The organism is Xanthomonas sp. NCPPB 3218, assembly GCF_056725185.1.
The window spans coordinates 2,223,792-2,339,134 of the sequence record NZ_CM161516.1 but is presented as its reverse complement, the minus strand read 5'-3'; the positions used below and the strand labels follow the sequence as shown (position 1 = coordinate 2,339,134).

Annotated in this window: 90 protein-coding genes and 2 pseudogenes (2 of these 92 cut by a window edge); 81 read left to right on the top strand and 11 right to left on the bottom strand. The window is 65.6% G+C overall.

Annotated features, from left to right (window positions below; translation table 11 throughout):
- Window positions 1-722 carry the final stretch of an EAL domain-containing protein gene (locus tag AC1PLS_RS10285; protein WP_016901733.1) on the top strand. It extends 1,000 nt beyond the left edge of the window, so 722 of the gene's 1,722 nt are visible here — the last part of the coding sequence; its start codon lies beyond the left edge, outside the window; its stop codon occupies window positions 720-722.
- Window positions 723-867: 145 nt separating this feature from the next.
- Here AC1PLS_RS10285 and AC1PLS_RS10280 read toward each other — a convergent pair whose 3' ends face one another.
- The 4 genes from AC1PLS_RS10280 to flgA form a co-directional block, all read right to left on the bottom strand.
- Window positions 868-2,094 carry an ATP-binding protein gene (locus tag AC1PLS_RS10280; RefSeq protein WP_039527359.1) on the bottom strand — a complete coding sequence of 409 codons (1,227 nt, stop codon included), beginning with the start codon at window positions 2,092-2,094 and terminating at the stop codon, window positions 868-870.
- 152 nt (window positions 2,095-2,246) lie between these two features.
- On the bottom strand, window positions 2,247-2,579 hold the full coding sequence (locus AC1PLS_RS10275) for a hypothetical protein (RefSeq protein WP_024939614.1): 333 nt from the start codon (window positions 2,577-2,579) through the stop codon (window positions 2,247-2,249).
- Window positions 2,580-2,594: 15 nt separating this feature from the next.
- A complete protein-coding gene (gene flgM / locus AC1PLS_RS10270) occupies window positions 2,595-2,906 on the bottom strand; it encodes a flagellar biosynthesis anti-sigma factor FlgM (protein WP_016901729.1) in 312 nt (103 codons plus the stop codon).
- 66 nt (window positions 2,907-2,972) lie between these two features.
- On the bottom strand, window positions 2,973-3,617 hold the full coding sequence (gene flgA, locus AC1PLS_RS10265; RefSeq protein WP_039521510.1) for a flagellar basal body P-ring formation chaperone FlgA: 645 nt from the start codon (window positions 3,615-3,617) through the stop codon (window positions 2,973-2,975).
- A gap of 364 nt (window positions 3,618-3,981) precedes the next feature.
- Between flgA and AC1PLS_RS10260 the strand changes: the two genes are divergently transcribed.
- From AC1PLS_RS10260 to AC1PLS_RS10180, 17 genes are all read left to right on the top strand, one after another.
- On the top strand, window positions 3,982-4,926 hold the full coding sequence (locus AC1PLS_RS10260; RefSeq protein WP_016901727.1) for a chemotaxis protein CheV: 945 nt from the start codon (window positions 3,982-3,984) through the stop codon (window positions 4,924-4,926).
- A gap of 349 nt (window positions 4,927-5,275) precedes the next feature.
- Complete coding sequence (flgB, locus tag AC1PLS_RS10255) at window positions 5,276-5,677, top strand: flagellar basal body rod protein FlgB (protein WP_024939612.1); 402 nt, start codon at window positions 5,276-5,278, stop codon at window positions 5,675-5,677.
- Between the two features lie 3 nt (window positions 5,678-5,680).
- Window positions 5,681-6,088 (top strand): flagellar basal body rod protein FlgC, encoded by a 408-nt coding sequence (flgC, locus tag AC1PLS_RS10250; protein WP_005914451.1) that lies wholly within the window; start codon window positions 5,681-5,683, stop codon window positions 6,086-6,088.
- 37 nt (window positions 6,089-6,125) lie between these two features.
- A complete protein-coding gene (locus AC1PLS_RS10245; protein WP_016901725.1) occupies window positions 6,126-6,797 on the top strand; it encodes a flagellar hook assembly protein FlgD in 672 nt (223 codons plus the stop codon).
- A gap of 31 nt (window positions 6,798-6,828) precedes the next feature.
- Window positions 6,829-8,052, top strand: coding sequence for a flagellar hook protein FlgE (flgE, locus tag AC1PLS_RS10240; RefSeq protein ID WP_016901724.1), 1,224 nt, complete (start codon window positions 6,829-6,831; stop codon window positions 8,050-8,052).
- Window positions 8,053-8,196: 144 nt separating this feature from the next.
- Window positions 8,197-8,952 (top strand): flagellar basal-body rod protein FlgF, encoded by a 756-nt coding sequence (gene flgF, locus AC1PLS_RS10235; RefSeq protein WP_005921307.1) that lies wholly within the window; start codon window positions 8,197-8,199, stop codon window positions 8,950-8,952.
- A gap of 882 nt (window positions 8,953-9,834) precedes the next feature.
- Complete coding sequence (gene flgG, locus AC1PLS_RS10230) at window positions 9,835-10,620, top strand: flagellar basal-body rod protein FlgG (protein ID WP_016901723.1); 786 nt, start codon at window positions 9,835-9,837, stop codon at window positions 10,618-10,620.
- Between the two features lie 38 nt (window positions 10,621-10,658).
- Complete coding sequence (gene flgH / locus AC1PLS_RS10225; RefSeq protein ID WP_016901722.1) at window positions 10,659-11,351, top strand: flagellar basal body L-ring protein FlgH; 693 nt, start codon at window positions 10,659-10,661, stop codon at window positions 11,349-11,351.
- A 10-nt stretch (window positions 11,352-11,361) separates the two neighbouring features.
- Complete coding sequence (locus AC1PLS_RS10220; protein ID WP_039521506.1) at window positions 11,362-12,480, top strand: flagellar basal body P-ring protein FlgI; 1,119 nt, start codon at window positions 11,362-11,364, stop codon at window positions 12,478-12,480.
- 1 nt (window position 12,481) lies between these two features.
- A complete protein-coding gene (flgJ, locus tag AC1PLS_RS10215; protein ID WP_102252098.1) occupies window positions 12,482-13,660 on the top strand; it encodes a flagellar assembly peptidoglycan hydrolase FlgJ in 1,179 nt (392 codons plus the stop codon).
- Window positions 13,661-13,671: 11 nt separating this feature from the next.
- Entirely contained in the window at window positions 13,672-15,546 is a 1,875-nt protein-coding gene (gene flgK / locus AC1PLS_RS10210) for a flagellar hook-associated protein FlgK (protein WP_184380338.1), read from the top strand.
- A complete protein-coding gene (gene flgL / locus AC1PLS_RS10205; RefSeq protein ID WP_024939609.1) occupies window positions 15,546-16,751 on the top strand; it encodes a flagellar hook-associated protein FlgL in 1,206 nt (401 codons plus the stop codon). The genes flgK and flgL overlap by 1 nt, the downstream gene beginning before the upstream one ends.
- 317 nt (window positions 16,752-17,068) lie before the next feature.
- Complete coding sequence (locus tag AC1PLS_RS10200; protein ID WP_024939608.1) at window positions 17,069-18,268, top strand: flagellin; 1,200 nt, start codon at window positions 17,069-17,071, stop codon at window positions 18,266-18,268.
- Between the two features lie 270 nt (window positions 18,269-18,538).
- Window positions 18,539-19,864 carry a flagellar filament capping protein FliD gene (fliD, locus tag AC1PLS_RS10195; RefSeq protein WP_126966706.1) on the top strand — a complete coding sequence of 442 codons (1,326 nt, stop codon included), beginning with the start codon at window positions 18,539-18,541 and terminating at the stop codon, window positions 19,862-19,864.
- 150 nt (window positions 19,865-20,014) lie between these two features.
- Window positions 20,015-20,428 carry a flagellar export chaperone FliS gene (gene fliS / locus AC1PLS_RS10190; protein WP_024939606.1) on the top strand — a complete coding sequence of 138 codons (414 nt, stop codon included), beginning with the start codon at window positions 20,015-20,017 and terminating at the stop codon, window positions 20,426-20,428.
- Between the two features lie 8 nt (window positions 20,429-20,436).
- Complete coding sequence (locus AC1PLS_RS10185) at window positions 20,437-20,730, top strand: hypothetical protein (RefSeq protein ID WP_039407718.1); 294 nt, start codon at window positions 20,437-20,439, stop codon at window positions 20,728-20,730.
- Window positions 20,730-21,296, top strand: coding sequence for a PilZ domain-containing protein (locus AC1PLS_RS10180; protein ID WP_481104444.1), 567 nt, complete (start codon window positions 20,730-20,732; stop codon window positions 21,294-21,296). Before AC1PLS_RS10185 ends, AC1PLS_RS10180 begins: the two co-directional genes overlap by 1 nt.
- A 43-nt stretch (window positions 21,297-21,339) precedes the next feature.
- On the opposite strand, the gene AC1PLS_RS10175 is transcribed toward AC1PLS_RS10180, so the two are convergent.
- Entirely contained in the window at window positions 21,340-21,477 is a 138-nt protein-coding gene (locus AC1PLS_RS10175; protein ID WP_481104533.1) for a hypothetical protein, read from the bottom strand.
- Here AC1PLS_RS10175 and AC1PLS_RS10170 point away from each other — a divergent pair.
- The 39 genes from AC1PLS_RS10170 (at window position 21,412) to AC1PLS_RS09980 (ending at window position 66,843) form a co-directional block, all read left to right on the top strand.
- Window positions 21,412-21,999, top strand: a complete 588-nt coding sequence (locus tag AC1PLS_RS10170; protein ID WP_221205632.1) for a response regulator — start codon at window positions 21,412-21,414, stop codon at window positions 21,997-21,999. The genes AC1PLS_RS10175 and AC1PLS_RS10170 overlap by 66 nt on opposite strands.
- 220 nt (window positions 22,000-22,219) lie before the next feature.
- The gene (rpoN, locus tag AC1PLS_RS10165; protein WP_481104443.1) at window positions 22,220-23,620 is read left to right on the top strand and encodes an RNA polymerase factor sigma-54; all 1,401 of its coding nucleotides are present in this window, start codon (window positions 22,220-22,222) and stop codon (window positions 23,618-23,620) included.
- An 8-nt stretch (window positions 23,621-23,628) separates the two neighbouring features.
- Window positions 23,629-24,012, top strand: a complete 384-nt coding sequence (locus tag AC1PLS_RS10160) for a response regulator (protein WP_016904817.1) — start codon at window positions 23,629-23,631, stop codon at window positions 24,010-24,012.
- A complete protein-coding gene (locus AC1PLS_RS10155) occupies window positions 24,005-25,489 on the top strand; it encodes a sigma-54 dependent transcriptional regulator (RefSeq protein ID WP_481104442.1) in 1,485 nt (494 codons plus the stop codon). Before AC1PLS_RS10160 ends, AC1PLS_RS10155 begins: the two co-directional genes overlap by 8 nt.
- A 118-nt stretch (window positions 25,490-25,607) precedes the next feature.
- Window positions 25,608-26,717, top strand: coding sequence for a DegT/DnrJ/EryC1/StrS family aminotransferase (locus AC1PLS_RS10150; protein ID WP_024939601.1), 1,110 nt, complete (start codon window positions 25,608-25,610; stop codon window positions 26,715-26,717).
- Between the two features lie 64 nt (window positions 26,718-26,781).
- The gene (locus AC1PLS_RS10145; RefSeq protein ID WP_008575943.1) at window positions 26,782-27,003 is read left to right on the top strand and encodes an acyl carrier protein; all 222 of its coding nucleotides are present in this window, start codon (window positions 26,782-26,784) and stop codon (window positions 27,001-27,003) included.
- Between the two features lie 4 nt (window positions 27,004-27,007).
- Entirely contained in the window at window positions 27,008-28,045 is a 1,038-nt protein-coding gene (locus AC1PLS_RS10140; RefSeq protein ID WP_228891258.1) for a ketoacyl-ACP synthase III, read from the top strand.
- Window positions 28,042-28,806 (top strand): SDR family NAD(P)-dependent oxidoreductase, encoded by a 765-nt coding sequence (locus tag AC1PLS_RS10135; protein ID WP_481104441.1) that lies wholly within the window; start codon window positions 28,042-28,044, stop codon window positions 28,804-28,806. Before AC1PLS_RS10140 ends, AC1PLS_RS10135 begins: the two co-directional genes overlap by 4 nt.
- Window positions 28,803-29,537, top strand: a complete 735-nt coding sequence (locus AC1PLS_RS10130; RefSeq protein ID WP_008575940.1) for an SDR family NAD(P)-dependent oxidoreductase — start codon at window positions 28,803-28,805, stop codon at window positions 29,535-29,537. Before AC1PLS_RS10135 ends, AC1PLS_RS10130 begins: the two co-directional genes overlap by 4 nt.
- Complete coding sequence (locus AC1PLS_RS10125) at window positions 29,534-30,187, top strand: NeuD/PglB/VioB family sugar acetyltransferase (RefSeq protein WP_008575938.1); 654 nt, start codon at window positions 29,534-29,536, stop codon at window positions 30,185-30,187. The genes AC1PLS_RS10130 and AC1PLS_RS10125 overlap by 4 nt, the downstream gene beginning before the upstream one ends.
- Window positions 30,188-30,190: 3 nt before the next feature.
- Window positions 30,191-31,336, top strand: coding sequence for an aromatic ring-hydroxylating oxygenase subunit alpha (locus tag AC1PLS_RS10120; protein ID WP_126966701.1), 1,146 nt, complete (start codon window positions 30,191-30,193; stop codon window positions 31,334-31,336).
- Window positions 31,326-31,949 carry an LbetaH domain-containing protein gene (locus tag AC1PLS_RS10115; protein ID WP_481104440.1) on the top strand — a complete coding sequence of 208 codons (624 nt, stop codon included), beginning with the start codon at window positions 31,326-31,328 and terminating at the stop codon, window positions 31,947-31,949. The genes AC1PLS_RS10120 and AC1PLS_RS10115 overlap by 11 nt, the downstream gene beginning before the upstream one ends.
- A 14-nt stretch (window positions 31,950-31,963) precedes the next feature.
- Window positions 31,964-33,181 (top strand): FkbM family methyltransferase, encoded by a 1,218-nt coding sequence (locus tag AC1PLS_RS10110; RefSeq protein WP_481104439.1) that lies wholly within the window; start codon window positions 31,964-31,966, stop codon window positions 33,179-33,181.
- Between the two features lie 27 nt (window positions 33,182-33,208).
- Window positions 33,209-34,579 (top strand): polysaccharide pyruvyl transferase family protein, encoded by a 1,371-nt coding sequence (locus AC1PLS_RS10105; RefSeq protein WP_184614462.1) that lies wholly within the window; start codon window positions 33,209-33,211, stop codon window positions 34,577-34,579.
- A 23-nt stretch (window positions 34,580-34,602) separates the two neighbouring features.
- Window positions 34,603-38,112 carry a glycosyltransferase gene (locus AC1PLS_RS10100; RefSeq protein ID WP_481104490.1) on the top strand — a complete coding sequence of 1,170 codons (3,510 nt, stop codon included), beginning with the start codon at window positions 34,603-34,605 and terminating at the stop codon, window positions 38,110-38,112.
- Window positions 38,113-38,434: 322 nt separating this feature from the next.
- Window positions 38,435-38,806: a flagellar hook-basal body complex protein FliE gene (gene fliE / locus AC1PLS_RS10095; RefSeq protein WP_006449786.1), complete on the top strand. Its 372-nt coding sequence runs from the start codon at window positions 38,435-38,437 to the stop codon at window positions 38,804-38,806.
- 13 nt (window positions 38,807-38,819) lie between these two features.
- Window positions 38,820-40,550, top strand: coding sequence for a flagellar basal-body MS-ring/collar protein FliF (fliF, locus tag AC1PLS_RS10090; protein WP_016904679.1), 1,731 nt, complete (start codon window positions 38,820-38,822; stop codon window positions 40,548-40,550).
- Window positions 40,551-40,560: 10 nt separating this feature from the next.
- Window positions 40,561-41,550, top strand: a complete 990-nt coding sequence (gene fliG, locus AC1PLS_RS10085; protein WP_024939590.1) for a flagellar motor switch protein FliG — start codon at window positions 40,561-40,563, stop codon at window positions 41,548-41,550.
- A complete protein-coding gene (locus AC1PLS_RS10080; RefSeq protein WP_024939589.1) occupies window positions 41,547-42,167 on the top strand; it encodes a FliH/SctL family protein in 621 nt (206 codons plus the stop codon). Before fliG ends, AC1PLS_RS10080 begins: the two co-directional genes overlap by 4 nt.
- Entirely contained in the window at window positions 42,164-43,540 is a 1,377-nt protein-coding gene (gene fliI, locus AC1PLS_RS10075) for a flagellar protein export ATPase FliI (RefSeq protein WP_046342558.1), read from the top strand. The genes AC1PLS_RS10080 and fliI overlap by 4 nt, the downstream gene beginning before the upstream one ends.
- 3 nt (window positions 43,541-43,543) lie before the next feature.
- Entirely contained in the window at window positions 43,544-43,999 is a 456-nt protein-coding gene (fliJ, locus tag AC1PLS_RS10070; protein WP_481104438.1) for a flagellar export protein FliJ, read from the top strand.
- A complete protein-coding gene (locus AC1PLS_RS10065) occupies window positions 43,996-45,288 on the top strand; it encodes a flagellar hook-length control protein FliK (protein ID WP_481104437.1) in 1,293 nt (430 codons plus the stop codon). Before fliJ ends, AC1PLS_RS10065 begins: the two co-directional genes overlap by 4 nt.
- A 190-nt stretch (window positions 45,289-45,478) precedes the next feature.
- Window positions 45,479-46,003 carry a flagellar basal body-associated FliL family protein gene (locus tag AC1PLS_RS10060; protein WP_016904990.1) on the top strand — a complete coding sequence of 175 codons (525 nt, stop codon included), beginning with the start codon at window positions 45,479-45,481 and terminating at the stop codon, window positions 46,001-46,003.
- Between the two features lie 10 nt (window positions 46,004-46,013).
- The gene (gene fliM / locus AC1PLS_RS10055) at window positions 46,014-47,027 is read left to right on the top strand and encodes a flagellar motor switch protein FliM (RefSeq protein ID WP_016904991.1); all 1,014 of its coding nucleotides are present in this window, start codon (window positions 46,014-46,016) and stop codon (window positions 47,025-47,027) included.
- Window positions 47,024-47,362: a flagellar motor switch protein FliN gene (gene fliN, locus AC1PLS_RS10050; RefSeq protein WP_016904992.1), complete on the top strand. Its 339-nt coding sequence runs from the start codon at window positions 47,024-47,026 to the stop codon at window positions 47,360-47,362. Before fliM ends, fliN begins: the two co-directional genes overlap by 4 nt.
- Complete coding sequence (fliO, locus tag AC1PLS_RS10045) at window positions 47,359-47,766, top strand: flagellar biosynthetic protein FliO (protein ID WP_024937666.1); 408 nt, start codon at window positions 47,359-47,361, stop codon at window positions 47,764-47,766. Before fliN ends, fliO begins: the two co-directional genes overlap by 4 nt.
- 1 nt (window position 47,767) lies before the next feature.
- Window positions 47,768-48,613 carry a flagellar type III secretion system pore protein FliP gene (gene fliP / locus AC1PLS_RS10040; protein ID WP_046342548.1) on the top strand — a complete coding sequence of 282 codons (846 nt, stop codon included), beginning with the start codon at window positions 47,768-47,770 and terminating at the stop codon, window positions 48,611-48,613.
- A 449-nt stretch (window positions 48,614-49,062) separates the two neighbouring features.
- Window positions 49,063-49,332: a flagellar biosynthetic protein FliQ gene (locus AC1PLS_RS10035; RefSeq protein WP_005917968.1), complete on the top strand. Its 270-nt coding sequence runs from the start codon at window positions 49,063-49,065 to the stop codon at window positions 49,330-49,332.
- Between the two features lie 13 nt (window positions 49,333-49,345).
- On the top strand, window positions 49,346-50,137 hold the full coding sequence (gene fliR / locus AC1PLS_RS10030) for a flagellar biosynthetic protein FliR (protein WP_024937668.1): 792 nt from the start codon (window positions 49,346-49,348) through the stop codon (window positions 50,135-50,137).
- Window positions 50,138-50,255: 118 nt separating this feature from the next.
- Window positions 50,256-53,207 (top strand): diguanylate cyclase, encoded by a 2,952-nt coding sequence (locus AC1PLS_RS10025; RefSeq protein ID WP_481104436.1) that lies wholly within the window; start codon window positions 50,256-50,258, stop codon window positions 53,205-53,207.
- A 398-nt stretch (window positions 53,208-53,605) separates the two neighbouring features.
- Window positions 53,606-56,527: a ligand-binding sensor domain-containing diguanylate cyclase gene (locus tag AC1PLS_RS10020; protein WP_184614456.1), complete on the top strand. Its 2,922-nt coding sequence runs from the start codon at window positions 53,606-53,608 to the stop codon at window positions 56,525-56,527.
- A gap of 193 nt (window positions 56,528-56,720) precedes the next feature.
- Window positions 56,721-57,851, top strand: coding sequence for a flagellar biosynthesis protein FlhB (flhB, locus tag AC1PLS_RS10015; RefSeq protein ID WP_039511031.1), 1,131 nt, complete (start codon window positions 56,721-56,723; stop codon window positions 57,849-57,851).
- A gap of 17 nt (window positions 57,852-57,868) precedes the next feature.
- Complete coding sequence (gene flhA, locus AC1PLS_RS10010; protein WP_024937671.1) at window positions 57,869-59,941, top strand: flagellar biosynthesis protein FlhA; 2,073 nt, start codon at window positions 57,869-57,871, stop codon at window positions 59,939-59,941.
- An 875-nt stretch (window positions 59,942-60,816) separates the two neighbouring features.
- Window positions 60,817-62,499 (top strand): flagellar biosynthesis GTPase FlhF, encoded by a 1,683-nt coding sequence (flhF, locus tag AC1PLS_RS10005; protein WP_481104435.1) that lies wholly within the window; start codon window positions 60,817-60,819, stop codon window positions 62,497-62,499.
- On the top strand, window positions 62,486-63,370 hold the full coding sequence (locus tag AC1PLS_RS10000) for a MinD/ParA family protein (RefSeq protein ID WP_010374294.1): 885 nt from the start codon (window positions 62,486-62,488) through the stop codon (window positions 63,368-63,370). The genes flhF and AC1PLS_RS10000 overlap by 14 nt, the downstream gene beginning before the upstream one ends.
- Entirely contained in the window at window positions 63,367-64,134 is a 768-nt protein-coding gene (locus AC1PLS_RS09995; protein WP_481104434.1) for an RNA polymerase sigma factor FliA, read from the top strand. Before AC1PLS_RS10000 ends, AC1PLS_RS09995 begins: the two co-directional genes overlap by 4 nt.
- A gap of 35 nt (window positions 64,135-64,169) precedes the next feature.
- Entirely contained in the window at window positions 64,170-64,562 is a 393-nt protein-coding gene (gene cheY / locus AC1PLS_RS09990) for a chemotaxis response regulator CheY (protein ID WP_002813536.1), read from the top strand.
- Window positions 64,562-65,188, top strand: coding sequence for a protein phosphatase CheZ (locus AC1PLS_RS09985; RefSeq protein WP_016904946.1), 627 nt, complete (start codon window positions 64,562-64,564; stop codon window positions 65,186-65,188). The genes cheY and AC1PLS_RS09985 overlap by 1 nt, the downstream gene beginning before the upstream one ends.
- A gap of 2 nt (window positions 65,189-65,190) precedes the next feature.
- Window positions 65,191-66,843: a chemotaxis protein CheA gene (locus tag AC1PLS_RS09980; RefSeq protein ID WP_016904945.1), complete on the top strand. Its 1,653-nt coding sequence runs from the start codon at window positions 65,191-65,193 to the stop codon at window positions 66,841-66,843.
- A 310-nt stretch (window positions 66,844-67,153) separates the two neighbouring features.
- On the opposite strand, the gene AC1PLS_RS09975 is transcribed toward AC1PLS_RS09980, so the two are convergent.
- Both AC1PLS_RS09975 and AC1PLS_RS09970 read right to left on the bottom strand, forming a co-directional pair.
- Window positions 67,154-67,564 (bottom strand): SymE family type I addiction module toxin, encoded by a 411-nt coding sequence (locus AC1PLS_RS09975; protein WP_064508732.1) that lies wholly within the window; start codon window positions 67,562-67,564, stop codon window positions 67,154-67,156.
- Window positions 67,561-67,830: a hypothetical protein gene (locus AC1PLS_RS09970; RefSeq protein ID WP_481104433.1), complete on the bottom strand. Its 270-nt coding sequence runs from the start codon at window positions 67,828-67,830 to the stop codon at window positions 67,561-67,563. The genes AC1PLS_RS09975 and AC1PLS_RS09970 overlap by 4 nt, the downstream gene beginning before the upstream one ends.
- 505 nt (window positions 67,831-68,335) lie before the next feature.
- On the opposite strand from AC1PLS_RS09970, the gene AC1PLS_RS09965 reads away from it, so the two are divergent.
- A complete protein-coding gene (locus AC1PLS_RS09965; RefSeq protein ID WP_481104432.1) occupies window positions 68,336-69,001 on the top strand; it encodes a hypothetical protein in 666 nt (221 codons plus the stop codon).
- On the opposite strand, the gene AC1PLS_RS09960 is transcribed toward AC1PLS_RS09965, so the two are convergent.
- The 4 genes and pseudogenes from AC1PLS_RS09960 to AC1PLS_RS09945 form a co-directional block, all read right to left on the bottom strand.
- Entirely contained in the window at window positions 68,961-69,725 is a 765-nt protein-coding gene (locus AC1PLS_RS09960; RefSeq protein WP_481104431.1) for a DUF2971 domain-containing protein, read from the bottom strand. The two genes, AC1PLS_RS09965 and AC1PLS_RS09960, sit on opposite strands and share 41 nt — an antisense overlap.
- A 72-nt stretch (window positions 69,726-69,797) precedes the next feature.
- Window positions 69,798-70,287, bottom strand: a pseudogene (locus AC1PLS_RS09955) (TonB-dependent receptor domain-containing protein); the annotation flags it as partial.
- A gap of 274 nt (window positions 70,288-70,561) precedes the next feature.
- Window positions 70,562-71,473, bottom strand: a complete 912-nt coding sequence (locus AC1PLS_RS09950; protein ID WP_481104430.1) for a CPBP family intramembrane glutamic endopeptidase — start codon at window positions 71,471-71,473, stop codon at window positions 70,562-70,564.
- Window positions 71,474-71,919: 446 nt separating this feature from the next.
- Window positions 71,920-75,075 (bottom strand): TonB-dependent receptor, encoded by a 3,156-nt coding sequence (locus tag AC1PLS_RS09945; protein WP_481104429.1) that lies wholly within the window; start codon window positions 75,073-75,075, stop codon window positions 71,920-71,922.
- Window positions 75,076-75,719: 644 nt separating this feature from the next.
- On the opposite strand from AC1PLS_RS09945, the gene AC1PLS_RS09940 reads away from it, so the two are divergent.
- The 23 genes and pseudogenes from AC1PLS_RS09940 to AC1PLS_RS09830 form a co-directional block, all read left to right on the top strand.
- Window positions 75,720-76,460 (top strand): flagellar motor protein, encoded by a 741-nt coding sequence (locus tag AC1PLS_RS09940; protein WP_026064871.1) that lies wholly within the window; start codon window positions 75,720-75,722, stop codon window positions 76,458-76,460.
- Window positions 76,461-76,467: 7 nt separating this feature from the next.
- Window positions 76,468-77,442 carry a flagellar motor protein MotD gene (gene motD / locus AC1PLS_RS09935; RefSeq protein WP_039515497.1) on the top strand — a complete coding sequence of 325 codons (975 nt, stop codon included), beginning with the start codon at window positions 76,468-76,470 and terminating at the stop codon, window positions 77,440-77,442.
- A gap of 1 nt (window position 77,443) precedes the next feature.
- A complete protein-coding gene (locus AC1PLS_RS09930; protein ID WP_024937682.1) occupies window positions 77,444-78,226 on the top strand; it encodes a ParA family protein in 783 nt (260 codons plus the stop codon).
- Window positions 78,223-79,560, top strand: coding sequence for a chemotaxis protein CheW (locus AC1PLS_RS09925; protein ID WP_184517337.1), 1,338 nt, complete (start codon window positions 78,223-78,225; stop codon window positions 79,558-79,560). The genes AC1PLS_RS09930 and AC1PLS_RS09925 overlap by 4 nt, the downstream gene beginning before the upstream one ends.
- Window positions 79,561-79,663: 103 nt before the next feature.
- Entirely contained in the window at window positions 79,664-79,972 is a 309-nt protein-coding gene (locus tag AC1PLS_RS09920; RefSeq protein ID WP_024937684.1) for an STAS domain-containing protein, read from the top strand.
- A complete protein-coding gene (locus AC1PLS_RS09915) occupies window positions 79,969-80,334 on the top strand; it encodes a response regulator (RefSeq protein ID WP_002806565.1) in 366 nt (121 codons plus the stop codon). The genes AC1PLS_RS09920 and AC1PLS_RS09915 overlap by 4 nt, the downstream gene beginning before the upstream one ends.
- Before the next feature lie 33 nt (window positions 80,335-80,367).
- Window positions 80,368-82,377 (top strand): chemotaxis protein CheA, encoded by a 2,010-nt coding sequence (locus AC1PLS_RS09910; RefSeq protein WP_039527454.1) that lies wholly within the window; start codon window positions 80,368-80,370, stop codon window positions 82,375-82,377.
- A 249-nt stretch (window positions 82,378-82,626) separates the two neighbouring features.
- Window positions 82,627-84,771, top strand: a pseudogene (locus AC1PLS_RS09905) (methyl-accepting chemotaxis protein); the annotation flags it as partial.
- Between the two features lie 297 nt (window positions 84,772-85,068).
- Window positions 85,069-85,602, top strand: a complete 534-nt coding sequence (locus tag AC1PLS_RS09900) for a hypothetical protein (RefSeq protein ID WP_102252065.1) — start codon at window positions 85,069-85,071, stop codon at window positions 85,600-85,602.
- Window positions 85,603-85,931: 329 nt separating this feature from the next.
- Window positions 85,932-88,109: a methyl-accepting chemotaxis protein gene (locus AC1PLS_RS09895; protein ID WP_104568477.1), complete on the top strand. Its 2,178-nt coding sequence runs from the start codon at window positions 85,932-85,934 to the stop codon at window positions 88,107-88,109.
- A 50-nt stretch (window positions 88,110-88,159) separates the two neighbouring features.
- A complete protein-coding gene (locus AC1PLS_RS09890; protein WP_184434611.1) occupies window positions 88,160-90,952 on the top strand; it encodes a methyl-accepting chemotaxis protein in 2,793 nt (930 codons plus the stop codon).
- A gap of 266 nt (window positions 90,953-91,218) precedes the next feature.
- A complete protein-coding gene (locus AC1PLS_RS09885) occupies window positions 91,219-91,980 on the top strand; it encodes a transporter (RefSeq protein WP_102257021.1) in 762 nt (253 codons plus the stop codon).
- Between the two features lie 13 nt (window positions 91,981-91,993).
- The gene (locus tag AC1PLS_RS09880; protein WP_184434614.1) at window positions 91,994-94,348 is read left to right on the top strand and encodes a methyl-accepting chemotaxis protein; all 2,355 of its coding nucleotides are present in this window, start codon (window positions 91,994-91,996) and stop codon (window positions 94,346-94,348) included.
- 214 nt (window positions 94,349-94,562) lie between these two features.
- Window positions 94,563-96,824, top strand: coding sequence for a methyl-accepting chemotaxis protein (locus AC1PLS_RS09875; RefSeq protein WP_184434618.1), 2,262 nt, complete (start codon window positions 94,563-94,565; stop codon window positions 96,822-96,824).
- A 394-nt stretch (window positions 96,825-97,218) separates the two neighbouring features.
- Entirely contained in the window at window positions 97,219-99,468 is a 2,250-nt protein-coding gene (locus AC1PLS_RS09870) for a methyl-accepting chemotaxis protein (RefSeq protein WP_184434620.1), read from the top strand.
- Between the two features lie 108 nt (window positions 99,469-99,576).
- Complete coding sequence (locus AC1PLS_RS09865) at window positions 99,577-102,051, top strand: methyl-accepting chemotaxis protein (RefSeq protein WP_184434622.1); 2,475 nt, start codon at window positions 99,577-99,579, stop codon at window positions 102,049-102,051.
- Between the two features lie 633 nt (window positions 102,052-102,684).
- Entirely contained in the window at window positions 102,685-104,943 is a 2,259-nt protein-coding gene (locus tag AC1PLS_RS09860) for a methyl-accepting chemotaxis protein (protein ID WP_065046994.1), read from the top strand.
- Window positions 104,944-105,462: 519 nt separating this feature from the next.
- Complete coding sequence (locus AC1PLS_RS09855; protein WP_104608483.1) at window positions 105,463-107,727, top strand: methyl-accepting chemotaxis protein; 2,265 nt, start codon at window positions 105,463-105,465, stop codon at window positions 107,725-107,727.
- A 340-nt stretch (window positions 107,728-108,067) separates the two neighbouring features.
- Window positions 108,068-110,740 (top strand): methyl-accepting chemotaxis protein, encoded by a 2,673-nt coding sequence (locus tag AC1PLS_RS09850; RefSeq protein WP_481104428.1) that lies wholly within the window; start codon window positions 108,068-108,070, stop codon window positions 110,738-110,740.
- Between the two features lie 996 nt (window positions 110,741-111,736).
- Window positions 111,737-112,522 (top strand): flagellar brake protein, encoded by a 786-nt coding sequence (locus AC1PLS_RS09845; RefSeq protein WP_167708892.1) that lies wholly within the window; start codon window positions 111,737-111,739, stop codon window positions 112,520-112,522.
- Window positions 112,523-112,653: 131 nt separating this feature from the next.
- Window positions 112,654-113,139, top strand: a complete 486-nt coding sequence (locus AC1PLS_RS09840) for a chemotaxis protein CheW (RefSeq protein ID WP_016904902.1) — start codon at window positions 112,654-112,656, stop codon at window positions 113,137-113,139.
- A 249-nt stretch (window positions 113,140-113,388) separates the two neighbouring features.
- Window positions 113,389-113,694, top strand: coding sequence for a hypothetical protein (locus AC1PLS_RS09835; protein ID WP_372358778.1), 306 nt, complete (start codon window positions 113,389-113,391; stop codon window positions 113,692-113,694).
- Between the two features lie 85 nt (window positions 113,695-113,779).
- Window positions 113,780-115,343: the 5' portion of a methyl-accepting chemotaxis protein gene (locus AC1PLS_RS09830; protein WP_184380273.1), read on the top strand. The gene runs 815 nt beyond the window's last position; the window shows 1,564 of its 2,379 coding nt (coding positions 1-1,564); the start codon lies at window positions 113,780-113,782; its stop codon lies beyond the right edge, outside the window.

Sequence of the window (115,343 nt, the reverse complement as noted above, 5' to 3'; positions counted from 1 at the left end):
TGGACAACTTCGGTACCGGCGATTCCAGCCTGAGCGCGCTGGTGCGCTATCCGGTGGACCGGCTGAAGATCGATCGCAGCTTCATCAAGAGCGCGCCGGCCGGCAGCCGCGAGGCGGCGATTGCGCGCGCGATCATCGCGATGGGCCACCAGCTCGGCATGACGGTGATCGCCAACGGCGTGGAGTCGCAAGCGCAACTGGGCTTTTTGCGGCGCAACGATTGCGACATCTTCCAGGGCTACCTGTTCGGCGAACCAATGTCGGCCGAGTCGGCCGGCATGGCGCTACGCCGCCGCTACCTGCGCCCGGAATCGTTCGCCGAAAGCCGCCCCGACCGCACGCTGCTGCTGCTGGACGACGAAGAAAACGTGCTGCGCTCGCTGGTGCGCCTGTTCCGCCGCGATGGCTACCGCATCCTGGCCGCGGGCAACGTGCGCGACGCCTTCGACCTGCTCGCCACCAACGACGTGCAGGTGATCCTGTCGGACCAGCGCATGAGCGACATGAGCGGCACCGAGTTCCTGGGCCGGGTCAAGATGCTCTACCCCGACACCGTGCGCCTGGTGCTGTCCGGCTACACCGACCTGGCCACGGTCACCGAAGCGATCAACCGCGGCGCGATCTACCGCTTCCTGACCAAGCCCTGGAACGACGACGAGCTGCGCGAGCACATTCGTCAGGCATTTCGCACGCATGATGAGCTGCGTAACGGCCGGGAGTAGGGATTGGGGATTGGTAAAAGCAAAAGCCAACAGCGATATTCCTGAGCCGCAATCGGAGATTCGCTGAGCAAGGCAGACGGCAAGAGCGCGGCAAAACCGCTCTTGCCAATCCCTAATCCCGACTCCCCAATCCCAGCGCGAAGCGCTACCGCGGCTGCCGCACCGGTAGCACGATCCGGAAACTGGCGCCCTGGCCCGGGACGCTTTCGACGTCGATGCGGCCGTGGTGCTTGTTGATGATGCCGTAGGAGATCGACAGGCCCAGGCCGGTGCCGCTGCCGACCGGCTTGGTGGTGAAGAACGGGTCGAAGATGCGTTGCAGCAGGTCCGGGGCGATGCCCGCGCCGCTGTCCTGGAACTGGATCCAGACATTCTCGGTCTCGTCACGGCCGGTGGTGACGGTGATCGTGCCGCGCTCGACAATCGCCTGGCCGGCGTTGAGCAGCATGTTCATATAGACCTGGTTGAGCTCGGACGGCAGGCATTCCACCAACGGCAGCTCGGCGTAATTGCGCTCCAGCGTGACCTTGTACTTGAGCTCGTTCCAGATGATGTTGATCGTGGATTCGAGACCGGCATGCAGGTCGACCATCTTCCACGACTCGGAACGGTCCGAGTACGAGAAGTCCTTGAGGTCGCGCACGATGCGGGTGACCCGCTCGATGCCTTCGCGCGATTCGGCCATCAACTGCGGCAGGTCGCGGCTGATGAAGTCGATGTCGGCACGGTTGCGGATCTCGTCGATCTCCGGAATCAGCGCCTTCGGATCCGGCGCCTGCAGTGCGCGCTCATAGGCTTCGATCAGCGTGAACAGGCTGCGCAGGTATTCCTGCAGGCTGCCAAGATTGGAGTGCACGTAACCGATCGGATTGTTGATTTCATGCGCCACGCCGGCGGCCAGCTGGCCGATGGAGGCCATCTTCTCCGACTGCAGCAGCTTGTCCTGCGCGCCGTTCAAACGCAGATAGGCCTGCCGCAGTTCGGCATGGCGCTGCTGCAGCTCGCGCTCGTAGTCCTGCTGGCCTTCGATGTTGTGGAACAGCGCCAGGAAGTGCCCGACGCCCTGCTCCTCGTTGTAGTACAGATGCGCGATGACCACGCGATCGGCCACCGGCAGGCTGCCGGTCCAGCTGCCCTTGCTGCGCGCCTGATTCAACGCATCCGACGGCAGCACCTGCGAGATCCGTTCGCCGAGATTGCGGTCGTCGGCAGGATCTTCCTTGCACAGGCTCTGGCGGGCGATGGCGTTGGCCAGGATCAGCTGTCCGTCGGCGCGGAACAGCAGCACGCCCTCGAGCATCTGGTCGCCGAAGGCGCGCAGCATGGTCGAGGACGGTAACAGGGTTTGATTGAGAAAAAACTTGGCAGTCACGGGACAGGGCGGCGTAGAGGACACTTCAATATACGCCGAACCGCCCAGGCCTCGTATTGCGCGGGGCCACGCTCTTGCACGCCGGGCAGCTCAAAGCTGCGCCGCAAACACCTGGTCCAGCCTGCGCGTGCGCTCGGGCACGCTGCGGTGCTTCAGGCCACTGCCAACGAACGACCGCCGCGCAGCACGCTCGATTGGCCCTTGGCGTCGTAGGAGGGCGCACTCTCGGTGCGGCCCAGATGACGCAGTGCCCAGTTCACCTCGCGGCGCCGGCGTGCCAGCAGCGCGCCATTGGCGCGATTGGCTTCGGCCAGTTCGCGCAGCCGCTCTTCCTCGCCCTGGGGCATTGCCGCTTCCAGCGCGCGCAGTGCCGACAGCTTGTCCTGCGTATGGCGCATCAACCCATCGATGTCGTTCTCGAGTAATGCCTGGCGTTCGCCGGCCAGCGCATCGCTGAGACGTTGCAGGAACTCGTTCACGTTCATCCTTTGGGTCGGGGATTAGCCCGCCAGTTGCTGATTCAGATCCATCATGCGGCTGGCGATGGCATCCGGGTTGATGGAGTAGCTGCCGTTCTGCAACGCATCCTTCACTGCCTGGACGCGACCGGTGTCGATCGCCGAGGACTGCGACAGCGTGCGCTGCAGGTTCTGCAGGTTGGTCGCCTCACCGGTCAGCTTGACGCTGTCGGTCGGCGGCAATGCGGCGATCGGGGACGCGCGATCTTCACCGGCCGAGGCGATCTTGCTGCTCGTGGCCGCGGTACGAAGGGTTGCAGCGGTCGGTAGATTGCCTTCGATTTTCTGGCTCATGTCGGGAACTCCTCTACAGGTCGTAGGGGATAACGGCATGCCAAAAAAAAACTTTATAGCGATTTTCTATCTGGACACCACAACGGTCCCGCTCGCTTCGACGATCCCCTGCACCACCCGGCGCGAAGAGGAATTTTCCACCGAAACCCGCTCGTTCTCGCCGGCATCGGACAGCGCGCGCCCGCTCATGCGCACCTCCAGCCCGCCATTGCGCGCCACCAGCGGCACGGTATCGCCGCGCCGGACCAGCCGCTGGGTGACCAGATCGTTGGCCGACAGCAGCGAGCCGGCCGGCAGGATGCGCCGGGCAGTCTTGCCCACCGCCGCCACCGGATCGGCCAGCACCGCACCGACGATGCGCGCGGCATCGCGCTTCTCGATACTGATATCGGCCAGCGAAATGACTTCTCCAGCACTGATGCCCCGGCGCAGCACCAGCACATCCTGGTTGCGGCGCACCTTCAGCGGCACGAACAGGCGCCAGCCGGCCGGCTGCGGGCAGGCCACTTCCACCGTATTGGTGCCGGTCGGCTGCGCCTGCAGCGCGATCGGGCAGGCCGGCATGCGCAAGCCCGGATCGAGCGTGGCCTCGGCCTCGGCATCCGGGCCAACGGTGGCCAGCGCCGCAGCGCGGATGGAATCGACGGACTGATAGCTCTGGGCCCAGGCCGGAGCGGCAGCTAACAAGATGACAAGCAGGAGCAGGCGCATGGGACCAGATCCGGAGGGAGACGGAACAGGCAGTGCAAGAGGCGTGCCTGTTTTTTGCCGGGATTGGGGAGTTGGGATTGGGGATTTGTAAAAGCGGCTTGGCGGGTGATTCATTTGGCCGGTGCCAAGGCCCTTTGAGCCAGCGCGTCTATCCGACCAACTGTCTCCGAAGTCTTCAGGGCTGCAGAAGCAGTAACGGCCTGACCAACGCGCTCATTCACGCCTTTGAGCCAATCCCCAATCCCAAATCACCAGATCCCGGCGCTTGAGCCAATCCCGAATCCCGACTCCCCAATCCCGACAGCGCCCCCACGCCAGGCTAAAACCGCTCAAGTTTTCCGAGGGCGCTGTCGATATCTGCCCCATGACCCACGATCTGCTCAACCGCATCGACCAGCGCACGCGTCTGGCTGGCCACAACCGACTGGCCCTGCTGCTGTTCCGGCTGGGCGGGCGCCAGCTTTTTGGCGTCAACGTGTTCAAGGTGCAGGAGGTGCTGCGCCGCCCGGAGCTGTTCCAGGTGCCCGGCCTGCCGACCGAGTTCGCCGGCGTGGCCGACGTGCGCGGGCGCTCGGTGCCGGTGCTGGACCTGGGCCTGGCGATCGGCCACCCGGAACGCGACGCGCACTCGGAAAACGGCCCCGGCTATCTGGTGGTGGCCGAATTCAACCGCTCGGTCCAGGGCTTTCTGGTCAGCGGCGTGGAGCGCATCGTCAATATTGCGGTGGAAGATATCCACCCGCCGCCGGAACTGGGCGCCGAAGCCACTTATTTGACGGCGGTGACGCGCTTCCAGGGCGAGTTGATCCAGGTCATCGACGTGGAAAGCGTGCTCGCCGACATCGCCAAGGTCAGCAAGGACGTGCAGCTGGATCCCTCGCTGCAGCTGGTCGCCTACGACCGGCAGTTCCAGGTGCTGGTGGTGGACGACTCGCGCGTGGCGCGCCAGCAGATCCGCAGCGTGCTCGACCAGCTCGGCGTCTCGGCGACCTTGTTGTCCGACGGCCGCCAGGCACTGGACCACCTCTTGCAGGTTGCTGCATCAGGCGAGAATCCGGCCGACCGCTATGCGATGGTCATCTCCGACATCGAAATGCCGGCCATGGACGGCTACACGCTGACGACGGAAATCCGGCGCACGCCGGGCCTGCAAGGCCTCTACGTGCTGTTGCACACCTCGCTGTCGGGCGTGTTCAACAACGCCATGGTCGAACAGGTGGGCGCCAATGCCTTCGTGGCCAAGTACAGCGCCCACGAATTGGCCGACTACGTGCTGGCGCGCCTGAAAGTGGTCGCCGAAGCGGCCTGAGCAGGCCAGGCGGCTGCCGGGTCGGAGCCGATGGCAGCGACAAGGCGCTGCGCCGGGCTTCCAAGAGCCCGGCAGCATTGAAGTCGGGGCGGTGTGCGTCAACCCGCTTTTAAAGTGACATCCGCTGACGCCGGACGTTGCCGGACCGCGCCTCGGTTAATGCCGAACCTTCCGGCCTGGCGCGCCTGCGTGAACCAGCTCCGCAACGGACGCAGGTTCACCGCTTCTCCCGAACGGCCAAGCCGCCGTTCGTCGGCAGCTCCGATTGTTCTCCGCATTCCGCGGCCCGCACCACCTCGATTGGCACAAACATTGCTTTCTCCCTGGTAACACTTCGCGGGAGAGCACCGTGTCCAATTCCATCTCGTCCTTTCTAGGCATCCACGGCGATGCTCTGCCGCTACGCGAGCAGCGCATGAAGCTCATTGCCAGCAATCTGAGCAATGTGGATACCCCTGGCTACAAGGCAAAGGATCTGAATTTCGAGGCGGCGCTCAAATCGGCCGAAGGCGTGCGCGACGGCACCCTGCTGCAGACCACCGATGCCAAGCATTACGAGATCGGCAGCAGTGCCGGGCTCAACCCCTTCCAGATCACCCGCGAATCCGACCAGCCCAGCCTGGACGGCAATACCGTCGATCCCGATGCCGAACGTGCTGCCTACGGCCGCGCCGCGCTGGAATACCGCGCCTCGCTGAGCTTCCTCGAATCCAAGGTGCGCTCGATGCTCACCGCGATCACCGGCCAATAAGTCATGAGCAATCTTCCCATCTTCGATGTGGCCGGCTCGGCGCTGCACGCGCAGTCGGTCCGCCTGAGCACCATCGCCTCCAACCTGGCCAATGCCGACTCCGTCGCTGGCTCGGCCGAGGCGACCTACAAGCCGATCGAGCCGATCTTCCAGGCCCAGCAAAGTCGCCAGGACCCCAGCCTGACTTCGGTGAACGTCAAGGAGATCACCACCACCAACGCGCCGCCGATCCGTCGCTACGAACCCGGCCATCCGCTGGCCGATGCCGATGGCTACGTGTTCTCGCCGGACGTGGACCCGGTCTCGCAGATGGTCAACATGATCTCGGCCTCGCGCAACTACCAGGCCGGCGTGGAAATGCTCAACACCGCCAAGGAACTGGCACTCGCCACCCTGACCATGGGTCGCTGACCCTCCTAGCTGACCCTTCCCTTACGGACCCTTTCACATGAGCACGATCGGTAGTGACCTCTACACCAGCCTCGGGCTGACCTCCAGCAGCGCCACAGCGACCAAGAAGAAGGAGGAATCGCTCGGCCAGGCCGACTTCCTCAAGTTGATGACCGAGCAGCTGCAGCACCAGGACCCGCTCAAGCCGATGGAAAACAGCGCGTTCCTGGGCCAGTTGGCGCAGTTCTCCACCGTGCAGGGCATCGGCGACCTCAATACCAAGGTCAGCAGCTTCTCGGCGGCGCAGAGCAGCGATCAGGTGCTCAAGGGCGCCTCGCTGGTCGGGCACAACGTGCTGGTGCCCTCCGCACAGCTCGCCATCGATGCCACCAATTCGGCCAAAGGCGTGGTCGCCGCGACATCGGCCGGCACCGTCAATTTCGAAATCACCGATGCCAACGGCGCCTTCGTCAAACAGCTCAGCGTGCCGGCCAGCGCCGCCGGTGAAGTGTCGTTTGCCTGGGACGGCACCGATGCCAACGGCAACCGCATGGCCGCCGGCAAGTACGGCGTGACCGCCACCCAGACCGACACCGCCGGTTCCAAAAGCAAGTTGTCCACCTATGTCGACGCGCCGGTGGACAGCGTCACGATCGGCTCGGACGGCCTGTATCTCAACCTGACCGGGCTAGGCACTTCCCCGCTCGCCAACGTGCTCCGCGTCAGCTGAGCCGGCAACCGACACTTAAAGGACCTCATCCATGGCTTTCAATACCTCGTTGTCCGGCATCAACGCAGCCAATGCCGATCTGAACGTCACCTCCAACAACATCGCCAACGTCAACACGACCGGTTTCAAGGAATCGCGTGCCGAGTTTGCCGACATGTTCCAGAGCACCAGCTACGGCCTGTCGCGCAACGCGGTGGGTTCGGGCGTGCGCGTCAGCAATGTGGCGCAGCAGTTCTCGCAGGGCAATATCGACCCGACCGGGCGCAGCCTGGACCTGGCGGTCTCCGGCGAAGGCTTCTTCACCGTGACCTCCAACGGCGCCAAGATGTACACCCGCGCCGGCAACTTCCAGACCGATGCCAATGGCTACGTGATCAATCCGCAAGGCGCGCGCCTGCAGGTCTTCGCCCCCAACCCGAGCGGCAACGGCTTCGACGTCGGCCGCCTGTCGGACCTGCAGCTGCTGACCACCGACAGCCCGCCCAAGTCGACCTCCACGGTCAACCTGGCCTTCACCCTGCCCGGCAATGCCACCGCCCCGTCGGTGACCCCGTTCAGCCCGGCCGACGACAAGACCTACAGCCACTCCACCGGCGGCATCAACGTCTACGATTCGCTGGGCGTCAGCCATGTGCAGACCTCCTACTTCGTCAAGACCGCCAACCCGAACGAATGGCAGGTGCACAACTACGTGGACGGTGCCGCGGTCGGCGCGCCCACCACGCTGCAGTTCTCCGATACCGGCGCGTTGACCACCCCGGCCAACGGCATCATCACGATGGACCCGTTCACCCCGAGCACCGGCGCCGGCGTGCTGAACATGCAGCTCAACGTCAGCGGCTCGACCCAGTACGGCGAAGCCTTCGCGCTGCGTGACACCCGCCAGGACGGTTATGCCAGCGGCAAGCTCAACGAGATCAGCATCGATACCAGCGGCGTGGTGTTCGCGCGCTACTCCAACGGCGCCGACAAGCCGCTGGGCCAGGTCGCGCTGAGTACCTTCGTCAACCCGCAGGGCCTGCAGTCGCAGGGCAACAACATGTGGGCCGAAAGCTACACCTCCGGTGCCGCCCGCACCGGCGCGCCGGACACCTCGGACCTGGGCCAGATCGAATCCGGCTCGCTGGAATCGTCCACGGTGGACCTGACCGAGCAGCTGGTGAACATGATCGTGGCCCAGCGCAACTTCCAGGCCAACTCGCAGATGATCTCGACCCAGGATCAGGTCACGCAGACGATCATCAATATTCGTTAACGGCTGGGATGAGTGATTGGGGATTAGGGATTGGCAAGAGCCGGTACTCCGTCAAGCGGATACCGGCCCTACCCCCTCTTCTGCCAGGTCGCAATAGCCCGCGTTTACGAATCCCGAATCCCGACTCCCCAATCCCGGTGCCTCATGGACAAAGCTCTCTACGTTGCGATGACCGGCGCCCGCGCCTCCCTGCAGGCGCAGGGCACCGTGTCGCACAATCTCGCCAACGTCGATACGGTGGGGTTCAAGGCTGCGTTGGCCAATACCGAGGCGTTCAAGATCCAGGGCAAGGGCTATCCGTCGCGGATCGATGCGCTGCATGTGGACCAGGGTTTCGACCGCAGCCAGGGCCACCAGAAGGTCACCGGCAACCCGCTGGACGTGTCGCTGCAGCAGGACCGCTGGCTGGCGGTGCAGTCGCCCGACGGCAGCGAGGCCTACACCCGCAACGGCGAGCTGGCACTCACCGCCAATGGCCAGCTGGTCACCGCCAATGGGCATGCGGTGCTGGATGAGGGCGGCAATCCGATGACGATCCCGCCGCACCAGGCGATGGAGATCGGCAGTGACGGCAGCATCTCGATCATTCCGCAGGGCGAAGGCCCGCAGACCATGGCCATCGTCGGCAAGATGAAGGTGGTCGATGCCCCCGCCGACCGTTTGACGCGGCGCCCGGACGGGCTGATGCGTAACACCAGCACCGACCCGGCGCAGGCGTTTGCGGTGGCCACCGGCAAGACCATCAACAGCGGCATGCTGGAGGGCAGCAACGTGGACGCCGCCGGCGCGCTGGTGGAGATGATCCAGCTGCAGCGGCAGTTCGAAATGCAGGTCAAGATCATCAAGAACGGCGACGACAACGCGCAGTCGGCCAATTCGCTGCTGCGGGTCAGCGGCTAAGCGCCACTGGCGCCCATTGACGCACCGCCGGTTGGCTTGCCGCGCTGCCGAGCACCTGGATGGCGGCCGCCAGGGGACGTGGCTCGGCGAGCGAAGTGGCGTGTCGTTCGACTCTGACTCCTGCGGTCTCGCAGTTGGTTTTTACGCGCTTGACGCTGACTACCGATGGTGTGTCGGTCAGGTGTGTGCGGTTGGCAATGCTGTTGATCTGGGCCTTCGCTGCAGAGCGGCTGGTTTGTGACTTGGCTGCAGGGCCCTTGCCCGCCCACCCTCGCAGGACACGCCGCAAGTACGTCCCTGTAGGCTCTTACGCGGCATCCATGCCGCGTAAGGTCCCGCGACGGTGGGCGGGCAAGGACCTGTCGAGATGGTCGGCATGCATGGTGCAAACAATGCCTGACGTGGGTTGCTTGGATAACGGCGCGTCCAATGATCTTCTCAATGCAAGCCGAGCAATGGACAAGCTTTAAGAAAGCAACCTTCAAACTCTCTGGTGCGGTGGCCTCGCCGATTGCGGGACCGTGTGGCGGCAAGGATGCCGCCACCGAGCCTACATGGACGTACTTGCGGCGTGTCCCGCGGGCGGTGAGGACCCCGCGCGCTCCCAAGAACCCTTCCGCACGCAGCGCCAAGGGTTCACACCTCGCCGAACACATCGCTGACCGGCGACCAATCTGCCGCACCTGGTCTGTCGCGCAGGTTTTCACCGCTTCGGCCTAGCCGCCGCCTGTCCGCCGCCAGCCCTGCCCCGCGCAGGCCGTCGCGCCCGCTGCGCGTGATCCAGTGCACAGCCGGCAAAAATCCGACGCGGGTTTGGCACGGCACGTGCATATACCCACCCGTACCCGGAACACATCCCCGGGTCTAACGAGGAATCGGGTCATGAATCAGGCTTTGTGGGTCGCCAAAACCGGACTGGATGCGCAGCAGACGCGCATGTCGGTCATTTCCAACAACCTGGCCAATACCAATACCACCGGCTTCAAGCGCGATCGTGCGGCGTTCGAAGACCTGTTGTACCAACAGGTGCGTGCGCCGGGCGGTTCCACCTCCGCGCAGACGCAGCTGCCGACCGGCCTGCAGCTGGGTACCGGCGTGCGGGTGGTCTCCACCTTCAAGGGCTTCGACCAGGGCAGCCAGCAGCAGACCGGCCGCGCGCTCGACGTGATGGTCAACGGCCGCGGCTTTTTCGAAGTGCAGATGCCTGACGGCACCTCGGCCTATACCCGCGACGGCACCTTCCAGATCAATGCGCAGGGCGAGCTGGTCACCAACAGCGGCTACCCGCTGCAGCCGGGCATCCAGATCCCCGAAGGCGCGCAGTCGCTGACCATCGGCAACGACGGCACCATCAGCGTGACGCTGGCCGGCCAGGCCGCCGCGCAGGAAATCGGCGCGTTGACGCTGACCGACTTCATCAACCCCTCGGGCCTGCAGTCCAAGGGCGAGAACCTGTTCGTCGAAACCACCGCCTCCGGCCCCGCGCAGAACGGCACCCCCGGCCTCAACGGCCTGGGCAACACCGTGCAGGGCGCGCTGGAAGGCAGCAACGTCAACACGGTGGAAGAACTGGTGAGCATGATCGAAACGCAGCGCGCCTACGAAATGAATGCCAAGGCGATCTCCACCACCGACTCGATGCTCGGTTACTTGAACAACAACGTCTGATCGGCCCGCCGGTCGCTGCCCTCTCAGGAATCCACGCCATGTCCCGCCTGCCTTCTCTCTCCTCCCTGTGCCTCGCCATTGCCTGCAGCGCGCTGCTGGGCGGCTGCGTGGCGGCCGGCGATGTGCGGCCGTTCGCCGAACTGGCGCCGATCGTGCCGGTGGTCGCGCCGGTGGCGCAGCCCACCGCCGGGGCGATCTACGCCGCCGGCCCGAGCCTGAATCTGTACGGCGACCGCCGCGCCCGCGATGTCGGCGATCTGCTGACGGTGAACCTGGTGGAAAGCACCACCGCCTCGTCCACCGCCAATACCAGCATCAGCAAGAAGGACGCGACCACCATGGCCGCGCCGACGCTGCTGGGAGCGCCGCTCACCGTCGGTGGCTTGAACGTGCTGCAGAACTCGTTGAGCGGCGATCGCAGCTTCGACGGCAAGGGCAACACCGCGCAAAGCAACCGCATGCAGGGCAGCGTCACGGTCACCGTGATGCAGCGCCTGCCCAACGGCAATCTGGTGATCCAGGGGCAGAAGAACCTGCGCCTGACCCAGGGCGACGAACTGGTGCAGGTGCAAGGCATCGTGCGCGCCGCCGACATCGCCCCGGACAACACCGTGCCCTCGAGCAAGGTGGCCGACGCCCGCATCGCCTACGGCGGCCGCGGCGCGATCGCGCAGTCCAATGCGATGGGCTGGCTGAGCCGCTTCTTCAATTCCCGTCTGTCGCCCTACTGAGCCTGCGACCATGAATCTGTCTTCCCTGCCCTTCCGTCTGCTGGCTGCCGCTGTGGCGGTCTGCGCGATCGCCGCGCCGGCCTCGGCCGAGCGCATCAAGGATCTTGCCCAGGTCGGCGGCGTGCGCGGCAACGCGCTGGTCGGTTACGGCCTGGTGGTCGGCCTGGACGGCAGCGGCGACCGCACCAGCCAGGCGCCCTTCACCGTGCAGAGCCTGAAGAACCTGCTCGGCGAGCTGGGCGTCAATGTTCCGGCGAACGTCAATCCGCAGCTGAAAAACGTCGCGGCCGTGGCCATCCATGCCGAACTGCCGCCGTTCGCCAAGCCCGGCCAGCCGATCGACATCACCGTGTCCTCGATCGCCAACGCGGTGTCGCTGCGTGGCGGCTCCCTGCTGATGGCACCGCTGAAAGGCGCCGACGGCCAGGTCTATGCGATGGCGCAGGGCAACCTGGTGGTCGGTGGCTTCGGCGCGCAGGGCAAGGACGGCTCGCGGGTGTCGGTCAACATTCCCAGCGTCGGCCGCATTCCCAACGGCGCCACCGTCGAACGCGCATTGCCGGACGTGTTTGCCGGCAGCGGCGAGATCACCCTCAACCTGCACCAGAACGACTTCACCACCGTCTCGCGCATGGTCGCGGCGATCGACAGCAGCTTCGGCGCCGGTACCGCGCGTGCGGTGGACGGGGTGACCGTGGCAGTGCGCTCGCCGACCGATCCCGGCGCGCGTATCGGCCTGCTGTCGCGGCTGGAAAATGTCGAACTGTCTCCGGGCGATGCCCCGGCCAAGGTGGTGGTCAATGCACGCACCGGCACGGTGGTGATCGGCCAGTTGGTGCGGGTGATGCCGGCGGCGATCGCGCATGGTTCGCTCACCGTGACCATCAGCGAGAACACCAACGTCAGCCAGCCGGGCGCCTTCAGTGGCGGCCGCACCGCGGTGACCCCGCAGTCGACGATCACGGCCACCTCCGAAGGCAGCCGCATGTTCAAGTTCGAAGGCGGCACCACGCTCGATCAGATCGTGCGTGCGGTCAACGAAGTGGGCGCCGCTCCCGGCGACCTGGTGGCCATCCTGGAAGCGCTCAAGCAAGCCGGTGCGCTCACGGCGGAGCTGGAGGTGATCTGACATGCGTATCGCAGCCTCGCCCATTGATCTCAACCCGAGCACCAAGGCCGATCCCGCCAAGATCGACAAGGTCTCACGTCAGCTCGAAGGACAGTTCGCGCAGATGCTGGTCAAGAGCATGCGCGATGCAAGCTCTGGCGACCCGATGTTTCCGGGCGAAAACCAGATGTTCCGCGAGATGTACGACCAGCAGATGGCCAAGGCGCTGACCGACGGCAAGGGGCTGGGCCTGTCGGCGATGATCTCCAAGCAGCTGAGCGGCGACACCGGCGGCCCGGCGTTGAATACCTCGCTGAGCACCGCCGATGCCGCCAAGGCCTATTCGCTGGTGGCCGGCAAGCGCGACGCCTCGTTGCCGTTGCCGAGCCGCGATGGCGCGGCGACCGGCGTCGGCGCAAGCACCGGCACTGCTGCAGGCATCGGCGCAGGCGGCCTGGGCGGCATCGGCATGAGCCAGGTGCTGGATCTGATCGCCGGGCGCACCGGCAGCAGCGATGCCGGCAGCGACGATGCGGCCGCGCTGAGCTGGCCCTCGGCCAACGATCGCTGGAGCGATGTGGCGGCCAGCGATGCCGCCGATGCCAACGCCGCGGTCAATGCGAGCGCGGCGAGCAGCGCCGCCGCCAGCCTGGGCGAGCGTACCCCGGAAGGCTTCGTTGCCAAGATCTGGACGCATGCGCAGAAGGCCGCGCGCGAACTGGGCGTGGATCCGCGTGCGCTGGTGGCGCAGGCCGCGCTGGAGACCGGCTGGGGCCGGCGCGGCATCGGCAATGGCGGCGACTCCAACAACCTGTTCGGCATCAAGGCCACCGGCTGGAGCGGCGACAAGGTCACCACCGGCACCCACGAATACGTCAATGGCGTCAAGACCACCGAAACCGCCGATTTCCGTGCCTACGGCTCGGCCGAGGAGAGTTTTGCCGACTACGTGCGGCTGCTGAAGAACAACAGTCGCTACCAGCCCGCGCTGCAGGCCGGCACCGATATCAAGGGTTTTGCACGCGGCTTGCAACAGGCCGGATACGCCACCGATCCGGGCTACGCAGCCAAGATCGCGGCGATCGCCAACGGTCCGACCATCGACCGTGCGGTAGCCGCGATCGGCAACGCGGCGGCCGACCTGTCCAACCGCTATGCCAGCACCGCCGAGCCTGCTGGGCTCGGCACCATCCGTCGTTGAGGTAAACGCCCATGTCCATCATGTCCACCGGGACCAGTGCGCTGATCGCCTTCCAACGGGCGTTGTCGACCGTTAGCCATAACGTCGCCAACATCAATACCGAAGGCTACAGCCGCCAACGTGTGGAATTTGCAACGCGCACGCCCACCGACATGGGCTACGCGTTCGTGGGCAATGGCGCCAAGATCACCGACGTGAGCCGGGTGGCCGACCAGCTGGCCACCTCGCGCCTGCTCGACAGCGGCGGCGAGCTGTCGCGGCTGCAGCAGCTGTCTTCGCTGTCCAACCGCGTCGACAGCCTGTACTCCAACACCGCCACCAACGTGGCCGGGCTGTGGTCGAACTTCTTCGACTCCACCAGCGCGGTCTCGTCCAATGCCTCGTCCACCGCCGAGCGGCAGAGCATGCTCGACAGCGGCAACTCGCTGGCCACGCGCTTCAAGCAGCTTAACGGGCAGATGGACAGCCTGAGCAACGAGGTCAACAGCGGCCTGACCTCCGCGGTGGACGAGGTCAATCGCCTGACCCAGCAGATCGCCAAGATCAACGGCACCATCGGCAACAGCATCGACAGCGCCTCGCCGGACATGCTCGACCAGCGCGACGCGCTGGTGTCCAAGCTGGTCGGCTACACCGGCGGCACCGCGGTGATGCAGGACGGCGGCTTCATGAATGTTTTCACCTCCGGCGGCCAGGCCCTGGTGGTGGGAACCACCTCGTCCAAGCTGACCACCGTCGCCGACCCGTATCAGCCGAGCAAACTGCAGGTGGCAATGCAGACCCAAGGCCAGAATGTCAGCCTCAGCGCCAGCTCGCTGGGCGGGCAGATCGGCGGGCTGCTGGAGTTCCGCAGCAGCGTGCTGGAACCGACCCAGGCCGAACTCGGCCGCCTGGCCGTGGGCATGGCCAGCACCTTCAACGCCGGTCACGCGCAAGGCATGGACCTGTATGGCGCGATGGGCGGCAATTTCTTCAACATCGGCTCGCCCACCACCGCCGCCAACCCGGGCAACACCGGCAGCGCGTCGCTGAGCGCCAGCTTCAGCAACATGGCGGCGGTGGATGGGCAGAACGTCACGCTCAGCTTCGACGGCACTGCGTGGAAGGCCACCAATGCCAGCACCGGCTCGGCGGTGCCGCTCAGCGGCACCGGCACCCCCGCCAATCCGCTGGTGCTCAACGGCGTCAGCCTGGTGGTCGGCGGCACGCCGGCCAACGGCGACAAGTTCCTGCTGCAGCCCACCGCCGGGCTGGCCGGCACCCTGTCGGTGGCCATCACCGACCCCTCGCGGATTGCCGCGGCCACCCCGGTCAAGGCCACCGCCACGGTCGCCAACCTGGGCACCGGCAAGATCAGCGACGTCAAGGTCACCAATGCGCAGAACCCGGCGCTGCTGACCCCGGCGTCGGTGGAGTTCATCGACGCCAACCAGTACACCATCGACGGCACCGGCCCGTTCGCCTACACCGCCGGTCAGACCATCAGCGCCAACGGCTGGAGCTTTGCGCTGGACGGCGCGCCCAAGGCCGGCGACACCTTCGGCGTCGGCCCTACCGGTGCCGGCTCCAGCGACAACGGCAACGCCAAGTTGCTGGCCAATCTCGACGATGCCAAGGCGCTCAGCGGCGGCACGGTCACGCTCAACGGCGCGCTGTCGGGCCTGACCACCTCGGTCGGCTCGGCCGCGCGCGCGGCCAGTTATGCCTCGGACGCGCAGAAGGTCATCAACGACCAGGCGCAGGCCAGCCGCGACTCGATTTCCGGCGTCAACCTCGATGAGGAAGCCGCCAACATGCTGAAGCTGCAGCAGGCCTACCAGGCCGCCGCACAGATGATCTCCACCGCCGACACCATCTTCCAAGCCATCCTGGGTGCCGTACGCTGATGACCGACCGTATCTCCACCAGCATGATGTACAGCCAGTCGGTGTCGTCGATGACGGCCAAGCAGTCCCGGCTGAACCAGATCCAGTCCCAGCTCGCCAGCGGGCAGCGCCTGGTCACCGCCAAGGACGATCCGGTCGCCGCCGGCACTGCGGTCGGCCTGGATCGCGCACTGGCCGCGATCACCCGCTTTGGCGAGAACGCCAACAACGTGCAGAACCGCCTTGGCCTGCAGGAAAACGCCCTGTCCCAGGCCGGCGACAAAATGGCGCGCGTCACCGAATTGGCGGTGCAGGCCAACAACTCCTCGCTCAGCCCCGACGACCGCAAGGCGATCGCCTCGGAACTGACCGCCCTGCGCGACAGCATGGTCAGCCTGGCCAACAGCACCGACGGCACCGGGCGCTATCTGTTCGGCGGCACCGCCGATGGCAGCGCACCGTTCATCAAGAGCAGCGGCGGCGTCACCTACAACGGCGACCAGACCCAGAAACAGGTCGAAGTGGCGCCGGACACCTTCGTCAGCGACACCCTGCCCGGCAGCGAAATCTTCATGCGTATCCGCACCGGCGACGGCACCGTGGATGCGCACCCCAACACTGCCAACACCGGCACCGGATTGCTGCTGGACTTCAGCCGCGACTCCAGCACCGGCAGCTGGAACGGCGGCAGCTACAGCGTGCAGTTCACCGCCGCCGACACCTACGAGGTGCGCGACAGCACCAATACGGTGGTCGGTACCGGCACCTACAAGGATGGCGAGGACATCAACGCGGCCGGCGTGCGCATGCGCATCAGCGGCGCACCGGCGGTGGGCGACAGTTTCCAGATCGGCGCCTCCACCACCAAGGACGTGTTCTCCACCATCGACGACCTGGTCGGCGCGCTCAACTCCGACACGCTGACCCAGCCGCAGAAGGCGGCGATGATCAACACGCTGCAGTCGTCGATGCGAGATATCGCACAGGCCTCGTCGAAGATGATCGATGCGCGCGCCTCCGGCGGCGCGCAGCTGTCGGCGATCGACAACGCCAACTCATTGCTCGAGTCCAACGAGGTCACCCTCAAGACCACGCTGTCGTCGATCCGCGATCTGGACTACGCCTCGGCGCTTGGTCAGTACGAACTGGAGAAGGCCTCGTTGCAGGCCGCTCAAACGATTTTTCAGCAGATGCAGTCGTCGTCGTTGTTCAACCTGATCCGCTGATTTGCAGCAGAAAACCCGCGTTTTCTGCACTCCTGCGCGCGAGCACTTGCGCAGGCCGACGGAGTTTATTCGTCGAAAGTTATACCAACGCTAAAGATCTACGGGGTGCTGCCGAATAAACCAAACCCCTTGATACACAACGCTTCCGTATTTCGTCCCGCAGCAGAAAGACAGTAAAAAAACACTGGATTTCGCTAAAGGTTCCCGACGCAACGCCGTTATTCATCTCAGCAGCGGCAACGGCCAACTTGATGGCCCCCCTGCGGAGGCTCCGGGCAAGTCCCCCTTGCCGGAAAAATCGCTTAGGAGAAATCAAAATGGCACAGGTAATCAACACCAACGTAATGTCGCTGAACGCTCAGCGGAACCTCAACACCAGCAGCGCGAGCATGTCGACGAGCATCCAGCGTCTGTCCTCGGGTCTGCGCATCAACAGCGCCAAGGACGACGCCGCAGGTCTGGCGATCTCCGAGCGCTTCACCACGCAGATCCGCGGCCTGGACGTTGCCTCGCGCAACGCCAACGACGGTATCTCGCTGGCCCAGACCGCCGAAGGCGCGATGGTCGAAATCGGCAGCAACCTGCAGCGTATCCGCGAGCTGTCGGTGCAGTCGTCCAACGCCACCAACTCGCCGACCGACCGTGACGCGCTGAACTCCGAAGTCAAGCAGCTCACCGCCGAAATCGACCGCGTCGCCAACCAGACCAACTTCAACGGCACCAAGCTGTTGAACGGCGACTTCTCCGGCGCGCTGTTCCAGGTCGGCGCCGACGCCGGCCAGACCATCGGCATCAACAGCATCGTCGACGCCAACGTCGATTCGCTGGGCAAGGCCAACTTCGCTGCCGCCGTTTCCGGCGCTGGCGTGACCGGCACCTCCACCGCATCGGGCTCGATCAGCGGCATGAGCCTGTCGTTCAAGGACGCCAGCGGCGCGGCCAAGAGCGTCACCATCGCGGACGTCAAGATCGGCGTCGGCGAGAGCGCTGCCGACGTCAACAAGAAGGTGGCTGCGGCGATCAACGACAAGCTCGACCAGACCGGCATGTACGCCTCGATCAAGACCGACGGTACGGTGCAGATCGAATCGCTGAAGGCTGGCCAGGACTTCACCTCGCTGACCGCCGGTACTTCCAGCGCCGCAGGCATCACCGTCGGCGCAGGCATCACCACCGCCTCGGCCGCTTCCGGCTCCACCGCCTCGACCCTGAGCACCCTGGACATCTCCACGTTCTCCGGCGCACAGAAGGCCCTGGAAATCGTCGACAAGGCGCTGACCGCGGTCAACTCCTCGCGCGCCGACATGGGTGCGGTGCAGAACCGCTTCACCTCCACCATCGCCAACCTGAGCGCAACCTCGGAAAACCTGTCGGCCTCGCGTAGCCGTATCCGCGACACCGACTACGCCAAGGAAACCGCCGAGCTGACCCGCACGCAGATCCTGCAGCAGGCCGGTACCGCGATGCTGGCCCAGGCCAAGTCGGTTCCGCAGAACGTGCTGAGCCTGCTGCAGTAATCGGCAGCGCTTCGCGCCAAGTCAAGAGCCCCTCTTCGGAGGGGCTTTTTTGTGGCCGCCGATTGCTTCGCCCGAGATTTGAGGGCGAATGCGCAGCACGGTTTGCTGGCGCGGGTTTTTTGACGCATCCCGCCGGCATGGAAATTGCATTACCCACACTCGTGAGCGAAACGGGGTCGCTGCCGCTAAAGTCCTGGCGGATGCGGCCGATACCCGTCTCGTAATCCCATGCGTCCATCCTTGCTTGGACGCCCAGACGAGGAATGCAACATGGCATCGGTGATCAGCACTTCCGGCTCCGGTCTGGACATCCCAACTGTGGTGTCCACCCTGGTTTCCCGGCAGAAAGACCCGGAGCAGGCGCGCATCAACAAGGCCGGGACCGCCGCGACCACGCAGCTGTCGGCGATCAGCCAGATCAAGAGCAGCATGACCACGCTCAAGTCTGCGCTGGACAAGGTCATCAGCAGCGCCGACACCAACGCCTACAAGGCGACGGTGCCGACTGATGCCGGCTTCACCGCCACCACCACCAGCTCGGCCGCGCCGGGCAACTATTCGGTGGAAGTGGTCTCGCTGGCCAGCGCGCAAAAGCTCGCCTCCGGCGCGTTCGTCGCCGATGCCACTGTCGGCAGCGGCACGCTGACGATCGGGTATGGCGAGAAAAAAATCACCGTAGACATCAGCGGCACCGACAAGCTCACCGATATCGCCGCCGCCATCAACAAGGCGGCCGGTGGCAAGGGCGTCACCGCCAGCGTGGTGACCGCCAACGACGGCCAGCACCTGGTGTTCAACGCGGTCGACACCGGTACCAAGGGCGCGCTGACCGTCAGCGCCAGCGACCCCAGCCTGAGCAGCCTCACCTATGGCCCCGGCGTCAGCGGCGGCCTGACCCAGTCCGTGGCCGCGACCGATGCGCTGGTGCGCGTGGACGGCTTCGAACGCACCTCCAGTTCCAACACCGTCACCGATATCGTGCCGGGCGTGGTGCTCAACCTCACCAAGGCCGCCGAAGGCACCAAGGTCACATTGGGCGTTGCGGCCGACACCAGCGGCCTCAAGGCCAATCTGACCGCGTATGCGGCCGCCTACAACACCGCCAACACCTTGCTGGCCAAGAGCAGCGCCTACGACCCCACCACCAAGACCGCCGCGGCGTTGACCGGCGACTCGCTGGTGCGCGGCCTGCAGCAGCAGTTGCGCGGCCAGGTCAGCGGCAACCTCACCGAACTCAAGTCGCTCGGCCTGACCATCGACAAGGATGGGGTGATGAGCTTCGATGGCGGCAAGTTCGACACCGCCATCGCCGCCGACGGCGGTGCCGCCGCCGAGGTGCTCGGCAAGGACAGCAAGTTCGGCTCGGCCATGACCAAGCTGCTCGACAGCAACGTCAACGCCAACAACGGCACCCTGACCCTGCGCTCGGACAGCCTGAACAAGCAGATCAAGGGCTACGAGGATGACCTGGATGACCTCGACGCGCGCATGACCAAGCTCAGCGATCGCTACACCGCGCAGTTCACCGCGATGGAAACCATGATCAGCAAGCTGCAGAGCAGCACCAGTTCGCTTAGCAGCCTGCTGACGAGCTGATTTCCGTGATGAGGATCCTCAAGTCCCGCAATGGTGTTGCCGATACAAGAAGGGCCTATCGTGATTTCGGCCTTGCCTTCCGGCAGGAGCGTCGTCGCAGGAGCGCAGCGCTCCGGGACCAACGAAGGTCAGCCCATTGAGGAGTCATCCATGTACGGTTCCAATCGTCAGTATGCCGAGCAATACCGCAAGGTCGGCGTGTCCACCAGCGTGACCGAAGCCGACCCGCACAAGCTGGTGTCGCTGCTGTTCGCCGGCGCCTGCCAGCGCATCCGCCTGGCCCAGGCCTGCCTGGCGCAGGGCGACCAGGCGCGCAAGGGCAAGGCCATCGGCGAAGCCTGCGCGATCGTCGGTCACTTGAACGGATCGCTCGATCACGAAGCCGGTGGCGAGATCGCTGGTAACCTGTCGGCGCTCTACGACTACGTGATGCAGCGGCTGACTGCCGCCAACCTGCACAACGACGAAACCGCGTTGACCGAAGCGCTGGATCTGCTCAGCGAAATCGACTCGGCGTGGAATTCCATCCCCCTGGACCAACGCGGCCTTTCCGCCGCTTCGTGAGTCATACCATGCATAGCGCGCAGAGCCTTCAAGCCGAAATTGCCGACATCCGCCTGGCCATGGCGCAGGAGGAATTCGAGGTGATGCCGTTCATGCTGGATGCCCACGATCTGCACCTGCGCGAGTACGCGCAGCAGGCGGACCTGAGTCAGGACCGCGACGCGTTGCAGACGTTGCAGGTGATGCAGCAGGACCTGATGCGGATGATGCTCGAACGTCGACGCAAGCTGCTGGATCTGATCCGCGCGCAGCGCACGTCCTCTACGGCCAGCCGCGCCTACGCACGGGTCGGACGGATCTGATGTCCGCGCTCGGCACACTCGCGCCATCGGCCGATGCCGCGCTGTTCGCCGACACGCTCAGCTGCGAAGTGCGCCTGCCAGCCGGCTTCCGTGCCGGCAGCGACGCCGGCTCGCACAGCGCTGCAGAAACCCTGCTGCGCAGCCTGGGCCAGGTGGAAGACCTGCGCAGCGAAGACAGCAGCGAAGACCGTGGCGAGCTGCCCCTGCTGGTGCAGCGCATGGACGCCAAGCTCGACCTGATGCTGGCCCTGATCGGCCGCCTGGTGCAACAGGGCGACACCGGACTGATCCAGGCGAACGTGCACTGGTCGGTGCGCGGAATCCGCCTGAGCTGCGCAAGCAGCCACCCGCCGGGCACCCTGGGAAGCGTTTGCCTGCAACCCTCCGACTGGCTTCCTGAACTGGTACAGCTTTCTGCCGAGGTCCTGGCAAGCGCAAGCGATGGCCACGATCACTGGCTATGGCTGCGGTTTGCGCCGCTTTCCCCAGGCTTGCAGGAGGCGCTGGAACGTCATCTGTTCCGTCTGCATCGCCGTCAGATCGCCGACGCCCGCCGCCAGCGCTGATAGCGCCTGTTGGCGCGGGGCGCCGGGTCGGCTAAGGTGCCCTTTACTGAAAAAAGGTCTCTTCTGCGCCGTGCGAGTCATCATCGTCGACGATCACACCCTTGTCCGTGCCGGCCTGTCCAGGCTGCTGCAAACCTTCGCCGGCATCGATGTCGTGGGTGAGGCCAGCAACGCGCAGCAAGCCCTGGACATGACATCCCTGCACCGGCCTGATCTGGTGTTGATGGATCTGTCCCTGCCTGGCCGCAGCGGCCTGGATGCCATGACCGATGTGTTGCGCGCCGCGCCGCGCACGCATGTGGTGATGATGTCGATGCACGACGACCCGGTGCACGTGCGCGATGCGCTCGATCGCGGCGCGGTGGGCTTCGTGGTCAAGGATGCGGCGCCGCTCGAGCTGGAATTGGCCTTGCGTGCAGCGGCAGCTGGGCAGGTGTTCCTGAGCCCGCAGATTTCGTCCAAGATGATCGCGCCGATGCTGGGTCGGGAAAAACCGGTCGGTATCGCTGCCTTGTCGCCGCGCCAGCGCGAGATCCTGCGCGAGATCGGCCGCGGCCAGAGCAACAAGGAAATCGCTGCCGACCTCGGCATCAGCGTCAAGACGGTGGAGACCCATCGCGCGCGCATGATGGAATCGCTCGGTTGCCGGCGTGCCAACGACCTGGTGTTGCTGGCCGCCAAGCATCACAACGAACTGGTCTGAGCAAACCGCTGCGCCGACCGAAAATGGCCGCCAGCGACGAAAACAGTGACGGGATTCCGGCGGGCACGCTTGAGTCCGTATTGAACGTCAGGGAATTCCCCACGCGCTGTCAGGAAAATCACGAATTGCCTCACGCGATTCCCTGATTAGAAACCCGTCGCCTTGTCCTGCAAGATGCGTTCCATCGCTGCCACGTGCGGCGCCTTCCGGAAGCGCTTCGATGAAGACGACCATTTCCGCCCAGCTTGGCCAGCAACTGCACCTGACCCCGCAGTTGCTGCAGTCGATCCGTCTGTTGCAATTGGACGGCATGCAGTTGGAACTGGAAATCCGTCGCGCGCTGGAAACCAACCCGCTGCTGGAACTGGAAGAACTGGCCGACAGCGACGCCGTCGCGACCAGTGACGATGGCGCGTCCGATGTCGCCGCCTTCGACGAACTGCCGGAAAGCACGATGTGGGACGTGCAGAGCAGCAGCTGGAACGGCGACGACGACGACCGCATGCAGCGCGTGGCAGCTGGCGAATCCACCGACCCGCACGTGCGCATCCTGCGCGATCTGGCGCTGGACCTGGACGAGGCCGCATTGGGGGCCGCCGCGTTCTGGCTGGAGCAGACCGACGACGCCGGCTATCTGAGCGAGGCCCTGGCGACGCTGCAGCAGCTCGGTGCCACCCGTCTTGGTATGACCGTGCAGGCAGTGGAAGCGGTCCGTCAGCGCCTGCTGCACGGCGACCCGGCCGGCCTGGCCGCCTGCGACCTGCGCGAGTGCCTGCAGGCCCAGCTGGGCGCCCTGCCCGGCCGCGTGCCGGCGCGCCATCTGGCCGCGCGCATCCTTGCCGGCGACCTGGACCTGCTGGCCAGCCACGACTATCCGGTGCTGGCGCGCGCACACGATGCCGAGCTGGACGATGTGCGCGAAGCGGTACGGCTGATCCTGTCGTTGCAGCCACGCCCCTGCGATGACCTGTCGCAGGAAAGCAACGCCAACGTGATTCCGGACGTGCTCGCCTGGCATGCCGATGGCAGCTGGCGGGTGGCCTTGAACCCGGCCACCACGCATCGGGTGAGCATCAACCCCGTGCATGAGCGCGCACTGGCCGAGGCCGGCGATGCCGCCCAGCCGCTGCGTGACATGTTGCAGGAAGCGCGCTGGCTGACCCGCGGCCTGTCGATGCGCTACGAGACCCTGCTGCGCGCCACCCGCGCCATCGTCGAACGCCAGGCCGCCTTTCTGGTGCGCGGCGAAGAAGCGATGGCACCGCTGACGCTGAAGGAAATCGCCGATGAGATCGGCATGCACGAGTCGACGATTTCGCGCATTACCACCGGCAAATACATCCAGACCCCGCGCGGCACCTTCGAGCTCAAGCACTTCTTTGCAGTGCGCCTGGAAGGCGCCAGCGTCTCCGGCCAGGCGGTCAAGGCGATGGTGCGGCGACTGATCGAAAGCGAGCCGGCCGGGCGGCCGCTGGCCGACGAAGCCATCGCCGGGCTGTTGTCGCGCCAGGGCGTTAATATTGCCCGTCGCACTGTGGCCAAGTACCGCGAACAACTCGACATCGCCCCGGCACGCGAGCGCCGCCGCACCAACAAACCGCTGCTTGCCCGGGCAGGATAAGGACTACTATGAGCAAACTCACCGTGCTGCTGGTCGACGACCACGAGGGCTTCATCAACGCTGCGATGCGTCATTTTCGCAAAGTGGAGTGGCTCGATATCGTGGGCAGTGCCGCCAATGGACTGGAAGCGATCGAGCGCTCTGAGTCGCTGCGCCCCAATGTCGTGCTGATGGACCTGGCCATGCCGGAGATGGGCGGGCTGCAGGCAACGCGTCTGATCAAGACGCAGGACGATCCGCCGTATATTGTCATCGCGAGCCACTTCGACGATGCAGAGCATCGTGAACATGCTCTTCGCGCGGGTGCTGACAATTTTGTTAGCAAGCTGTCCTATATCCAGGAAGTCATGCCAATCCTGGAGGGCCTGACGGAAGGAGCCAGGAATGAGTGAGTCCCGCATTCTGTTGATCGACAGCGATGCCGTGCGCGCCGAGCGCACGGTCTCGCTGCTCGAGTTCATGGACTTCAATCCCCGCTGGGTCACCGACGGCGCCGACATCAATCCCGGCCGCCATCGCCACGACGAATGGATGGCGGTGATGGTGGGCTCAGCGCAGGACGCTGCACAGGCCGATAAGTTCTTCGACTGGCTGGCCGATGCCAAGCTGCCGCCACCGGTGCTGCTGATGGAGGGCAGCCCGAGCGCGTTCGCACAGGCCCATGGCCTGCACGAAGCCAATGTCTGGACGCTGGACACGCCGCTGCGGCATACGCAGCTGGAAGCCCTGCTGCGCCGTGCCAGCCTCAAGCGCCTGGACGCCGAGCACCAGGCCGGCGTGCAGCAGGACACCGGCCCGACCGGCAACAGCGAGGCGGTGACCCGCCTGCGCCGCTTGATCGACCAGGTGGCTGCCTTCGACACCACGGTGCTGGTGCTGGGCGAATCGGGCACCGGCAAGGAGGTCGTCGCGCGCGCCATCCACCAGCATTCGCCACGGCGCGACGGGCCGTTCGTGGCGATCAACTGCGGCGCGATCCCGCCGGATCTGCTGGAAAGCGAGCTGTTCGGTCACGAAAAAGGCGCCTTCACCGGCGCGCTGAGCACCCGCAAGGGCCGCTTCGAAATGGCCGAGGGCGGCACCCTGCTGCTGGACGAGATCGGTGACATGAGCCTGCCGATGCAGGTCAAGCTGCTGCGCGTGCTGCAGGAGCGCAGCTTCGAGCGCGTCGGTGGTGGCCAGACCATCCGTTGCAACGTGCGCGTGATCGCCGCGACCCACCGCAACCTGGAAACCCGCATCAGCGACGGCCAGTTCCGCGAGGACCTGTTCTATCGCCTCAACGTGTTCCCGATCGAGATGCCGGCGCTGCGCGAACGCGTCGACGACCTGGCCATGCTGGTGCAGACCATCGCCGGGCAGCTGGCACGTACCGGACGCGGCGAAGTGCGCTTTGCCGACGAAGCCCTCCAGGCGCTGCGCAGCTACGACTGGCCGGGCAACGTGCGCGAGCTGACCAACCTGGTGGAGCGCCTGGCGGTGCTGCATCCGGGCGGACTGGTACGCGTGCAGGACCTGCCGGCGCGCTACCGCGGTGATTTTGCCGCGGCCGTGCCGGTCGAGCCTGCGCCCGAACCGGCGCTGGTTGCCGCCCCCGTCGAAGACATCGCGCTGCCGGGCAATGTGGTGACCCTGCCATCCACGCCAGCCGATGCCGAGCCGGCGACCAGCTCCAGCCTGCCCGACGATGGCATCGACCTGCGCGGCCACATGGCCAACATCGAGCTGGCACTGATCAACGAGGCGCTGGAACGCACCCAGGGCGTGGTGGCGCATGCAGCGCAGCTGCTCGGCCTGCGCCGCACCACGCTGGTGGAAAAGCTACGCAAGTACGGCATCGATCGCGAGCAGACCGAGCTGGCGAACTGAGCGGGCCGGCCTCACCGCCCGGCTCGCTGGCATAGCGCTTGCTTCAGCAGGATTGCCCCGTCCGCAGCCGTCGGCTGCGGCGGAATCCCGACATTCACCAGCACCTGCCGAGGCATTGATGCCCATCCCTGTCACCAGTCCGCTGCTGCCGCCGCTGGAAGAATTTCTGCCCTATCTGGAGCAGATCTGGTCCAGCCGCATTCTCAGCAATGGCGGTGACATGCATCACGCGTTCGAACGCGCGTTGTGCGAGTACCTTGGCGTGCCGCACCTGGCCTTGCTCACCAACGGCACCACCGCGTTGATCACAGCGCTGCAGGCGCTGCGCATCACCGGGGAGGTCATCACCACGCCCTACTCGTTCGTGGCCACTGCGCATTCGCTGCTGTGGAAAAGCATCACGCCGGTGTTTGTGGATATCGACCCGGTGACGCTCAACATGGATCCGTCCAAGATCGAGGCGGCCATCACCCCGCAGACCACCGCCATCATGCCGGTGCACTGCTACGGCACCGCCTGCGATACCGCTGCCATCACGCGCATCGCCGACATCTACAACCTCAAGGTGATATACGACGCGGCGCATGCCTTCGGCGTGCGCGATGAGGGTGGCTCGATCCTGCGTCATGGCGACCTGAGCGTGTTGAGCTTCCATGCCACCAAGGTGTTCAACACCTTCGAAGGTGGCGCCATCGTCTGCCCGGACGAAAGAACCTATCAGCGCATCGGGCATCTGAAGAATTTCGGCTTTGTCGATGAGACCACGGTGGTGGCACCGGGCATCAACGGCAAGATGAATGAGATCAGCGCAGCCTTCGGCCTGCTGCAGCTCAAGCACATCGATCACGCCATCGCCCAGCGCAGCGCTATCGATGCGCAGTATCGGCAGCGCCTGAGCGATGTTCGCGGCGTGCGCTGCGTGGCACGGCCCGATCACGCCAGCGCCAACTACGCGTACTTTCCGATCCTGGTGCAGGACGACTACCCGCTGTCGCGCGATGCGCTGTACCAAGTGATGCGCGAGCACGGCATCCTGGTGCGGCGGTACTTCTATCCGTTGATCAGCGATTTCCCGATGTATCGCGCCCTGCCCTCCTCGGCGCCGGCATGGCTGCCGGTCGCGCGCTCGGTGGCCGCACAGGTATTGTGCCTGCCAATCTTTCCTGGCCTGACCCGCGACCAGGTCGATACCATTGCCGATCTGATCGCCGGCGCACACGCAACATGATCGCAACACGCTGCAGCTGCATTTCAGACTCCCATCTCTTCAACAGGCAACCAGGCGAGCTCGCATGACCCAGGCAACATTTATCGAGAACTTCCTCTCCGCCACCGACTTCCAGGAACCGGTGGAGGTCACCATGGACACCGCACTGGCCGACTTGCCTGAGTGGGATTCGCTCTCCGCGTTGGGGGTAATCGTCATGTTCGACGTGGATTACGGAAAGGTCATTACCGGCGAAGATCTCAAGAACTGCGCCACCTTGAACGATCTTCACAAACTGCTGGGGTAAAGCCATGGGACTGTCCACCCTTAGCAATGTCCGTTTTGCGGGCATGGCAAGTTGCGTGCCCAAGCGGATCATTTCCAACCTGACCGATTGCCCGCCGAAGATGCGCTCAGAACGCGAGCGTCTGGTGCGTAACATCGGCATCGAGTTTCGTCGCATTTGCCCAAGCTGGCAGACATTTTCCGATTTGGCGCTCATCTCCGCGGAAAAGCTGCTTGCAGAGCTGCAATGGGATAAGGAAGAAATCGATGCACTGATTGTCGTAACTCAATCACCCGACTACCCCATCCCGGCCACGGCCATCATCATGCAGCACCGGCTGCAATTGCCGCAGACCGCTATCGCCTTTGATGTCAATCTCGGCTGTTCCGGCTATCCCTTTGGCCTACACCTGGTGGGAAGCATGATTGCGGCGGGCACCATCAAAAAGGCGCTTCTGCTGGTCGGCGACCGCTCGGCCACGCTTCTGGACCCATTGTTCTCCGACGCGGGCACCGCCACGGCGCTGGAGTTCGACAAGAATGCACCACCCATGCATTTCGATTTGAACAGCGACGGTAGCGGCTACCGGGCCATCATGTTGCCCATAGGCGGACATCGTGAGCCTTACGGCCCCCAACATATCTCTCCTACACGTGACGAGAACGGTGTGCTGCATTGGCCGGGTGAACTCATTCTGGATGGCCCTGCCGTATTGAGTTTCTCGACCCAGCGAGTACCTCCAGCGGTGGAAAGATTGCTTGAGTATTCTGGTGTTGAGAAGGACAGCGTTGATTTTTTCGTTTTCCATCAGGCCAACAAGATGATCAACGAAACCATCCGCAAGAAGTTGGCGCTGCCGACAGAGAAAGTTCCGTCAACCTTGCGAGACTTTGGCAATACCAGTGGCGCTTCCCTGCCCATCACCATGACCGTCCGCCTGAACGATACGCTGATCAATGCCAGGCACCGACTGTTGCTTGCCGGCTTCGGTATCGGCTTGTCATGGGGCACGGCGATCGTGGACGTCGAGAACGCAGCTTTTCCGGCACTGATCGAAGCATGAACGCCGAGCGTGATCCGTTTTCCCTGGAAGGCAAGCGCGTCCTGGTGACTGGTGCTTCATCGGGTATTGGTCGTCAAATTGCAATCACTTGCTCACAAATGGGAGCGAGCGTTGTCATCACCGGGCGCAACACCGAGCGCTTGCAAGCCACATTCAACCAACTGGAAGGCCAAGGCCACACGCAAGTGGTGGCGGACTTGGCGGTACAGGAGGGTATTGACCACGTGGTGGCTGCGAGCGGTGTCATCGACGGCCTGGCGCACGCAGCTGGCATGTCCAAGCTGACCCCCTTTCGAATGATCGGTCAAGCGCACCTTGACGAGACATTTGCAAGCAACACCTACGCACCCATGCTACTGACGCGAGGCCTATTGGCGAAGAAGCAGATCGCGCCGGGCGGATCCCTGCTATTCATTGCCTCAATTGCCTCGCATATCGGCCCGCTGGCGAGCAGCGCATACGCTGCCAGCAAAAGCGCCCTGCTGGGCATGATGCGCTCGCTTGGCATGGAAGTAGCAAAGCAAGGTATGCGCGCCAACTGCATTGCACCGGGTTATGTACGCACTCCCTTGCTGGATGGGTTGCAGGGAAGCGGCGGCAATATGGACAGCCTGTTTGCATTGACGCCACTTGGCATGGGCGAGCCGGAAGACGTGGCTTATGCAGCAGTGTTCTATCTTTCCGATGCCAGCCGCTGGATCACGCGCAACCACTTCATTCTTGATGGCGGTTTTTCTGTACCGATGGACATCTACGCATGACCAACGCGGCGCAACGCGCTTTTTCACTAGATGGCAAGACCATTTTGGTCACAGGCGCTTCATCAGGCATCGGCAGGCAAATCGCTGTTTCCTGCGCGCGGCGTGGGGCGCGCCTGGTCATCACCGGGCGGGATGCAGAACGCCTGCAGGAAACCTACAACTTGTTGAATGGCCAAGGCCACCTTCAAGTGCTGGCCGACCTGACCGAAGCCGAAGGCCGTGAACGACTAGTACAGGGCATTTCCAGCCTAGATGGCTTGGTCCACTGCGCTGGCAGGCAGCGCTTGAGCCCTATCAGGCAGTTGACCGAGAAGCTCATGACCGATGTCTATGCGGTCAATTTCCTGGCCCCTGTCATGCTCACCCAGCGGCTGTTGCAGGCCAACGCTCTTGCGCCTCAAAGTTCCATCGTCTTCATGCTTTCCACTGCGGCCCATATCGGCACACCCGGGGTAGGACCGTATTCGGCCATGAAGTCAGCCCTGCTCGGCATCATTCGCTGCCTGTCCATGGAGCAGGCCAAACGCAAGATCCGGGTCAATGGCATGTCTCCCTCTGCAGTCATAACGCCCATTTGGGACGCAACCCATCTGGAAGCACAGCGAAAACGCCACCCGCTCGGTTTGGGCACCTCAGAGGACGTAGCGAACGCTGCGATCTATCTCTTGTCCGATGCCAGCCGCTGGGTAACCGGGACCAGTTTGGTAATGGACGGTGGGTCTGTCCTATGACCTATTCCGTGCTCATCGTCGGGGCGGGCGGCTGGGGCCGGGAAGTTCTTGAGCAAATGCAAGGTGATATTGCACATCGCAAGGAATGGGAAGTCACCGGATTCCTGGACAGCCGCGAGCATATTCTCGATGGCTTCGATACCGGAGTACCCATCGTCGGTGACCCTTTGACATACGTGCCGCGTGGCAACGAGGCTTTTGTCTGCGCGCAAGGCGACCCATTGGAACGGCATAAATACATTCAACCGCTGCTTGCAAAGGGGGCCGCGTTCATCCCAATCTGCACCGAGGCGCACCTCAGTCGCCGCGTGCGTCTAGGCACAGGTTGCTTTCTCGGCAACCAGGTACACGTTGGCCCCGATGTGTGGATCGGGGATTTTGCCAATCTGCTCACTTGGTCGGTGATTGGACACGATGTCCGCATTGGCAATTATGCTCATGTGGGCGCACAGGTTTTCATGGGAGGCGGTGTGCAGATAGGCGACTTCGCAGTCGTGCACCCACGTGCCACCCTAGTACCTGGCGTCAAGGTAGGTGAGCACGCTGTCGTCGGCACCGGTGCGGTCGTGCTGAAGGATGTGCCGGCAGGCGCCACGGTGTTTGGCAATCCGGCCAAGATCGTATTCCACAAGAACATCAAGATGGACTGATCCATGCGCTCCAGGATGCACCCCAAGTATTACTTGTCGCAGGAAATCTTTGACTGCGAACAGCGCAAGATCTTCCGCAGGGTCTGGTTGTTCGCAGGACTCAAAACGCTGCTGAAGGATCACAATTGCTTTATCACACGCAAGATCGCGGGTGTTCCTCTGGTGATCCAGAACTTCCGCGGGCAAATCCGTGCGTTCGAGAACGTCTGCCTCCACCGTAGTGCACTGATTCAAACCGCTGCTCTCGGTTGCCGGCCTTTGGTGTGCCCCTACCACGCCTGGAGTTACGACGAACAAGGCCGGGTAAAGAACATCCCGGACTGCGATGCGATCTACCACCTGGACAATAGTGAAAAGGCCAACTTGAAGCTGCGCGAATTCTCACTGCGCGCCATCGGCAACCTGTTGTTCGTCAACCTCGATCCAGACCCCATGCCAATCGAGGAGCAGTTTTCGGCAGACTTCATCGCCTTGCTGGAAAGTAGTTCCAACGCCTATGACACTGAGGTCATGGTGACCACATGGCATGGCCGGTACAACTGGAAGCTGGCCTACGAGAATCTGCGGGACGCCAACCACCCGCGCTTTGTCCACCCCAAGACCCTGGCCAAAAGCGTCAACTTCACTCCCCAGGTAAACGAGGAACAAGCCAAGGAGTCCATGGAGGCCTTGCAGGACACGTCGCCCGTAGCGCTGAGGCGCGAGATGCGCCGCTTCAGTTTCGGCGGCCCGGAAGCCACCATCCCCAACCTTAAGCATTTCGGCTGGCACGCTAAAGTGGAACGCTGGGGCAAGCAGGACGCCTACTTTAACTGGCTTGCCTTCCCGAATTTGCATATCGCCAGCGCCAACGGGGGCTATTCCTTCACTCTGGAACACCACATCCCCGTCGCACCGGACCGGACCGACCTGGAAATCTATTGGTTCAGCGCGCGCAAGAAACAGCCTTACGGTTCTTCCAGCCAAGTGTTGCTTGCGCAGATGCACGGCAGCAAGGTGGTAGTGGGAGAAGACGTGGACATCATGGAGCGGGTGCAGGCGGCACTGCATATAGACGCCCCGCTACCCACCCAGGGAGCCTATGAATCAATGAATCGCCTGGTTGAGCGCTGGTACACGGTGCTGATGGAGACCGAACATGAGATCTAGGTGGATCATCGGCGGCAGCGAATACCTCGATCTGGCCTTTCATGCCTGGAAGCACGCGCGTCAGGACGAGACGGTCATCAGGATCGATGTACCACAGGACTCGGAACACGAATTCGATCTGGACGTGCTGGATGGACTGAATCCGACCGACGGGGCCATGTTCGTGGCTTTCGACGAACGCTTCGGCAACTTCAAGCGCATGGAACTGATGCAGGCAGCGATGGAGCGTGGCTTCAAGCTCGAACCCTTCATCCACCCGAGCGCAGCCATCGGCTCTGACACGGCCATTGGTCTCAATGCATTCGTGGGTGCCAATGCTGTCGTTGGGCACGGGTGCAGGATCGACTACAACACCGTCATCCACGCCGGCACGCACCTGGGACCCGCATGCCACGTTAAATCGTCATGCTGGATAGAGCATGGTGTGCAAATCGGCGCGGGCGTCGAGATCGGCAGCAATAGCATCCTGCGAACCGGCGCCATCGTGAGTGGGGGCGTCAAGGTGGGGCGAAGCTGCGAACTTGGCTGGCCACGTGTCTACTGCGAGGACGTGCCGGCCAAGACCTATTTCCACGCCCGCTACGACACTCCAATCCATGTTTATGAAGCCTAAGCCGGGGACCAATCATGCAAACCGCTATCCAATTCAAACTAAATATCGACCCGCAGGCATCGGAAGAGACGTTTCAGGTCGCCGCCGAAGGCCTGACTGGTGATCCGATGTTCGGTATTCCCGAGGACGTTCGCCACCTCATTGCCAAATTTGGCGACGAAGTCGAGGTGATCGTTTTAGGAACCGGGGGGTTCGGCGCGCACTTGCTGAACCTGAAGCAGGACCGGCACTGCAATGTGATCGCCTCGGTGGACGACTTCCGCTATCACTCCGGTGCGCTGTATTACGGCACTCCGATCATCTCGACGGACAGGTTCATCGAACTGGCCAAGTCTGGCGACATCATCGCCCTCAACACCTGCCGATATGACGGACCCAAGCGATTTTTTGACCAGGTCTGCAGGCAGCACGGGATTGCTCATATCAACTTTGAACAGGCCGTTCGCGCTTTCGGTCTACAGGGGCGTGTAGATTTCCGGGTGGACGATTGGGGACGGGAGATCGTGCGCAACATTCCCAGGTTTCAGCGCCTGGCAGAACGCTTTTCCGATGCCTATTCGGCACAAACCCTGTTCTCTGTCCTCAACTTCCACCTGACGTGTGACCCCGAGTACTACCACGAAATCGAACGCCCTTACACCACGTTGTACTTCCGCTCCGGCCTGCTGCAATTCGGTAGCGGAGAAAAGATGGTTGATTGCGGCGCCTCGATTGGCGAGTCGCTCGCAGGCCTGATTGGCGCCACCAAAGGCCAATTCTCGCGTTCTTGGATGATTGAACCCGATCGGATCAACGTCGGCACACTCAAGAACGTACTGCGCCGCTACGAAGGCACAGCTCTGGCGTCCAGAATCAGTCTGCATGACTGCGGCGTAGGCGAGACAACAGGCAGGGTTCCATTCAATCACGAGGGTGGCCACGGCGGCTTCGTCAAGCCTTCGAGTGAGGATTGCGAACCGGCAGACATGATCGACGTATGTTGCATCGACGATGTCATCGACGATGCACCCACCTTCATCAAAATGGACATCGAGGGGTCGGAGCTTTCGGCACTGAAAGGTGCGCAGAATGCGATTGTTCAGTGCAAACCCAAGATGGCGATCTCCGCCTATCACAGAGCTACCGACCTGCTAGATCTAAGCGATTTTGCCCTATCTCTGAACCCGGATTACAGGATCGGCCTGCGCCATCACACGCCGGATCGCTGGGATACCTGCCTTTATTTTTATTAACGCTCTGCCTTAAAAATGAGCGGATCGATGACTGACCCAAGCAAGATTTTCCTTTTCAACTCAGCTCTTCCTGAATCCCTGGAAATTTCGGATTTCCTGAAAGGCATGGGGCCGTCCCAAGACAATGTCAGAGGCCAGAATATAGGAAACGGCTATATCGCCTACGGTTTTTTGAAAGCGCTGTTCGGGCGCCCGGTGAAAGTTGACCACATCTCTAACGCGCTTGAGGCAAAGCTCTCCGATCAACTTGCAGAAGAGATCAACCAAAAATATTCGCATCTTGTCTGGACGATGAAGGATGACATCCGGGAGGACTTCTCGGGCCTCCCTATTGAGAGAATCACGCACTTTCTTGAAAAAATCACGATCCCAATCGTGCCGGTGAGCCTTTGCGCGAACTCATTCAACGGCTACGACCCGAACCTGGCCGAGCGCCTCAGCCCCAATCAAAAGCGAAATTTCTCCCTTCTCTCTGAAAAGTCCAAGCTAATTGGTGTTCGCGGAAATTATTCCGCCGAGATCCTGAATAGCCTTGGCATAAAGAACGTCAGAGTGATTGGCTGCCCGAGCTATTTCGAGAACGGACCCACCCGGGCTCTGCAAAAAAAGCCGTGGGATGCGGACAAGGTCATCACTACGGCCACATTCTTCAATTCCGGGCTGCCGAGGACATCCCATCTGCTGCAGGATGAATTGTATTTCATCAACTTGCTCTATCTTGAAAAAGCGCTGCCATCGACCCGCAACATCACAGCGCAACCTTTCAATCTCGACGAAATACCCACGTCCTTCCAACTATTGGCCAAGGCCATGGCTGGACGGCTGGAATTTTTCTCTGATTACAGCCGATGGGCCACGTTCTTCAAAAGCAACGACCATTGCCTCACGATTGGAACCCGACTTCACTCCGGAATTCTCTCGATTAATAGCGGCGTCCCCGCCATTGTGACCAACCCGGATTCCAGGGCCAGGGAAACTTGCGAATACCTCCGCATCCCTTATGACCCTACCATTCACAGCCGAAGCAACATCCGTGAAGTTTTCGAGAACCTCGACCTCTCTGAAATGAACAACGCTTACCCGGTTTTGTACAAGGAATTTCTTGATTTTCTCGACGCAGTCGGCCTTGTTCCTTACACTGTGCCTCATGACAAACCCTGTTTTGAATTTCCGGATCTACAGAAAAGCACTAGCCCCTCGGTTGCAGCTGAGCTACATGAAGCCTACACCGAACTCGTAGAGAATCTGGACCGCGAAGTCGTTGTTCGGAGAGAGCATGGCGGAGAGATGTCTCGGCGCTTGGTAGATAAATTCCAACTCCTTAGACGGCGCTATCCAGGGCTGACGCGCAAGGAGTATTTGGATTATCTCAGCCGATCTACGGGTAAAGCCACGTGAAATCGAATCTAGTCAGCATCGTCATGCCGACCTACAAGCCGCGCTATTTCGCGCAGGCGCTGGACAGCGTGCTGGCGCAGACTTACACGGCGCTGGAGCTGGTGATCTGCGACGACAACGCCGATGGCGCCATCGAGGCGGTGCTGGCGTCGAGGCTGGCTGACGCCCCATTTCCGATCCGCTACCACCGCAATACCCCCCGCCTCGGCGAACTCGGCAGCACGGTCAAGGGGATCGGCCTGGCGCAGGGCGAGTACGTCAAGTTCCTGCACGACGACGACGTGCTGCAGCCGGACTGCGTCGCGCAGCTGGTCGGCGCAATGGAGCGCAACCCCGGCACCGCGCTGGCGTCCTCGCGCCGGCTGCGGATCGACGACGACGGTGCGCCATTGCCCGACATCCTGGCCACCAGCTTTCCGTTTGCCGAGGATGTGCTGATTGATGGGCCGGAGTTGGTGTCGTTCCTGGCCGACCATGCCATCAACTTCATCGGCGAGCCGAGTTGCGTGCTTGCACGGCGCGCCGACCTGGTGGCGCTGGGTAGCGAGCTGATGATGTTGAACGGCAAGCCCATCCACTGGGTTGGAGATCTGGCGATCTACGTCAAGTTGCTGCGTCACGGCAACCTGGCCTTTCTGTCCAGCCCGCTCACGCAGTTCCGCGTGTCCAGCGCGCAGTTCAGTCAGGCCGGCCGCGATCAGCCCGGCATCGGCGACCAGGGCCATGAGGACTTGCGCCAGGGCATCCGCCAACTCGGCTGGCGACGCGAGGGCGGCGACAACCGCCAGGTGCGTGTCGCCCCGCTTAGCCCGCACAAGGCGCGGGTGTTCAAGTCGGTGGATCTGGTCAACGCCTTGATGCAGAGCGCAGGAATGGCCGAGCGCGTGTCGCCGGCCACCTGGTTGGGGGTGCGTCATCCCAGCACCGTGCAGCGCGCCTTGATCGATGAACGTTTGCAGGCGCATGCGGGCGGCCCGCGGATCGCAGTGATGGTGGTCGACAGCGACGGCGATGCGGCGGCGGTGGCCGCAACCCAGGCCAGCCTGGCGGCGGTGGCGTGTTATCGGAACCAGCAGACCTGGGTGATCAGCAGTTCGCCGCAGCAGGCCGCCGAGCACGGCGGGCGCGGTGTGCTGATCGGTCCGGACGGCTTGGTGCCCGCGCTCAATCGGACCATCGCCACGCAACAGGCCATCGACTGGGTGCTGCTGGTCCAGGCCGGCAGCCTGTTCACCGCCAGCGGCCTGCTGATGCTGGCGCTGGAGATGCTCGCGCTGCCGGACACGTGTCAGGCCATCTACGCCGATGAAGTGGTCGCCCTGGACTGCGGTCAGCTGGGGCTGGCGATGCGGCCGGCGCTGTATCTGGACATGTTGCTGAGTTCACCGTCGACGATGTCGCGGCATTGGCTGTTCCGGCACCAGACGCTAGTGGCCGATGGCGGCTTTGCAACCGAAACGAGCGACGCCTTCGAACTGGATTACCAGCTTGGGCTGGTCGAGCGTTACGGCCTGGCCTGCATCCAGCACATCGCCGAACCCTTGCTGGTGGCATCGGCCACCACGCGGCATGGCGACGAAGACGAGCAGCGCGCCATCAGCCGCCATCTTGCCGCGCGCGGGTACCTGGACGCAGTGGTAAGCAGCAACGGCCCCGGCCGGCACGCGGTGGACTACCGTCATGCACAGCAACCATTGGTCAGCATCCTGGTGCTGGTGGATGGACGCCTGGCGCAGGTGCAGCGCTGCCTGGAAAGCGTGCTCGCCAACACCGGCTATCCACACTACGAACTGCTGTTGCTGGATCGCGGCGACAGCGCCGAGCCGGGGTTGCGCGACTGGCTGGCGGGCATCGACAACCTCGGCCTGCAGCAGATCCGCGTGCTGCGCTTCGACGGTGCGCCCTCGCGCGAAGCGGCCTGCAATGCGGCGGCCGAGCAGGCACGTGGGGAGGTGTTGCTGTGGCTGGCGGCCGGCGCGGCAGCGATCAAGGCCGATTGGCTGGCGCAGCTGCTCAACCACGCGCTGCGCCCGGAGGTCGGCGCGGTGGCCGGCAAGCTGCTGCGCGGCGACGGCACTGTGCATCACGCCGGCCTGCTGCTGGGCCTGGGGGCACCGGCAGCACGCGCCTTCGCAGGTGCGGCGTTCGACGAATCGGGTTATCTGCAGCGCCTGCAGCTGGATCAGAACTACAGCGCGCTCAGTGGCGAATGCCTGATGCTGCCGCGCCAGCTGTTCCTGGACGCCGGCGGCTTTGCGCAGGAACCGGCATTGGCGCAATGGAGCGACGTCGATCTATGTCTGCGCCTGCAGCAGGCCGGCTATCTCAATGTCTACGCCGCACGCGCGCAGCTGCTGATCGACCCGCCCGACGCGCCACCCGCCACTGCACTCGACGAAGAAGCGATGTATGTGCGTTGGCTGCCGGTGATGGCCAACGACCCGGCCTACAACCCGGGCTTCTCGCTGGACCCCGGCGCGGGCTTCCAACTGGCCGACCCGCGCGCCAGCTGGCGGCCGCTGCAGTCGTGGCGACCGCTGCCGACGATGATCGCCCTCCCCGCCGATATCGAAGGCTGCGGCCACTACCGGGTAATCCAGCCGCTGCGCGCCCTGCGCGAAGCCGGCATGGTCGAAGGCGTGCTGTTCAACGGCTATCTGGAGATCAGCGAGCTGGCGCGCCAGGATCCCGACGTGGTGATCCTGCAACGCCAGGTCGGCGAGCCGCGACTGGAAGCGATGCGGCGCATGCAGGCGCTGTCGCGTGCGTTCAAGGTCTACGAGCTGGACGACTACCTGCCCAACCTGCCGCTGAAGAACGCGCACCGCGAGCACATGCCCAAGGACATCCTCAAGACCGTGCGGCGCGGGCTGGGCATGGTGGACCGCTTCGTGGTGTCCACCCCTGCCCTGGCCGAGGCGTTCGCCGGGTTGCATGGCGACATCCGCGTGGCCGAAAACCGCCTGCCACCGCATTGGTGGGAGCACCTGCCCGCACGCAGCGAACGCAAGCAACGCCAGGGTGGCAAGCCACGCATCGGCTGGGCCGGCGGCGTCAGTCACACCGGCGACCTGGAACTGATCGCCGATGTGGTGCGCGAGCTGGCCGACGAGGTCGAATGGGTGTTCATGGGGATGTACCCGTTCGCGTTGCGCCAGCACATCCATCAGTTCCAGCCTGGCGTGCCGATCGATTATTACCCGGCCGCACTGGCGGCGCTGGATCTGGACCTGGCGCTGGCGCCGGTGGAACAGAACCTGTTCAACGAGTGCAAGAGCAATCTGCGCCTGCTCGAATACGGCGCCTGCGGCTACCCGGTGATCGCCAGCGATGTGCGCTGCTACCAGGGCAACCTGCCGGTGACCCTGGTGAAAAACCGCTACCGCGACTGGATCGGCGCGATCCGCGAGCATCTGGCCGACCCGGCCGCTTCGGCGGCAAAGGGCGCGGCGTTGCGTGACGTGGTGCGCCGCGACTGGATGCTCACCGGACGCAATCTTGATCGCTGGCGTGAGGCGTGGTTGCCGGATTAGTCGATCGAGGCCGCGGGTGCATGCACTGCCGTCTCGCCTGGTCCTTGTCCGCCCACCGTCGCGGGACCTTACGCAGCAGGGATGCCGCGTAAGCGCCTACACGGACGTACTTGCGGCGTGTCCTGCGATGGTGGGCGGGCAAGGGCCCTGCAGCCAAGCCGCAGATCCGACGCTCTGCACCCAATACTCCTGGGCCATCGCCCAGCGCCAGACCCATCCGCGGCTGACTTAAAGCCCCTCCCCGTCCCCGGCGCCGGAATCCCGGCGCGGTTTCGGCACGCCGCTTGCATTGGTGTGGATGCCTCCCTGGCTGACCGCACCCATGAGCGACTCCGTTACCTCCATCCTCTCGCAGATCCGCAGCTACCAGACGCAGATGGGCCAAGGCCCGATGGGCGCGGTGGGCGATGCGGCGCGCGGCAATCAGATCCAGGGGCTGGCCGGCACGCAGGGAACACCGGCCACCCAGGCACCGAGCTTCAGCGAGACCTTGCGCGGCGCCATCGGCGGCGTCAACGAGGCCCAGCAGAAGTCCGGCGCCTTGGCCAAGGCTTTTGAAATGGGCGACCCCAGTGCCGATCTGGCACGGGTCATGGTCGCCTCCCAGCAGTCCCAGGTGGCCTTCCGCGCCACCGTGGAAGTCCGCAACCGTCTCGTCCAGGCTTATCAGGACGTCATGAACATGCCGCTGTAAGGGTTGACGACACATGGCTCTCGCGATCACCAAAGAAAACATGAACCAGAACGCCGAAAAGGCGGGGCAATGGTTCGACCGTGTCCGCAGCCTGCAGATCACCCGCAAGCTGACCATGATGGCGATGATCGCCGTGGCGGTGGCGGCCGGTCTGGCGGTGTTCTTCTGGTCGCAGAAGCCCGGTTACCAGTCGCTGTACACCGGCCTGGACGACAAGGGCAATGCCGAAGCGGCCGACCTGCTGCGCACCGCGCAGATCCCGTTCAAGATCGACCAGGACACCGGCGCCATCTCGGTGCCGCAGGACCGTCTGTACGACGCCCGCCTGAAGCTGGCCGGCTCCGGCCTGACCGGCAAGGAAACCGGCGGCGGCTTCGAGCTGATGGAAAAGGACCCCGGCTTCGGCGTCAGCCAGTTCGTCGAAAACGCCCGCTATCAGCACGCCCTGGAAACCGAGCTGTCGCGCACCATCGGCACCCTGCGCCCGGTGCGCGAGGCGCGTGTGCATCTGGCCATTCCCAAGCCGAGCGCCTTCACCCGCCAGCGCGACGTGGCCAGCGCCTCGGTGGTGCTGGAGCTGCGCGGCGGCCAGGGCCTGGAGCGCAACCAGGTCGATGCCATCGTCAACCTGGTCGCCTCCAGCATCCCGGACATGACCCCCGAGCGCGTCACCGTGGTCGACCAGAGCGGCCGCATGCTCTCCATCGCCGATCCCAACAGCGACGCCGCCCAGCATGCCGCCCAGTTCGAACAGGTGCGTCGCCAGGAAAGCTCCTACAACCAGCGTATCCGCGAGCTGCTCGAGCCGATGACCGGCCCGGGCCGGGTCAACCCGGAAGTCAGCGTGGACATGGACTTCTCGGTGGTCGAGGAAGCCCGCGAGCTCTACAACGGCGAACCGGCCAAGCTGCGCAGCGAACAGGTCAGCGACACCAGCACCAGCGCCACCGGCCCGCAGGGCCCCCCGGGCGCCACCAGCAACAGTCCCGGCCAGCCGCCGGCGCCAGCCGCAAACGCCACTGCCGGCGCACCGGGCACCCCGGCCGCTGCCAATGGCCAGGCTGCCGCACCGGCCGCGCCGACCGAAAGTTCCAAGAGCGCCACCCGCAATTACGAATTGGACCGGACCTTGCAACACACCCGCCAGCCGGCCGGCCGCATCAAGCGGGTATCGGTGGCGGTGCTGTTGGACAACGTCCCGCGCCCCGGTGCCAAGGGCAAGATGGTCGAGCAGCCGCTGACGGCCGCCGAGCTCACCCGCATCGAGGGCCTGGTCAAGCAGGCGGTGGGCTTCGACGCGGCCCGTGGCGACACGGTGTCGGTGATGAACGCCCCGTTCGTGCGCGAAGCGGTGGCCGGCGAGGAAGGTCCGAAGTGGTGGGAAGACCCGCGCGTGCAGAACGGTCTGCGCCTGCTGGTCGGTGCGGTGGTGGTGCTGGCGCTGCTGTTCGGCGTGGTGCGCCCCACCCTGCGCCAGCTCACCGGCGTGACCGCAATCAAGGAAAAGCAGGCCAAGGGCGGCAACGATGGCACTCCGCAGAGCGCCGACGTGCGGATGGTCGACGATGACGACCTGATGCCGCGCCTGGAAGAGGACACCGCCCAGCTCGGTCAGGACCGCAAGAACCCGATCGCGCTGCCGGACGCCTACGAAGAACGCATGCGTCTTGCACGCGAAGCAGTCAAAGCCGATTCAAAACGTGTCGCACAAGTCGTGAAGGGATGGGTCGCCAGTGAAGCCTGATACACCACCGATGACCGGCGTACAGCGCGCCGCCGTGCTGCTGCTGTCGCTTGGGGAAAGCGACGCCGCCGAAGTGCTCAAGCACATGGACCCCAAGGAGGTGCAGAAGATCGGCATCGCCATGGCCACCATGACCGGCATCTCGCGCGATCAGGTCGAGAAGGTGATGGACGACTTCAACGGCGAACTGGCCGGCAAGACCTCGCTGGGCGTGGGCGCCGACGACTACATCCGCAACGTGCTGATCCAGGCGCTGGGCGCCGACAAGGCCGGTGGCCTGATCGACCGCATCCTGCTCGGCCGCAACACCACCGGCCTGGACACCCTGAAGTGGATGGACCCGCGCGCGGTGGCCGACCTGGTGCGCAACGAGCACCCGCAGATCATCGCCATCGTCATGGCACATCTGGACAGCGACCAGGCCGCCGAGGCCCTGAAGCTGCTGCCCGAGCGCACCCGCGCCGACGTACTGCTGCGCATCGCCACCCTGGACGGCATCCCGCCCAATGCGCTGAGCGAGCTCAACGACATCATGGAGCGCCAGTTTTCCGGCAACCAGAACCTCAAGTCGTCCAACGTGGGCGGCATCAAGGTGGCCGCCAACATCCTCAACTTCCTCGACACCGGCGCCGACCAGGGCGTGCTGGGCGAGATCGGCAAGATCGATGCCGACCTGGCCGGCAAGATCCAGGACTTGATGTTCGTGTTCGACAACCTGGTGGACTTGGACGACCGCGGCCTGCAGACGCTGCTGCGCGAGGTCTCCGGCGAGCGCCTGGGCCTGGCCCTGCGTGGCGCCGACGTCAAGGTGCGCGAGAAGATCACCCGCAACATGTCCCAGCGCGCCGCCGAGATCCTGCTCGAGGACATGGAAGCGCGCGGCCCGGTGCGCCTGGCCGACGTGGAAGCGGCGCAGAAGGAAATCCTCACCATCGTCCGCCGCCTGGCTGACGAAGGCGCCATCAGCCTCGGCGGCGCCGGTGCGGAGGCGATGGTATGAACGACATCGTCACCCGCTGGCTGGCCCCCGACCTGCACCTGGAGCCGGCCCCGCCGGCGCCGGAGTACGACGAGCCGGCCGTGCTCGAGCCGGTGCTGCGTCCGCCGACCCTGGAAGAGATCCAGGCGATCGAGGACGCCGCCCAGCAGGAAGGCTTCGCCCGCGGCCATGCCGAGGGCTTTGCCCAGGGCCAGTCCGAAGTGCGCCGCCTGACCGCGCAGATCGACGGCATCCTGGACAACTTCACCCGCCCGCTGGCGCGGCTGGAGAACGAAGTGGTCGGCGCGCTCGGCGAGCTGGCCGTGCGCATCGCCGGCTCGCTGGTCGGGCGTGCCTACCAGGCCGACCCGCAGCTGCTGGCCGAGCTGGTGCAGGAGGCCATCGATGCGGTCGGTGGCGCCGGCCGCGAGGTGGAAGTGCGCCTGCATCCGGACGACATCACCGCGCTGCTGCCGCATCTGGCGCCCAGCAGCACCACCCGCGTGGCCCCGGACCTGAGCCTGAGCCGCGGCGACCTGCGCGTGCATGCCGAGAGCGTGCGCGTGGACGGCACCTTGGACGCGCGCCTGCGGGCCGCGCTGGAGACGGTCATGCGCAAATCCGGAGCGGGCCTGTGAGCGCCCTGCTGGGCGCCACCCCGGCCGACTGGCTGGACGCGCGCAACCTGCGCCTGGCCACCCGCCTGAGCGGGCTCGGGCTGGAACCGAGCGCCGGCCGCACCCTGATCCGCGAAGGCATCCTGCGCCGCGCGGTCGGCCTGACCCTGGAAGCCACCGGCTGCGAGGCACCGATGGGCGCCACCTGCAAGGTCGAAGTCGACGGCGGCTGGGTCGATGCCGAAGTGGTCGGCTTCGCCGGCGAACGCACCTACCTGATGCCCAGCGCCGAACTGCATGGCCTGCTGCCGAACGCCCGCGTGGTGCCCTCGCGGCGCCGCGGCGGCGTGGAGGTGGGCGAAGGCCTGCTCGGCCGCGTCATCGACAGCGACGGCACCCCGCTCGACGGCAAGGGCCCGATCCGCGGCGAAGGCAGCGTCAGCATGGCCGGCGTGTCGATCAACCCGCTGGCGCGCGAGCCCATCACCACCTCGCTGGACGTGGGCGTGCGCGCCATCAACGCCATGCTGCCAATCGGCCGCGGCCAGCGTGTGGGCCTGTTCGCCGGCTCCGGTGTCGGTAAATCGACGCTGCTCGGCATGATGACCCGCTTCACCTCGGCCGACGTCATCGTGGTCGGGCTGATCGGCGAACGTGGCCGCGAAGTGCGCGACTTCGTCGAAACCACGCTGGGCGAGGAAGGCCTGCGTCGCGCCGTGGTGGTGGCCGCCCCGGCCGACCGGCCGCCGTTGGCGCGCCTGCATGGCGCCTACCGCGCCACCGCTATCGCCGAATGGTTCCGCGACCAGGGCCTGAACGTGTTGTTGCTGATGGATTCGCTGACCCGTTTCGCCCAGGCGCAACGCGAGATCGGCCTGTCGGTCGGCGAGCCGCCGACCACCCGCGGCTATCCGCCGTCGGTGTTCGCCAAATTGCCGGCGCTGGTCGAACGCGCCGGCAACGGCGCCAAGGGGCGCGGCTCGATCACCGCCTTCTACACCGTGCTGACCGAGGGCGACGACCCGCAGGACCCGATCGCCGACGCCGCGCGCGCCATCCTGGACGGCCACATCCTGCTGTCGCGTCGGGTTGCCGACAGCGGCCTGTACCCGGCCATCGACCTGGAATCCTCGGTCAGCCGCGTAGTGCAGGACATCGCCGACGACACCTGGCGCCTGCGCATCCGCAAGCTCAAGCGGTTGCTGTCGGCCTACACCGCCAACCGCGACCTGATCGCCATCGGCGCCTACCAGCGCGGCAGCGACCCGGCCACCGACGAAGCCCTGGCGCGCTGGCCGGAGATCGTCGAATTCCTTGGCCAGGATGTGCACAAGGCGTCGGTTCTGAGCGACAGCCTGTCCGCGCTGCAGCAGCTGGTGGAACCGGAGAATTAATCCATGATGCAATCCAAACGGATCGACCCCCTGCTGCGCCGCGCCCAGGAACAGGAAGACAAGGTCGCGCGCGACCTGGCCGAGCGCCAGCGCGTCCTGGACACCCACCAGTCGCGCCTGGAAGAACTGCGCCGCTACGCCGAGGAATACGCCAACAGCCACATGGCCGGCACCAGCGCCGTGGCGCTGAGCAACCGCCGCGCCTTCCTGGACCGGCTCGACAGCGCCGTGCTGCAACAGGCCCAGACCGTGGAAACCAACCGCAACAAGGTGGAAGCCGAGCGCACCCGGCTGCTGCTGGCCAGCCGCGAGAAACAGGTACTGGAGCAACTGGCCGCCAGCTACCGCGCGCAGGAGAACAAGGTGATCGAACGCCGCGACCAGCGTGAGATGGACGACCTCGGCGCGCGTCGTTCGCGCCTGGCCCGCAGCGAAGATACCCACGGAGAATCCGCATGAACCCCTTGTCCGCTTTTGCCGCCGGCCTCGGCGCACTCGCCGGCACCGGCAAGAAATCCAGCTACAGCGATCCCTCGTCCGAGCCGGACGCTGGCCAGGATCAGTTCGCGCGCATGCTCAACCCGGCCAACACGCCGAACCAGGCCCCGCCGCAGGCGCCCGAGCGCGTGCCGGCCAAGCAGGCCGCGCCCAAGCCCAGCCAGTCCGACAGGCAGCGCAGCGACGACGACCACGGCGACGATGCGCCGGGCGATGCCACCGCACGCCCGCGCGCGCAGGATGGCGATGCCAAGGCCGCCAAGTCCGGCGCCGCCAAGGAGTCGTCTGCCGCCGACGGTAGCAGCGCTGCCGCCACCGCCAAGACCGGCAAGGGCGGCAAGACCGCGAGCAACGGCGAAGACGCGCCGGCCGATGCAGCCACCGCCACCGACACCGGCTGGCCACCGCCGGGCCTGGGCGGCTTCGGCATGGGTCTGCTGGCGCAGGCACTGCCCGGCGGCGATGTGCTGGCGGCCGCGGCTGCGGCACTGGCGGCCGGCGTGACCGCTGCGGCCGGCGCCACGCCGGCTGCAACCGCGCTGCCGACCGACGCAGCCACACCCACCGCACCCGCGACCGCCGGCACCGCCCTGCCCTCACTGGGCGCGCTGGCACCGGCTGCCGCCGCAGGCGCCAAGCCCACCTCCGTCACCGCCTTGAGCGGCGACGCCCAGGCAGCTGCGCTGATGAGCATGGCGACCAAGGCGCTGGACCCGGGCACCGACGACAGCGCCGGCCCGGCCGCGCCGGACGCTCCGGCGTTCGTGCTGCCGACCACCACGGCGGCCGCGCTCGGCCGCCTGCAGGACCCGGCGCCGGTGTTCAGCGCCTCGCCCACCCCGACCCCGGAAATGGGCAGCGACACCTTCGACGACGCCATCGGCGCGCGCCTGAGCTGGCTGGCCGACCAGAAGATCGGCCATGCCCACATCAAGGTGACCCCGAACGAGATGGGCCCGGTGGAGGTGCGGCTGCATCTGGACGGCGACAAGGTCAATGCCAGCTTCAGCTCCGCCAATGCCGACGTGCGCCAGGCGCTGGAACAGAGCCTGCCGCGCCTGCGCGACATGCTCGGCCAGAACGGCTTCCAGCTCGGCCAGGCCGATGTCGGCCAGCAACAGCAGAGCCAGTCCGGCAACCGCAACGGCGGCGGCAGCGATGGCAATGGCCTCAGCCTGGACGACAGTCCGCCCGTCGGAATTCCGTCGGTGGTGTTACGCCAGCGTGGATTGCTGGACGCCTACGCCTGAGCACGCGCGCCGGGCACGCCCCGGCGCGGCTGGAACCTGGGTGCCGGCAAGCTCGGGCGGCACCCCACGACCCTCGCAGCGCAAGGCCTGCGGGGGTTTTGCCGTTGAAGCTGCACGCGCGCCAGGAAACCGTCGCCGGATTGGCATGCCAATTGCATCCACTGGGTGAGCATTCCCCCTGGAGCAGACTGTGGCAGCCGCGGAAAAACCCAAGAAGACCGAAGACAAAGACGACAAGGGCGACAAGAAGAAGGGCGGCAAGAAACTTCTGCTGATCGCCGTCGGGGTCGTGGTGCTGGCCGCCGCCGGCGGCGGCGCCTGGTTCTTCTTCGGCCACAAGGGCGAGGAGAAAGACGGCAAGCACGCCGCGCCCAAGGTGGCCGAGGTGCCCAAGCCGGCGCAGTACTTCCCGATGGATCCGGCGATCGTGGTCAACCTGGCCGACCCCGGCGACGGCCCGCAGTACCTGCAGGTCGAAGTGCAGCTGGTCACCCGCGACCCGGAAGACCTCAAGCTGATCACCGAAAACGCCCCGGCCATCCGCGCGCATCTGCTGATGCTGCTGTCGCAGGTCAAGGCCACCGATGTTGCCGACCTGGTCGGCAAGCAGAAGCTGCAGAAGGCCGCCCTGGCCGAAGCGCAGAAGGTCATGACCAGCGAGACCGGCAAGAAGTGCGTCGAAGAACTGCTGTTCACCAGTTTCGTCACCCAGTAAGGCCTGCCCCATGAGCGTCAGCGATCTGCTTTCCCAGGACGAAATCGATGCCCTGCTGCATGGCGTGGATTCGGGTGCGGTCAATACCGAGCCGGAGCCGCTGCCCGGCGAGGCGCGCCAGTACGACCTGTCCAGCCAGGACCGCATCATCCGCGGCCGCATGCCGACCCTGGAGATGGTCAACGAGCGCTTCGCGCGGCTGTGGCGCATCGGCCTGTTCAACCTGATCCGGCGTTCGGCCGACCTGTCGGTGCGCGGCATCGACCTGGTCAAGTTCAACGAGTACATGCACTCGCTGTATGTGCCCACCAACCTCAACCTGATCCGCTTCAAGCCGCTGCGCGGCACCGGCCTGATCGTGTTCGAACCCACGCTGGTGTTCACCGTGGTGGACAACTTCTTCGGTGGCGACGGCCGTTACCACACCCGTATCGAAGGTCGCGAATTCACCGCCACCGAGATGCGCGTGGTGCAGCTGATGCTCAAGCAGACCTTCGCCGACCTGAAGGAAGCCTGGGCGCCGGTGATGGAAGTGGACTTCGAGTACATCAACTCGGAGATCAACCCGCACTTCGCCAACATCGTCACCCCGCGCGAGTACGTGGTGGTGTGCCGCTTCCATGTCGAACTGGAAGGCGGCGGCGGCGAGATCCACATCACCCTGCCGTATTCGATGCTGGAGCCGATCCGCGAACTGCTCGATGCCGGCATCCAGAGCGACCGCAACGACCGCGACGACTCCTGGAACGTGATGCTGCGCGAGCAGCTGGATACCGCCGAGGTGACCCTGTCCAGCGTGCTGGCCAGCAAGCGCATGAGCCTGCGCCAGCTCACCGGCCTGAAGATCGGCGACATCCTGCCGATCGACCTGCCCGCACAGGTGCCGCTGTGCGTGGAGGACATTCCGTTGTTCACCGGCGAATTCGGCGTTTCCAATGGCAACAACGCCGTCAAGATCACCGCCGTACGCCCGCCCGGCGTGCAAGCCCCACGCGCCGTTCCCTCCCAGGACTCCAGCAAATGATCAACTCCGACATCCTCGACGCCGCGCCTGCAACCTTCGACAGCCTGCAGGCCGAGCACGACCAGAATGCCACCGACCTCAACCTGGACGTCATCCTGGACGTGCCGGTGACGCTGTCGCTGGAAGTGGGCCGCGCGCGCATCCCGATCCGTAACCTGCTGCAGCTCAACCAGGGCTCGGTGGTGGAACTGGAGCGTGGCGCCGGCGAGCCGCTGGACGTGTACGTCAACGGCACCTTGATCGCGCATGGCGAAGTGGTCGTCATCAACGACCGCTTCGGCATCCGCCTGACCGACGTGGTCAGCCCCAGCGAACGGATCCGGAGGCTGCGGTGATCGGCCTGCTGGCCGCTGCCGCGCCGGTCGCGGCCAAGGCCACCCAGGTCGGCGCGCAGGCGCCGTCCTCGCCCAGCCTGTTTGGCGCGGTGTTTGCATTGCTGCTGGTGCTGGCGCTGATCGTCGGCCTGGGCTGGTTGCTCAAGCGCATGCCCGGCAGCGGTTTCCGCAGTACCGAGGGCCTGCGGGTGGTGACCAGCCTGGCGGTGGGTGCCAAGGAACGCGTGGTGGTGGTGGAGGTCAACGGCCAGCAGTTGTTGCTCGGCGTCACCGCCGGCGGCATCAACACCTTGCACACCCTGTCCGAACCGCTGCCGTCCGCGCCCGCTCCCACCCTGCCCAACTTCAAGCAACTTCCCAATTTCGCCCAGCTGCTGGCACAAAAGCTGCGCAAGGACCCGTGACATGTTGAGTCGTTGGAATCGCTGGGGGCGCAGCCTCCGCCTGGTGCTGATCCTGCTGGTGATGAGCTGCCCGCTGCTGGCCGCTGCCACGCCTGCCGCATTGCCGGCCATGGCCCAGGCCGCCGCTCCCGCCGCCACGCCTGCGAGCGCGCCGGCCGGCGCCAATCAGTTGCCGTCGTTGCCTAATGTCAGCGTCGGCCGCATCGGCGACCAGCCGGTGAGCCTGCCGCTGCAGACCTTGCTGCTGATGACGGCGATCACCCTGCTGCCGTCGATGCTGCTGGTGCTGACCGCCTTCACCCGCATCACCATCGTGCTGGGCCTGCTGCGCCAGGCGCTGGGCACCGGCCAGACCCCGTCCAACCAGGTGTTGCTGGGGCTGTCGATGTTTCTGACCGCGCTGGTGATGATGCCGGTGTGGCAGAAGATGTGGGGCGCCGGGCTCTCGCCGTACCTCAACAACCAGATCGATTTCCAGACCGCCTGGACGCTGACCACCCAGCCGCTGCGTGCCTTCATGCTGGCGCAGATCCGCGAGACCGACCTGATGACCTTCGCCGGCATGGCCGGCGACGGCAAGTACGCCGGCCCGGACGCGGTGCCGTTCCCGGTGCTGGTGGCCTCGTTCGTGACCAGCGAGCTGAAGACGGCGTTCGAGATCGGCTTTCTGATCTTCATCCCGTTCGTGATCATCGATCTGGTGGTCGCCAGCGTGCTGATGTCGATGGGCATGATGATGCTGTCGCCGATGTTGATCTCGGCGCCGTTCAAGATCCTGCTGTTCATCCTGGTGGATGGCTGGGTGCTGGTGGTGGGCACATTGGCCGCGAGCTTCAACGCGTCGTAGCCGCAAGGTCTGCATGCGTGCCGCCCTGCCGGCGTGCCGACCCGTCCTGCCGCTTCGGTATGGGGTCCCGAAGTCGAGCAACAGACGCAGAGCAGACAGCAAGCGCGCCAGCCCGTGTAGCCGATAGCGCCGAAGCGCACGGCTGAGCAATGCCCCAGCGGAGCCACCCAACAACGCGTGGCTTCGCCTCGCACCCTCACCCCAACCGTCTCCCGCTGGAGAGGGGCGAGTTTCTGCAGACCGTAGCTTAGTCCGCCCACACCGTCGCACCAGCTTCAGACCTCATCCCCCTATTCAGCCTCCCGATTCCCGATTCCCGATTCCCGATTCCCGATTCCCGATTCCCGATTCCCGATTCCCGATTCCCGATTCCCGATTCCCGATTCCCGATTCCCGATTCCCGATTCCCCAATCCCATCCATTGGCACCCCACTTGCATCACCACACCCATGAGCCCTGAAATCGCCCTGACCGAATTGCGTGGTGGCCTGGTCACCGTCCTGTGGATTGCCGGCCCGATGTTGTTGGCGGTGCTGGTCGTCGGTGTCGTGATCGGTGTGGTGCAGGCCGCCACCCAGTTGAACGAGCCGACCATCGCCTTCGTGGCCAAGGCGGTGGCGTTGACGGCCACCCTGTTTGCCACCGGCAGCATGCTGCTGGGGCATCTGGTGGAGTTCACCATTGCGCTGTTCCAGCGCATACCGCACCTGATCGGTTAGCGGACCCGGCCGGATGGATGCTGCCACCCAAATGGTGATCGACGGCCAGCGCGCGTTTGCGATGGTCGGGGCGATCATGTGGACCATGCTGCGCACCGGTGCGTTGCTGACCGCGATGCCGTTGATCGGCACCCGCGCGGTGCCGGGACGGGTGCGGGTGATGCTGGCCGGGACCTTGTCGATGGTGCTGGCGCCGCTGCTGCCGCCGGTGCCGGATTGGGACGGTTTCACCGCCCAGGCGGTGCTCAGCGTCGCCCGCGAGCTGGCGGTGGGCGCCAGCATGGGCTTCATGCTGAAGCTGATCTTCGAGGCCGGCGCGATGGCCGGCGAACTGGTGTCGCAGTCCACCGGCCTGTCGTTTGCGCAGATGTCCGACCCGCTGCGCGGAGTCACCTCGGGGGTGATCGCGCAGTGGTTCTATCTCGGGTTCGGCTTGCTGTTCTTCGCGGCCAACGGACACCTGGCGGTGATCGCATTGTTGGTGGACAGCTACAAGGCCCTGCCGATCGGCACCGCGCTTCCCGACGCCGCTGCCTTCGCCGAGGTGGCGCCGACCCTGTTCCTACAGATCCTGCGCGGCGGGCTCACCCTGGCACTGCCGATGATGGTGGCGATGCTGGCGGTCAACCTGGCCTTTGGCGCCCTGGCCAAGGCCGCGCCGGCGCTGAATCCGATGCAGCTGGGCCTGCCGCTGACGGTGTTGCTGGGGCTGTTCCTGCTGTCCAGCTTCGCCAGCGAATTCGCGCCGCCCGTGCAACGCATGTTCGATACCGCCTTCGACGCCGCCAGGGATTTGACTGCCTAGCGGACACATCCATAACTGTGAACTGCCTCAAGTTTTTCGCTGGTCAGCCGTCAACGCCACAGGACGATTGATACCGCCAATCGCCATCACTCACCCACGCCAAAGTCGGCGGGAACCGATGCCCAACGTGTCTGCGCTGTTCGCTCCGATTGCGTCACGACGCGGCCACTGGTGGGCCTGGGGCTGTCTTTGGATTGCCGTGCTGCTGGCGTGCGGCCACGCGCGGGCGCAGACCTACAGCTTCCGCGACTACGCCCAGGCCGATGGCCTGCAGGGCATGACCGTCAACAGCCTGCTCGAAGACCGCCAGGGCGTGGTCTGGGTGGGCACCGAACTGGCCCTGCACCGCTTCGAGCGCGAGAGCTTCACCCCGGTTGGCCAGGAGAGTGGCCTGGATGCGCGCTATATCCGCGCCCTGGCGCTGGATGCCGCAGGACGGTTATGGGTTGCCAGTGCCAACGGCGTGTTCGTACGCGACGGCGGTGCGTTCGTGCAGTTGCTGCGCGACGGCAAACCGATCCGCGCCGACAGCGGCAATGTGCTGGCTGCCTATGCCGGCGGCATGGTGGTGGTCAGCGAGAACGCCTTGCTGCGCCTGTCGCCGGATCACACGGGCGGCTGGTCGGTGCACCCGCTGCCGTTGCTGCTGGCCGATGGCACCAGCCTGCCGGCCGGCAAGGCGTTACTTGCCGATGGCACGGCACTCTGGAGCAGCTGCGGGCCGCACGTCTGCCGGATCGACGAGAACGGACGCACCGAGCTGCTCGGCGAAGCCGACGGAGTGCCGGAGCGGCAGTGGCGGGCGATCTTTCGCGACCACCAGAACACCCTGTGGCTGCGCGGCGGTGGCCTGGTGCTGTCGCGCGCGCCGGGAGAGCGTGTATTCCGCAACCATGCGGCGCCGGCAGGCACCAGCTTCGACACGCTCTCGGCCGCCACCACCCTGTCCGAAGATGCACAGGGCCGCCTGCTGACCCGCTCCGATCGCGGCCTGGTGCGCTGGGAAGGCGATCACTGGCGCTACTTCGGCCACGACCAGGGGCTGCCGATCAGCCCGATGGTCGGCCCGTTGCTGATGCAGCGCACCGGCCAGCTATGGATCGGTACCCGTGGCCTGGGCGTGCAGCGCTGGCTGGGCTACGGCAACATCGAACACTGGGACGAGAGCCAGGGCCTGGCGGAAGCGCCGACCTGGATGATCCAGCGCCTGCCCAGCGGCGAGCTGCTGGTCGGCGGCGATGCCGGCTCCAATGTGCTGGATCCGCGCAGCGGGCGCATGCAGCCCTGGACGCTGGACGACGGCCAGCCGCTGCTGCAGTCGATCTCCCTGGCGCTCTCGCCGACAGACGGCGCCGCCTGGGTGGCACGCTCGTCCGGCGCATTGGCGCGGCGCGATCCGCGCAGCGGCCGGACCGTCGACGTGCTGCAGCTGGGCCTGCCGATCAACAAGCTGTTGTTCGACGCCGCCGGCACCTTGTGGATCACCACCCCGCGCGGCCTGTATCGCATGCCGCCGGGCGCGCCATACCAGGCCATCCGCGATCCGGGCGTGCCGGCCGCGTTCGTGGGCGATGTCGATCTCGATCCCCAGGGCCGGCTCTGGGCCAGCACCCGCGAGGGGCTGTACAAGCGGCAGGCAGACGGTGCCTGGCAACGCGTGCAGGTGCGTGGCGTGCTGCCCAGCCAGGATTTCTTCCTGATCGATTTTGCTCCCGATGGCGAGCTGTGGATCTCGCTGCGCGACACCGGGCTATGGCATGGCCGCCTGCAGGCCGATGGCGTGCTGGCGCTGCGCGCGGTCGACGATCCGCTGGTGGCGCGGGTGATGCCGTTCATCCTGCGCCACGACCGCGAGGGCCGGCTGTGGCTGGGCAGCAGCCAGGGCCTGGACATGCTGCAAAACGGCCATTGGTCGCGGGCCACGCGCACCGAGGGCCTGTTGTGGGACGACATGTCGGCCAATGCGTTCTTCGAGGACGGGGATGGCAGCATCTGGCTCGGCAGCAGCCGCGGTGCCACCCATCTGATCGATCCGTTGCGCGTGTTCGCCGCACCGCCCTTGCGCGTGGACATCCTGCGCGTGCGGCGTGGCAACCAGGCGATCACGCCGGGGGCGCAGGTCGACTGGTCGCAGGTGCCGCTGGATGTGGACATCAGCGCGCCCGGCGCCGAAGGCGGCCCGGACCGCATCAGCTTCCGCTACCGGGTGGAGGGCCACCAGGCACGCTGGACCCAGACCTCGCTCAGTCACCTCACCTACCCGCTGTTGCCGCCCGGCACCTACACGCTGGAAGTCCAGGCGCTGGATGCCTACCAGCGCAGCGCCAGCCCGGTCGCGCGGCTGCGTTTCGTGCTGCGCCCGCCGTGGTGGCGCGGCGTGCCGGCAGTGGCCGGCTACGTGCTGCTGGGCATTGCCGCGGTGATCGCGCTGCTGCGCTGGCGCACGCGCAAGCTGCTGCGGCGCAAACGCGAACTGGAGCAACTGGTGGCCGAGCGCACTGCCGAGCTGGAACAGGACAAGCGCGAGCTGGAGGCGGCACGCGCCGAGCTCGCGCTCAAGGCCACCCACGACGAGCTGACCGGGCTGCTCAATCGCGCCGGCATCCTGCACGCGCTGCGCGGCATGCTGGCGCGTGCCGACACCAGCGCGCGGCCGCTGGCGGTGGTGTTGATCGACCTGGACCACTTCAAGCTGGTCAACGATCAGCACGGCCACTTGGCCGGGGACGCGGTGCTGGCCGAAGTCGGCCGGCGCCTGGATACGCTGGTGCGCGGCGACGACCGCATCGGTCGCTACGGCGGCGAGGAATTGCTGGCGCTGCTGCCGGGGCTCAGTGCCCAGTCCACCCATCGCCTGCAGGCGTTGCATCGCGGGATCTGCGGCAACTACCCGATCGATGGTGGCGTGCTGCCAGTGACCTGCTCGGTCGGGGTGGCCTGGTTCCAGCCGGGCGAAACCCTGGAACAGCTGCTGGCGCGTGCCGACGCCGCGCTCTATCGCGCCAAGCGCAATGGACGCAACCGCATCGATTACGACCATGTGCGCTACGACGCCGCGTCCAGCGGCTGAACCCGCGTCTGGACGCAGGCCGAAGGACAGCGCCAATGCTGCGATCTGCCAACCGGCCGGGCACGTAGCCTCCCACGGACGCCTTGCCGGGAAAGACGTGTCCGCTGCGACGCCTGCGTGCGGGCAGCCATGCAGCCGTTGCGCGACCGGCATCAAGCCATCGGCGTGATCGCGCCTGCAGCGACAGGGTCCGGCCCAGGGAACAACACGCGCCCGGCAAGGGCCGTGCGCGCTGCGCACTCACGCCGCCATGCCTGCTTAAGCATTAAAGAAACACGCGTGAACAGCCGCTAGTCGGTTTACTGCGGCCTGCTATGGGGGCCGCCCATGGCAAGCGTGAGACACCCGCGCGAGGGGCGCGGACCACACGCGCCGATGCGTGGGAGAGTGCAACGCTCGTGGGGGTTGAGTACCGTCAATGCAGGTCGTCAGGCCGGCGCGCACCGTTCTTGGCGGTGCTGCTGCTGGCCTTGCTGTCGCTGGCCGATCTGGCCGGCGCGCAGAGCGCGAGCATTCGTCGCTACGCCCACGACCAGGGCTTGCTCGGGCTGGCCGGCACCTGCCTGCTGCAGACCCGCGCCACGCTGCTGTGGGTGTGTACCGAAAGCGGCCTGTATCGCTACAACGGGCGCAGCTTCCAGCAGGTGATGCTGGATGGCCTGCGCAACGAACCGATCACCTCGATGGCCGAAGCCGCCGACGGGCGGCTGTGGGTGGCCGGCTTCCAGGCCCTGTTCGTCGGCGACGAGCACGGCTTCCGCAAACTGGCCCCCGACGAGGCCGAACACCTGCAGGAAGACATGCTGCTGGCCAGTCCCTCCTGGGGCACGGTGCTGGCCAATGGCGGCACGCTGGAACGATTGAGCGCACGCGGCAACGGCCACTGGCATAGCGAGCCGCTGCTGGACACCGCCACCCGGGTGCGCGTGCCCGAGCTGTCCAAGGTGCTGAGCCTGTCGGTGGACGGCGACACCTTGTGGGCCGGCTGCGCCAAGCGGCTGTGCGCCATCGATGCGCAGCGCAAGGTGCAGGTGTACGGGCCGGACCAAGGCGTGCCGGAAGATCGCTGGTACAGCGTATTGCGTGATCACGACGGCGCACTGTGGGTCCGCGGCACCGGCAACCTGCTCTATCGCGCGCCGGGCGCCAGCAAATTCAGCGTGCGGCCGCTGCCCTTGCTCGATGGCAGAACCATCGGGCGACAGGCGCCGTTGGTGCTGGACCGCGAAGGACGCGTGCTGGTACGTCGCAACGACGGGCTGGCGCGCTGGGAGAACGGCCGCTGGCGCAGTTTCGGCGCCGACAACGGGCTGCCGCCCGGCAGCAGCGATGCGATCCTGGTGGACCGCGATGGCGATGTCTGGATGACCGTCGATGGCGAAGGCCTGGTGCGCTGGGCCGGCTACGAATGGATCGAGAACTGGGACGCCTCGCAGGGCATGCCGGCCGCGCCTACCTGGTCGATCGCCCGCGACGCGCAGGGCGCGTTGCTGGTCGGCAACGAACACGGCACCGGCCGCCAGGTCGATCCGGGCGGCCGGTTCGTCCCGGCCCTGCAGGCCTCCGGGATCCAGATCGTGGGCATGCAACGCAGCGCCGATGGCAGCCTGTGGACGCTCAATTCGGCCGGTTCACTGCGCCGCACCTGGCCCGATGGCCGCAGCGCGCAGATCGCCAAACTGCCGCGCACCGCACGCCGCCTGCTGATCGATCGGCAGGGGCGGATGTGGATGCTCAGCGCGGGCGGCCTGTTCGTGATCCGGCATCCGCTGGATGGCGGCACGATGGAAGCTGTTCCGGAGATGCCCACGATCGCCTATACCGACATCCAGCAGACCGCCAACGGCACGTTGTGGGTGTCCACCGCCAACGGCTTGTTCCGGCTGCAGGGCGCACGCTGGTCCAGGGTCGAGGTGCTGGTCAATGGCGGCGCCTCGGACCCGTGGATCAGCAAGTTCCACATCAGCGACAGCGGCGAGGTGTGGCTGGCGTTCTATCGGCCCGGTCTCTGGCACGGCATGTTGCTGGGCGAGCGGCTGGATCTGCAGGCGATCAGCGACGAGGCGCTGCGCGATGTCGGCGTCTACCTGATGCGCGGCGACAGCCTCGGCCGGGTCTGGGTGGGCCATGCGCGCGGCGTGGAGGTCTACGACGGCGAGCGTTGGGCGCATCTGTCGCAATCGCAGGGCCTGCTGTGGGACGACATCTCCGAAGCGGCCTTCGCCGAGGATCCGGATGGGTCGATCTGGATCGGTACCTCGCGCGGGGTGAGCCATCTGCTGGACCCGGCGCGGCTGTTCGATGCGCGCCAGCCCAGCGTGCGCATCGACAGCGTCAGCCGTGGCGGCGTGCCGGTGCAGCGCGGCCAGTTGCTGGGCTGGAGCGACCAGCCGCTGCATATCGAGCTGTCCACGATGGAGGTGTACGACGACCCGAGTCGTCTGACCGTGCGTTACCGCCTGCTCGGCCTGCACAACGAATGGATCCAGAGCGACAACCTGTCGATTGACCAGGCGCCGCTGCCCTCCGGGCACTTCCGCCTGCAGGTGCAGGTGCTGGACCGCTACCGCCGCACCGCCTCGCCGATCGCCGACCTGCCGTTTGCGGTGGCCCCGCTGTGGTGGCGCAGCCCGCCGGCGATCGCGTTGTATGTGCTGATCGGCAGCGCGCTGCTGGCCGGCTTGTGGCGCTGGCGGCACCGCCACCTGGTTGCGCGCGAACGCATGCTGGCCGAACTGGTGGCCGAGCGCACCTATCAGCTGGAACACGAAAAACGCGATCTGGAAAGCGCGCGCGCAGCGCTGGCCCTGAAGGCCAGCCACGATGCCCTGACCGGCCTGCTCAACCGCTCCGGTGTGCTCGAAGCCATGGCGGAAGAACTGCAGGCCTGCGCGCACGGCGGGCATCCGCTGGCGGTGGTGCTGATCGACCTGGACCACTTCAAACTGGTCAACGACGAACACGGGCATCTGGTCGGCGATGCGGTGCTGGCCAAGGTCGGCGCGCGCCTGACCGCCTGCCTGCGCGACTCGGACAAGGTGGGCCGCTACGGCGGCGAGGAACTGCTGTTACTGCTGCCGGGCATGTCGCAGCATAGCCAGCACCGGCTGCGCGCCATCCACGAAAAGCTCAGCCTGGCACCGTACGAGGTGGGTGCCGCCCGGCCGCTGCAGGTGACCTGTTCGGTCGGCGTGGCCTGGTTCCGGAGCGGTGACAACGCCGCCACGCTGCTGGCGCGTGCCGACGAGGCGCTGTACCGCGCCAAGCGGCATGGCCGCAATCGCATCGAACCGGAAGAGCCCGAATCCTCGGTGGCATGAGCAGCCGCGCCCCGGGGCGCAGGCCAGGCGCATCCAACGCAGCGGCCCCACAGCGCCGCCTGCCCCGATCAGCCACTTTTTCAGGCCGGCCCCCTCTCGGCCAGCTCTCCCCCGACCCCGACTCCCCACCCCCGGCCCCACCGACTGGAACGCCACTTGCATGACGCAGGGCTGACCAGTCACCGGCACCTCCATGTCCGAGTCCGAAGACGGCGGCGAACGCACAGAGCTTCCCACCGAAAAACGCCTGCGCGAAGCCCGCGAGCAGGGCAACATCCCGCAATCGCGCGAGTTGTCCACTGCCGCGGTGTTCGGTGCCGGCGTGTTCGCGCTGATGGCCCTGGCGCGCGGCATCGGCGATGGCGCCAGCGTCTGGATGAAGACCGCGCTCAGCCCGGACCCGAAGATGCGTGAAAACCCGATGGCGCTGTTCGGCCATTTCGGCGACCTGCTGCTGCAGCTGCTGTGGGTGATGCTGCCGCTGATCGGCATCTGCCTGGCTGCCGGCCTGGCCGGCCCGCTGTTGATGAGCGGGCTGCGCTTTTCCGGCAAGGCGATCATGCCCGACCTCACCAAGCTCAATCCGATGAACGGGATCAAGCGCATGTGGGGCAGCAACAGCCTGGCCGAGTTGATCAAGTCGGTGCTGCGGCTGCTGTTCGTCGGCCTGGCCGCCAGCCTGTGCATCTCCAAGGGCCTGCACGGCCTGCGCTCGCTGGTGAACCAGCCGCTGGAACAGGCGGTGGGCAACGGCCTGGACTTCACCAAGAGCCTGCTGTTCTACACCGCCGGCGCGCTGGTGCTGCTGGCCGCCATCGACGCGCCCTACCAGAAGTGGAACTGGCTGCGGAAGCTGAAGATGACGCGCGAAGAGATCAAGCGCGAGATGAAGGAAAGCGAGGGCAGCCCGGAGGTCAAGGGCCGCATCCGCCAGATGCAGATGCAGATGTCGCAGCGCCAGATGATGGAAGCGGTGCCCAAGGCCGACGTGGTGCTGATGAATCCGACCCACTACGCGGTGGCGCTCAAGTACGAAGGCGGCAAGATGCGCGCCCCGATCGTGGTGGCCAAGGGCGTGGACGAAATGGCCTTCCGCATCCGCGAAGCCTGCGAACAGCACCGCGTGGCGATCGTCACCGCCCCGCCTTTGGCACGCGCCTTGTATAGAGAAGCGCAAATCGGCAAGGAAATTCCCGTGAGACTCTATTCGGTCGTGGCCCAGGTGCTGTCCTACGTCTACCAGCTGCGTGGCTGGAACGGCGGCCCGATGCCGGAATTGCCGTCGCTGGACGTGGATGAGTTCGGCAAGGGAGCCAGCGCATGAGCGCCCAACCCGCCCCGATGAATGCCCGGCGCATCATGGAGTTGCTGCGCAACGGCCTGGGCGCGCCGCTGGCGCTGATGGCCATGCTGGCCATGCTGATGGTGCCGCTGGCCGCGCCGGTGCTGGACGCGCTGTTCACCTTCAACATCGCCATCTCGCTGATGGTGCTGCTGGCGGTCGTCTACGTGCAGCGCCCGCTGGAATTCACCATTTTCCCGATCGTGCTGCTGATGACCACGATGCTGCGGCTGGCGCTGAACGTCGCCTCCAGCCGCGTGATCCTGATCAACGGCCAGGACGGCCATGCCGCAGCCGGCAAGGTGATCGAGGCATTCGGCCAGTTCGTGATCGGCGGCAACTACGCCGTGGGTATCGTGGTGTTCGCGATCCTGACCATCATCAACTTCGTGGTCATCACCAAGGGTGCCGGACGCGTGTCGGAAGTGACCGCGCGCTTCATCCTGGACGCCATGCCCGGCAAGCAGATGGCCATCGACGCCGACCTCAACGCCGGTTTGCTGACGCGCGAGGAAGCCAAGGCCCGCCGCGAGGAAGTCCGCGAGGAAGCCGACTTCTACGGTGCGATGGACGGTGCTAACAAGTTCATCCGCGGCGACGCCATCGCCGCCATCCTGATCCTGTTCATCAACCTGGTCGGCGGCATGGCGGTGGGCATGTTCCAGCACGGCATGAGCTTTGTGGATGCCGCCTCCACCTACACCCTGCTGTCGATCGGCGACGGTTTGGTGGCGCAGCTGCCGGCCCTGCTGGTGTCGTCCTCGGTCGCCTTGCTGGTGACCCGCGCCTCGCGCGCGCAGGACATGCGCGGCGCCATGATCAGCCAGGTGTTCGGCCAGCACCGCGCCCTCGCGGTGGCCGCGGCGATCCTGGGCCTGGTCGGCCTGGTACCGGGCATGCCCAACGTCGCGTTTTTGACGCTGGGCCTGATCCTGGGCGTGATCGCCTGGAAAATGTACAAGCGCAGCCTGGTCATCCCGCCGACCGGCGACCCCGCCACCGATCCCAAGGCCGCCGCCGCGGCCACTGCCGCCCAGGCCAGTTCGGAGCTGAGCTGGGACGAGCTGCGCCCGATCGACCCGCTGGGCCTGGAAGTGGGCTACCGGCTGATTCCGCTGGTGGACAAGAATCAGGGTGGCGAACTGATGGCGCGCATCAAGGGCGTGCGCCGCAAGCTCACCCAGGACATCGGCTTCCTGGTGCCGCCGGTGCATATCCGCGACAACTTGGAACTGTCGGCCAACGCCTACCGCTTGCTGGTGCACGGAGTGCCGGTGGCCACCGCGGAAATCTATCCCGATCGCGAACTGGCGCTGGACCCGGGCGGCGCGCTCGGCCAGCTCGACGGCATCCCCGGCAAGGACCCGGCGTTCGGCCTGGACGCCACCTGGATCCAGCCGCACCAACGCGCCTATGCCGAATCGATGGGCTACACCGTGGTCGACCCGGCCACCGTGGTCGCCACCCATCTGTCGCACCTGATCCGCGAACACGCCCCGGAACTGCTCGGCCACGAGGAAGTGCAGCAGCTGCTGGCGACCCTGGCCAAGACCGCGCCGAAGATGGTCGAAGACCTCACCCCGAAGGCGCTGCCGCTGTCGGTGGTGGTACGCGTGCTGCAGAACCTGCTGATCGAGCGCATCCCGGTGCGCCAGCTGCGCAAGATCGTCGAAGCGCTGGTCGAACACGCCCCGCACAGCCAGGACCCGACCACCCTCACCGCCGCGGTACGCACCTCGCTGGGCCGCTTCATCGTGCAGGAAATCGCCGGCATGTCGGCCGAGCTGCCGGTCTACACGCTGGCCCCGCAGCTGGAGCGCGTGCTGCAGGAATCCACCCACGGCAACGGCGTGGCGCTGGAGCCCGGCCTGGCCGAGCGCCTGCACCAGAGCCTGGCCGATTGCGTCGGCAAGCAGGAAGCGCGCAACGAACCGGCGGTCGTGCTGGTGCCCGGCCAGGTCCGCGCCGCCCTGGCCCGCCTGGTCCGCCACAGCGTCCCGTCCCTGTCGGTGCTGGCCTACAGCGAAGTGCCCGAAGACAAGCGCCTGAAGCTGGTCGGCACGATCAGCTGAAACCGCCCGCCGACGTAGGAGCGCACCCGGGCGCGACAGGCGTTACCGGCACGGCCCGTCGCGCCCAGGTGCGCTCCTACGACAGGCCAGGCAAGCCGACAACACACCGCAGACGCCGACACCACGGTAGGAGCGCACCCGGGCGCGACAGGCGTTACCGGCACAGCCCATCGCGCCCAGGTGCGCTCCTACGATAGGCCAGGCAACCCGAGAACACACCGCAGACGCCGACACCACGGTAGGAGCGCACCCGGGCGCGACAGGCGTTACCGGCACGGCCCGTCGCGCCCAGGTGCGCTCCTACGACAGGCCAGGCAATCCGGGAACGCACCGCAGACGCCGACCCCACGGTAGGAGCGCACCCGGGCGCGACAGGCGTTACCGGCACAGCCCGTCGCGCCCAGGTGCGCTCCTACGAACCTACCCACCACGCCGACCAGCACCCGGCGCCGGAAAGCCGCCACTGGTCCGGATCTCCAATCGATTGCACGGCCCTAGCCGTTTTCAGGCATCCCGGGCGCCCCAGGCTTGGCCTTCCGCCCGCCAGCGCATCCGCCCGCACGACGACGCCAGCGCATCGTCACCCCGGAAAAAAGTCAATCACGCCATTGACTTAAAGCGCTCGGACCCGGCCGTACGCACAGCCGCGCCCCGTCCCGATACACCAGCGCCCCCGCGCCGGAACCCCGGCACCCCGTTTTGGCACGCCGCGTGCATTAGCTCTGCCGAGACCGCAGCCAGCGCCACCGCTGCGGGGCGAGAGCAGCACTTGGAACAACCGAACGGGACAGGCAACTCATGACGCTGGCAACACACCCACATTCATCGCGCACCCGTCCGGCGTCCGGCGGGTCCCGTTCCTGGAGGCACTTCGCATGAAAATCAAACGCTTCGTTGCCCCGGACATGCGCACCGCATTCCGCATGGTGCGTGAAGAACACGGCCCGGACGCAGTGATCCTGTCCAATCGCCGCACCGCCGAAGGCATCGAGATCGTCGCTGCCAGCAACTACGACGAAGAACTCGTGCAGCGCGCCCTGGAAACCGCGCGCTCCGAGACGCCGGCCGTTGCCGCCGCGCCAATCCCGTCGGCAGCTGCCCCGCAGGCACCGGCCCCGCAAGCAGCCGCCGCACCGGTCCACGCACCGCTGAAGCCGGCCGCCGATGCCGGCACGAGCCAGCGCCAGCGCGTTGCCAGTGCCGCCGAGGACATGATCGCCGCGATGGCGCTGCGCCAGCCGGTCAACGTGCCGCGCCAGCCGCAGGTGCCCGCACCGGTGCGTAGCGCCGCCATCCCCTCGCCCGCCGCCCAGGCCCTGGCCCACGCCGTTGCGGTGACCGCCGCGCCGCGCCAGGAACACGCGCTGTCGGCCGTGCCGGAACAGCTGTTCGCCGATTTCCTGACCACCGCGCCGGTGCAGCGCGCCGCCGTGCAGGCTGCCCCGGTGCAGGCCCCGACCCCGATCATGGCCGCCGCCGCTGCCCCCGTGCAGGCCGGCTACGACCAGGACGAAGACGCGCTGGACGACGACGCCGACTTCGACCTGGACGCGCTGCCGCAGATCCTGCCGCCGGCCGCGTTGCCGCCGCTGGTGGTCGCCCCGCCGGCGCTGGCCGCGGTGCCGGTCGCCGCCGCCCCGGCGCCGCAGAACGACGAAGAACTCAAGCAGTTGCGTGGCGAGCTGGCGCTGATGCGGCAGATGATCGAGCGCGAAATGAACCGCCTCACCGACGAGCGCCTGCGTGGCTCGCCGGTGCGCGCGCAGGCCCTGGAACTGATGGACGACTACGGCTTCGACGCCGGCCTGATCCGCGACGTGGCACTGCAGATCCCGGCCGATACCGAATTGCACCGCGGCCGCGGGCTGATGCTGGGCCTGCTGTCCAAGCGCCTGCCGGTGGCCCCGGTCGACCCGCTGGAACGCGGCGGCGTGATCGCCCTGGTCGGCCCGACCGGCGCCGGCAAGACCACCACCATCGCCAAGCTCGCCCAGCGCTTCGCCGCCCAGCACGCCCCGCGCGACGTGGCCCTGGTCACCACCGACACCCAGCGCGTCGGCGGCCGCGAGCAGCTGCACAGCTACGGCCGTCAGCTCGGCATCGCCGTGCACGAGGCCGACAGCGCCGAAAGCCTGCTGGAACTGCTCGAGCGCCTGCGCGACTACAAGCTGGTGCTGATCGACACCGCCGGCATGGGCCAGCGCGACCGCGCCCTGGCCGCCCAGCTGAACTGGCTGCGCGCCGCGCACCAGGTCACCTCGCTGCTGGTGCTGCCTGCCAACGCGCACTTTTCCGACCTCGACGAGGTCGTGCGCCGCTTCGCCCACGCCAAGCCCCAGGGCGTGGTGCTGACCAAACTTGACGAGACCGGCCGCTTCGGTAGTGCGCTGTCGGTCGTCGTCGATCACCAAATGCCCATCACCTGGGTGACTGACGGACAGCGGGTCCCCGACGACCTGCACCGCGCCAATGCCGCCAGTCTCGTTCTTCGCCTTGAAGATTTGCGGCGCGCTGCCGATAAGCCCTGTACTCCGGAGCACAACCATGCAGTCGCGTGAATACGCCAAGCTGACCAACGCCTTCCCCCTGTCGGCGACCCGTCCCGAGCCCCTGGGCCCGGTGCGCACCATTGCCGTGACCGGTGGCAAGGGCGGCGTGGGTAAAACCAACATCTCCGCCAACCTGGCCGTGGCGCTGGCCGACATGGGCAAGCGCACCCTGCTGCTGGACGCCGACCTGGGCCTGGCCAACCTGGACGTGGTGCTGGGCCTGTCGCCCAAGTACACCCTGGCCGACCTGATCGCCGGCCGCTGCACGCTGGATGAAGTGATCATCGAAGGCCCCGGCGGCGTGCTGGTGGTCCCGGCCGCCTCCGGCCGCCGCCACATGGCCGAACTGGCCCCGGCCCAGCACATCGGCCTGGTCAACGTGTTCTCCGAGCTGGAACGCGACCTGGACGTGATGGTCATCGACACCGCTGCCGGCATCACCGACAGCGTGCTGACCTTCTGCCAAGCCGCCCAGGACACCGTGGTGGTGGTCTGCGACGAGCCGGCCTCGATCACCGACGCCTACGCGCTGATCAAGGTGCTCTCGCGCGAACGCGGCGTGGACCGCCTGCAGATCATCGCCAACATGGTGCGCGACCCCAACGAGGGCCGCCTGCTGTACGACAAGCTGTCGCGGGTCTGCGAAAAATTCCTCGGCGACGTGTCGCTGAACTACCTCGGCCACGTGCCGCAGGACGACTGGTTGCGCCTGTCGGTGCAGCGCCAGCAGCCGGTCATCAAGGCCTACCCCGCCAGTCCGTCGGCGCAGGCCATTGCAGAAATCGCTCGCCGTACCTCGCGCTGGCAGGCCCCCACCGTGCCGCGCGGCAATGTCGAGTTCTTCGTCGAACGCATCATCCAACGGGGAGTGGCCGCATGAGCACCGCTACCGCAACCACGGCCAGCGCGCAGTACCGCGCCGTGCAGCGCAACAACGCCAACGACATCGTCACCCAGCACGCCGACCTGGTGCGCCGTATCGCCCACCATCTGGCCGCGCGCCTGCCGGCGAGCGTGGAAGTGGACGATCTGATCCAGGCCGGCATGATCGGCCTGATCGAAGCCTCGCGCAGTTACGACTCCGAACAGGGCGCCTCGTTCGAAACCTATGCCTCGATCCGCATCCGCGGCTCGATGATCGACGAGATCCGGCGGGGCGACTGGGTGCCGCGCTCGGCGCACCGCCGCGCACGCGACGCTGCCGCCGCCGTGCGCAAGATCGAACAGCACACCGGCCGCGCCGCCGCCGCCACCGAAGTGGCCGCCGCGATGGAGATGCCGCTGCCCGACTACCTGCGTCTGATGGAAGATGCCGCCCGCGGTCAGGTGCTGAGCCTGGAGTCGCGGATCGAGGATCACGGCGAGCTGGACACCACCGCCAAGGGCGGCCCCAATCCGCAGCAGATGATGGAGCGTGGCGAATTCGGCCGCGAGCTGGGCAAGGCCATCGGCCAGTTGCCCGAGCGCGAGCAGCTGGTGCTGTCGCTGTACTACGAACAGGAATTGAACCTGAAAGAAATCGGCGCCGTGCTCGGTGTCAGCGAATCGCGCGTCTGCCAGATCCATGGCCAGGCGGTGGTGCGTCTGCGCGGCCGCCTCAAGGTCTTCGAACTGGCCGATGCCGGTGTCGAAATTGACGAATGATTTTTTCGCGCATTTTTTAGTGTTAGGAGCTTGATGTGAACAAGAACATGCGGATTTTGATCGTGGACGACTTCTCGACGATGCGACGTATCGTCAAGAATCTGTTGGGCGATCTGGGCTTCACCAATACCGCAGAGGCCGAAGACGGCAACAGCGCATTGGCGGCGTTGCGGGCCGGCCCGTTCGATTTCGTGGTCACCGACTGGAACATGCCCGGCATGACCGGCATCGACCTGCTGCGCAACATCCGCGCCGACGCCAAGCTCAAGCACCTGCCGGTGATGATGGTGACCGCCGAAGCCAAGCGCGAGCAGATCATCGAAGCGGCCCAGTGCGGCGTGAACGGCTACATCATCAAGCCGTTCACCGCACAGACGCTGGAAGAGAAGCTGGGCAAGGTGTTCGAACGTCTGGCGGCGACCGCCTGATGAACGCCACCGTGGAAGCCGATGCCGAACGTGCCGCCCTGATCGAACGCCTGCAGCACGCGCTCGATGCACTGGAAAGCGGTGACCAGGTCGCCTGGCGGCGCGAGGTGGACCACCTCGCCGCGCTGCGCACGCGCCCGATGATGCAGAGCCTGAGCCGGCTCGCGCGCGAACTCGGGCAGGCGCTGGGCGAGCTGCCCACCGTGCCCGAGGAAGCCGGCGAACTGGACGATGCCTGCTCGCGCCTGGACCACGTGGTGGAAATGACCGAGAAGGCCAGCCATCGCACGCTGGACCTGGTCGAGGAATGCCGCGAGCTGGCCAATCAGCTGCGCGACGGTGGCCTGAACCAGGACCAGGGCGCGCTGATGGACAAGATGCGCCATAACCTGACCGAGCTGTCGCTGGCGCAGAGCTACCAGGACCTGAGCGGCCAGATCATCCGTCGCGTGGCCGGGATCGTGCGGCGCGTGCACGAGGGCTTCGGTGCACTCGGCCTGCCGCCGAAGAATCCCGAGCCGAAGAAAGACGACGGCGGTCTTGCCGGTCCTGCAGTCAAGGGCCTGGACCGTCACGCGGTGTCGCAGGACGACGCCGACGACCTGCTGTCCGGATTGGGGCTGTAACCATGAGTGCTGTTCCAGACGATATTGCTGCCGATTTCATTGTCGAGGCCCAGGAAATCCTGGATCGCCTCGGCGAACAGCTGGTGTCGCTGGAACAGGCACCGGACGAAGCCGACCAGCTCAACGCGGTGTTCCGCGGCTTCCACACGCTCAAGGGCGGCGCCGGCTTCCTGGCGATCAAGCCGATGGTGGAGCTCTGCCACGCCGCCGAGGAAACCCTGGGCATGGCGCGCTCCGGCCAGGCGGTGTTGCAGGCGCATCACTTCGATGCCGCGCAACAGTCGCTGGATTATTTGCAGGCCATGCTGGATGCGATGGGCTCGGGCGAAACCGTGCCGCATGCACCGGCCTCGCTGATTGCGCAGTTCGATGCCAAGAGCGGCCCGCCGGCGGTCAAGGCCGCGCCCAAGGCCGCTGCCGCTGCACCCGCACACGATGACGCACACGGCGCTGCTGCGCCGGGCGCCAAGGCCGCGCCCAAGGCGGCGGCCAAGGCGGCCGACGCCGAGCAGACCGTGCGCGTGGACACCAAGCGCCTGGACGCCATCGTCAACCTGATCGGCGAACTGGTGCTGTCGCGCAATCGCCTCAAGACCCTGCGTACCCGCCTGCGCGACGAAGAACTCGACCGCGCGGTCAGCACGCTGGACATCGCCACCGCGCGCCTGCAGACCGCGGTGATGCGCACCCGCATGCAACCGGTCAGCAAGGTGTTCGCGCGCTTTCCCAAGGTGGCCCGCGATGTCGCGCGCACGCTGTCCAAGGAAGTGGAACTGGAACTGATCGGCGCCGAGACGGAACTGGACCGCAACCTGGTCGAAGCCCTGGCCGACCCGCTGGTGCACCTGGTGCGCAACGCGATCGACCACGGCATCGAATCGCCGGCCCTGCGCGAAGCCACCGGCAAGCCGCGCAGTGGTCATGTGCGCCTGTCGGCGCAGCAGGAAGGCGACTACGTCAGCATCGAAATCCAGGATGACGGCGCCGGCATCGACCCCGAACGCCTGCGCGAGATCGCCCGCAACAAGGGCCTGATCGATGCCGAAGCCGCCGCCCGCCTGAGCACCGACGAATGCCTGCATCTGATCTTCATGCCGGGCTTTTCGACCAAGGCCGAAGTCACCGACATCTCCGGCCGCGGCGTGGGCATGGACGTGGTGCAATCGCGCATCCGCGAACTCAGCGGACAGATCCAGATCCAGTCCGAACTGGGCCGCGGCAGCCGCTTCATGATCCGCGTGCCGCTGACCCTGGCCATCCTGCCCACGCTATTGGTGCAGGCCGGCGAAGCGGTGTATGCCCTTCCGCTGGCGCGCGTGGTCGAAGTGCTGCACGCCCCGCAGACCTCGCTGGGCTGGTTCGACGGCCGCGCCGTGCTGGACCGCCGCTCGCATACCCTGCCCCTGATCGACCTGCGCCGCTGGCTGGGCGTGCCCGCCGAACAACCGCCGCTACTGACCGTGGTGCTGCTGCAGGCCGGCGAAACCCGCTTCGGCCTGGTGGTGGACCAGGTCCGCGGCCGCGAGGAAGTGGTGATCAAGCCCCTGCCCCGCGCCCTGCGCGGCCTGCCCGGCTACGCCGGCGCCACCCTGATCGGCGATGGCCGCATGGCGCTGATTCTGGATGTGGATGGATTGCGCTCCAGCGATCATTGAGGTTGGGGATTCGGGATTCGGGATTCGGGATTGGGAGAATCGGGAATCGGGAATCGGGAATCGTCAAGACGATCCTGGTTGCCTGATCTAATGACAACGGCCGCGTACTGCGGCCGTTGTCGTGTCACTACCAGCATCGCTGTTGATCTATGTCGCTACGCGCGCAGGCATGGGCGCGATGGTTTGGCGACGGTCAGGCTGCCGTGGAACTGAACCTGGAACCGTTATTTCCCGTTGTGCGCTGGTGTGGCTGCGACGCTAGTGGCATCCGGCACCGAGGTCAATCGCAAGGGGTCTGGCAGCCGCAGCATCATCGCCGCACGCTGCGCGCCTTGGCCGGCACCTCCACCGGCGGCAACACCTCCATCAGCAGCTGCCCTTCGCTGGCGGTGATGCGCAGCTTGGTGCCGATGGCAAAGCCCAGTTGTTCCAGCCATAGGCCGCTGAGGCGGACGTGCGGCACGTGCTGGTCGCCGGCGTGGTCGTGGGCCCCGGGGTAATGGGTGTAGCTGACCGTGCATTGGCGCGGGCGGCGGGCGCGGCGGGGTGCGCGTAGCGTGCCGGGGCCTTGCGGAGAGGCGTCCGGGTCGGGCGGCAGCATCGGTGGCAGCTTCGTGCGGTCGGGTTCCACAACAACCCACTGCACCCGCTTGGGCGGCGCGGGGCGTGTGCGGGTGGGCCGTGCGCTGGCAGATGCCGTGGGTGGGCGGCGGCGTGTCATGACGCCTCCGGCTGGTGGCGGGTGATGGATGCGGCCGCGCACTGCTGCAGCGCCACGGCACTGCGTGCGAACCGGCTGCGCAAGGTTTGCGGCAACGCACCGAGCTGGCGACTCAGCGGATGCGCAGGATGCTCGCTCGCCTGCTCAACAGCTGCGCGTGCGGCGAGCCGGCGCAGCACCTCGACCACATCCCACAGCAGGCGGTGAGCGGAAGCTGGCAACAGATCAACCGGCACAGATGCCGGCATGGATGATGCGGTAGACATGGCAACGCCCTCCTGGAACAACCCAAGAACCGCCACCAACGGCGACGGGATGTCGGGAGGTTCGAAACCGCTAGTAGCCGGCGGGCGTATTCCCCTTGCGGGTGTTGTATTAGCCGCCCTCCCGACACAGGCATTGCGTCGGCTTGTACCTGCGGGATGCAGGCACAAAAAACCCACCGGTTTGACGGAGGTGGGTACCGCTACTAGAGGAGTTTCGACGCTCCTTGGGAATAGATTGCAAGTACTCGGTCTGGCGTGTCAATACGCGCTGGCGGGTCTCGTGCGGCTGTGTGCGCCGCTGGCGCAGTTCCATACGGGCCACGCGAGCCGAGCGCCGTCGCCTGATAAGTGCACCTGACCCTATTACGGCAAAATTACTAGGAAGTGTGCACACTCCCCTCTGACCAAGTTAAGTTCGGTGCTAGCCATCAGGGTTTCGCCTGGAGCATGCTCAAGCGGAAGCCTTTTTTATGCAGTCGTCTGAGAAAAAGTGACCGGGGGAACTGTGATCGAAAATTGGATAGCTGCACAGGCAACGCTGCATGCCGCGTGGATAGGCGCGGGAGCAACCACTGCTGTTGGAGTAATCACAGTTGTGGCAGCACTTTGCGGAATTAGCCTCCAACTGAAGAACGATCGGCTCCAAAGAGCAAAAGACCGGCGACATCAATCGGCAAAGGACACCATTCTTGCTGCAGTTGTTGGCATGACTGAGATATCTCAGGCATCGGCGATGCTAGCTGATCCGCGTACTCAACCAGCAGAAGCATTTCGAGATTTCACTGCGGCGCTAGCAAAAATCAACGCAGCAGGTGCAGTAGCAAGTCTGGATGCGGTGAGGGCAGGAAAAAACTATTTGGCAGTTGTTGGGCCGATCTTTTCCGCTGTTCAAGCTAAGAGAATCCTCTTGGAATCGTCTGGGGCCTCCCATGAAGAATGGACCAAGTTGGCTTTCACGGTGCTTGATCTCCACAGAGAACATGTTCTACCGCCACTTCACAAGGCAATTGCAATGGCTCGGCTTGATCTAGAGATTGCAGATGATGACGTAGAAGCATTGTTTGAAGCCCTAAAGCCCGACTTGCGCGCTGGCCAAACCAATCTGGCTATGGCGTGGGACCGGCTAGGCCTCACGGCCTCAGTTTCTGTTCCAGACTTGACCGGTCGATAGCAGACCGCTCCAGCGGGGGGGAAACGATTTGCATGCAGACCTCGGCAGGATCCAAGCTAACCATATGTACAGCCACATTAGGTGGCGCCACTTTGAGGACCGCCTCCTTCATCGCCTTGTCTACGCGGTTGCCCAGCAGAATTCGTTTCAGTTGGCCAGGAAGTTCTACGTAACAGGAGTCGGAGATGAATCGCCACTCATGCTCATATAGCCAGTGATCTGTTTTGAAGCTAAGAACTTCTTCGGCCGTCGTAGATTTCAGGTCTCGGCTCTCGACCTTATAAAGATTTTCGAGATAGTAGACCCGGTGAAGAAGAGGATGGTTCTCATCTACTTCAAACTCAAAAGCAAGCCCTCTTGAACTGTCGCCATAGAGAGCCCACATCCTCACGTCAGACCAAGCTGTTGTGAGGCTGCACACTTTTTTGCCGCCAATTAACTTATCCAAGCTCGGATGCGCGATCCGTTCATGCGAACCGAAGTTTGATACAAATTGTAAGTTGAAGTCTCCCTGTCTACGCTTTACATAAGTGCGAAATTGACCCTCAAAGGGATCATTCAAAGAAGCGTAATCGGAGCAGTAGAGCCGTTCGTGAATTGCGATGTCGAGGGCGTAGAGCGCGTCGCTCGCACCTTTGAACTTATACAGCAGCATGCAATTTACCTCGATATCAGACAACTGGGCGCCGGGGATCTTTTTAGGGGGAATGGGCACCCCGTTCATAATGGTTCAGGCGACACTAGACCATCGCGCCCATACCGCCACGCGGCAGGCATGGGCGCCACACACTAGGACCTAGAACTTGTAGGTCAGCACCAGGTACTCCAGCCGGCCTGCGTAGCCGCCGGTGTAGAAGCGGACGCGGGTGTCCTCGCCCAGGTGCGAGCGTGACTCCTGCTTGGTCAGGTTCAGCACCGAGGCGGTGAGGCTGAGCGCCGGGGTGATGTTGTAGGCCGCGTTGACATCGATGGTAGTACGGCTCCTCAAAGACGTTCAACCCGTTGACCAGGCCTTGCACCAATTCACCGCGACGGTTGTACGACGCGCGCAGCAGCAGGCTATCGGTCTCGTAGAACCCGGTGAGGTTGATCTGGTTCCTGGCGCTGCCCGGCATGGAGGTCTTGCCGACCTCGGTACCGTCTTCCAGCCGCACCGCCGCCTTGCTGGCATCGTTGTAGGTGTCGTTGAACTGCACACCAAGGCCGAACGGCAGCGTGTGCTGCGCGTAAAGCTCCACACCCTGCGAGACCGCGTCCTGGCCGCCGGCCTGGGTGCTGTAGTTCTGAAACCTCAGGGTCAGGTCGACTTCCTTAAGTGAATCTGAGCCCGTTCTTTTGAGTGACCGCTTAGGGTCGGGAGCTGCCCTACCCCCGATAAACATCCCTAATTCTAGTATTGGATAGCAGTTCCCCTACCCTACCGAGAAGCCCCGTAGCGGAGCGTCGATCGGCCCACCGAGCGCTAGCAGACGCTCCATTGCGTTGTCGTCGCCGGTACGGCGCGAACCAGCATCCGATCGGCAAGGGCCGGGACGGGGCGATGCCGCCCAGGCAGTGGCGTTACCTGCTGGTCGGCGAAAAGTTCTGGGCTCCGCGCGTCTTTCGCCACTGGATCCACGCGATCGCGGCGACGAAGAAGACGCTGCACAGGTAACTGCCTTCCGGCCCTTGAGCGCCACCGGTCAGAGCGTCGAGGCCTTGCGGGCGTAGCGCCACCAGCAGCGCCGGCAAGTGCGCATCGATGCCGGTGACGGGCAATTCGAAGCCGGTCGCGAGCAACCAGTTCCACCCCGCGTGCCAGCCCATCACGCCCCAGATATTGCCGGTCCGCAGCGCCCAGGCGCAGGCGAACAGCGAGAACAGGAACGTGCCGAGCATGACCAGGGGCGGCTGGTGCGGACTGAAATGCAGGAAGCAGAAAACGAGCGACACCAGCAGCACTGCTACCGCGACATTGGTCTTGCGCGCCACCACCGACAGCATCCAGCCGCGGAAGATGACTTCCTCCACGCTCGCCTGGAACATGAAACTCAATAGCAGCAGACTGATGTGCAGCAGACTGACGGGCGACCGCCAGGCCTGCCCCAAGCCCGCCGCCTGCATGCCGCCAGCCATCCAGATCGCGACTACGACCAGCGCGATCGTGCCGAATCCAACGGCCAGTCCGCGAAGGAAGGTTTTCAGCGGCGCCGGACCGGTCAGCCCGATACTCGCCAGCGAGCGCCCTTCGACGAAGCGTACCCAGACGAGCACGGCCGCCAGCGTCGGCGCGAAGCCGATCCACAACAGCGCATACAAGCCAGCGAGGCCGATCGGATCGCCGTGCGGCGTCGACCAATGCTGCGACTGCATCCACCCGTCCAGCGCGATCGCTGGTGCCGCGTTGAACAGGATCATCAGGATCGGCGTCACCCAGGCCCAGGGCAGCCAGCCGCGGGCTGGATCGGGCGAATACAGGGCAACGGGGGTCATGCGGGGGGCTCCAGGTCGACGTGATCGCCGCTGCAAGTTGCCATCCGCGCGGGGGCGTGGCAATCCGCTTGCGACCAAGCCACAGAAGCCGCAGATGAATCACCCGGATCGCCGACGAAATGGCGCTGCGTCGTCGCCCGGGGTGTCGAAATAACGGGTCGAAATAACGGGCCCAGGTCCACTTCTTTTCAGCAAGGCCCGACTAGATCGCCGCATCGCGCGACGGTTTGACCGCGGTGCGGCAGCCAGCGTCGGCGTGGCCAGCGACGGCACCGGGGACAGGGAGAGCATTCGCACCAGCAAAGACCTCATGCGCTGAGATCCTGCGGTGAACGACCGCGCACACGCGACAATGTCGTCGCGGACAGCGAACACTGCAGTCCGGCCGTCACCGAACCATCGCGCCCATACCGCCACGCGGCAGGCATGGGCGCGACACGTTGGCGCTAGAACTTGTAGGTCAGCCCCAGGTACGCCAGCCGGCCTGCGTAGCCGCCGGTGTAGAAGCGGGCGCGGGTGTCTTCGCCCAGGTGCGAGCGTGACTCCTGCTTGGTCAGGTTCAGCACCGAGGCGGTGAGGCTGAGCGCCGGGGTGATGTTGTACGCCGCGTTCAGATCGACCTGGTAGTACGGCTCCTCGTAGACGTTCAACCCGTTGACCAGGCCTTGCACCAGCTCGCCGCGACGGTTGTACGAGGCACGCAGCAGCAGGCTGTCGGTCTCGTAGAACACGGTGAGGTTAGTCTGGTTCTTGGCGCTGCCCGGCATGGAGGTCTTGCCGACCTCGGTGCCGTCCTCCAGCCGCACCGCCGCCTTGCTGGCATCGTTGTAGGTGTAGTTGAACTGCACACCAAGACCGAATGGCAGCGTGTGCTGCGCGTAGAGCTCCACACCCTGCGAGACCGCGTCCTGGCCGCCGGCCTGGGTGCTGTAGTTCTGCACGGTAACTGGTTGCCCGTCGACCATCATGTTCACGTCGCTGATCACGTCGACCGCAAAGTTCTCCACGTTCTTGCGGAACAGTCCCACACCTGCCACCGAGCCCGGCTGGAAATACCATTCCAGCCCCAGGTCGAACTGGTTGGCCTTGTACGGCTCCAGGTTCTTGTTGCTGCCCGAGCCGTACCAGCCCTGCTCGCTGGCACCGCCGGTCAGGCGCCGGTCGGCCACGTACTCGGGACTGTAAAACTCCAGGCTGCCAGGCGCGGCGATGTCGTTGTAGCTGGGACGTGCGATCACCTTCGCGGCTGCCGCACGCAGCAGCAGGTTCTCGGTCAGGTCGTAGGCCAGGTTGAAACTCGGCAGCACGTCGGTGTAGTTGCGGTCCAGCCCGCTGACCACGAACGACTCGGTGCGTTGCACGCTGTCGGACAAACGCCAGTAGCCTTCGGTCCCGCAATAGGTGTCGGCCGGGGCGCCGCTGGGCATGGCGGCGCCCTGCTGGCAGGCCAGCGGATTGCCGTCGGCGCCATCGAAGAAGTAGTCGTTGTAGGCGGTCACCTTGTCGGTGGAATCGGCACGCTGGCCGGTGCGCGCCACCCGCACGCCGACGTTGCCACGCAGCCGCTCGGTGTGGAAGTTGAGTTGCAGGTAGGTGGAATAGATCTCCTCGTCGACGTTGTAGACGAAGTTGTCTTCGCTGCGGGTCTGCATCGCACCGTAGGTCTGGTTCAAATAGCCGATGTAGCCCGGGAAGTTGATCGCCGGGAACGCGCTGGCGTTGACGCCACCGGCCAGGTTGTCCTGCGCGAACAGCAGGCCCGGCGAGAACTGGGTGGCGATGGCATTGCAGCGCCCGTTCCAGTAGCGGTTGTCGTAGTCGCCCGGATCGGTGCCCGGGCACACCCAGTAGTTGTTGCCCGTACTGCGGTGGATGCCGCCGTCGCGACGCTTAAGGCCGAACTGCAGCGAGTCGACGACCTCGCCATCGAAATGCCAGGTGGTATCGATCTGCGCGTACTGCTGCTGATTGGTGTTGCGGGTCCAGGACGAGCCGGTCGAGCCCAGGTCGACCTGCAGGATGCCGTCGCGCAGGTTCTGCATCAGCTGCGGCGAGAATGTCATGGACGGCGTGCCGGTCAGGTCCCAGGCGCTGGCGAAGTTGCCATTGGTCCAGCTGCCGTCGGCGTTCTGCAGGCGCGGTTTGATCGGCAGGGAGAACTGTAGCTCCGGCCCGCCCTTGGCCCAGGTGCGGCCGACCTTGAACGCCACGTCCACCTGCTCGCCACGCCATTCGCCGCCCAGGTCCACCGTCTGCGACTGCGATTTCTCGATGTTGTAGCTGCCGGTGATCTGCGGCGTCGGCACCGTGCAATCGTCCGAGCCCCAGCCGCCTGGCGGCAGGCCGGCCGCGGCGGCCTGCGCCTCGCTGCAATAATAGGTCTTGCCCGGACGCAGGCTGTAGGCGGCACCGGTGACAATCGTGCCGCTGGGATCGAACTGCAGCCCGTCGAGCAGACGGCCGCCGCGCCAGTTGCCGTCGCCGTTATAGCGGGCAATGTTCCACTCGGGAATCTTGATGGTATTGGTCTGCGAGTCCTGCGACAGGTCGAAGCGGAAGTAGTTCGCGGTCAGCGTCAGGTCGTCGGTCGGCTTGAACTGCAAGGTCAGTTGCCCGCCCTTGCGCTCGCGCTCCTCGCGTTTGGCGTCCAGGCTGACCGCCGTCGGCATCATGAAACCGGTGTAGTAATTGCTGTTCTGGTCCCAGAAACCGGTACCGCCCCACCAGTTGGCGTTGAAGTCCGACGGATTGCCGTTCACGTCGACCGCCGGGCCGACTTCGTCGCGGCCGTACCACTGCCAGCTCTCGGTACTGGCATTGAGCGTGCGAGCGGTGCGCTTCTGCTGCGTGTAGCCCACGAAGACACCGAAGCGGTTGTCCTTGTCGTGCCACGAGTACGAACCGGAGAACTGGCCGTCGGTCTTCTTGCTGGTATCCGACCAGGTGCCCTCGGCCGAGACGAAGCCGGAATGTGGCTCCAGTTCCAGCGGGCGCCGCGTCTGCAGGATCACCGTGCCGCCGATGCCGCCTTCGTCGATGCGTGCTTCCGGGGTCTTGTACAGCTCCGCGCTGCCCAGCAGGTTCGACGGCAGCAGCGTGTAGTTGAACGAGCGCGTCGGGTCGCCGTTGGATTCGGCGGTGGCGATGTAGTTGCCGTTCAATTCGGTCAGCACCAGCTCCGAGGACAGGCCGCGCACACTGACGTTCTTGCCTTCGCCGCCGTCGCGGCTGATGACCACGCCGGGCACGCGCTGCAGCGCATCGGCCACGTTCTTGTCGGGGAACTTGCCCACGTCCTCGGCGGTGATCACATCGACCACGGCGTTGGCGTTGCGCTTCTGCTCCAGACTTTTTTCGATCGCGTAGCGGTAGCCGGTCACCGTCACCGCATCCAGGTCCGTGGCCTGCACCTCGGCCTGGCCGGTGGGCGCCGGCGTGACGCCGGCCTGCTGGGCGGCAGCGGTGGTAGAGGCGGCGCTCGCGAACAAGACGATGGCGATACCGGCGGACAGCGCGCTGCGGTTGCGTGCGAATGGCATGCAGTTCATTTCGATCATGCTCTCCCAATAGTGATTGGCTTCGGCCGATTCCTGTCGATCCAACGATCCGCCAAGAACGCTGCGCGAAGTGACACAAAAATATCCGGCGCCGTTGCGCCCCCCCTCCTCTTGCGTCCGCTTCCACGCAGATGCAATTAGATCGTTCTAATACCGTGGAAAGCTAAGTAGCACAGCCCATGCGGCAGCGCATTCTGCCCCGCAACAGGCCCGCGGCATTGCAAGGCATCCACGATGGCCGGCCGGCCCGCCACGCTTGCACGCGGCATGGCACGGCCTGCCGCGTTGCCGGCTGCAGCAGGCTGATCGCTGCAAGCAACACACCCTTGCCCGCAACCGGACGCAAGCGGTTTGCCGACGCGCCAGCACACACCTCATTTGAAACCGAGCTCAGCAACAGACTGGATCGACGTGAGGGCATCGCCTGCCACACGCCGCTTGGCGGCCATCGCCAACGCGATCGCCACACCGAACATGCGCGCGCTTGTTGCCTGCGTACACGCGCAAGCGCGGCGGGGCCTGCTGCGGCATCGATGACACGCCTTGGTCGGAAGCGCATGCGCCGATGACCTGTCAACCCTGCATCGACGCCAGCGTGTAAGCGGCCCATGCCGCAAAAACGACAACTTTCTGGCGCATCGACCGAGTGCGTCTATCAAGTCCGCCGGGCTCGCGCCGATATCGCTTCCATGGACAGACTCAGCATCATCGGACTGGTGCTCGCGATCGTGGCGATCGTGGGCGGCAGCGTGTTGAAAGGCGCCGGCATTTCGTCGCTGTGGTCGCCGGCTGCCTTCGTGATCGTGATCGTCGGCACCGTGGCGGCGATCCTGCTGCACACCTCGCCGGCAGTTTTCCGGCGCGCCTTCAAGATCCTGCGCTGGGTGATCCAGCCGCCGGCCAGCGACCGCCCGCAGTTGCTGGCGCGCATCGTCGAATGGAGCAACATCGCCCGCCGCCAGGGCCTGCTGGGCCTGGAAGACCAGCTCCCGCGCCAGGACGACGCGTTCCTGCGCAAGGGCCTGCAGATGCTGGTCGATGGCGTGGAGCCCGAATCCATGCGGCACATGCTCGAGATCGAAATGGACAACCAGGAGCGTCAGGATCTTGCCGCGGCCAAGGTGTTCGAAGGCATGGGCATCTATGCGCCCACGCTGGGCATCATCGGCGCGGTGCTGGGGCTGATGGCGGTGATGAAGAACCTGGCCGACCCGGCCATGCTCGGCCATGGCATCGCCGCGGCGTTCACCGCCACCATCTACGGCATCGCCTCGGCCAATCTGCTGTTCCTGCCGGTCGCCGCCAAGCTCAAGAGCGTCATCCACTGCAGTACCAACGAGCGCGAAATGGCGATCGAAGGCCTGATTGCGATCGCCCAGGGCGAGAACCCGCGCAACATCGAGTCGAAATTGGCCGGATACTTGCATTAGTCCCGTCATGGCCCGCCGTCGCAAACATCACGAAGACCATGGCAACCACGAAGCGTGGGCGATCCCGTATGCCGACCTGATGACGCTGCTGCTGGCGTTCTTCGTGGTGATGTACGCGATCTCCTCGCTCAACGAGGGCAAGTACAAGGTCATGGCGCAGGCGCTGACCACCGCTTTCGGCGGCTCGTCCACTGCCGCCAGCCCGGTGCAGATCGGCAAGACCCAGACCCTGGGCGCCGATTACGACCGCCCCTCGGTGATCAAGGCCGGCGCGCCGATGGCCGCCTCCAGCGGACCGACCGACCCCACCCTGCTGCCGTCGATGGCCGCACAGATGCGCATGCCGGTGTCGCTGCGTAACCAGGCGCAGCTGGCGCGCGCGCAGCGGCAGATGGACGCGGTGGCCCAGCAGCTGAGCAAGACGCTGGCGCCGCTGATCGAGCAGAAACTCATCACCATCCGCCGCAACGACCTGTGGATCGAGGTGGAGATCAACAGCGACATCCTGTTCGGCACCGGCTCGGCCTCGCTGGCCGGCAGCGCCCGCGGCACCCTGTCGGCGCTGGCCGCGGTGCTGCGCGATGCGCCCAATGGCGTGCGCGTGGAGGGGTATACCGACAACCAGCCGATCGCCACCGCACAGTTCCCCTCCAACTGGGAGCTGTCGGCCGCGCGCGCCGCCAGCGTGGTGCACCTGTTTGCCGACGACGGCGTGGCCCCGCAACGATTGGCGATGGTGGGCTATGGAGAATTCCGCGCACGTGCCGATAACAGCACTGAGGCGGGACGGAATGCGAACCGGCGTGTGGTGTTGATCATCCTCGCTGACTCGGCTGGCTCACTCGCACCCGATCCGCCATCGCAGATGCATGCGACCGCCGCCGGGGCGCCCAAGCTTCCCAAGTCTGACGGCGGCCAAACGGCCGTCACCACCGAAAGCGGCACAAGTTCCGTCCCCGCCGTAATTCAAGGAGTGCAGTGAGATGCGTATCTGGGCAATCGCCAACCAAAAGGGCGGCGTCGGCAAGACCACCACGACGCTGGCATTGGGTCGCGGCCTGGCCGCGCTCGGCCACCGGGTATTGTTGATCGACCTCGATCCGCACTCCTCCCTCACCCGCGCGTTCGGTGTGGCGATCGACCCGCCGCCGCGCGGTGTGCTGGACCTGTTCGGCACCCCGCCGAGCGACCTGGCCAGCCTGGCCCATGAAAGCGCCATCCCCGGCCTGTCCTATGTGTGCGCACAAGCCGCACTGGCCACGCTGGAACGCCGCAGCGCCAACCAGCCCGGCCTGGGCCTGGCGCTGCAGAACGCGATGACCCGGCATGCCGGCCAGCACGACTACATCCTGCTCGACTGCCCGCCCACACTCGGCCTGCTGATGATCAACGCCCTGGCCGCCTGCGACCGCGTGGTGGTGCCGACCCAGGCCGAGCCGCTGGCGCTGCATGGCCTGGCCAGCATGGTGCGGACTGCCGACATGGTGCAGCGCTCGCGCCGCCGCGCGCTGCCGGTGTCGATCCTGCCGACCCTGTTCGACCGGCGCACCCGCGCCGGTACCGAGACACTCAAGGAGATGCAGGACACCTATGGCGCCGTCGTCTGGGAAGACGCGGTGCCGGTGGATACCCGAATCTGCAATGCCGCCGCACTGACCGTTCCCGCCACCGGCGGCGACTACCAGGGCCGCGGCCTGTCCGCCTATCGCCGCGCGCTGGAATGGGTGCTGGCCGATGACGCGATGCGTATGGAGCAAGCTGCATGAGCAACCACACCGCCAACGGTGAGCTGGACGACTATCTGGAAGGCCTGTTGCACGATACCGGCGTCGAGATCCCCGCTGCCACCGCTGCCGCCCCTGCTGCCAGCGAAACTCCGGCGCCTGCGGACGCAGACCTCGCGCTGGCCGAGCCGCCGGTGCAGGCTGCAGCGGCTCCCGAAGCGGCCGCCGTGTCGGAAGCGGCTACCGCCCACGCGGTTGCCGCGGTGCTGAGCGCCGACGCGATCGCTGCAGACTTCCTCGCAGAAATGGATGCCGACCCGGCCTTCGGGGCGCCGGTGGCTGCTGCGCCCAGCGCCGCGGATATCGCTGCCGATTTCCTCGCCGAAATGGATGCCGACCCGGCCTTCGGGCCGCCGGTGGCTGCCGCGCCCAGCGCCGCGGACATCGCTGCAGACTTCCTGGCCGAAATGGATGCCGACCCGGCCTTCGGGCCGCCGGTGGTCGCTGCACCCAGCGCCGCGGATATCGCTGCAGACTTCCTGGCCGAAATGGATGCCGACCCGGCCTTCGGGCCGCCGGTGGTTGCCGCGCCCAGCGCCGCGGATATCGCTGCCGATTTCCTCGCCGAAATGGATGCCGACCCGGCCTTTGCCGCCGCTGCACCCAGCCCGTTCATGAGCACCGCCGACCTGATGGCCGAAATGGACGCCGACCCGGCGTTTGCCACCGCTGCCTCCGGCGCGGACCTGCTGGCGGCCGATCTGTTGTCGGAGATGGATGCCGACCCGGCCTTCGCCGATGCCGCACCCGCCCCGCCGGCACCCGCTCCGGCACCGCCGCGCCCTGCACCGGCACCGCACCGCGCACCACCGTCGCCGATCTATCCGCAAGGCCTGCAGGCGCTGCTGGCTCCCGGCCAGGCCGAGCACATCCAGGCCGAACGGCGCGCCAGCGAACGCAGTACGCGCTGGCTGCGCCTGCGCTGCGGCGAGCAGACCTACGCGCTGGAATTGCTCAAGGTGCAGGAAGTGGTGCTGCCGGTGCCGCTGCTGCCGCTGCGCGGCACCGCCAGCGCAATGCTCGGCATCATGAACCTGCGTGGCCAGGTGGTGCCGGTGATCGACCTGGGCATGCATCTGGGCTCGGCACCGATCGACATGGATCTGCAGACGCGTGTGGTGGTGCTGGAAGAAAATGGCGAAACCATGGGCCTGCGCGTGTCGGCGGTGGAGGATGTGACCAGCCTGACCGATCAGCAGATCGAGCCGCCGGACAACGCCCGCCTGTGCCGCATTTCCAACAACCTGTTCCGCGGCGTCGCGCGGCTGGGCCATCAACCGATGATCCTGCTCGATGCCAGCCATCTGCTGCATTGATCCAGCGCGCAGCTGACGCGCACCTGCACACGCAACGATTCAGCGTTAAAGCTTTCCCGCCCCCCGCCGTTAGTACGCATAGAACCATCCGTTCGGAGCAACAATGAGCACAGTGACATTGGGTGAGGATCTCGGCATCGAGACCAGCGCCGACCTCAAGCAGAAGCTTGCCGCGTTCCTGACCCAGGACGGCGACCTGGTGCTCAATGCCGGCGACGTCCGGCGCATCCATACCGCCAGCGTGCAGTTGCTCTGCGCCTTTGTGCAGAGCCGCCGCCAGGCGGGCTTGCATACCGAATTCGATGGCTGCAACGACACTTTTAGAGATGCGGCCCGTCTGCTCGGCGTCACCGACGCGCTCGGACTTTCCGCATCCAATGACAACCTGAAATCTGTGGAGAACGCCGCATGAGCGCACGTATCTTGGTGGTGGACGATTCGGCGTCAATGCGCCAGATGGTCTCTTTCGCCCTCACCTCTGCCGGCTTTGCCGTCGAAGAAGCCGAGGACGGCGCCGTTGCGCTGGGCCGCGCGAAGGGCCAACGCTTCAATGCGGTGGTGACCGACGTGAACATGCCCAACATGGACGGCATCTCGCTGATCCGCGAGCTGCGCCAGCTGCCGGACTACAAGTTCACCCCGATGCTGATGCTCACCACCGAGTCGGCGGCCGACAAGAAGTCCGAAGGCAAGGCCGCCGGTGCCACCGGCTGGCTGGTCAAGCCGTTCAATCCGGAACAGCTGATCGCCACCGTCCAGAAAGTTCTGGGTTAATCCTTACTCGCTTCACCATCGGATCTCACGCCCATGAGCATGGACCTGCAACGTTTCCACGCCACCTTTTTCGAGGAAAGCCGCGAAGGGCTGGACGCGATGGAGGCCGGGCTGTTGTCCCTTGAAGAGGGCAACCGCGACCCGGAAATCATCAACTCGGTGTTCCGCGCCGCGCACTCGATCAAGGGCGGCGCGGCCACCTTCGGTTTCGAAGCCGTCGCCGGCCTGACCCACGTGCTGGAGACGCTGCTGGACGAGCTGCGCTCCAACAAGCGCCAGCTCGAACCCAATGCGGTCGACGCCATGCTCGGCTCGGTCGACGTGCTGCGCGCCCTGCTGCGCGAAGCCGAACACGGCACCCCGGCCGACCCGGCCGCGGTCAAGGCCGTGCATACCCGTTTGAACGCCGTGCTGGCCGGCGAAGCGCCGACCGCCGCCGCGGTCGCCAAGCCGAAGGAAGAAGAGCCCGAGGCCTGGCATATCGGATTCACCCCGGCGCCGTCGCTGTTCATGAGCGGCAACGACCCGCTGCGCATCATCCGCGAGCTCGAGCATCTGGGCCCGCTGCAGATTGCCGCACGCCTGGAGCGCATGCCGGGCTTTGAGAACATCGACCCGCTGGAAGCCTACCTGGCCTGGGATCTGGGCCTGATCGGCAAGATTCCGCGCAGCAAGATCGAAGACACCTTCGCCTGGGTGGTGGACGATTGCGAGCTGGACATCCGCCCGATGGCGGTGCCCGGCCCGCCGCCGAGCCTGGCCGTCGAAGCCGCTGTTGCGGCACCGGTCGCCGTCGCTGCGGCACCTGCCGCTGCTGCCGAACCTGCGGCCGCTGCTGCTGCCACGCCGGCCAAGGCCGCCGCTGCCGAAGCGGAAACCTCGATCCGCGTCAGCGTCGACAAGGTCGATGCGTTGATCAATCTGGTCGGCGAGCTGGTCATCACCCAGGCCATGCTCAAGCAGGTCTCCACCGGCCTGGATCCGGCGCACGCCGAACAGCTGTTCGCCGGCCTGGATCTGCTCGAACGCAATACCCGCGACCTGCAGGAAGCGGTCATCGGCGTGCGCATGCTGCCGGTGGATGCGGTGTTCCGCCGCTTCCCGCGCCTGGTCCGCGACCTCTCCAGCCGCCTCGGCAAGCAGGTGCGCCTGCGCACCATCGGCGAAGGCACCGAGCTGGACAAGGGCCTGATCGAAAAGATTGCCGATCCGTTGGTGCACCTGGTGCGCAACTCGATCGACCACGGTCTGGAAATGCCCGATGCGCGTCGCGCCTCCGGCAAGGACGAGACCGGCACGATTACCTTGGCGGCCTCGCACCAGGGTGGTCATATCGTGATCGAAGTCAGCGACGACGGCCGTGGCCTCAATCGCGCCAAGATCCTGGAAAAAGCCGCCGAACGCGGTATCGCCGTGCCGGACAACCCGACCGATGCGCAGGTGTGGGACCTGATCTTCGCACCGGGCTTCTCCACCGCCGATGCCGTCACCGACCTGTCCGGCCGTGGCGTGGGCATGGACGTGGTCCGCCGCAACATCCAGGGCCTGGGTGGCGAAGTGCAGCTGGAAAGCAACGCCGGCAGCGGTACCCGCGTACTGATCCGCCTGCCGCTGACCCTGGCCATCCTCGACGGCATGACCGTGTCGGTGGCCGGCGAAACCCTGATCCTGCCGCTGGCCTATGTGCTCGAAGCCCTGCAGCCGGCACCGGAAGACATCCGCTCGATGGCCGGCGACGGCCGGGTGCTGCGGGTCCGCGGCGAATACCTGCCGATCCTGTCGCTTACCGATTACTACGGCTTCGGCGGGCAGCAGTCCTCGCAGGAACCGCTGGTGGTGGTGGTCGAAGGCGATGGCCAGAAGATCGCGCTGGAAGTGGACGAACTGCTCGGCCAGCAACAGGTGGTGGTCAAGAACATCGAGAACAACTACCGCCGCATCCCGGGCGTGTCCGGCGCCACCATCCTGGGCGATGGACGGGTCTCGCTGATCGTGGACATCGGTGGGCTGGTGCGCTCGCTGCGCGTGCCGCAGGCCGCCTGAGTCAGTACAACAACCGCGGCACGGACGCCGCATCGCAACACCTGTAACACCTGCAACACCTCCAACACCATGGTGTGATGTTTCCGGCGGTCTGGGGCCCGCCGGCAGCGCCGAACCCGCGCGGCATGGCACGACCCGCGGGGTGTCCTGGCCCGCGGCCATGTCCAACTCAGCGACCGTCCTGGCGCGTCTGCCCGCTTGCAGACGCCAACGCTGCCCATTGATCTCTGTACGCACGAGATGACTTCGATGAACTGGTTCCGCAATCTCGCCGTTGCCCGCAAGCTCGCCGTTGCCTTTTCCATTACCGTCCTGATCACGCTCAGCCTCGGCGTATTCGCGCTGACACGCATGCAATCCAGTGCGCATCTGCTGCGCGAGATCGGCTATACCTGGGCACCGGCGGTGCAACAGCTCAGCGAAATGCGCGCGCTGCTTGGCGAATTCCGCACCTACGAGCTCGCGCAACTTGCGCACGCAGACGACCCGAAGGCGGTGCAGAACTACTTCGAGCGCATGGACAAGGCCCGCAGCGAGGTCGAGATCGCGCAGACTGCGTATGCCAGGACCACGCAGCCGGGCAAGGAGGCCGAGCTGTACGAGGCAGTCAAGCAGAAGCTCGCCGACTACTACAAGGCCAACGCGGCGCTTGGCGCAGCCGTGCGTGCCGGCGACCTGGTCACCGCCAACACCGTGTCCGACGAGCAGTCGCGCCCGGCACGTCGGGATCTGTTCGCCAAGCTGGTGGAGCTGACCAAGTTCAATACCGCGCAGATGAATGCCGAAATCGCCATGGCCGAAGCGGCGTATCAAACCTCGGTGCGCATCATGCTCGCAGCGATGACGCTGGCGGTGCTGCTGGCCGCGTCCGCAGGCTGGTTCATCGCCCGCAGCATCGCCGGGCCGCTCGGTCGCGCCACGCGGGTGGCCGGCGCCATCGCTCAAGGCAAGCTAGATAACGCCATCCATGTCGACAGCCGCGACGAAGCGGGCCAGCTGCTGCGCAGCATGCAGGACATGCAGCGACAACTGCAGGCAGTGTTGGCGGCGCAATCGGAAATGGCGCAACGCCACGAGGCCGGCGAGATCAGCTACCGCATGGATCAAAGCGCATTTCCGGGCGATTACGGCACCATGGTGCACGACACCAACAGTCTGGTCGGCTCGCATATCGCGGTGAAGATGAAGCTGGCGCAGATCATGTCGCGCTATGCAGTCGGCGATCTGAGCCAGGACATGGACCGCCTGCCCGGCGAAAAAGCCGTGCTCAGTCAGACCATGGATACGGTCAAGCACAACCTGTCGGCGATGAACAGCGAGATCAGGCTGCTCGCACAGGCCGCTGCAAACGGCGACTTCAGCGTGCGCGGCGATGCGCAGCGTTTCCAGTACGATTTCCACGCGATGGTGGACAGCCTCAATCAGCTGATGGCCACCGCCGATGCCAACCTGCGCTCCCTGTCGACGCTGTTGCAGGCGATTGCCGCCGGCGACCTGACCGCACGCATGCACGGCCAGTTCAACGGCGTCTTCGCGCAGATGCGCGACGATGCCAACGCCACCACCGAGCAACTGGCCAGCATCGTCGGGCGCATCCAGCAGGCCGCCGGCTCGATCAATTCGGCCGCCAGCGACATCGCTGCCGGCAACCAGGACCTGTCGCAGCGCACCGAGCAGCAGGCGGCCAACCTGGAAGAAACCGCCGCCTCGATGGAAGAGCTCACCTCCACCGTGCGGCAAAACGCCGAGCATGCGCGCCAGGCCAACCAGCTGGCGATCGGCGCCGCCGCAGTGGCCTCGCAAGGCGGCAGCGTGGTCGCACAGGTGGTTACCACCATGTCCGGGATCGAGGTGTCTTCCAAGAAGATCGCCGACATCATCAGCGTCATCGACGGTATCGCGTTCCAGACCAATATCCTGGCCTTGAACGCGGCGGTGGAGGCGGCGCGTGCCGGCGAACAGGGGCGCGGGTTTGCCGTGGTCGCCTCGGAAGTACGCACGCTGGCGCAGCGCTCGGCCGGTGCGGCCAAGGAAATCAAGCAACTGATCGACGATTCGGTCGGCAAGGTGGCGCAGGGCTCGGCCTTGGTGGATCAGGCCGGCAAGACCATGGCCGACATCGTGTCTTCGGTGCAGCGCGTGACCGACATCATGGGCGAAATCTCCGCCGCCTCGCAGGAGCAGTCGGCCGGCATCGAACAGGTCAACCTGACCGTGACCCAGATGGACGAGGCCACCCAGCAGAACGCGGCATTGGTGGAGGAAGCCACCGCCGCTGCGCGTACGATGGAAGCACAGGCTGGCCAGCTGTCCGATGCGGTGGCGATCTTCAAGATCCAGCCGCATGCTGCGCTGTCGCCGGCAAGCCGCCAGTCCGCCCCGCGGCATCTGGCCGTGGTTTAAGCCAAACGAGGCTGCCTTCGTCCCCTCCCCAGGGGCTGCACGCCACTGTCGTGCGCGGGAACAGGCAACCGCGCTGTCGGGTCTGGCACCTCTACATCGACACCCGCAACGCCCCGATCCTGTCGGGGCGTCTTGCCATCCGGCAGCGACTCACAGACGCACCACAGCATCCCTGCGATCGCCTGGCAATGCTGCCGTTGGTCGAAAGGTGATCAAGCACAAGCTTCGACGGCCGATACCAGGAGCAATGAGGGCTGCCTGGCCCGCGCCACGTCCAAGGAAGTCCGCATGCCTACCGTCAACTCACCCCGCTCTGTCCGCCACATGCTGGGCTCGGTGTTCGCCGTCGCGCTGCTGGCTGCCAGCGTCTGGTTACCGCCCTCCTTCGCAGCGCCGGCCGCGCCGGTCTCGGTCCTGCTGGACAACATCCCGATGAGCGCGTTGCAGTCGCTCGCCATCGACCTGGTGCAGTTGCGCGACGACCAGCGTGCGCAGCTTGCCGCCGCGCACGATCCCGCCCGCATCGAGGCCTACGACGAGCGCCTGGGTCAGCTGCGTCAACGCATTGCACGACATGCAGGCTACTTCCAGGCCAGCGCGCCGCAGGGCGAGCAGGCGCGCCAGTTTGCGCTGGTGCAGCAGCAGTTGGGTCACTACCTGGCGCAGCATCGGCAGGCCAACCGCGCCCTGCACGAGGGCGACCTGCAATACGCGCAGGCCCTGTCGCTGGGCCATGCCGGCGACACGCGCCATGTGCTGTGGACCGAACTGCAGGCCCTGCAGCAATCGGTCGCCAGCGTGCGCACCACGCAACGCAACTGAGCATTGCCCGCATTGCGACCGGGTGGTCGCGGCGGCGCTGCAGCATTCCCGGTTAGCCAGGCAGGCGCCGCGCCAAACCACGCGGCCTGCCGTGCAGGTAAGCGTGCGCCCTGCCCCGACTGATCCCAATGCCGCATGCCCTGCCCGCGCGGGTGCGCGCAATCGCCGCGCAGCGCCGGCAACCGGCTCAGGCGCGCTCGGCATGCGGCCACAGCCGCAAACACGCTGAAAAACCGCCATCAGACCGGCTATCGCGCGGCACTCAACCTTTTGGGGATCAGGTCGCTATTCGACTTATCCCGGTCACATTCCTTTGCTGGATACCTGCCATGACCTTCAAGACCACGATTGCAAACACGCTGGCCAACGTTCCGCTGAAGCGCAAGTTTCTGGCGCAGACCGCACTGGTGGCGCTGGGCATCATCGCGCTGGCGGTGATCGCCGCCCGCATGCAATACGTGGATCTCACCGATACGCGCCGCGACGGGCTCAAGAGCCAGATCGAGATGGCGATTGCGGTGGTCAATGGCTACGCCGAGCGCGCCGAGAAGGGCGAGATGGATGTGGACAGTGCCAAGAAAGCCGCGCTGCATACCTTGTCCACCATGCGCGCACGTGGCGGCGTGGATTACATCTACGTCACCGACCAGACGCCGGTGATGCTGATGCACCCCATCCGCCCGGATCTCAACGGCAAGCCGCTCAACGATGTGCTGAGCCCGGACGGCAAGCGGATTTTCCCGGCCTTCGTCGCTGCGGCGCAGGCCGGCGGCGGCTACGTCGATTACGCCTGGGCCAAGCCGGGTGAAAAAGAGCCGGTGCAGAAGACCTCGTACGCCGCGCTGTACAAGCCGTGGGGCTGGGTGATCGGCACCGGCGTGTATCTGGACGACACCCAGTCGCAGGCGCTGGCCTTCACCGGCGTCGTCACCCTGGCCGGCGGCGTGCTGGTGCTGCTCAACCTGCTGGTGGGCTGGCTGATCGGCAATTCGATCCTGGAGCCGGTCTCGCGTGCGCTCGCCGCCATCAAGGGCGTGGCGCGTGGCGACCTGAGCGTGCGCACCGCACAGCACGGCAGCGATGAAATCGGCCAGATGCTCAAGGCCACCGACGACATGGTGCACACGCTGGAGCGCTTCTCCGCGCAGACCAAGGTGATGGTGCACATGCACGCCGGCGAAGACGTCGGCCACCGCATGCCCACCGATTTCCCCGGTGTCTACGGCGAACTGGCCGGCGGCATCAATACGATGATCTTCGAACACCTGGACGCCATCATCGATGCGATCGGCATCCTCAACGAGTACGCGCAAGGCGACCTGTCGCGCGACGCCGCGCGCCTGCCCGGCACGCGTGCGGTGCTGCACGAAGCGATGGATGCGGCCAAGGCCAGCCTGCTGGCGATCAACACCGAGATCAAGCGCCTGGCCCAGGCCGCAGCCAATGGCGACTTCAGCCAGCGCGGCGATGCCACGCGCTTCAAGCACGACTCGGCGCGCATGATCAACGACCTCAACGCGATGATGGAAGTCAGCGACCGCAACCTGGGCAAGCTGTCCGAGCTGCTGGCCGCGCTGGCCGAAGGCGACCTCACCGCGCGCATGGATGGTCAGTTCCACGGCGTGTTCGCACGCATGCGCGATGACGCCAACACCACGGCCACGCAGCTGGCCGGCATCGTCGGGCGCATCCAGCAGGCCGCCGGTGCCATCACCGGGTCGGCCAGCGAGATCGCCGCCGGCAACAACGACCTGTCGCAGCGTACCGAGCAGCAGGCCGCCAACCTGGAAGAAACCGCCGCCTCGATGGAGGAGCTCACCGCCACCGTCAAGCAGAACGCCGAGCACGCGCGCCAGGCCAACCAGCTGGCGATCGGTGCCGCCTCGGTGGCCTCGCAGGGCGGCCAGGTGGTGAGCCAGGTGGTGGACACCATGTCCGGCATCCAGACCTCGTCCAGGAAGATCGCCGAGATCATCTCGGTCATCGACGGCATCGCCTTCCAGACCAACATCCTGGCCTTGAACGCAGCGGTGGAAGCGGCGCGTGCCGGCGAACAGGGCCGCGGCTTTGCGGTGGTCGCCAGCGAAGTACGCACGCTGGCACAGCGTTCGGCCGGCGCGGCCAAGGAGATCAAGCACCTGATCGACGACTCGGTCGGCAAGGTGGCGCAGGGGTCGGCGCTGGTGGATCAGGCCGGCAAGACCATGGCCGACATCGTGTCCTCGGTGCAGCGCGTGACCGACATCATGAGCGAGATCTCCGCCGCCTCGCAGGAACAGTCTGCCGGCATCGAGCAGGTCAACCTCACCGTCACCCAGATGGACGAGAGCACGCAGCAGAACGCCGCGCTGGTGGAAGAAGCCACCGCCGCCGCCAACGCCATGCAGCAGCAGGCGCAGCAGCTTGACGAGGCGGTATCCAGCTTCCGCGTGAGCGCTGCCTCGTCGGCGCAGCGCGGCAGCGGCCGCGGTGCCGCGCGCGCGGAGGCCTTGCGCGTCGCCAGCTGATGACTGCCAGATCGTTCCCGCACTCCCTCCCTCACTTCGAAGCCACGCCCATGCCCTCGTCCCCCACGCAACCCCGCTCCGGCGGCAGTCTTGCGTATCGCCTGATGCTCGGCACCGCCGTTGCTGCGTTGCTGTGCTTCGGCCTGACCGCAGCGATCAGCTACTGGCAAAGCAGTCGCGCACTGATCGCCTCGGCCCAGACCACGATGCAGAACGCGGCGCGCTATCAGGCCGAACAGATCGGCAGCGAGCTGGGACAGGCGTTCACCACCGGCCAGTCGGTCGCCAGCGCCCTGCTGGCGCAGCGTGCGCATGGCGGGGTGAGCCGCGAGGCGGCGTCGGCGATCGTGCACGACCAGTTGCAGAACCATCCCGAATGGGTGGGCATGGGCACGTTGTGGGAGCCGCAGGCCTTCGACGGCAAGGACAGCGACTATGTCGATGCCGAGGGTCACGACAACACCGGCCGTTTCATGACCTACTGGGCCTACAACGGGCAATCGCTGATCCGCGAACCCCTGGTCGGTTACGAAAAACCCGGCGACGGCGACTGGAACCTCAAACCGCGCGAGCTGGGCCGGCAGATCGTGGCCGGCCCCTACGATTACCAGATCGGCGGCAAGCCGGTGCTGATGACCACCTTGTCCACGCCCATCCTGGATCAGGGCAAGTATGTGGGCGTGGTATCGGTGGATTTCGCCCTGGCCGCGTTGCAGAAGCGCCTGAGCGCCTTGCGTCCGATGGACGATGGCTATGTCGAGCTGATCTCGCCCGCCGGGGTGATTCTGGCCTCGCGCGACGCTGCGCGGATCGGCAAGCCGGCCGACGGCGCCGACTATCGCGCGATGCTGGCGGCCACCAGGGCCGGCAAGGACTATCTGGACTTCACGCCGGATGCCGCCGGCACGGTCAGCGCCTATGTGCCGTTGCAGATCGGCCAGGCGCAGGAGCGTTTTGCGCTGGGCGTGGTGGTGCCGTATGCGGCGATCATGCAGCAGGCACATCGCCTGTTGTGGACTATTCTGGCGGTCGGGCTGGGCTCGGCGCTGGTGCTCAGCCTGGCGCTGTTCGTACTGTTGCGGCGGCAGGTGGTGGGTCCGCTGGACGCCGCGGCCAAGGTGGCCGATGCGATTGCCTCCGGCAAGCTGGACAACCAGATTGCCGCGCAGCGCCAGGACGAAGTGGGCCGCCTGATGGGCGCCATGCAGCGCATGCAGACCGACCTGCGCCAGCGCATTGAACGCGACGCACAGATCGCCAACGAAAACCTGCGCATCCGCACCGCGCTGGAACATTCGGAAATGGAAGTGCTGCTGGCCGACGAGCAACACAGTGCCGTGTTCATCACCGAGGCACTGCACACCTCGTTCAAGGGTGGCGAAGCGGCATTTCATGCCAAGGGCCAGCAGGGCTTCAGCGCCGATGCGGTGGTCGGCAAACCGCTGGACTACGTGTTCGGCAGCGATGCTGAGGGCAAGGCGCGCTTGCAGCGCCTGCAGCAACTGCAGTCCACCACGCTGGAGCGCTACACCTTCGGCCCGGTGACGCTGGATCTGACCATGACCCCGCTCTACGCCGCCGACGGCCATCGCAGCGGCAGCATGCTGCTGTGGCGCAATGTCAGTGCCGAAGTCAGCACGCAGGCAGAGGTCGCCGCGCTGGTGCAGTCGGCCCTGATGGGCGACTTCGGCCAGCGTCTTGCGCTGGACGACAAGCGCGGCTTCTATCTGGAGTTCGGCCGTCAGCTCAACGGCTTGCTGGAAACCACCTCGCAAGGCCTCGAGCGTATTTCCCGCCTGCTCAGCGCGCTGGCCGAGGGCGACCTCACCGTGCGCATGGACGGGCAGTTCCAGGGCGTGTTCGCACGCATGCGCGACGATGCCAATGCCACCGTGGCGCAACTCACCGGCATCGTCTCGGGCATCCAGACCTCGGCCACGCAGATCAACGCGGCCGCCAGCGAGATCGCCGCAGGCAACAGCGACCTGTCGCAACGCACCGAACAACAGGCCGCCAACCTGGAAGAAACCGCCGCCTCGATGGAAGAGCTCACCTCCACCGTCAAGCAGAACGCCGAGCACGCACGGCAGGCCAACCAGCTGGCAATCGGCGCGGCCGATGTCGCCTCGCATGGCGGCGCGGTGGTGGCGCAGGTGGTCACCACCATGTCCGGCATCGAGGTCTCGTCGAAGAAGATCGCCGAGATCATCTCGGTCATCGACGGCATCGCGTTCCAGACCAATATCCTGGCCCTGAACGCGGCAGTGGAAGCGGCACGCGCCGGCGAACAGGGGCGCGGCTTTGCGGTGGTCGCCAGCGAAGTGCGCACGCTGGCGCAGCGCTCGGCCGGCGCAGCCAAGGAGATCAAGCACCTGATCGACGATTCGGTCGGCAAGGTGGCGCAGGGCTCGTCGCTGGTGCAGCAGGCCGGCACCACCATGGCCGAGATCGTCGCCAGCGTGCAGCGCGTCACCGACATCATGGGCGAGATCTCCGCCGCCTCGCAGGAGCAGTCCAGCGGCATCGAGCAGGTCAACCTGACCGTGACCCAGATGGACGAGGCCACCCAGCAAAACGCGGCACTGGTGGAAGAAGCCACCGCCGCTGCACGCGCGATGGAAGAACAGGCCGGCCAGCTGACCGAGGCGGTGGCGGTATTCAAGCTCAGCCATGCCGGCAGGCCGGCGGCGATTGCCCCTGCCGCCAGACCGGTGGTCAGCGCGGTTGCGCCGTCCACACGGGCGCCGACCGACAAGAAGCGTGCGGCGGTACCGCCGCGTCCCCCTACCCGCAAGTCGCCCGGCAGTGTCGCCGGCAACGACAGCCAGTGGCAGGATTTCTGAGTGCGGCGTCGGCAGCTGCGCACGCGCGCAGTTGCCGACACAGGATGAAGCACACCCACATCGTCCTATCGCGGACCTGACACTCGACCGCGTTCCCCTGCCCCGCTCCGGCCATCGGCCACGCTTAAAGATTCAGCCGCCGTTGCCGTTAGCGAGGAAGACATCGACTGCCTGCGCCCCCACCGTAGCAGCCGGTCCAGCAGCGCATGTGCCCGGTCGCCAGACTCGCGCATGCGCCCGGAGATTCGCGCGTTCCAGGGGTTGCCATGAAGCCATGCCTTGTTGCCAGCTGTATTGTGCTGTGTTGCGTCGTCGGCCATGCCCGCGCCGAAGATCCGATCGCCACCGACCGTCCTGATTTCGTCGAGTCCAGCCTCACCGTCGGCGACCGCCGGCTGCAGGTGGAAACCAGCGTCGCCTGGGAGCGCGATGCCTCGGTCGACGGATATTCCACGCCCACGCTGTTTCGCTACGGCCTCGGCCAGAGCTGGGAACTGCGGCTGGAAACCGACGGTTGGCAGCGCATCGACGCACCCGGCGAGGCCAAGGTGAGCGGCATGTCCGATGTGGCGCTCGGGGTCAAGCACCATCTTGCCGGGTCCGACGACGGCAAGGCCTCGCTGGCCTGGCTGCTGCATGTGGACCTGCCCAGCGGCGCCCGCGCCCTGCGTGGGCACGGTGCACGGCCATCGTTGCGGCTGGTGGCCGAATGGGAGCTCAGCGACAGCCTCTCGGCCGGGGTGATGCCCGGCGTGGTGTGGGACGACGATGGGCAAGGCAACCGCTACACCGCCGGCATCTTCGGTGCGGTGCTGGGCAAGGCCTGGAACGAGCGCGTGCGCTCCTTCGTGGAAGTGGCATTGCCGCAGGTCGCCAACAGCGAGGACGGCGGCACCGTGGCACTGCTCGACGTCGGCTCGGCCTGGCTGCTGAGCAACGACGTGCAACTGGATGCGGTGTACAGCCGCGGCCTCAACGATCGCTCACCGGATCACGCGCTCGGCGTGGGTCTGTCTTTCCGCTTCTGAAACAGGCCGCACAATGAAAATCATGCATATGCTGGGGATCCTGGTGCTGGTGGCAGCGTTGGCGCTGCTCGCGCTGGGCGGCGTCGGCTACAACGGCCAGCGCGGCCTGCTCGACGCGATCGCCGCACAGGTCATCTCCTCCGATGCGCTGCGCAACCACATGCAGGCCGACATGATGCACGACGCCCTGCGCGGCGACGTCACAGCCGCCCTGCTGGCCGCCTCGCGCCAGGACGCCGCCGCGATCGCAGAAGCACGCAGCGCACTGGGCGAACACGCCACGGAATTTCGTCAGGCGCTGCAGGCCAACCGCAAACTTCCGCTGGACCCGGCACTGCGCAGCGATCTGGACGCGGCGGCACCGGCATTGCAGGCCTATATCGGCGCGGCCGACCAGGTCATGACCCTGGCCGAGACGCAGGCCGACAGCGGCGCGGCCTACGCCGACTTCACCGCCAAGTTCGCCGAGCTGGAAACCCGCATGGGCGCGATCAGCGAGCGCATCCTGGCCTTGAACAAGGCCAATCGGCTCAAGGCCGAACAGGACAGCCGCCGGGTGATGTGGCAGCAAGGCGGCGCGGTGGTGCTCGCCTTCGTCTGCCTGGCACTGGCCGCCGGCTGGATCCTGCGCTCGGTGTTCGGCCTGCTCGGCGGCGAGCCGCAGCTGGCCATGAGCGCTGCGCAGCACATCGCCGAAGGTCGCCTGGACCAGCCCATTCCGGTGGCCGCACATCACACGCGCAGCCTGATGGCCGCACTGGCGCGCATGCAGCGCGACCTGCGCGAACGCCTGGAGCGCGAGCGCAGCATCGCTGCGGAAAACCTGCGCATCCGCACCGCGCTCGACAACGCCTCCACCGGCATGTACATCGCCGACCCGGACCTGACCATCATCTACGCCAACACCGCGCTGCGGACCTTGCTGCAGACCTATGCCGACGACATCCATGCCTGCGCGCCGGCGTTCGACCGCTCCAGCAACCTGATCGGCCAATCGGTGTCCATGCTGGAAGTGGGCAATGCGCAGGATGCGGAGATCTATCAACGCCTGGATCGCCAGGATTCGGCGCAACGCCAGGTGCAGTACCGCGCGGCATGCATCACCCAGGATGTCTCGGCGATCCGCGACTCGGCCGGTGCGCATCTGGGCTTTGTCTGCGAATGGCGCGACCGCACCGCCGAGGCACGCGTGGAAATCGACGTGGCCGATGTGGTGCGCAGCGCCGCGGCCGGCGACCTGTCCAAGCGTATCGACAGCGCCGGCAAGCAAGGCTTCTTCCTGCAGCTGGCGCAACAGCTCAACGCACTGCTCGATGCCAACGCGGTCAGCATCGCCGAGGTCTCGCGCCTGCTCAGCGCACTGGCCGATGGCGACCTGAGCGCGCGCATGCAGGGCGATTTCCACGGCGTGTTTGCCCGCATGCGCGACGACGCCAACACCACCGCCGAGCAGCTGGCACTGGTGATCGGACGCATCCAGCAAGCCGCCGGCAGCATCCACACCGCTTCCAGCGAGATCGCCGCCGGCAACAACGACCTGTCGCAGCGCACCGAACAACAGGCCGCCAATCTGGAAGAAACCGCCGCCTCGATGGAGGAGCTGACCTCCACCGTCAAGCAGAATGCCGAAAGCGCGCGCCAGGCCAACCAGCTGGTGATCGGCGCGGCCGGCGTCGCCTCCCAAGGCGGTGCGGTGGTGGCCAAGGTGGTCACCACCATGTCCGGCATCGAGGTCTCGTCGAAGAAGATCGCCGAGATCATCAGCGTGATCGACGGCATCGCCTTCCAGACCAATATCCTGGCCCTGAATGCAGCAGTGGAGGCGGCGCGTGCCGGCGAACAGGGGCGCGGCTTTGCGGTGGTCGCCTCGGAAGTACGCACGCTAGCGCAGCGCTCGGCCGGTGCCGCCAAGGAAATCAAGCACCTGATCGACGACTCGGTGAGCAAGGTCGCCGAAGGCTCGGTGCTGGTGCAGCAGGCCGGCACCACCATGGCCGACATCGTGGCCAGCGTGCAGCGTGTCACCGACATCATGGGCGAGATCGCCGCCGCCTCGCAGGAGCAGTCGGCCGGCATCGAGCAGGTCAACCTCACCATCACCCAGATGGACGAGGCCACCCAGCAGAACGCTGCGCTGGTGGAAGAAGCCACCGCCGCCGCGCGCACCATGGAAGACCAGGCCGGCCAGCTGGCCCAGGCGGTGTCGCGCTTCACCCTTGCCGATGCGCCGGCACCGATGGCGGCAGCGCCGGCGGCCACGGCGGCAGTGGCTGCGCCCAAGCGCGGCCCCGGCGCAGCGGCTGCACGCAAGCCGGCAACTACGCCGGTGCTTGCCAGCGGCAACGACGGGCAGTGGCAGGACTTCTGAGCCACGCGTGCAGGCGGCCCAAGCCTGGGCCGCACCCGCGCAGCGGCCGCGCCACCGGCGTGCCGCCCTGCCCGCCACGGCAGCGTTGCCGGCGGCCTGATCGCGGCATCCGCGAGCCGGCCACGGCACCGTTCATCCTTCAAAGATAAAGAATCATACCGGGCAGCCGCTAGCGTGCTGGAGAGCGTTCCTGCGCAATGCCCCGGAGTTACTGATGAACAAGTTCAACGATTGGCCGATCCGCCGCAAACTGATGTTTGCCTTTTGCCTGAGTGCCGTGTTGACCGCCCTGCTTGGTGGGCTCGGTTTTTCGCGCATGCAGCAGATGCAGCGGCAGACCACCCTGATCAACCAGGACGTGGTGCCGGTGCTGAGCCGTCTATCTGAGCTGCGTGGCTTTGCCGGCGAATTCCGCGTCTATGAAGTGGGCCAGTTCGTCAATCTGGACGATCCGGAACGCTATGCGATGTTCTTCAAGCGCATGGACGAGATCCAGGCCAAGTACGTCGAAACGCAAAAGCTGCTGGACGCCAAGATCGGCGCCGGCTCGCCGCTGCAGGCCGAATACGCGAAGCTGAGCGATGCCAGCACGCGTTACTTTGCCGCCAACCAGCAGCTGCGCAAGCTCTATGCAGAACCCGACCGCGCTGCGGCGATGGAATTTTCGCGCAAGCAGTCCGGCGAGATCCGCAAGGAACTGTTCGCCTCGGTCGACAAGCTCTATGCACAGCAATCCAAGGCCCTGAGCGACATGGTCGCGGCCAGCGACGCCTCGTTCAAGCTGACCAGCGCGGTATTGCTGATCGGCACGCTGCTGATGGCGGCGCTGTCGGTGACCTTCGGCTGGCTGATCGCACGCAGCATCACCAATCCGCTGTCCAAGGCGCTGGGCGCCATCAAGGCGGTCTCGCGTGGCGATCTGAGCGTGCAGGTCAGCAAGACCAGCAAGGACGAAATCGGCCAGATGCTCGACGCCACCGGCAGCATGACGCAGATGCTGCGCCGCTTCAGCGACGAAACCGCGCGCATGTCGCACCTGCACGCGGCCGAAGACATCACCCACCGCATGCCGGAGGATTTCCCCGGCGTGTACGGCACCCTGGCCACTGGCATCAACACCATGATCTTCGAGCATCTGGATGCCATCACCGATGCGGTGCGCATCCTCAACCAGTACGCACAGGGCGATTTGACCCAGGACGCACGCCGTCTGCCGGCCAGTCGCGCCATCCTGCATGAGGCCATGGATGCGGCCAAGGCCAGCCTGTTGTCGATCAACACCGAGATCAAGCAGCTGGCGCAGGCCGCAGCGGCCGGCGATTTCAGCGCACGCGGCGACGCGGCGCGCTTCAAGTACGACTTCGCGGTGATGGTGGCGGACCTGAACTCGATGATGGAGGTCAGCGACCGCAACCTGGGCAAGCTGTCGCAGCTGCTCGGCGCCGTGGCCGAAGGCGACCTGACCGCACGCATGGACGGCGAATTCCACGGCGTGTTCGCGCGCCTGCGCGACGATGCCAATGCCACCACCCAGCGCCTGACCGACATCGTCGGGCGCATCAAGCACTCAACCCTGGCCATCAACACCGCCGCTGGCGAAATCGCCGCCGGCAACCAGGACCTGTCGCAGCGTACCGAGCAGCAGGCGGCCAACTTGGAAGAAACCGCCGCCTCGATGGAAGAGCTCACCTCCACCGTCAAGCAGAATGCCGAACACGCACGCCAGGCCAACCAGCTGGCGATCGGTGCCGCCGATGTCGCCTCGCATGGCGGCAGCGTGGTCGGCCAGGTGGTCACCACCATGTCCGGTATCCAGACCTCGTCCAAGAAGATCGCCGAGATCATCTCGGTGATCGACGGCATCGCGTTCCAGACCAACATCCTGGCCCTGAACGCGGCGGTGGAAGCGGCACGTGCCGGCGAACAAGGCCGCGGCTTTGCGGTGGTCGCCAGCGAAGTGCGCACGCTGGCGCAGCGTTCGGCCGGCGCCGCCAAGGAAATCAAGAGCCTGATCGACGACTCGGTCAGCAAGGTGGCCGAAGGCTCGGCACTGGTGAACCAGGCCGGCACCACCATGAGCGAGATCGTCTCCTCGGTGCAGCGCGTGACCGACATCATGAGCGAGATCTCCGCCGCCTCGCAGGAACAGTCGGCCGGCATCGAGCAGGTCAACCAGACCGTCACCCACATGGACGAAGCCACCCAGCAAAACGCCGCGCTGGTGGAAGAAGCCACCGCCGCCGCGCGTTCGATGGAAGAACAGGCGCAGCAGCTCACCGAAGCGGTGGCCCTGTTCCGCCTGTCGGCCGAACTGGAAGCGGTGACGCGTGCCACGCCGGTGGTGCGCCAGATCGCTGCCAAGCGGCCTGCCCCCGCCAGCGCGGCGGTGGCGACCAAGCCGCCGGTCGCCAGGCCCGCTGCACGCGCCGCAGTGGCGCTGGCACCGTCCAACGAGTCGGATTGGGCCGAGTTCTAGGAAACGCCGCAGCGGCCGCGCACTGGCCGCTGTAAAAGACACAAGCCGCGCTCCTGGGAGCGCGGCTTTTTTATTGCCGCATCGCTTTTTGAAAAGACATATCAACCCGACAGGAAATAAAACAACTTTAAAATAACATTTTACTTATGTATCAATATGCCTATTGTCGAGCTCGGCATTATCTCCGTTGGTAGCGATTACAAAAACCGATTAACTCCATCTCTGGCGACTTATATTCTTCACAAGCCTGACCGAGTTATATATTTTTTTGATATCGAGGTATTCAGTGCTGCGGTCGCGCGCCGTTACTGCGCATAGCGACATGTCACGCAAAATACAGGCTGGCATTATCCGGTCGCTCCCATCCATCGCATAACGCCTTCCAGGATCTGTCATGACTGCACTTCTCCAACGCTACAACGTCGGACCTCGGCTGGCGGCGGCTTTTGCTGTCCTGATCGTTTTATCCGGCCTCATTGCCTTTATCGGTTACCGCGGCCTGACTTCCGCGCGCGCGCTGGTGGACCAGCTGGTGCATCAGAACATGGAGAAGATCCGCCTCTCCCACGCCATGATGAATGCCAATTCCGTCATTGCGATGCAGATCCGTAACGTGGCGCTGCCCACCAGCAACGAAGATAATGTCAAGTTTATCGAGCTCATCCAGGCGGCGCGCGCCGACTACTCCAAGGCACGCGAAGCGCTGTATGCGATTCCACCGTCTGACCAGGGACGTGAGATCCGCGCAGAAATCGATCGCCGCCGCGCCGTGGTCAAGGGACTGAACGACAAGGTCATGGATCTGGTCATGACCGGCCACAGCGACGAGGCGCTGCCCTTGCTGCTGACCCAGGCCGCGCCGGCGATGCAGCAATGGCAGGACAAGATCGCCGAGAACATCGCCCTGCAGGACAAGCTGGCTGGTGAGGCCTCTGCGGTCGCACTGCAATCCATGGACGACTCGCGCAAGCTGCTGGTCGGCGGCTCGCTGCTGGTGGTGCTGCTGAGCGGCGTGCTGGGCCTGCTGATCACCCGCAGCCTCACCCAGCCACTGAGCCGGGCCACCCGCGCAGCCGAATCGATTGCCGGCGGCAAACTGGATAACGACGTCGACACCCAATTCAACGACGAAAGCGGCCGCCTGCTCAAGGCGATGAGCAAGATGCAGCTGCAGTTGCGCAACCTGCTCGCCGCGCAGACCGACATGGCCAAGCGCCACGACGATGGCCAGATCAGCTTCCGCATCGATGCCGCTGCCTTCCCCGGCGAGTACGGCCGCATGGCGCACGACACCAACACGTTGGTGGGCTCGCACATCGCGGTGAAGATGCGCCTGGCGCAGATCATGGGCCGCTACGCGATCGGCGACCTGTCCGAGGATATGGAAAAACTGCCCGGCGAAAAGGCCGTGCTCAGCGAGACCATGGCGCAGGTCAAGGTCAATCTCGGTGCAATGAATACCGAGATCAAGCACCTGGCACTGTCGGCGGCCAACGGCGACTTCAGTGCCCGCGGCGATGCCGAGCGCTTCCAGTACGACTTCCGCCTGATGGTGGAAAGCCTCAACAACCTGATGTCCACCGCCGACGGCAACCTGCAGTCGCTCTCCACCCTGCTGCAGTCCATCGCCGCCGGCGACCTCACCGCACGCATGAGCGGCGACTTCCGCGGCGTGTTCGCGCAGATGCGTGACGACGCCAATGCCACCGCCACGCAGCTGGCCGAGATCGTCAGCGGCATCAAGGCCTCGGCGGTGTCGATCAAGGGCGCTGCCAGCGAGATCGCGGCCGGCAACCAGGATCTGTCGCAGCGCACCGAGCAGCAGGCCGCCAATCTGGAAGAAACCGCCGCCTCGATGGAAGAGCTCACCTCCACCGTCAAGCAGAACGCCGAGAGCGCACGGCAAGCCAACCAACTCGCCATCGGCGCGGCCGGCGTGGCCTCGCAGGGCGGCGAGATCGTCAGCAAGGTGGTGGAGACCATGAGCGGCATCGAAGCCTCGTCCAAGAAGATCGCCGACATCATCTCGGTCATCGACGGCATCTCGTTCCAGACCAACATCCTGGCCTTGAACGCTGCGGTGGAAGCCGCCCGCGCCGGCGAGCAGGGACGCGGCTTTGCCGTGGTCGCCTCGGAAGTGCGCACGCTGGCGCAGCGCTCTTCCGCGGCGGCCAGGGAGATCAAGGGGCTGATCGACGACTCGGTGCAGCGTGTCTCCGAAGGGTCGGTGCTGGTGCACAGCGCCGGCAAGACCATGGGCGAGATCGTGTCCAGCGTGCAGCGGGTCACCGACATCATGGGCGAGATCTCCGCTGCCTCGCAGGAGCAGTCCTCCGGCATCGAGCAGGTCAACCAGACCGTCACCCAGATGGACGAGGCCACCCAGCAGAACGCCGCGCTGGTGGAAGAAGCTACCGCCGCCGCACGTGCGCTGGAAGACCAGGCCACCCAGCTCACCGACGCGGTGGCGGTATTCAAGACCGATGCCGCCCATGCCCTGGCGCCGGTGCGCACCGCCGCGCCGCGGCCGGTGGTGACTCCCGCGCTGAAGGCCAAGGTGGTCGCGGCCGGACGCACCGCCGCGTCCAAGCCGCGCGCCGTGGTCACCGCGCCAAGCAACGACGCCAGCTGGCAGGAGTTCTGAGCCAAGCGAGCACAACAGTCTGAATGGAGCCGGTCGGCATCGATGCCGACCGGCTCAAGGCATAACTGTTATGGGCCGATAGGCTGCGTACGCCTACGAGAATCTTCCATGACCACTTCGCCCGCGCTGTCGCCGCAGACCGCCCCACCCCCTCACCAGCGCTGGAGCAGCCGCTGGGATGATCTGGCGATCGCCAAGAAACTCGGCATGATCGGCATCCTGGCCTTGGCCGGCCTGGTCATTCCGGTACTGCTGTACAGCGGCAAGCTCAACGAAAGTGTGGCCATCAGCAGCAACGAGTTGCGCAGCTATGCGCCGCTTGGGCAGATGCTGGGCCTGATCACCGACCTGCACGCCGCCCACGTCGACAGCGGTGACGCCGCCGGAGCCGCGGCCGCGCGCGCCGATCGCGATCTGCAACACCTGCTGGCCACCACCGCCACGATGCCGGGCTTCGAACGCAGCCAGAAGGCCTTGCTGGGCCTGCAGCAGCGCCACGTCGCCAGCGCCGCGGCAGACGGCTACGCCGCGGTCAGCGAGCAGGCGTTTGCTGCGCTCGACGCCTTGCGCGACGACAGCCAGCTGGTCTATACCCCCTATATCGAGAGCTACCACCTGGTGGTGGCCACCCTGATCTACAGTCCCGATGCCACCGAATCGCTGACCCGCCTGGATGCGGCCAGCGATCCGTCGCAGGCGGCCGACAGCCGCGCCATGCTGCGCGAACAGCTCGGCCAGTTGGCGCGCAGCCATGCGCGCTTCCGGCATGAGCTGGACAAGGCGATGGGCCTGCTGGAACAACCCGACCCCGCCCTGGCCGATGCCGCCAGGACCGAAACCACGCGTGCAACCGCGGCGCTGGCCGCACTCGGCACCGCGCTGGACGGCAGCGACGCCACCGCCGACACCCAATGGAACGCTGCGCTCGACGATCTCGGCCAAGCCATGCAGGCGCTCAGCAGCGTCTCGCTGCAGGCCCTGCAGCGCCAGTCCGAACGCCACCTGGCCGATGCCCGCAACGCGATGTGGCAGGCCATTGCCGGGTTGTCGCTGCTGGCGGTGCTGATCGCAGCGATGGGCTGGTACACCTTGTCGCGGCTGACCCGCAATGTGCGCCGCGCCGCTGTGGTGGCCGCCAATATCGCGCAAGGCCAGCTCGGCGAGCGCATCGCCGCGCCCAGCCGCGATGAAACCGGCCAGCTGCTCGACAACATGCGCCGGATGCAGGAGCAGCTGCAGCGGGTGCTGGCCGCGCAGAGCGAGATGGCCCAGCGCCACGACGCCGGCCAGATCAGTTATCGCATGGACGCCGAGACCTTCCCGGGCGCGTACGCCACCATGGTGCGCGACACCAACGCGCTGGTCGGCTCGCATATCGCGGTGAAGATGAAACTCGCCCAGATCATGTCGCGTTATGCCATCGGCGACCTGAGCCAGGACATGGACCGCCTTCCCGGCGAAAAAGCCGTGTTCAGCGACACCATGGACGCGGTCAAGCGCAACCTGTCTGCGATGAACAGCGAGATCAAGCTGCTGGCGCAGGCTGCGGCCAACGGCGATTTCAGCGTGCGTGGCGATACCCAGCGCTTCCAGCACGACTTCCTAGCCATGGTGGAGAGTCTCAACCAGCTGATGGCCACCGCCGATGGCAATCTGGGCGCGCTATCCAGCGTGCTGCGGGCCATCGCCGCCGGCGACCTCACCACCCGCATGCATGGCGACTTCCACGGCGTATTCGCGCAGATGCGCGACGATGCCAATGCCACCGTGGTGCAACTGGCCGATATCGTCGGACGCATCCAGCAGTCCACCGACGCGATCAACGATGCCGCCAGCGAGATTGCCGCCGGCAACCAGGACCTGTCGCAGCGCACCGAGCAGCAGGCCGCCAACCTGGAAGAAACCGCCGCCTCGATGGAGGAACTCACCTCCACCGTGCGCAACAACGCCGAGCATGCGCGGCGCGCCAACCAGCTGGTGGTCGGTGCCGCCGCAGTGGCCGCGCAAGGTGGCACGGTGGTCGGCGAAGTCGTCGGCACCATGGCCGGCATCCAGGCCGCCTCGCGCAAGATCGCCGACATCATCTCGGTCATCGACGGCATCGCGTTCCAGACCAATATCCTGGCCTTGAATGCGGCGGTGGAAGCTGCGCGCGCCGGCGAACAGGGGCGCGGCTTTGCGGTGGTCGCCTCCGAGGTACGTACCCTGGCGCAGCGCTCGGCCGGCGCGGCCAAGGAGATCAAGCAGCTGATCGACGATTCGGTGAACCGGGTCGAGCAAGGCAACGTGCTGGTCAGCCAGGCCGGCCGCACCATGCAGGACATCGTCGATTCGGTGCGCGGCGTCACCGAGATCATGCACGAGATCAGCGAAGCCTCGCAGCAGCAGTCGCAGGGTATCGAACAGGTCGGCCAGACCATCGCGCAGATGGACCAGTCCACCCAGCAGAACGCCGCGCTGGTGGAAGAAGCCACTGCCGCCGCGCGTGCGATGGAAGCACAGGCGCAGCAGTTGCGCGATGCGGTGTCGGTGTTCCAACTGCACGGCCTCGCCAGGCCAGCCAGGCTCGTGCGCGCCGCGTGACGCGGTCGCATGCGGATATGCGTGTGCGCGCCGCGCGGTCTGTCGCACACCTGCGGGCCGGCGTACGGGGCTCTCGTGCAACGTGACAGCCCCTGTTCCGTAAGAAAGCGCTGCATCTGATCCAAACCAATGCAGCGGCATGAGATCACCGCTGCCGCGTCAACACGGCGCAGGGCACGTTCGATGCCTGGCGCAGGCAAAGCCCTGCTTCTACGCGCGGGTGCGACAAGGTCGCATCGCCGGGTGGATTGCTACATCCGCCGGTGTCTTGCACCCGGCCATGCTCGCGCCTGGCGTCTCGCATCGCGCCCGATGGGGTGAGACAGATGTGAATCCGCCGATGCGGGCAGGCGCGTTGATAGCGCTCCCATCAGCATTTTTCGGCCGTTTGTGCACATGCGCGTCACTTCGGTGACGGCCACCCATACGCAGCGAGGCTGACCCGTTCAGTGCCATAGCCGCTGGCCGTTACCTACAACGGCACGCCTACCTGCCTTGCAATCGCCCGGGCCGCGCTACGGCCCGGGCGATGGATCGGCTGGATGCCTGCCTGCTGCGCCGTCACTGCGCATCGCCCACGCGTCAACCCGACGCGTCTTGTTCCTTCTTGTCCCACTGCCTTGAGACCCCCAAATGATCGCTCTTCTTCAACGGTACAACGTCGGCAAGCGCCTGAGCTTCGCCTTCGGCACGCTGATCCTGTTGTCGTGCGCACTTGTCGCCGCCGGCCTGCATACATTGGCGCAGGCCCGCGATCGCATGGACACGGTGGTCAACCGCAACATCACGATCATGCAGTACGCTCAGGACATGACCAACGCCACCTCGGTCATCGCCGTGCAGTTGCGCAACATCGTGTTGCCGACCTCGCAAGAAGACAATCTGCGCTTCTACGCCATCATCAAGAACCAGCTGAAGAGCTACGAAGACACGCGCCGCAAGCTGTATGCGTTTTCGGCCTCGCCCCAGGCCACCCAGATCCGCGAGCGGATCGACCTTGCCAGTGAGCAGGCCCGCGAGACCAGGGACACCGTCGTGCAGCTGGGCCTGACCGGCAAGGCTGATGAGGCACTCAAGCTGTTGCTGGAAAAGGCCGCACCGGGCACGCAGCAATGGCAGGATGCGTTGACGGAGTATTCGGATCTGCAGCGTCAGCGCACCCAGGAAGCCTATGTGGCCACGACGGCAGAAATGGCTCGCGGCCGTGCGCTGTTGATCGGCGGCGGCGTGGCGGTGGTGCTGTTCAGTACCCTGCTCGGCTTCCTGATCACCCGCAGCCTGGTGCGCCCGTTGACCCAGGCCACCCGCGCCGCCGAAGCGATCGCCAACGGCAATCTCGACAACGACGTACGCACGCAGTCCAACGACGAAACCGGCCGCCTGTTGCAGGCCATGGATCGCATGCAGGGCCAGGTGCGCAACCTCATCAGCGCGCAGCTGGACATGGCCAAGCGCCACGATGATGGTCAGATCAGCTTCCGCATGGATGCCGGCGCCTTCCCGGGCGACTTCGGCCGCATGGCCAAGGACACCAACGAGCTGGTCGCCGCGCACATCAAGGTCAAGATGCAGACCATCCACCTGGTGGAGCGCTATGCGATCGGTGACCTGAGCGAAGACATGCCGCAGCTGCCGGGCGAAAAAGCCGCCATCACCACGGCAATGAATCAGGTCAAATTGAACCTGTCGACGATGAACGCCGAGATCAAGCAGCTGGCACAGGCCGCCGCCAACGGCGACTTCACCGCGCGTGGCAATGCCGAGCAGTTCCAGTTCGACTTCCGCATCATGGTGGAAAGCCTCAACACCTTGATGGCCACCGCCGACGGCAACCTGCAGTCGTTGTCCGGCCTGCTGCAGTCGATCGCCGCCGGCGATCTCACCGCACGCATGAGTGGCCAGTACCAGGGCGTGTTTGCACAGATGCGCGACGACGCCAACGCCACCGCCGAACAGCTGGCCGGCATCGTGGGCCGCATCCAGACCGCTGCCGACGCGATCGGCCTGGCCTCGGGCGAAATCGCTTCCGGCAACCAGGATCTGTCGCAGCGCACCGAGCAGCAGGCCGCCAACCTGGAAGAAACCGCCGCCTCGATGGAAGAGCTCACCTCCACCGTCAAGCAGAATGCCGAACACGCCAGCCAGGCCAACCAGCTCGCCATCGGCGCGGCCGCAGTGGCGTCGCAGGGCGGCGATGTGGTGGCCAAGGTGGTCACCACCATGTCCGACATCCAGAGCTCGTCGAAGAAGATCGCCGAGATCATCAGCGTGATCGACGGCATCGCGTTCCAGACCAATATCCTGGCCTTGAATGCCGCGGTGGAAGCGGCGCGTGCCGGCGAACAGGGGCGCGGTTTCGCCGTGGTCGCCAGCGAAGTACGCACACTGGCACAGCGCTCGGCCGGTGCGGCCAAGGAGATCAAGCACCTGATCGACGACTCGGTCGACAAGGTCACCCAGGGGGCCACCCTGGTCGACCAGGCCGGCACCACCATGGCCGAAATCGTTGCCAGCGTGCAGCGCGTCACCAACATCATGGGCGAGATTTCCTCTGCGTCGCAGGAGCAGTACTCCGGCATCGAGCAGGTCAACCAGACCGTGACCCAGATGGACGAAACCACCCAGCAGAATGCCGCGCTGGTGGAAGAAGCCACCGCCGCCGCACGGGCAATGGAAGAACAGGCCCAGCAGCTCACCGAAGCGGTCGCCGTGTTCAAGGTTGCCGAACACGCACCGGTGGCGCGCCAGTTGTCGGCCATTGCCAATGCGCCCGCCAATGCCCGCAGCACACCGCGCCCGATCGCCCGCGCCAGCACGGCCGCGCCCGTGCGCCGCAGCACCGCGGGTGCGTCGGCAACGGCAAACGACGTGGGCGACTGGCAGGAGTTCTAAACCGCCAACAGGTGCTGTCAGCACATCGACAGCAGTGCACGCCAGTTGTTGCAACCGGCGTGCACGGTGCGCGGGATACATATGCTCGACACCACGCTCGAGCACGCGGCCGTGCAGTTCCGCATCCGCAGCAAGGTCACAACGGCACCGCACACGCGGTGCCGTTTTGCGTTGTGCGCGCCATGCCAACTGTCCGCAAGCCCGCATACACCGCGTCCGGCGTGAAAACGCACTTCACATCGCGCACCCCGGACTCTCTCGCGTTGCCTCCAAAACCGCGTTCAACGCGTGTTTTCTAGGGGAATTCCCGACACACCCCCACCAATTCCCTACCCCTTGTACACATGGCAGTCACGTGCCTGAGACCCGGCTTTACCGGCCAGCCCGGCTTGCCTCAATACAGCAGTTCTAACGCCGTTATCTGACCGACGCATCACACAAGGCATGACGTGCGACGCACTGCTCCAGCACTGCATCGCATGCCAGTCCACCTAACTGCACATTCGCTCAGGTCACCCAATGAATTCCTTTCTGCACCGCTTCAACGTCGGCAAGCGCCTCTCCCTGGCCTTCGGCGTGCTGATCCTTCTGTCCTGCGCGCTGGTGGCCGCCGGCCTGTACACGCTCAGCCAGGCGCGTGAGCGCCTGGACACCATCGTCAACCGCAACATGGCGATGATCCAGTACGCCACCGACATGCTGGACGCCAATGCCACCATCTCGTTGAACCTGCGCAACATCGTGCTGCCGACCACTGCCGAGCAGAATCGCCAGTTCGGTGATGCGATCGATGCGCAGCGGATTCGCTACAAGGAAGTGCGTGACAAGCTGTATGCCTTCCCCACCGATGCCCAAGGGCAGCGCATGCGCGATGCGCTGGATCTGGCGCGCGAACAGGCGCTATCGCACAACCAGCAGGTACGCGAACTGGGCACGGCCGGCAAGGTCGACCAGGCCATGCCGATCCTGATCCAGCGTGCCGCCCCAGCCACCCAGCGCTGGCAGGATGCGATCCGCACCTACTCCGAAGCGCAACGCAAGAGCAGCCAGGTCGCCTACACGCAGGCCAATGACGCCATGGCACGTGGTCGCAGCATGCTGATCGGCGGCGGCCTGGCCGTGGTGCTGCTGAGCGCCCTGCTGGCCTGGACGATCACCCGCAGCCTCACCGGCCCGTTGAACCGCGCCACCCGCGCCGCCGAGGCGATCGCCGACGGCCGGCTCGACAACCAAGTGCACAGCGAGGCCAGCGACGAAACCGGCCGCCTGCTGCAGGCAATGGACAAGATGCAGTCGCAGGTGCGCAACCTGATCACCGCGCAGCTGGACATGGCCAAGCGCCACGACAACGGCCAGATCAGCTTCCGCATGGATGCCGACGCGTTCCCGGGCGACTACGGCCGCATGGCCGGCGATACCAACGCCCTGGTCGACAGCCACGTCCAGGTGACGCTGCGTCTGGCACAGATCATGGGCCGCTACGCCATCGGCGACCTCAGCGAGGACATGGACGCGCTGCCCGGCGAAAAGGCCAGGCTGACCGACACCATGGCGCAGGTGAAAACCAACCTGGCCTCGATGAATCAGCAGATCAAGCAGCTGGCCCAGTCCGCTGCCGACGGCAACTTCGGTGCACGCGGCGATGCGGCGCAGTTCCAGTTCGATTTCCGCGTCATGGTCGAGAGCCTCAACCAGTTGATGGCTACCGCCGACGGCAGCCTGCAGTCGCTGTCGGGCATCCTGCGCGCGATTGCGGCGGGCGACCTGACCGCACGCATGGACGGCGAGTTCAAGGGCGTGTTCGCACAGATGCGCGACGACGCCAACGCCACCGCGACCCAGTTGTCCGGCATCGTCGGGCACATCCAGCACTCGGCCACCTCGATCAACGCCGCCGCCAGCGAGATCGCCGCCGGCAACCAGGATCTGTCGCAGCGCACCGAACAGCAGGCCGCCAACCTGGAGGAAACCGCCGCCTCGATGGAGGAACTCACCTCCACCGTGCGCCAGAACGCCGAAAGCGCACGCCAGGCCAATCAACTCGCCATCGGCGCCGCCAGCGTGGCCTCGCAGGGCGGCGAGGTGGTCAGCAAGGTGGTCGACACCATGAGCGGCATCGAGGCCTCGTCCAAGCGCATTGCCGACATCATCAGCGTCATCGACGGCATCTCGTTCCAGACCAACATCCTGGCCCTGAATGCAGCAGTGGAAGCGGCGCGTGCCGGCGACCAGGGCCGCGGCTTTGCGGTGGTCGCCTCCGAGGTGCGCACCCTGGCACAGCGTTCGTCGGCGGCGGCCAAGGAGATCAAGAGCCTGATCGACGACTCCGTGCAGCGGGTGGCCGACGGTTCGCAGCTGGTGGACCAGGCCGGCAAGACCATGGCCGAGATCGTGGCCAGCGTGCAGCGTGTCACCAACATCATGGGCGAGATCTCCGCCGCCTCGCAGGAACAGTCGGCCGGCATCGAGCAGGTCAACCAGACCGTCACCCACATGGACGAAGCCACCCAGCAGAACGCCGCGCTGGTGGAAGAAGCCACCGCCGCCGCCCGCGCGATGGAAGAACAGGCCCAGCAACTCACCGAGGCGGTGGCCGTGTTCAAGATCGTCGAGCAGGGCCCGGCCGCACGTCAGCCCGCGTCGATGGTCGCTGCGCCGGTCAACGCACGCTTTGCCGCCCGCCCGGCTGCCCGTGCCGGCAGCAACGCGGCCCCGCGCCGCAGCAACACCGGCAAGACGACGGTGGCAGCCACCGCCGATCCGAGCGACTGGCAGGAGTTCTGAGCCCCACCGCAACGCGTCACACCCGCAGTCTCCAGAAATACCATTCGAGCGCAGTTTGATTCGGTGACGAATCTTGAGGGTCGCTTCCTGGCGAGGGAAGCGGCCCTTTTTTTGTTCCGGGCATCTGTGGCCATCCGCCAGCGGGCGTCAGGCCACGCATCATGTGACGCGCCATACTTCATCAAAAACTAACAACTGACACATCGCTGGAGCCGCCCGATTAGGCAAGCGAACTGGACAATTGTGCGGATTTCGACACAAACCATCAATTAATTGCATAAACGGCCGCTATCGACTTCACGCATCCGTAACGCCCTCCCCCGGGCAAGGTCGATTCCTCATGCACTCCTTCAACCGCCTGTCCGTCGGCACCCGGCTGTCCGCGCTGCTGACCGTGGTGATCGCGCTCTCCCTCGGCCTGCTGGCCCTGACCATCTACCGCCAGTCCGCCGACGACATCGAATCCCAGGTCAAGGCCGAGCTGCGCTCCAGCACCCGGTTGATGCAGCAGTCGGTGGCGATGTACGACGTCACCCTGACCGAGGGCACCCAGCGCCTGGGCAGCGTGTTCGAGACCATGCTCCCCAGCGGCGAGCGCACTCTCGACACCGCCAGCACCGTCGCCATCGGCGCGCAGCAGACGCCGTCGCTGCGTGCCGGCAAGCAGGCACTGAATCTCAACTTCGACGCCGTGGATCGCTTCGCGCAGACCGCCGGCGGGGTCGCCACGATCTTTGCGCGCACCGGTGACGACTTCGTGCGCATCACCACCTCGCTGCGCAACAAGCAGAACGAGCGCGTGATCGGCACCCTGCTCGACCGCAAGGGCAAGGCCTACGCCGCGTTGTCGCAAGGCAAGGCCTTCACCGGCCAGGCGCAGCTGTTCGGCGAGCAGTACATGACCCATTACCAGCCGCTGCGCAATGCCGCTGGCGAGGTGATCGGCGCACTGTTCGTCGGGCGCAACTACACCCAGGGCCTGGCCGCGCTGAAGGCGCAGGTCAGCACCACCAAGCTGGGCCAGGACGGTTATTTCCTCATCGTCGACATGGCGCCGGGCGAGCACCAGGGCCAGGTCATCGCCGCACCGCCGGGCACACCGGCCACGCTGGCGGCGCTGGTGCCGGCCGAGCAACAACCGCTGCTGCAGTCGGTGCTGGACGGCAAGCAGCCCAGCGCCAACCTGCAGTTGCGCGATGCCCAGGGCAACGCCCAGGCCTTCGAAGTCACCGCCCAGCGCTACACGCCATGGCAGTGGGCGGTGATCGGCACCCAGCCGCGCAGCGCCATCGACGGCCCGCTGGACGAGCTGATGGGCAGCATGCTGCTGTTCTCGCTGGTGGTGCTGGGCCTGTGCATCGCAGTGGTCTTCATCGCCGCGCGCAAGATGGTCACCCGCCCGCTGCTGGCGGTAGAACGCGTGCTCGGCGATGTGGCTGCCGGGCGCCTGGACAACCCGATCGAGATCGACCGCCATGACGAACTGGGTCGCCTGCTGCTCAACGCGCGCGCCATGCGCGACGACCTGCGCGCGCGGCTGCAACGCGATCAGCTGATCGCCAGCGAAGCGCTGCGCGTGCGCACCGCGCTGGACGATGTCAGCACCAACGTGATGATCGCCGATGCCGATCGCCGCATCATCTACGTCAACCGCCCGCTGCAACGCATGCTCAAGAGCGTGCAGGACGAACTACGCCGCGACCTGCCCAACTTCGATGCCGATGCGCTGATCGATGCCAGCATCGACCAGTTCCATCGCAAGCCCGAGCACCAGGCACGCATGCTCGACCAGCTCACCGGCACCCACACCGCGCAGATCCATGTGGGTGGCCGCACCATGCGGCTGGTGGTCAACCCGGTGCTGGGCGCGGCCGGCGAGCGCATGGGCTTTGTGGTCGAATGGGCCGACCGCACCCAGGAAGTCCAGGTGGAACAGGAGGTCGCACGTATCGTGCAGGCCGCCGCCGCCGGCGACCTGAGCGAGCGCGTCGGCCTGGAAGGCAAGCAGGGCTTCCTGCTGCTGCTCGCCCAGCAACTCAACGCGCTGCTGGACAACAATGCGGACGGGCTGTCGCGCGTGTCCGCCCTGCTCTCTGCGTTGTCGCAGGGCGATCTGACCGCGCGCATGGATGGCGACCTGCAAGGCGTGTTCGCCACCATCCGCGACGATGCCAATGCCACTGCCGACCAGCTCGCCGGCATCGTGCGCCGGATCAAGGACTCCTCGCTGGCGATCAACTCGGCCGCCACCGAGATCGCCACCGGCAATGGCGACCTGTCGCGTCGCACCGAACAGCAGGCCGCGGCCCTGGAAGAAACCGCCGCCTCGATGGAGGAGCTCACCGCCACCGTCAAGCAGAATGCCGACAACGCCGACCAGGCAAACCGCCTGGTGCTGGACGCCGCCGGCGTGGCGGCCCAGGGCGGCGATGTGGTCGGGCGCGTAGTCACCACCATGGCCGACATCGACACCTCGTCCAAGAAGATCGCCGAGATCATCGGCGTCATCGACGGCATCGCCTTCCAGACCAATATCCTGGCCTTGAACGCGGCAGTGGAAGCCGCGCGCGCCGGCGAACAGGGACGCGGCTTCGCCGTGGTCGCCTCGGAAGTACGTACGCTCGCACAGCGTTCGGCCGGCGCAGCCAAGGAGATCAAGCACCTGATCCAGGACTCGGTCACCCGCATCGGCAACGGCGCCGCACTGGCGTCCGAAGCCGGCAGCACCATGCAGCAGGTGGTCAGCTCGGTGCAGCGCGTCACCGACATCATGAGCGAGATCACCAGCGCCTCGCGCGAGCAGGCCGCCGGCATCATCCAGGTCAACCAGACCGTCACCCAGATGGACGAAAGCACCCAGCAGAACGCCGCCCTGGTGGAAGAAGCCACCGCGGCTGCACGCGCGATGGAAGACCAGGCCGCGCAACTGGTGGATGCAGTGGCTGTGTTCCGCCTGGAACAGCAGGACCAACTGAACACCTTGCTGGCCAACGCACGCCACGCCTACACCTGATGCGGCAAACGACGACAGCGCGCCCGTCGAGTATCTGATTCGAGGGCGCGCTGCCCTCGCCGCTTGCGGGACAGGCCATCAATCCGTCAGTGGAGACTGCGCCTCGTCGTTTAGGCGCGATCCGCTGATTGAATCAAAAGCTCAGTGAGTCGAGTGCGCGGTGCCCTCACCGCTCGCGGGACACGCCGTGCATCCGTCCATGGAGGCTGCTTGACGGCATCCATGCCGCCAAGGGTCCCGCAACCGGCGAGGACACCGCGCCAGACAGTTAGTCGGCTGCTTTCTTGAAAGCGTGTTGCTCGGCTTGCGGCAGCAGACGCGACTTTTGCAGCTTGCGTGTTGACAGCCAGTTTGCTGCGCGGCTTGCGACGGGAAAATGGTCAGAGGCTGATCGAACGCTTAGTGATCCGACCAGCACATGTCATGCATCGCTTCCCCTATGCATACCGACCATCTCAACTGGTCCTTGCCCGCTCACCGTCGCGGGACCTTACGCGGCATGGATGCCGCGTAAGAGCCTACAGGGACGTACTTGCGGCGTGTCCTGCGATGGTGGGCGGGCAAGGGCCCTGCAGCCAACCCGCAGATCACCCGCTCTGCGACTTATATATCTGCACTACCCAAGTCCATCGAAACACGGCAACTAAAAAAGAGGCCTGGAACCGTGCACACCGACCATTTCCACTGGCCCCTGTCCGCCCACCGTCGCGGGACCTTTCGCGGCATGGATGCCGCGCCAGCGCCTAGATGGATGCACTTGCAGCGTGTTCTGCGATGGTGGGCGGGCAAGGGCCCTGCAGCCAAGCGGCAGCACCACGCGCTCTACACTTGATCCATGTGCACTATTAGCCGCTGGGAACACAACGCCCAAAGCAACCAAGGCTTCACGCAATAGTTTTTGTCAGCCGCTCTTAAAGATTTCGCTTTGCCGCCGATATCAAGGCGACGCCGGGACAACCGTTCCGGCGGCTTCCCGCATCTACTGTGCCTGTGCCCATGTCCCAAGGCGATACCTCAGAGCTGGACCACGACGCCGACCACCTCGCCGAAGGTGACGAGCGCTATCTGCTGCGCAACAAACGGCAGATCCGTGGCCTGCTACGCCAGTTGCTCGACCAGCGCGCCATCGTGACCATGCATGTGGCCGGGCGCGACATGGCCGTGCCCACCGCCGTGCTCGAGGTGGACGAAGACGACGACTGCGTGATTCTGGACGGCAGCCATAACGAGGCCTCCAACCGCGCCATCCAGGACGCCAGGTACCTGCTGTGCTACGCACAACTGGAACGGGTCAATATCCGCTTCCGCCTGGAAACGCCCGAGCGGCTGGAGCGCGACATCCACGTCGCCTTCCGCGCCGAGCTGCCCGAGGCGATGTATCACCTGCAGCGTCGCGAGTCGTACCGGCTGGAAACGCCGATCACCGACTCGCCCGTCTGCATCATTCGCCAGGACGAGGCACAGGGCGGCAATCTCAACCTGCAGCTGCGCGTGATCGATATCAGCAGCGGTGGCCTGGCGGTCTCGCTCACCGATGGCATGCCCCTGCTCGAACCGCAGCGCACCTACCGCAATTGCACGCTGCAACTGCCCGACACCGCGCCGATCACCCTGCCGCTGACGGTGTGCAGCCAGTACAAGCAGACCCTGCCCAACGGCAGCGAAGGTTTCCGTGTCGGCATGCAGTTCAGCGACCTGCCGCGCGGTGCCGACGAGACCATCCAGCGCTATATCTTCCGGGTCGACCGCCAGCGCAATGCGCGCAAGAGCGGCGTGTTCTGAACCCACCCGCACCAGCTGCGGCGCACGGCTAAAGTTGCCCTGCGCTGCGCCGATGTTGCTAGGGCAATCCTCATCCGCATGCTTTTCCTATAGCTGCAATCCGACACTCAGCCGCAACGCCCGGAGTTTCCATGAACGACAAAAGCACGACCACCGGCACCGGTGGTGAATTCCTCAGCTTCGCCCTGGGCGAAGAACACTACGGCGTGGACATCCTGAAGGTGCAGGAAATCCGCGGCTACGATTCGGTCACCCGCCTGCCCGACGCACCGGATTACATCAAGGGTGTGATCAACCTGCGCGGCACCATCGTGCCGGTGATCGACCTGCGCCTGAAGCTGCGCCTGAAAGAAGCGCGCTACGACGCCTTCACCGTGATGATCGTGCTCAACGTCGAAGACCGCGTGGTCGGCATCGTGGTGGACAGCGTCTCGGACGTGATTCCGCTCAACGACGACCAGATCCGCCCCACCCCCGAATTCGGCGCCTCGGTCGACACCCGCTTCATCTCGGGCATCGGTACCCAGGACGATCGCATGCTGATCCTGCTCGATATCGAGACCCTGCTGGACAGCACCGAGCTCGGACAGCAGCAGCTAGCCGAAGAAGCGGCCTGATTCAGACCATCTGGTGTCGGGAGCTTCCCGACACGAGACGCACAACGAAGTTGAAGTGAGATAGAAATCACATTTTTCGGATTCAAGTTGAACGGCGGCTAGCCGATAGCTGAATAGAAGCCCGCGTACACAAACGGGTCACCGTTCGACTTTTGATTCTGGAGAATCCCTATGAAGTTCCTGCTCTCGCTCCTCCCCGTCGCTGCTCTCGTGATTGTTGCTCCCACGCTGTCGGCTCAGTCGCAGGAAATGATTCCGCCGGAAATGGCGACCCGTTTCGTCGGCAAGGACGGCATGGTGTGCGGCAAGGTCGAAAAGGCCAAGTACGCCCAGAGCTCGGAAGGTGAACCCACCTTCCTGTACATGGGCGGCATGTTCCCGCGTCACACCTTCTCGGCCCGCATCGACGGCGCCAACCGCGGCAAGTTCAGCTTTGCCCCGGAAAGCCTGGAAGGCAAGGACGTCTGTGTGCTCGGCAAGATCCAGCGCGACAGCTCGCGTGCCGAAATCGAAGTCAGCTCGCCGGCCAGCCTGAAGCTGGCCACCATCAAGTAATCGCCCCGCAGATCGCCACGCCCTCGTGCGTGGCGATCTGCCGTTTGCGGTTATGCGCACTGACTTCTATCGGGGAATCGTGTCAATGCAATGGATCAACAATCTCAAACTGATGCCCAAGCTGATGCTGGCGTTCGGCATCGTGCTGCTGATCATGCTGGTGCAGGGCATCATCGCCTATGCGGGCCTGGCGTCGCTCAATAACGTCACCCGCGACCTGGCCGGCAACACCATGTCCAGCGTGCGCGAAGCAGGCGACCTGCGCGGCATGCTCGGCGAATATCGAAATGCGGCCTATCAAAATCTGGTGCGCGCCAGCGACTCGGTCAAGCAGGAAGCCAAGGTCCGCGCCAAGCGGCTCCATGGCGAAATCGATGCCACGATCAAGGGCTATCCCCGTCTGATCGAGAGCCCGCAGCAGAAGAAGCTGTTCGACGTGTTCGTGGCCGACTGGAAGAAGGCAGCCGCGTCCTACGCCAGCGTCGACGAAATGATCGAGCTCAATCTGCCCGACGATGCCGTCGACACCTTCGTCGGCGAGACCCGCACCCTGCACAACAAGGCCAAGGATTCGCTGGCCGCATTGATCGTCGAAGACAACAAGTTGGCGCAGGCTGCCAAGAGCAAGGCCGAAAAGGTCCATGCCACCTCGGTCTCGCTGACCGTGATGGTGCTGTTGATCGGCATCGCCGGTGGCCTGGGCCTGGCATTCCTGTTCGCACGCTCCATCGTCAAGAGCATGCGCGGCGCCGTGTCCACCGCCACCGAAATCGCCAGCGGCAAGCTCGATGGCCAGATCAATGTGCAGGGCCAGGACGAAGTGGGCGAACTGATGCGCTCCATGCACCGCATGCAGCGCGACCTGAAGGAACGCATCGAACGCGATCAGAAGATCGCCGACGAAAACCTGCGTATCCGCACCGCGCTGGACGAATCGTCCACCGGCACCTTCATCACCAATGCCGATCGCACCATCATCTACGCCAACGAGGCGTTCATGAAGATTGTGACGCATTACGAAGGCAGCATCCGCCTGGCATCGTCCGACTTCGATGCGAACAAGATCATCGGCCAGCACATCAGCTATCTCGGCATGCCCGAATCGACCGTGCGCAAGGCCATCGCAGCACTGGAACGCGACGGCATCACCAGCTTCGAAGAGCGCTATGGCGAGTTCGTGGTGACCCAGACCGTCACCTCGATCAAGAACGAGCACGGCGAAAGCACCGGCGAGGTCTGCGAGTGGCGCGACCGCACCATCGAAGTCCAGGTCGAAGAAGAAGTCGCCCGCATCGTGCGTGCCGCCGCCAGCGGCGACATGAGCGGCCGGGTGGAAACCGACGGCAAGCAGGGCTTCTTCCTGCAGCTGGCCCAGCAGCTCAACGGCCTGCTGGATGCCAATGCCGGCAGCCTGGAGCAGATCTCGGCATTGCTGTCGGCGCTGTCGCGCGGTGACCTGACCGTGCGCATGCATGGCGAATTCAGCGGCGTGTTCGCGCAGATGCGCGACGATGCCAATGCCACCGCCGAGCAGCTGGCCGACATCGTCGGGCGCATCAAGGTCTCGTCCACGGCGATCAACTCGGCGGCCGGCGAGATCGCCTCCGGCAACAGCGATCTGTCGCATCGTACCGAGCAGCAGGCCGCCA

Bases quoted from the DNA above. Each gene is read 5' to 3' on its own strand.
- AC1PLS_RS09930 (WP_024937682.1), top strand. From the start codon at position 77,444: ATGCGTATCTGGGCAATCGCCAACCAAAAGGGCGGCGTCGGCAAGACC.
- AC1PLS_RS09865 (WP_184434622.1), top strand. From the start codon at position 99,577: ATGACCACTTCGCCCGCGCTGTCGCCGCAGACCGCCCCACCCCCTCAC.
- AC1PLS_RS10140 (WP_228891258.1), top strand. From the start codon at position 27,008: ATGGGACTGTCCACCCTTAGCAATGTCCGTTTTGCGGGCATGGCAAGT.
- flhF (WP_481104435.1), top strand. From the start codon at position 60,817: ATGAAAATCAAACGCTTCGTTGCCCCGGACATGCGCACCGCATTCCGC.
- AC1PLS_RS09920 (WP_024937684.1), top strand. From the start codon at position 79,664: ATGAGCACAGTGACATTGGGTGAGGATCTCGGCATCGAGACCAGCGCC.
- AC1PLS_RS09960 (WP_481104431.1), bottom strand. From the start codon at position 69,725: ATGAACGGGGTGCCCATTCCCCCTAAAAAGATCCCCGGCGCCCAGTTG.
- flgM (WP_016901729.1), bottom strand. From the start codon at position 2,906: ATGAGCCAGAAAATCGAAGGCAATCTACCGACCGCTGCAACCCTTCGT.
- AC1PLS_RS10135 (WP_481104441.1), top strand. From the start codon at position 28,042: ATGAACGCCGAGCGTGATCCGTTTTCCCTGGAAGGCAAGCGCGTCCTG.
- flgK (WP_184380338.1), top strand. From the start codon at position 13,672: ATGTCCATCATGTCCACCGGGACCAGTGCGCTGATCGCCTTCCAACGG.
- AC1PLS_RS10145 (WP_008575943.1), top strand. From the start codon at position 26,782: ATGACCCAGGCAACATTTATCGAGAACTTCCTCTCCGCCACCGACTTC.
- AC1PLS_RS09855 (WP_104608483.1), top strand. From the start codon at position 105,463: ATGAATTCCTTTCTGCACCGCTTCAACGTCGGCAAGCGCCTCTCCCTG.
- AC1PLS_RS09850 (WP_481104428.1), top strand. From the start codon at position 108,068: ATGCACTCCTTCAACCGCCTGTCCGTCGGCACCCGGCTGTCCGCGCTG.
- AC1PLS_RS09890 (WP_184434611.1), top strand. From the start codon at position 88,160: ATGCCCTCGTCCCCCACGCAACCCCGCTCCGGCGGCAGTCTTGCGTAT.
- AC1PLS_RS10110 (WP_481104439.1), top strand. From the start codon at position 31,964: ATGCAAACCGCTATCCAATTCAAACTAAATATCGACCCGCAGGCATCG.
- fliD (WP_126966706.1), top strand. From the start codon at position 18,539: ATGGCATCGGTGATCAGCACTTCCGGCTCCGGTCTGGACATCCCAACT.
- fliS (WP_024939606.1), top strand. From the start codon at position 20,015: ATGTACGGTTCCAATCGTCAGTATGCCGAGCAATACCGCAAGGTCGGC.
- AC1PLS_RS09975 (WP_064508732.1), bottom strand. From the start codon at position 67,564: ATGACACGCCGCCGCCCACCCACGGCATCTGCCAGCGCACGGCCCACC.
- AC1PLS_RS10000 (WP_010374294.1), top strand. From the start codon at position 62,486: ATGCAGTCGCGTGAATACGCCAAGCTGACCAACGCCTTCCCCCTGTCG.
- AC1PLS_RS10200 (WP_024939608.1), top strand. From the start codon at position 17,069: ATGGCACAGGTAATCAACACCAACGTAATGTCGCTGAACGCTCAGCGG.
- AC1PLS_RS10130 (WP_008575940.1), top strand. From the start codon at position 28,803: ATGACCAACGCGGCGCAACGCGCTTTTTCACTAGATGGCAAGACCATT.
- AC1PLS_RS10105 (WP_184614462.1), top strand. From the start codon at position 33,209: ATGACTGACCCAAGCAAGATTTTCCTTTTCAACTCAGCTCTTCCTGAA.
- flgH (WP_016901722.1), top strand. From the start codon at position 10,659: ATGTCCCGCCTGCCTTCTCTCTCCTCCCTGTGCCTCGCCATTGCCTGC.
- flgG (WP_016901723.1), top strand. From the start codon at position 9,835: ATGAATCAGGCTTTGTGGGTCGCCAAAACCGGACTGGATGCGCAGCAG.
- AC1PLS_RS10275 (WP_024939614.1), bottom strand. From the start codon at position 2,579: ATGAACGTGAACGAGTTCCTGCAACGTCTCAGCGATGCGCTGGCCGGC.
- fliF (WP_016904679.1), top strand. From the start codon at position 38,820: ATGGCTCTCGCGATCACCAAAGAAAACATGAACCAGAACGCCGAAAAG.
- flgL (WP_024939609.1), top strand. From the start codon at position 15,546: ATGACCGACCGTATCTCCACCAGCATGATGTACAGCCAGTCGGTGTCG.
- flgE (WP_016901724.1), top strand. From the start codon at position 6,829: ATGGCTTTCAATACCTCGTTGTCCGGCATCAACGCAGCCAATGCCGAT.
- AC1PLS_RS10150 (WP_024939601.1), top strand. From the start codon at position 25,608: ATGCCCATCCCTGTCACCAGTCCGCTGCTGCCGCCGCTGGAAGAATTT.
- fliJ (WP_481104438.1), top strand. From the start codon at position 43,544: ATGATGCAATCCAAACGGATCGACCCCCTGCTGCGCCGCGCCCAGGAA.
- flhA (WP_024937671.1), top strand. From the start codon at position 57,869: ATGAATGCCCGGCGCATCATGGAGTTGCTGCGCAACGGCCTGGGCGCG.
- flgC (WP_005914451.1), top strand. From the start codon at position 5,681: ATGAGCAATCTTCCCATCTTCGATGTGGCCGGCTCGGCGCTGCACGCG.
- AC1PLS_RS09875 (WP_184434618.1), top strand. From the start codon at position 94,563: ATGAACAAGTTCAACGATTGGCCGATCCGCCGCAAACTGATGTTTGCC.
- AC1PLS_RS09870 (WP_184434620.1), top strand. From the start codon at position 97,219: ATGACTGCACTTCTCCAACGCTACAACGTCGGACCTCGGCTGGCGGCG.
- AC1PLS_RS09940 (WP_026064871.1), top strand. From the start codon at position 75,720: ATGGACAGACTCAGCATCATCGGACTGGTGCTCGCGATCGTGGCGATC.
- AC1PLS_RS09970 (WP_481104433.1), bottom strand. From the start codon at position 67,830: ATGTCTACCGCATCATCCATGCCGGCATCTGTGCCGGTTGATCTGTTG.
- AC1PLS_RS10100 (WP_481104490.1), top strand. From the start codon at position 34,603: ATGCCGACCTACAAGCCGCGCTATTTCGCGCAGGCGCTGGACAGCGTG.
- AC1PLS_RS09885 (WP_102257021.1), top strand. From the start codon at position 91,219: ATGAAGCCATGCCTTGTTGCCAGCTGTATTGTGCTGTGTTGCGTCGTC.
- fliE (WP_006449786.1), top strand. From the start codon at position 38,435: ATGAGCGACTCCGTTACCTCCATCCTCTCGCAGATCCGCAGCTACCAG.
- AC1PLS_RS10260 (WP_016901727.1), top strand. From the start codon at position 3,982: ATGACCCACGATCTGCTCAACCGCATCGACCAGCGCACGCGTCTGGCT.
- AC1PLS_RS09835 (WP_372358778.1), top strand. From the start codon at position 113,389: ATGATTCCGCCGGAAATGGCGACCCGTTTCGTCGGCAAGGACGGCATG.
- AC1PLS_RS10220 (WP_039521506.1), top strand. From the start codon at position 11,362: ATGAATCTGTCTTCCCTGCCCTTCCGTCTGCTGGCTGCCGCTGTGGCG.
- fliR (WP_024937668.1), top strand. From the start codon at position 49,346: ATGGATGCTGCCACCCAAATGGTGATCGACGGCCAGCGCGCGTTTGCG.
- fliM (WP_016904991.1), top strand. From the start codon at position 46,014: ATGAGCGTCAGCGATCTGCTTTCCCAGGACGAAATCGATGCCCTGCTG.
- fliN (WP_016904992.1), top strand. From the start codon at position 47,024: ATGATCAACTCCGACATCCTCGACGCCGCGCCTGCAACCTTCGACAGC.
- AC1PLS_RS10160 (WP_016904817.1), top strand. From the start codon at position 23,629: ATGAGCAAACTCACCGTGCTGCTGGTCGACGACCACGAGGGCTTCATC.
- AC1PLS_RS10065 (WP_481104437.1), top strand. From the start codon at position 43,996: ATGAACCCCTTGTCCGCTTTTGCCGCCGGCCTCGGCGCACTCGCCGGC.
- AC1PLS_RS09900 (WP_102252065.1), top strand. From the start codon at position 85,069: ATGCCTACCGTCAACTCACCCCGCTCTGTCCGCCACATGCTGGGCTCG.
- AC1PLS_RS10025 (WP_481104436.1), top strand. From the start codon at position 50,256: ATGCCCAACGTGTCTGCGCTGTTCGCTCCGATTGCGTCACGACGCGGC.
- motD (WP_039515497.1), top strand. From the start codon at position 76,468: ATGGCCCGCCGTCGCAAACATCACGAAGACCATGGCAACCACGAAGCG.
- flhB (WP_039511031.1), top strand. From the start codon at position 56,721: ATGTCCGAGTCCGAAGACGGCGGCGAACGCACAGAGCTTCCCACCGAA.
- AC1PLS_RS10120 (WP_126966701.1), top strand. From the start codon at position 30,191: ATGCGCTCCAGGATGCACCCCAAGTATTACTTGTCGCAGGAAATCTTT.
- AC1PLS_RS10080 (WP_024939589.1), top strand. From the start codon at position 41,547: ATGAACGACATCGTCACCCGCTGGCTGGCCCCCGACCTGCACCTGGAG.
- AC1PLS_RS10185 (WP_039407718.1), top strand. From the start codon at position 20,437: ATGCATAGCGCGCAGAGCCTTCAAGCCGAAATTGCCGACATCCGCCTG.
- AC1PLS_RS10035 (WP_005917968.1), top strand. From the start codon at position 49,063: ATGAGCCCTGAAATCGCCCTGACCGAATTGCGTGGTGGCCTGGTCACC.
- AC1PLS_RS09860 (WP_065046994.1), top strand. From the start codon at position 102,685: ATGATCGCTCTTCTTCAACGGTACAACGTCGGCAAGCGCCTGAGCTTC.
- AC1PLS_RS09910 (WP_039527454.1), top strand. From the start codon at position 80,368: ATGAGCATGGACCTGCAACGTTTCCACGCCACCTTTTTCGAGGAAAGC.
- AC1PLS_RS09985 (WP_016904946.1), top strand. From the start codon at position 64,562: ATGAACGCCACCGTGGAAGCCGATGCCGAACGTGCCGCCCTGATCGAA.
- AC1PLS_RS10155 (WP_481104442.1), top strand. From the start codon at position 24,005: ATGAGTGAGTCCCGCATTCTGTTGATCGACAGCGATGCCGTGCGCGCC.
- fliG (WP_024939590.1), top strand. From the start codon at position 40,561: ATGACCGGCGTACAGCGCGCCGCCGTGCTGCTGCTGTCGCTTGGGGAA.
- AC1PLS_RS10180 (WP_481104444.1), top strand. From the start codon at position 20,730: ATGTCCGCGCTCGGCACACTCGCGCCATCGGCCGATGCCGCGCTGTTC.
- AC1PLS_RS09925 (WP_184517337.1), top strand. From the start codon at position 78,223: ATGAGCAACCACACCGCCAACGGTGAGCTGGACGACTATCTGGAAGGC.
- AC1PLS_RS10115 (WP_481104440.1), top strand. From the start codon at position 31,326: ATGAGATCTAGGTGGATCATCGGCGGCAGCGAATACCTCGATCTGGCC.
- flgA (WP_039521510.1), bottom strand. From the start codon at position 3,617: ATGCGCCTGCTCCTGCTTGTCATCTTGTTAGCTGCCGCTCCGGCCTGG.
- AC1PLS_RS09995 (WP_481104434.1), top strand. From the start codon at position 63,367: ATGAGCACCGCTACCGCAACCACGGCCAGCGCGCAGTACCGCGCCGTG.
- AC1PLS_RS09840 (WP_016904902.1), top strand. From the start codon at position 112,654: ATGAACGACAAAAGCACGACCACCGGCACCGGTGGTGAATTCCTCAGC.
- AC1PLS_RS09915 (WP_002806565.1), top strand. From the start codon at position 79,969: ATGAGCGCACGTATCTTGGTGGTGGACGATTCGGCGTCAATGCGCCAG.
- AC1PLS_RS09845 (WP_167708892.1), top strand. From the start codon at position 111,737: ATGTCCCAAGGCGATACCTCAGAGCTGGACCACGACGCCGACCACCTC.
- AC1PLS_RS10125 (WP_008575938.1), top strand. From the start codon at position 29,534: ATGACCTATTCCGTGCTCATCGTCGGGGCGGGCGGCTGGGGCCGGGAA.
- AC1PLS_RS09880 (WP_184434614.1), top strand. From the start codon at position 91,994: ATGAAAATCATGCATATGCTGGGGATCCTGGTGCTGGTGGCAGCGTTG.
- AC1PLS_RS10245 (WP_016901725.1), top strand. From the start codon at position 6,126: ATGAGCACGATCGGTAGTGACCTCTACACCAGCCTCGGGCTGACCTCC.
- AC1PLS_RS09950 (WP_481104430.1), bottom strand. From the start codon at position 71,473: ATGACCCCCGTTGCCCTGTATTCGCCCGATCCAGCCCGCGGCTGGCTG.
- rpoN (WP_481104443.1), top strand. From the start codon at position 22,220: ATGAAGACGACCATTTCCGCCCAGCTTGGCCAGCAACTGCACCTGACC.
- AC1PLS_RS09895 (WP_104568477.1), top strand. From the start codon at position 85,932: ATGACCTTCAAGACCACGATTGCAAACACGCTGGCCAACGTTCCGCTG.
- flgJ (WP_102252098.1), top strand. From the start codon at position 12,482: ATGCGTATCGCAGCCTCGCCCATTGATCTCAACCCGAGCACCAAGGCC.
- flgF (WP_005921307.1), top strand. From the start codon at position 8,197: ATGGACAAAGCTCTCTACGTTGCGATGACCGGCGCCCGCGCCTCCCTG.
- AC1PLS_RS09980 (WP_016904945.1), top strand. From the start codon at position 65,191: ATGAGTGCTGTTCCAGACGATATTGCTGCCGATTTCATTGTCGAGGCC.
- fliP (WP_046342548.1), top strand. From the start codon at position 47,768: ATGTTGAGTCGTTGGAATCGCTGGGGGCGCAGCCTCCGCCTGGTGCTG.